Raw genomic sequence first — 114,657 nt, forward strand, 5'->3', positions numbered from 1 at the left:
CAATATGCCCTTCATATACATCGTTATGCTGTTCCAGTGAGCCCCGTTTGTGACGTTCTCTCCACGGAACCTTCCTAACAGCTCTGCCCCTGGCTGCAGCATCCAGAAGAGCACGTCGTCCTGCATAACAGAACATTCGCATTGGAACGAAGGAGGCAAGTAGTTCAAGAATGATCTTTGTACCGCTTGGCGCAATTCACTCGCTCTATCCATTTCATTTAAGGTCGTTCTTCCGATCAGGAAAAATGCGGGTTGTTCCGGTACAATCCGGAAATGCACTTCTTCGTAACGAGGTTGACACAATAGATGAAGGAGATCTTCTCCTCCGGTCATTTTCCGCAGCAGTTCCTGCTTCAACAGCGGTACAGCAATCTCTAAGTGTAGCTTCGCCTTCTCCTCTTGAATTCTGCGCCGATTCTCCTCATCCAGCTTAGCAATAGACCGCTGTACTGCCTCGAAGATCAGCTCGATCCCCTCTGTCTTGAGAATGTAATTGTCCACTTTCTTGCGCAGCGCTTCATGGACATAATCGAACTCGCTATACCCCGTCAGAAGGATAGAGCGGCAATGCGGCCAGTAATAATTAATTTCATCGACGAGCTGAAGTCCGCTCATCTGCGGCATTCGAATATCGCTAACCAGAATATCCAGCTTCATTTTTCTAGCCATTTCAAGGGCCTCTTTGGCGGAATAAGCTTTACACACTTCAAGCTCAAACTCGGTATTGTCTTGGAACAGAAGTACCAGCCCGTTCACGATTACAGGCTCATCATCAACAATCAATAATCTATACATGCTTAAGCCTCCTCTTCATCTACTACAATGATCAGATCTACTCTTAGGCCTCCATAGGTGCTACGCGAGACAAACAGCCCACTGCCCTTCCCGTATTTTAGCTTCAGCCGGTTATTCACATTGATTAGCCCGGTCTTCTCCATATATTTCGACTCCGTAGCCAGTTTGTCACACATCTGCTCGATCATTGGCCCGGTAACAAGCTTTCCATTGTCTTCCACAGTAACCCGCAGCCTTCCGTTCGCGTATTCCGTCCCCATGTAGATCACTCCCTCCATCGTTCCATCCTCGAAAGCATGCTCGAACACATTCTCTACAATGGGTTGAATAATAAGCCGGGGCACCGAGATCGATGGCGGTACATCCTTCACATCGCTATATTCGAAGGTAATCCGGTTCGAGAACCGAATACACTGAATCTCGCAATAATCAAGCGCATGCTGATATTCCTTGTAGAATGGCACTTCATCCGACCCACTCCTCGTAATATATTGATAATATGTACCCAGCTTCTGAGAGAACTCAGCGGCACTATCGGCGTCTCCTACCTTGCACATCATGTAAATATTAAAGAAACTATTGTACAAAAAATGCGGGTTGATCTGCGACTGGAGCTGCTTTAACTGTGAATGCTGCAGGGCGATTTTCTGCTCATAGTTTTCTCGAATCGAATTTTTCAGTTTGAGGGCCATATTATTGAAGCTACTAAATACGTAATGGAACTCATCATTGCTTCGCGATTCGATCATAATGTTCAAATTGTCGGCTTCCAGCATCCGGAACGCCTTAACCAGGCGCGATAAAGGGCGATGGATCATTAAATTGACCGAAAAGGCATACAGCACCATAATCACAATAGCGATAATGAACAATAAATAGGACCAGGTCGTAAATTGGTTCAATGGGCGGGTAATTTCGTTCTGATTGACATACATGATCAATGACAAATGCAGCGCACTGACGTCGTTATGAGTAATAAAATAATTAACGCCATGGATCTCCTTCATTTCAGAGTTATCTTGTTCACTTATGCTCTGCTCAGAGATCTGTCTAAGAATCGTGTTCGATTCCTGAAGATCACTCGAGGTCGTCAACACGGCGCCTAATTCCTTATTACCCAGCAGTACCTCGGATTTTTGATACAAACTTGCAATTTGCTGTAATGCCTCAAGTAGCTTAGGCCTGGAAATCTCGATATAAGACCATATCCGCCATTGTTCTCGGTCTCTATCAGGAAAATCTGGTTTCCTGTCTGATAGAACGAAGGCCTAGGCTTCGTGGATATGAGAGATGCGACCAGACTCATCTCCGGATTCGGCGTATTCGTCACTCCGGACATCGTAGAGATGGTCTTCCCGACGGCCTCGACATAGACGCCAGCATTCACGATATAATCGCTGAAGGCCGTCAGTGAATTCTGCCTATCCCTCACCTGCTCAACCAATTCCACTTCCTCATAACTCTCCAGCATACTTCCTCGGAAGCTGAGCTTCTGCAAATCCTTGTCATTTAGCAGTTGAAGCTGCAAATTTCGGATGAAATACATCTCTTTGTCAAGCTGCTTGGAGTAAAAGGTAGCACCGGCAAGAGAAGAGCTCAATATGGCATCTTTGCTAATCGACATTCCCTTGTAATTGAACCAAATATTCATTGTGATGAGCGGCAGCAATAACAAAATAAATATGGCGATAACTTTCTGATATACGAACCACTTCGATTTCTTTCTAACGATCCTAAGCTTCATCGTATTCCCCCCGTTGCTGTATGATGGATGGTTACCTCTAGCTGTGGCAGTTAACAAAAAGGAACCATCCTTGCGGAAGATTCCTCTTTTGTTCTTTTCGTTGAAAGTGCGACAAGCTTGACTGCCCGATCCGTATATCTCGATCAATAGGAAATCGGCTTATTCTCGTCATCCAGCTGCTGCAGATAACCCTAATTGATAATATCCCGCAGTGCGCCGTAATCTTTGACAACCATTGTTATCATATAAAATTGTAGGCCTGTCCACGAAGACAAACAATTTAAAAACTTTTACCTTGACTTGCAATATTTTTACCTATTTGCATTCAAAATGTCTTAGTTGGGTGACGCAGGGTGTCACCCCTAACACCCAGATATCAACATCATACTGCATCATAAAAAATAGGCCAACCCGATAATTTTTACTTGAAAATCCATGAAGACACAGGTTCTTTACAAGTAAAATAGTTAAACAATTTAACTTGTTTAGAGATTAATAATTAGGTATACTAACAATTAGGTTGAAAAATGGTTTCTATCATATCTCTATTGGAAGGAGGTTAGTCATGGGTATCGAGAGTAATCAAGGCAATCAGCTTCTAGAAGCGATATCCAAGTTCAAGCGTTTGCATACTAGAGCAATTACCGATGAACGAATCCCAAGGGGTGAGTTCATGTTGATGAATGTGATATCCAAAATGATGCACAAGCATGCACTTGATCCAGAAGGAGACGATAAACCAGGCATCAAAATATCAGAGCTTAGCAATAAAATGAGAATTAGTCCTCCCTCCGTTTCGCAAATGGTCAATTCCCTTGAAGAAAAAGGATTTGTGGAGCGTCTAACGACTCGTAATGACCGACGTGTCGTATACGTCAATCTGACTGATGAGGGACGTTCGGTACTTAAACAGACAACCGATCATTTCCTGACCTTCTCGAATGAAATTGCAAGACGATTAGGGCATGAAGAGACGGATCATCTCATTAGATTGTTCAATCGCCTCTATACGATTGTCGGTGAAATGCAAGAAGAACAGCGCTAGGAGAGGTAATTCAAAAAGTCCCCCTTTGATAAGAAAACCGAACGAAGTAATTCTAGGATGAGCGACCGCGATCCAGAGGTAGGTTTTCTTGCGATATAGAATTTCATCAGCCCGCTGATAACGAATAAATTCTATATCTAACACGAAGTAACACTGAAAGCCTATTCGACATCGAATCTTGAATTCAGCCGGGCCTTAGCAGATGCTTACGAAGTTATGTTTCCTCCGGAAACATCTTAGGTGCTCACGTACCAACTACGTACGTTCCGCTCCTCAGTCCCTAGCTTCATCCAACCTTCTCGGTGCTGAAAGTCTGACTTTTTGAACCCTCGCTAGAAATGAACCAATCGATTGATCAAATCAAGAAAGGAAGCTACCTGTATATGAGAAGACTCGCCTCTTATTTAAAACCTTTTACAGCAACCTTGATCCTGGCGATCATCTTGCTCTTCGGTCAGGCGATGGCGGACTTGAATTTACCACACTACATGTCCGACATCGTTAATACTGGCATTCAGCAAAGCGGGATTGAGAATGCTGTACCTGAAGCCATAAGCGAAAACGGATTTACGCTTATGACCACATTCATGACAGATGCAGACAAAGCGAAGGTTAAAGAGAACTATACGCTTGTTACTGCCGGTGACACCAAATATGTAAAGGACTATCCGCTTGCCAAAACAGAAAATATTTACGTTCTGAAAGACATAAATAAAGACACCGAACAGGAGCTTAACAGTATCTTTGGGATGGCTGCCGGAACATTTATTCAGGTATCCAAGGATATGGCTGAGCAATCCGGTCAAGGTGCTGCTCCCGATAAGGCGAGCGAGGTTGGAACTGTAGATTTTCAGCAGCTCTACACCATGCTTCCAGCATTCCAACAGCTTCCGGCTGATATGATGAATAAAGCTAGAGAGGTTGCGGCTCAAACCGATCCGACGATGCAGCAGGCGACGGGAAGTTCATTCGTGAAACTGCTGTACAGCGAGCTGGGTATAGACCTTGGCAAAATCCAGAATGCCTACATCATCAAAACCGGTCTAATCATGCTGCTGATTGCACTCGGCGGCGTTGCGGCTGCCGTGCTCGTCGGGCTATGTGCGGCACGTGTGGCAGCTGGCGCTTCGAAAAATCTGCGCAGAGATATCTTCAGCAAGGTGGAGAGTTTCTCGAACAAGGAATTCGATAAATTCTCAACATCATCGCTGATCACAAGAACAACCAATGACGTGACCCAGGTACAAATGCTGATCATCATGGGTGTCCGCATGGTGTTCTACGCACCGATCCTCGGAATCGGCGGTATCATCATGGTGCTTCGTGAGAATGCTTCTATGACCTGGATTATCGGGATTGCCGTCGCGCTACTGATCGTCCTGATCGTAACCGTCTTCTCCATCGCTATGCCGAAGTTCAAAATCATCCAGAAGCTGATTGACAAGCTGAATCTCGTATCCAGAGAAAATCTCAGTGGTTTGATGGTAGTCAGAGCATTCGGTACGCAAAAATTTGAGGAAAACCGCTTTGATAAAGCGAATCAAGATTTGACCAAGACCAATCTATTCGTCAACCGCGTAATGGTATTTATGTTTCCAGCCATGATGCTGATCATGAACTTCATCACCCTGCTGATCGTATGGGTCGGATCCAAGCAAATCGCCGATTCCTCCATGCAGGTCGGTGATATGATGGCTTTCATGCAATACGCTATGCAGATCATCATGTCCTTCTTGATGATCTCGATGATGTTCATCATGGTCCCACGTGCATCCGTATCTGCAACACGGATCGCTGAAGTGCTGGAAACCGAGCCTACGATTATCGATCCAAAGCAGGCTAAACCATTTAATGACAGCAAGCATGGGGAAATTGAGTTCAAGAATGTTAGCTTCCGTTACGAGAATGCGTCCGAGGATGTGCTGCATAACATCAGCTTTAAGGCGAGACCTGGTGAAACAACTGCCATTATCGGCTCCACAGGCGCAGGAAAATCGACCATGATCAACCTGATTCCACGATTCTATGACGTTACTTCTGGAGAAATTCTGGTGAACGGCGTCAATGTCAAAGAAGTTACGCAGTATGACCTACATGATCAAATCGGCTATGTGCCGCAAAAAGGCGTGCTGCTTACAGGTACGATCAGCTCCAATCTTCGCTACGGCAAGAAGGAAGCCACTGACGAAGAAATTACGCAAGCCGCAGAGATTGCGCAAGCGCTGAATTCATCACCCAGCAAGAGGAAGGCTTCGAGAAGCCGATTGCTGAAGGCGGAACTAACGTTTCCGGTGGACAGAAACAGCGGTTATCAATTGCTCGCGCGCTTGTGAAGAAGCCACCGATCTATATTTTCGACGATAGCTTCTCCGCACTCGACTATAAGACTGATGTCGCTCTAAGACGCGCACTCAAAGCGCAAACCGGCGATAGCACGGTCCTAATTGTAGCGCAGCGCGTCAGCACCATTATGACAGCTGAGCAAATCATCGTGCTCAATGATGGTGAGGTCGTTGGAATTGGTACGCACGAAGAACTTCTGAACAACTGTCCAACGTACTATGAAATTGCTGCATCCCAGCTTTCGAAGGAGGAATTACAATGAGCGACAGTGCCTCCAACAAATTCAAAAAGCCTGCTCGCAGGGGTGGGCCTATGGGCGGCCATGGACCCGGAGCTATGATGGCTGGCGAGAAAGCAAAGGATTTCAAAGGAACATTCAAGAAGCTGCTTAATTATCTAGGCAAATATAAAGTAGCTATTTTCGTTGTTATCATTTTTGCGATTGCATCTACCATATTCAATATTCTCGGTCCTAAAATTTTGGGTAATGCGACAACCAAAATCTTTGAAGGCGTCATGAATATGATCTCGGGCAACGGAGAAGGCATCGACTTTGGCTATATCAGTCGAATTATGATCACCCTTGTTGTTCTTTACATCATCAGTGCGGTGTTCGCTTATTTACAGGGCTTTGTGATGTCTAGTGTCTCCATGAAGGTGACATACAATCTGCGCCGTGATATTGCTGCCAAGATCAATAAACTCCCGCTCAAATATTTTGATAAAAAGAGCTATGGGGAAGTCCTGTCGCATATTACGAATGATGTCGATGCCATCAGTCAAAGCTTGAACCAAAGCATGACGCAAATCATCACATCCGTGACAAGTATCATCGGTATTCTGATTATGATGTTCTCGATCAGCTGGAAAATGTCGCTTGTTGCGCTGTGCATCATCCCTTTATCCTTTGTGTTCATTATTGCAGTCGTAAAAAAATCACAGAAGCATTTTGTGAGTCAGCAAGAATATCTTGGCAAGGTTAATGGGCATATCGAGGAAATGTACGGCAGCCACATCGTCATGAAGGCATTTAACGGTGAGGAGGAATCTGTCAAGGAATTTGACAAATTCAACGACAAGCTGTACAACTCAGCTTGGAAATCGCAATTCCTATCTGGTCTGATGATGCCGATCATGAACTTTATTGGGAACATCGGTTATGTCGCTGTCTGTATACTAGGGGGCTACCTGGCTGTCAATGGCAGCATCAAGGTCGGGATATTCAAGCCTTCATTCAATACATGCGTCAATTCACCCAGCCGATTGCGCAAGTAGCCAACATCTCGAACGTCCTGCAGCAGACCGCTGCCGCAGCCGAGCGTGTCTTCGAATTTCTGGCTGAAGAAGAAGAACCTGCCGATACCAAGACGCCGGCTTCCGTACAGGACATCAAAGGCGATGTAAGCTTTGAGGATGTGCATTTTGGTTACAATGAAGACAAAACCATCATCAATAATTTCTCGGCTACAATCAAGAATGGTCAAAAGGTCGCGATTGTCGGACCGACTGGCGCCGGAAAAACAACGATCATTAAGCTGTTGATGCGGTTCTATGATATTCAGGAAGGTGCTATTCTGATCGATGGTGTGGACATCAGGGACTTTACTCGCCATGATCTACGCTCCTTGTTCGGCATGGTGCTCCAGGATACTTGGCTGTATAACACCAGCATCAAGGAAAATATCCGCTACGGTAAATTGGATGCTAGCGATGAAGAGGTACTGAAGGCAGCCAAAGCGGCACAGGTCGATCACTTCATTCGCACCCTACCGGACGGTTATGATATGGTGCTCAATGAAGAAGCAAGCAATGTCTCTCAAGGTCAGAAGCAGCTGCTGACCATCGCTCGCGCGATACTAGCCGATCCGCGGATCTTGATCCTAGATGAAGCGACTAGCTCCGTCGATACACGGACCGAGACCCTGATTCAGAAAGCGATGACTAATCTGATGAAAGGGCGCACCAGCTTCGTAATCGCGCATCGCTTGTCTACGATCCGCGATGCCGATATGATCCTTGTTATGAAAGATGGCGATATTGTCGAGCAAGGGAATCATGAAGAGCTTCTTGCCAAAGGTGGCTTCTACGAAAGCCTCTACAACAGTCAGTTTGATGATGTTGAAGCAAGCTAATTAGGACTCAAACAGAAACAAAAAATTAACAGCGTAGGATGAAGACAAGGATTAACTAGTCTTCATCCTACGCTGTTTTTCTTGCATTCTTAAAGAGGTAGTTCAAAAAGTCCGCTTTTGATAAAAACCAGATCGAGGTCAGTTCAAGGATGAGCGACCGCGATTCAAAGGTAGGTTTTCTAGCGATATAGAATTTCATCAGCGTAGCTGATAACGTATAAATTCTAAATCTAACACGAAGTGAATCAAGTAAATTCGGCATCGAATCTTGAATTCAGCTGGTCTTCCGGTGCTCGCGTACCCACTACGTACGCTCCGCTCCTCAGACCCTAGCTTCATCCAACTGAAGCGTTTTGAAAAAACGCACATCGGAAGCATAAGCTTCGGTGCTGAAAACCGTTCTTTTTGAACACGACTTATAAAGCTTCTCTCTCTCCTTCTGGAGACTTCTGCCTTAGTTGTTGCGGAGAGACGTCATACACCTTCCTGAACATTTTGGAGAAGTAGGAGAAATTGTGATAGCCAAGGGTCTTGGCGATATCCGAGATCGGCATCGTTGAAGTCGTGATCAGGTCCTTAGCCAAGGACATACGGGCATTCAAAATATAATCCGTGATCGATTCTCCCAGCTCCCGCTTGAATAGCCGCGACAAGTATGCCGGATTCAAATATACATAGCTAGCGAGCTCCTCTCTAGTAATCGGCTCACTTAAATGCTCGGTAATATAATATTGAATCCGCTGAATGACCGAATGATTCTGATGCAGCTCATTATAAATAATTCTTACGACTTGGAGAGCCTCAGCTTCCAATTGTGGAAGACTACGTGGCTGTTCATTCAACAGTAGCCCATCCTCACCCTGCAGCAACTCGACCGCATGTAGCCCGTTCTTGTGCAGAACATAGTGCGTCATCTGCATAAATTCATTGCGGAATCCCTCCAGCTCGGCCAAAGATAAACGATGGAGCTCCATCATCTCTGATATTCGGCAGCGGATTTCCTGCTGTAGCTCCTCCAGCTTCCCCTGCTCCAATAGAATCGTCCACGTAGAAATCCGCGGTATCATCGACTTGGTGGAGGGAGTGCTGAGCGAAGCCAGCGTGTATACCTGATTAGACTTGTTCACATTGTTGTATTCAATCTCTAGAAGCTGTTTACAGATATCCGCAATCTCATACAAGCTGACATTTCTACCGATATAACAGGAAATATTGCAATCGAAATATTCAAGGCAGCTCTGAATATATTTCTCGCATCGTGTAAGCAGTCCTGAAGGATCTCCCACCTCATCTCGATCCCCCATTATAATGACGATATTAACGCCCTGCTTAGTTTGAATCACCTCGCCCTTGCCACCGGGGAGCAGCACCTCGGCAGCGCCTTTGCGAATCGCATACTCGATAATCTCCTCATCCCGCGTAGTGAACTCGCGAAGCCAAGATTCCACGCTGACGAGTACGGGCAGGAAGGTGAATTGTTCAAGCCCTGACAACTGGTGCCTCTCTAAAATGCCTGCGATATTATCCGGAGAGCATACAATCCTGCCCGAGAACAGATCATTCCAGAACTTATCGGTGATCAGGGGCTTCTGTCTACTCCACATATCATAGTAAGGCTTATAATGCTCACGCAGTCGTACCAATTCCCGTTCTTGCCGAATGGACTCAAGCGCCCGGTTGATCGTATCCTCAAGCACATCGAACTGGACCGGCTTCAGCAAATAATCGAACCCATCCAACTGAATCGCCCTCTTCATGAAGCTGAAGGCGGAGTGGGCAGTCAGGAAGATCGTCTCCGTCTCGGGAGAGATCTCGTTCACCTTCTCAAGTAGCTCGATCCCCGTCCCCTTAGGCATTTCGATATCACAGATCATGACATTGATCGCCGTGCTCTCGAACACCTTCAACGCATCCCGCATATTATAGGCCTCATATACTTCAGATACCTGCAGTCTTTCCCAATTCACACCGCTGCGAATACCCATTACCGCATAGATCTCATCGTCTACAATCAGTGCCTTAAACATGCTTCTCCCCCATTCCTCATCAATAAGATGTAAATTGTTCAACTGTTCGAAAAGGAAGTACAATTTGAATTCGTGCCCCAGCGCCCGAAGCATTATCGAACTCCAATCGGGCATCATCTCCGAATAGATGCTTTATCCGGTACTGAACATTGGAAATACCGAGATGCTCCCCATTCTGATGTTCCAGATAACTACCGGAACTCAGCTTATGCAGTATCTCCGGTGGGAATCCATTACCATTGTCCATGATAACGATTTGCAGCCTGCCCTGTTCGATTAAGCCTATAGCGATATCAATATGGAACGGGTGATCCATGAAGTCAAAGCCATGCTTAATGGCATTTTCAATGAAAGGTTGAATCAACAACGGTGGAATCGCGGCTTCTTCTGCACCGCTATCCATATGAATCTCATAGGTAATGCGTTCGGGAAAGCGGACCTGCTGAATTTTAATATAGCTCTCCATATGCTCCATTTCTTCTTGAACAGTGACAGCGACCTGGTTCGTTCTCGTCGTGAAGCGGAAGTATTTGACCAGATTCATACACATCAGCTGTATGACGCTGTAATTTTTAATCTCGGCCAAATTATAAATAATGTTAATCGTATTCAGCAGAAAATGAGGGTTAATCTGCAGTTGCAAATGCTTGAGCTCAGCCTTATGTGCTTTGGTCTGCTCCTCATATACACTGGTCGTCAATTCATGGATTTCGGCGGCCATGCTATTAAAGGTCTCATTAATAATTGCAAATTCCTTGGCTTTGGAAGATTGAAGCCGGATATTCCAATCCCCATGCTTAATTCGACGCATACCATGAACGAGATTATTCATTGGCTTAAGAATGATATCGTTCAAATAGATCAAATAAATGATCAGAATGAACAGCGCGCCAACGGAAATGAGAATAATGCCGCGGCGGAAATTGTTCAGGTCCTTCAGCATTTGCTCTTCGGGACAAAGACACTTAGAATGACATCCGTACCCTGAACCTGGTTAGTGACCGCGATATATTTACGACCATTCTGCTTTACAACCTGATACCCTGCGTTTGGCCCAGAACCCAAGGAAATGGGCTGGCTCGAATCGATAGCGTCTGCGCTTGTTATCAGTTGTCCCTGTTGATTGAGGAAGCCCACGAGCCCCTCTTCAGATTGAATAATATCGAGCGGAATTACCAGATTCTCCAATTCGATGAGGGCACCTAGATAGAGGTCATCCCCTGCATTCACCAGACGGATTAGAGCATATTTTCCATTGTTGTATTCAACCGCTCTCCATTCCCGAAAAAAATCGTTATTCGGCTTAGCCTCCTTAACTATTCTCTCGATGGTCGACTTGATCGCATTCAACCGTTCATAGGACTTTTCTTTAATCGGTGTCGTGAAGAGGTCACGGTTTCGCAGCGAATAAACAAACTGTAGATCAACGCTGTTGTCGAATCGATGATACCTGGTAAACGTATTCAGAATGTTGGCCTTGGCCAGATAATAGTCAACCGGATCATCGAGCAGCCCTGGTAGCGCGGCGAGATTCGGATCTTCCACGGCGACGTTATAGAGAAAATTCGTCTCTTTGTTCAAGGCCGCCTCGATTTGTTGAGAATACAGAATCATTGAATTTTTGTTGGATTCAGCGACCTGTTCACGTATCGTATTCGAAGCATAATAATTGTTGTAGAGCATGAGTCCAACCAAGGGAACTGTAATCACGACGAAACCGATAATCAGTTTGAAACGAAGCGACTGCTTAATATTCGACCTCATGAACATTCTATCTACCCCGGATCATGCAAGATTAGTATGAACCTCTATCATTCACAGTGATGCCCTCTTATATGTTCAAAGGCTCATCTATCCCGAGTATAATTTCCGGTAGGACAAAAAGGAATCCCTAGTTAGGACTATACCTATCGTCCCGCTTCAGAATTCCTCCTTGTTACACCTATTTATTTCTGTGTCGAGGCCCACTCAGCCAGCTGCTTATCGACCTCAGCCTTGACTTTGTCAAAACCAGCGGACTTGCGTTTCTCTTTCCACTTCTCGATCAATTGTTCTGGATCTACTGCTCCAGATCTCAAGGTATCTTCGAATTCCTTCTTCACATTCTCGATTGATGCCAATTCCGATTTAACTGGCTCCTGATCAAAGGAGAAGCCTAGCGCAATAGAACGCTCCGATCTGTCATTGAACTGCTGGAATTCCTCCCATTTGTTCGGATCTTCATTCGCCCACAGGTAAGTGTTGAACTGGTTGCCGAACATCCAACCGCCTGGGTTAGGATAACCTTCTGTATCGGCATTAACGCCCTCTGGATAATCGATAACATTGTCACTGACTTTCACATAATGCTTGCCTTCAATGCCCCAATCGAGCATATTCAACAGTACCGGATCCGTATAGAGCAAATCTAGGAACATCATCGCCCTTGCTGGGTCTTTTGAAGTCCGGGAAATACCGAGCATTGCACCTTGAGCATCCCCTGTTGTCGTGAATGGCTCTGCCGTCTCAACCTGAACCAACTCAACGCCAGCGTTGATGCTCATCTCCTTGTCCTTACCTGGCTTCAACGATTGGGCAACCGCGAAGGCCTTGCCTGCTTTGATCATATTGAGGCCCTGATCAGAATCTGAAGTCAGAATATCCTTGTCAAACCAGCCATTTTGATTCCATTGATGCATCCGTTTGTAGAAGTCAATGAATTTGGGATCCTCCAGTGTATCAATCGCCTTAATCTCGGTGCTTCCCCGGGGATACTCAAATTTGCCACGACCCCATCATAGTTAGCTGCTTCCCAAATATTTGTGAATTTCTTCGATACGATAGGAGTTACGCCTGGCTCTTTCTCTTTAATCGTCTGGAACATTGCTTCCATATCTTCCATGGACTTCACGCCATTAATATCAAATCCATATTTATCAACCAATTTCTTGTCCAGCAGGAAGCCGAAGCCTTGACCGAATTCCTTCTTGGTAGGAAGGGCGTACAGCTTACCGGAGATTCTTGCTCCTTTGATAAAGTCATCGCCAAGAACGCCAGGGATGTCTTTTCCATACTCAGCCATCAGGTCATCCAGTTCCAGATATTGCCCTTTGGCGACATCCTTCGCATACGAGAACCAGCTAGCTGTAAACATCAGGTCAAACGGTTCATTCGAGACCTTCATCAAGTTCGTCTTGTCGTCCCAGGACGCCCACTCGATAGGCTTCAGCTCAATCGTCGCATTAATCTTCTCTGTCAAATATTTGCTCATTTCATCTTGGACAAGCTGGAGATCCTTAGCCGCTCCAGCCGGATAGACCATCGTAATTTTATACGGGCTGAGCGCGCTAGTTCCTTCTTTATTTCCCGTTTCTGCTTTATTGCCGGAAGTGTCCCCAGGATTGGCCGACTTATTGGAATCCCCTTTGCCACATCCCGTCAATACCAGTATTCCGCACAGCATAATCACGAACAGTAAATGGAGCTTCTTTTTCATATTTTCTGTTCTCCTCTCAAATCATACTTGTACTAACCTAATCCCCGGAATTGCAGTAAATCTTTATTCGCGTCAGTCAGCCCCACCTCCTTCTCGGAATGAACGACCTGTTTCTTCCCATCCCTAGCCTTTTACTGCGCCAGACGTAATTCCGCTAATGTAATACTTCTGGAAGAATGGATAGGCAAATAATAATGGGGCCACCCCGACGATCGCGAGTGCCATTCGTACGGACTCTCGCGGCATTTTGGCCAGCAACTCGCCAACTTGAGCTGAACTGTTGGACTTCATCAACAGATACTGAATGTTAGTGAGTGTCTTCGTCATCAAATACTGAATGTTGTACAGATCCGGCTTGTCGATAAACAGCATACAGTTATACCAATCATTCCAATAAGCCAAAGTGTTGAAGAGTCCAATCGTCGCCATAATCGGCAAGGATAGGGGTACAACGATCTTGAAGAAGATTGTGATCTCACTCGCTCCATCAATCGTTGCCGACTCAATCACCGTCTCCGGTATGGTTGAGCCGAAGAAACTCCTCATCAATAGGACATTAAAGGCGCTTAATAGTAGATTCGGAATAATCATAGAGAAGATCGTGTTCTTAATGCCGAGCATATTAACATAAGTAATGTACCAAGGCGCGAGTCCCCACCAAACAGCATCGTGAAGAAGATATAGAAGGATAGTGTCCGCCTAAATGGCAAGCTCGGCCTTGATAATGGATAAGCGAAGAGCGCTGTAATCAGCAGGCTTACGATGGTACCTATAATCGTGGCAATGATGGTAACTCCGTACGCCCGGGCGATTTCTGAGAAATCATTGAATAAGAACTTATAAGCTTCGAAGCTGATCTCGCTAGGAAATAAGGAGAATCCCTTCTGCAGAATGGAATCTTCACTTGAAATTGAGACCATGAATATGAGGATAAACGGAACTAAAGATATGATCGTGAAGCACCAAAAGAACAGGTGAATCATCGCAGGGCCGATCCTTTTGGATATATTTAATTCTCTCACGTTGTTCTCTCCCTCCCTGTTTAAAACAATGCGCTCTGTTTATTGATGCGTCTGACAGCGGCATTGGCTATTAGTATCAAGAAGAAACAGATTACCGATTGATAGAAGCCTGCTGCCGTAGACATTCCAATGTCACCCGATTGGAGCATTGCGCGGTATACGAATGTATCGATTGTTTGTGTCGTCGGTATAAGTGCACCGGTATTCATTGGCACTTGATAGAACAGACCGAAGTCCGAGCGAAGTATCGTGCTTACCGCCAGCAAGGTCATGGTGATGATGACCGGCATAATCAGCGGTATCGTAATCCGGGTCATTTGCTTCCATTTGCTAGCCCCGTCGATCGTAGCCGCTTCGTAATATTCTTTGTCTATACCAATGATGGAAGCAAAATAAATAATCGATAAATATCCGACGTTCTTCCAGGCGTTAACAATAACGAGAACGTAAGGCCAATATTTCGGCTCTCCATACCACGAGATTCCATCCATACTGAACCATTTGAACAATAGCCTGTTCACCAGGCCGTTCTCAGCATTTAGGAAGCTAAATACGAGATAAGCGACAACGACCATCGAAATGATATGCGGGAGCAGAAAAGTGCTCTGGTAGAAGCGGCTTATCACTTTGTCCTTGATCTCATTGATCAAGAGTGCGACGAGAACCGATAAAATCAGATTTAATAGAATGAAGACGAGATTATACAGGAATGTATTCCTTGTGATGACATAAGCGGCCTCCGTACTGAACAGGAATTTGAAATTGTCCAATCCGGACCAGGCACTACCCCAGATCCCATCCACATAGTTATAATCTTTAAAGGCAAGGATGACGCCGTACATCGGAATATAGTTGTTGATGAACAGATAGATAATCCCGGCACTGTCATTAGCAGCAGCCATTTATACTTTCTCACTTCTCTGTTTAACCGTGATAACTTACTCACGCTCCCACCCCTCCACCATGTTGTGTAAGCCCTTACAATATTCATTCTAGAGTTTTGCCCCTAGACGTAACCACCATCTTGATGACTTTCTCATAACACGTTCGTGACTTCTTCTCATCAAGTCAAAAATACGCTAATAACTAGTCAATAAAAGACATTGACAGGGTCCTCTGGGATCATTATGCTAAGGGCGTGATATCGCTTCATACATCATTTGAGGAGGATTTCTATCATGAATACCAAGCAGATTAAACGTGTCTTTATACTAGGAATGGACGGAGCCGGGAACTTCATTCAGCATACAGATACGCCAAATATTGATGCATTCTTGAGCAAAGGAGCCGTTACATATATGGCTCAGGCCCAATCACCAACGATCAGTGCGGAATGCTGGGGCTCTATTCTTCACGGCGTAGTCCCGGAGAAACACGGATTAAATAATGAAATAGCTTCCACTCAAGTCTATCCTGCGGATTCCCCATATCCATCGATATTCAAACTCGTACGGGAGGCTCAGCCTGAAGCCAAGCTTGCAGCCTTCTCCAGCTGGTCGCCAATCGTCAGTGGAATTATTGAGGAAGGGCTCGATATTCATAAGGAAGCAATGCCGGACGACGAGCTCGCAATCACTATCGAGACTTATATTCAGAACAACAGCGACGTTAAGCTGCTCTATATGCAGCTCGATGATACAGATGCTGCTGGACATAAATATGGTTATGGTCCAGATTCACCGAATTATCTAAAGGCTATTACCAAGATGGATGAACTGTTTGGCCGCGTGCTACGCGCAATTGAACAGCAAGGCTTGCTGGAGGACAGCCTCGTAATCCTCGTGACCGACCATGGCGGTGGCGGAGCTGATAAGCATGACCACGGTAGTGATCATCCGATGGACAAAAATGTATTCTGGGGCTGCGTAGGCCCAGGAGTCTCAGCCGGCACTGTCTTGCCAGAGCTATTCATCGTCGATACTGCAGCAGTAGCTTTACATGCTCTTGGTCTTGAGCTGCCTACTAATTGGGATGGCAAGGTGCCCGCTTCTTTGTTCAACTAATCGTACGTACTTAGTAAGTTGGGAAGTTGCTGCTCGTTTTTCGTCTAACGAAACTACAGATCGCTATTTTCGCAAAAACAGGGGTAAAAATTTTTTAACGAAACACCATATCGTTATTCCGGGTAAATTCCGGCTTTGGACCTCAAATTGGCTCCAATAGCGATACCCAGTTTCGTTAAAATTGGGGACAGTCCTTTGGGGCGCAAATAGCGATACCACGTTTCGTTAGCTGTTGCACGTTAGCAAAAGCGAAAAGGGAGGAATCGTGTGGGATGAGAAAGCAGCTGCATTTCAGAGAGGATGGAACGTTCAAGATTGTTCAGTTCACGGACACGGAATTCTGTGAACCGCATGAGGAAGAAGCACGTATGAGTTCCATGATGCGGGCTATTCTTGAGGCAGAGCGCCCGGATCTTGTAGTGTATACCGGAGATGTCATTGCCAGTAACAAGAGTCCGGACCCGGTACAGGCATTCCGCGATGCTGTAGCGGTACCGGAGGAGCTGCAAATTCCTTGGGCAGCCGTATTTGGTAATCATGATTCCGAAGCACCGGATTTCACGCGAGAACAATTGCACAAACTTCAGTTAACGCATAAATTCTGTTACGCAAAGCCTGACCCGCCAAATGTCCACGGCTCTGGCAACTATGTGCTTGATATTCTGGATGAACATCATTTACCTGCTGCAGCGCTTTATTTTCTCGACACAGGAAGCTACTCCCCCTTGGTACATCATGGGGTAGGATATTATGATTGGATAAGAAGAAGTCAGATCGACTGGTATACCAGGACTTCCCATCAGCTGACAGCAAATAATGGCGGCTCATCTCTTCCTTCGCTCGGTTTCTTCCATATCCCGTTACCCGAATATCGTGATATTTGGGATTTCAACGAATGCTATGGGCAGAAGCTGGATCGATTGATCTGTGCGCCACCGCTGAATACTGGATTCTTCGCAGCCATGGTAGAGATGGGTGACATCATGGGTACCTTCGTCGGTCATGACCACGGCAACGACTTCTGGGGGACTCTACATGGCATCCGCCTTTGCTATGGGCGCACTACCCGGAATGCCTACTTGAATCAGCCGTTCGCCACCGGCGCGCGGGTGATTCACTTAACAGAAGGACAGCGAAGCTTCGATACCTGGTTGCATCTTGAAGACGGATCGATCATTCATGACCAGCCTAAGCATTTGCCTGAGGGCCGAGCTCTACAGGTATAGTGCAGAATCAATACCATCGTAAGAATTATCTCTGTATAACGAAGGGGTTATCTCGTAGTAGACGTTCTACTTACGGGATAACCCCTTCAAAGATTATAAACCTCTAGAATTGCATCCATATCTTCGAACTCATAGTCATCTATTACTGGATCTTTGCCTTACGGAAGCCGTCAAAAATACTGATAGCTGTAGTGATCAGAAAGAGGAAAGTTCCACCACTAGTGACTACGGTTTTGAACTGTTCTGGAGTAACTGCAAATAAGTCGGACATATACTTAATGAAACCCAGATCGAACAGATTCGAAGTCAATAATATAGTGATCAAAAAAATAGCACCCGCAAGCTGAACACCTGTATTACATAACGCCATTCTTCTCGTCCAATGCCCCACAATATATTTATACAAAGCCAGTGCTACCTCGAGACCGGCCAGAACGAGTACGAACGGCCAATATCGAAGCAGAATTTCCTGATTAAAGACTGGACACAGAAACTCAAGCTTCTCCTTGGTACCTATATACACACCTACAAAACGATCTGCATAGAAATAGAGAGTTACCCAGATGGCAGTCCAAAGGAGACTTCCAAATACTTCTGCCTTAGAGACTGCTCTCTTCTTAGGAACAGGGGCCAGCTTCTTCAAATCATCCGGTGTCCATTTCTTGAATCTTGAAGTAATTGGTTCGTCACCTTTGTTTACTTCTACCCGCTCTATTATCGCAAACACAACGGTCAACCAGAAGAAAGATTGCGCGATTACATCAAAAGAGCCGACTATTCCTTGAACGATAATATTCACAAAATGATTAATCGTCGCATTTAACTCTCCACTGCCATTATAACCGATAATATTCTCAGCGATGGTCGCAATCACCGATATTAAAATGGCGATCGGTAATATCATTTTTAACAAATTAACATACAAATCGAAATAGCGTGGTCCAATGAGATGCATCGGTCGGTCCACATATCCACTGGCCAGCACTGCCGGATTACCCAATTTCTCAAGTACAGCCTTTACATCATCCTCATTGTATTCATCCGGCAGCATATCCTCAATGGTGGAACGAAGCTCCAGTGATACATCCCCCGGTCCTTCTCCGGTAGCCGCCTCATAACCTCCTGAATGTAAATATCAATCAGATTCATGGCAATCCTCCTCTTTAACAAGCGGTAAAGCTCTTTGGAATTGTTCATCCATTCTTGCTTCAATTGCCCGAATATCTCGAATCCATATTCACTTAATACGTAATACTTGCGTGGTCTGCTCTCGGATGTATCCCAACTGCTTGATACCAGCTCCTGTTTCTCTAACCTACGGAGCAACGGATATAGCGTGCTTTGATCAATCCCGATACCCGATTCTTCCAGCAGCTGAACAAGTGAATATCCATATTGAGGTGTTCGTAATTGGCTTAATACCGCTAAAGTCAGCGTTCCTCTTCTAAGCTCCGTAATCAATGAATTCAATAGAGTACTCAATGTTACACCTCATTTCCAACTTACTATGTATCATACAGTATATGTTTTATACTATGCATCATACAGTATTGTTGTTCCAATAGCAATCAGAATTTTCCATTAATAAAAAACTCGGCGGCCTGACTTCGGTGTACTACCCGAAATCAAGCCGCCGATGATGGCTGCTGATCTATATATTTTTACGAATTAGGACCGTAGAGAACGATCAAGTCTATTTGGCAGTTACACCGCCATCTACAGGTAATTCAACGCCTGTAATATAAGAAGATGCATCCGACGCAAGGAACAACACAGCCTCAGCAACTTCTGGTGCTTGGCCTACACGCGGCAGTGCTGTCTGCGACAAGAACCATTGCAGCATTTGTTCGTTCTTGATCAGATCTGAGCTCATTGGAGTCTCGATAAAACCTGGATGAACAGAGTTTACACGGATGTTATCCTTGCCGAAATCAACGGCGGCCGCTTTAGTTAACATCCGAACGGCCCCCTTCGATGCAGTATAAGCACCGGCACCACTACCTCCTGTTAACCCTGCTATCGAGGATATATTTACAATTGAGCCACTTTGCTTCGCTTGCATATGCGGAATAACATACTTCATCCCAAGGAAGATGCTCTTCACGTTAATGTCCATCACTTTATCCCATTGAGACAGCGTTGTATCCAACAATCCAGTAGGCAGAGATATTCCCGCATTGTTGACGAGGACGTCAATTTTACCGTACTTTTGAATCGTACCATCTATAACCTTTACCCATTCTTCCTCGGATGCGACATTATGCGCATATGCTACCGCCTGTCCGCCTGCTGCTTCAATTTCCTTCACGACGGCTTGTACTGCAGCTTCGTTAATATCTGTGGCGACTACGCTTGCTCCGTCTTTGGCGAACAAAATAGCCTCTTCACGACCCATTCCGCTTCCTGCACCTGTAATAATTGCCACTTTACCTGTCATACGTGCCATATCAACATCCCCTTTGCGATTGGTAAGCAAATTTGTGAATTAATAATTTTTACAATGATAGAATGACTATCACTATGGAATTAATTCTATCACCATTTATTCGCAAACTCAATTTTGAATAATTTGGGTACAAGCTTCTTGACTTTAGATGCAAAAAAGCCTGCATTCCTCTAATGAATGCAGGCTTTACTTAAAACCTTGCTACCTAAGACTTATATTTTTGAACAAGCTCCAGCAATGCTTCTTTTACATCGCCATCATAGAGGCCTCCGTGATAGCAGATAATACGCTCTATGTCATAATCCAGCAATCGCTGGACAGAGCGCACAGCTTCATCTAAATCGAGGGTGAATTGCGGATTGGCGATATTCAATCTGCCCTGCTCAATAACTACGGCATCTGCCGCAATTAATGTTTTGTTAAAGGGAAGGTATAGTGAGATATGACCCGGCATATGACCGGGTGTATGAACAATCTCGATACCCCCGCACCAAGGCAGAAGTTCGTTGCTTCGAACTGTTTGATCAACAAGTGCCGGTTCGAGCGATTGCAGCGAACGAATAAATTGCTCTGCCTGCGGTTTGGCTTCATCCGGTACAGCACTGAGGGTGGATTGTGCTTGCTCGAGCCGTAGCGAACGTCTCGTTCCGTCAACATACGGTGCATCCAATTCATGTGCAATGATCTTGATATGCGGATAAGTCCGTTTGATCTCCGCAAGGGGACCGATATGATCAATGTCGTGATGTGTCACGATCAGCTTGGTAATCGACTCGAAGGCGATGCCCTGCTTGTCAGTCGCAGCTTCCAACAGATGCATAAAATCAGGGTAACCACAGTCAATGAGAATGGTATCCCGCTCATCCTGCAGAAGAACCGGAGTAATCACCTGCTTGTGCCCACCATACTCAAATTCGATATCGAGCAAATGATAATTATTCATAGCTGCCTCCTTGTATCTATGTTGTTCAAGACTAAGCTTAGCTGATAACATAGCTAGGGAAAAGGACAAGCATGATCCAGCATCAAAGTCATCCGCCTCGCTGTTCGTGAATAATTCTCCTTACGCTACGCTCGCTTAAATAATAATGTTGTGCAAGTTCCTTCACCGATATTCCTGAACAGAAGCTTTGCAGGATCTCAGCATTTCGTTCTTGAAGCATCCGCCTATAACCGGAACACTCCCCCCACTGCCGCTTCTTCTCCTCTCGGACCGGGATATATAAATAGTCGCCCTGTACATATTGTTGAATACTGCTTATCAGTTCCTCTGGTAATATCGATTGTGCATTCTGGTATTTCATCTTTCTACTCCCATCTATATAGCTTATTAAGATATATAGAGGAGCAGAGAGTTCCAGCTCAGTATGAGACAGGCTCTAAGCAAAGATCTGTTGGAACCCTCTGCTCAGAGCCATATACATAGATACGTACTAGCAAGTTTATCATGCAATCAACTCCTGTCTTTTAGCAATGTGTTATGACGTATATATCCGTACTACCTTCTATTTGACTCTTAGGTTCTTCGTGATGGATTCACGCTCGTTCTTTGTCAGACTTCGGAATACAAGATCATAGGAATGGTCGATCATTGCCTGCAGGTCCGCAAGTGGAAGACTGCCATCTACAATGACTGTATTCCAATGCTTCTTGTTCAAATGGTACCCGGCCACTACGCATTCATGTTGTTCCCGTAAGTTCTCGGCAATTGTCGGATCACATTTCAATGAGATGTTCACCGTGTCCTGCTGTCCGTGCTCGCTCAGAAGGGCGAACATCTTCCCTCCCACTTTCATAACAAGTGGCTCCGGGCCGAACGGATAATCTTGGACCGCCCCTTTTTTGGAGGTACAATAGGCACTCAGCTTACTATACACAGGAATCTCTCCTTTATTTTTAAAAAATAAGATGCTGGTGCTAATATACCATGTTTGCTGGAAGGATCGCATCATATGTGAGTTATTCCTTCCCTAATATAGCGATTTGAACTTCATAGACTTATTCCGAGAGGTTATTATTGGGTTATGTAATCTAGAAAAGTTCCTATTACAGTTCATTTCATGCATAACTTTATCTTTGAAATATGTCATGCTATACTTACTTTTATAAAGTTACTTATTTATTTCCAATAAGCTCTTATGAATTAAGTTTTCGATAATCCCTAGATCAGATTCCATATTGAATCCAATCCAAGGGTAAACTAATAATACTATTAATAACAGAGGTGACCTATGTTAACCATTTACCCGGAAAATCAGACTGAAAGAGATAATTATAAGCTTCTGATCGGTAGCATCATCCCGCGTCCGACGGCATTCATTACCACACAATCCAATGATGGTGTTGTAAATGCCGCTCCGTTCAGCTATTTCAATGTCGTGACCGCAGATCCGCCAATGATCTCCGTATCGATTCAAAGGAAACAAGGCAGCTACAAGGATACCTCGAGAAACATTATAGAGACGGGTGAGTTTGTCGTTCATATCTCAGATGAGGATTATATCGAGGCGATTAATCAGACGGCAGCTAATCTTCCTCCGGAAGAGAGCGAAGTAGAACTCGCCAAACTTACCACCGTCCCCAGTGAGAAGATCAATGTTCCAGGCATAACTGAGGCCAAAATCCGCATGGAATGTGTGCTGGAGAGAGCAATAGAGCTAGGCGGCACCCCTTCTTCCCGACCTGTGACCTTATTATCGGTAAGGTCGTATGCTTCCATATCGAAGATGATCTGTACGAAAACGGGCGGATTGATGCCGAAAAGCTCAAGCCGGTTAGTCGCCTTGCTGGCAACAACTATTCGAAGCTGGGTGAAATTTTCGCGATTGCACGGCCTGAGTAAATAAACAGCTGAGATCATTCAAGGTTTTTACTTGCGATGTTATAATAACATCAAGCCATATGGGAGGAGACAACTAACATGCATAATCAAAAAGCATCGGAGAAGGATTATGGTCTTATTCTGGATCTATGGGAGAAGTCTGTTATAGCTACGCATCATTTCTTGGCTGTTGATGATAGGCACAAGCTAAAGGAAGAGATTCCTTCATACTTTCCACATCTTGATGTGAGGCTATGGTATATTGAGGATCAACTTATCGGATTCTCGGGGGTTCATGAATCCCATCTCGAAATGCTATTTCTAGATCCCGGTCTTACCGGAAAAGGGTATGGGAAACAGATTATCCGCTCTTTGATCGACGATTATGGAGTAACGAGCGTGGATGTGAATAAAGATAATGAAAACGCCACATGCTTCTACTTAAAAAGCGGGTTCACCGTTGTCGGCGAGAAACCTACCGATGGCGAGGGCCGCCCCTATCCAATATTAAATCTAAAATTAAAATCCCAATGATTATCGCAATCATTGGGATTTTAACATCTCCAGCATCTGGCATGAATAATCATGCTGGTCTTCCTCTGTCATATTTGATTCTGCTTACGATACTGCAGTGGAGAGCGCTTCGCAATCTGCTTGAACACCCTGCCGAAATGAGCGATACTATCAAAGCCTGTCTCCTCGGCGATTCTTGTAATTTTATATTCCGTCTCCCTCAGCAAAGTCTGCGCTTCACTAATTCGTATATAGTTCAAATATTCAATCAAAGTAAAGCCAGTCGTTTGCTTAAAAATACGGCAAAGATACGTCTCACTAATAAAGAAATGCTCGGCAATTCCCGGCAGGGTCAGCTTCTTCGCATACTCCTCGTTCAAATATTCAATGACGCTGTACACTCTGCGCTGCTTCTCGCTCGATTCAGGCGGTACCGGCTCCGGCTTGGCTTCGTGAATTCGTTGAATGAGAATCAGCATCTGCAGCAGCAAGGCCAGCAAATACTCCGTTGATCCGCTCCTTGCCTCCTTCTGTTCACGCAGCATGGCATGGAACAAGTCTTCAAAGCGTCCCTGCTCATGCACATCAGGACGAAGCAGGAAGCTCTCCCCTTGATACAAAGGCAGTTCCCCTATTCCGAACCCCATCAGAGGCTGAATGAACAAATCGTCGAAATTAACCAATACCCGTTCATGCGAGGAGCGCCCCTTGCTCGTCGTCCTATGCAAATGGTTCTTATTAATAAACAGCAGATCGCCGACTCGCAGAGAGTAAACCCGGTCATTGATATAGTAGTACCTCTCTCCAGCCAGCAAGTAATAGATCTCATAGCCCTCATGAAAATGATCGGAATCCATATTAAAATGCCCGGTACGCTTGATCTGTTCTACGGCAAAGAATGGTGTTGTACTCACAGAACATCCCTACCTTCTCTGTGCTGAAAACTGAACTTTACGAACATATCTTATTAGATAAAATATGCATAGTTTTTCGCGTATTGACTAATAAACGCTTAGATTCTTGCATTTCATATACTATAAAATAGATTTATACCAATGTAAATGGAGTGATCATCTTGTCCAAGAAGAAGTACGTCATCGTAGGTACCGGAGGTCGGGCAGAGTTTTTCTATAGTGAGCTGGTTACTACTTTCAAAGAAACTTCAGAGCTGGTAGCGATTTGCGATCTCAATCAGACCAGAATGAATTATGCGAATAAACTATTACAAGAGAAATACCATTATCATGAGGTCCCGACTTATAAAGCAGATAAATTTGATCAGATGATCGAGGTGACGAAGCCGGATTTCGTGATCGTATGCTCGATTGATCGTACTCATCATAAATATATCGTTCGTGCGATGGAGCTTGGCTGTGACGTTATCTCCGAGAAGCCAATGACTGTGGACGAGGAAAAATGCCAGGAGATCTTCGAAGCAATCGAACGCACCGGCCGGAACTTGCGCGTTACGTTTAACTACCGCTATGCGCCACATAACACGAAGATCCGTGAAGTGATCATGGATGGAACGATCGGCGAAATTCTATCGGTCAATTTCGAATGGTTGCTCAATACCCAGCATGGTGCTGACTATTTCCGCAGATGGCATCGTGACAAACGAAACAGCGGCGGACTACTCGTACATAAGTCTACACACCATTTCGATCTGATGAATTTCTGGTTGGATTCCAGACCGGACACGGTATTCGCCATGGGCGATCTGCGTTTCTATGGTAAGGAAAATGCGGAAAAGCGTGGTGTTACTGAATTTTATCAACGCGCTTATGGAAGCGAAGTAGCGAAGAATGATCCGTTCGCACTCCATCTTGACCAGAATGAACACTTGAAGAGCATGTATCTCGATGCTGAGCATGAGGACGGCTACCAACGAGACCAGAGCGTGTTTGGGGACAATATCAGCATTGAAGATACGATGAGCGTGATGGTTAAATATAAGAACAAAACGGTGATGAACTATTCACTGAACGCTTATATGCCTTGGGAAGGCTTCATCATCGTATTTAACGGTACAAAGGGGCGGATGGAAGTACGGATTACCGAGCAGTCCTACGTCAATTCTGGCGGCGATAAGGCGGATGAAGGTGCACTACAGGGCATGAACATTATGATATACCCTCACTTTGCAGCACCCTACCGTGTCGAGATCGAGCAAGGCGTAGGTGGCCATGGCGGCGGCGACCCCGTGATGCTACGCGACATCTTCGATAAGAAGCAAGAGGATCGCTTCAATCGTGCTGCTTCTCATATCGACGGAGCAATGTCAATCATGACTGGTATCGCAGCCAACCGCTCGATCCGCACCGGTCAACCTGTCAAGGTCGACGACCTGATCCGGTTCCCTGCCGATAGCTTGAAGTAAAGCCTTTAACTTAGCTACCAACATAGAACGGAAGCAGCCTCCTGGAATCACCAAGAGGCTGCTGCTGTTTGGGACTCTATGCAGGAGAAGAGTTGACCTTGTCCAGGCGCCATTTTTACACTAGCCTCTTAAACAACGCTCTTCTATATCTGTTGTTCACTGCCAGGTAACCCACGCATTGAATAACTAGGAAGATGATAAAGCTGGCTGCTGTAACACTACTTAGCGAACCGCCGATAACTTCACTCAGGAATGCCACACCAATAAAAAAGAGTAAGCTTGCCACAATAAAAGGCACAAATATTAACACGGCGAGTTGCCCTGATACAATCGACGACAGCTCCTTCTTAGATAGCCCAATCTTCATAATACCCTTGTATTTCTCGCGCTCCTTGTCCAAATCCGTAATTAACCGGAAATAGATCATGCTGAGAGCTGCGATCATAAATATAAGGCTAAGCATGAACCCTACATAGAACATTAAATTCTTTGAGTTCTTCTCCACAGAGAACAGATCCCCTGCGCTAAAGAGTCCAAATTCCCCATGTTCACTGAACCCTATTCTATCTGTTAAAGCCCTTGTCGTTGCCACGTCCTCTTTCCAGTTATCGACGTTATAAGCAAACACATGAATCGGGTTCAAGCCTTGTATTCGCTCGATCCCTACATAGTCCCGATTAGATACAACCATGAGACGATTAAAGTAACCGGCAGGCATAATGTTCTGGTTGCTTCCCCCTACGACCCGAGGTGTCATTTTTGCTTGTTGAAAGATCGTTTGAATAAAGTCAGGAATACTCTGGTCCATCTTCTCCTTAGGCTGGCCACTAATCACGTAAACCTCATCCTTATCCAAGGAAATGGCTTCTCCACCAAGCCCTTGAATCGCTGTATTGTAATTGCTTAGTGAGATGATGGCCTGTCTTCCGTGCTCATCATTGTAGAGAACATCATATTTATAGGAGGCGTAGCCAACCTGATCTTGCAAGCTTTGCTGCAGCAGCCCCACATGCTCTGATTCGTGCTGGTTATCTGAATGAGATACATACATGTAGTCATACGGGTAATTGGCCTTCGTATTCTGCTCTACATTCGCATTCGCACTATACAATCCCACAATGGAGAAGAACGTCCCCATAAGTAACAGCGAGACTAGATACATCATCTTCACGTTACTACGCAATTGCGACTTCATCCCGGATATGGTAAGCATGTTCGTCTTCTGAAAATAGCGCTTCTGCTTTTGAACAAGCTTCAACACGAATAAGGATAGCTGTAAATATAAGAAATACAATCCGATCACAAAGACGATGAACAAAGAAAGTACACCAAAACCGTTGTCCGAGATTTGACGAACAAACGATGTATTATACCAAAGCGTCATCATAGCCAGGGTTCCCCCCACAGCGATCAACGCGAGAGCTAGAATGACCGGAGAAAAGCGAGCCTCTGTCTCCATTTTCTTATCCGACTTAAGCAATTGGATGATTCTTTGCTTTCGAATGAACAACGGGAGAAGAAGGAGACGAGTAAGAACAGAATAAAAAACATCACTAAGGTCAAGATCATGGCCTTGATTGGAAAATACATCGCGAATCCTTCGACTTGCATGACCTTCCGTGTCACCATCAGAAATAATGGCGCAAATATCAGCCCGAGCGCAAGAGCCGCAATGATTGCCGCAATGCCGATGATCATATTTTCTCGGAAGATCATCTTTTTAATCTGCCGCTTCGACGCCCCCATGATGACGAATAGTCCGAGCGTCTTTTGCCTTATCTTCATGAATGACATTACTGAATAGGATATAAATACGAATGAAAACAGATACACCAACACCGATCCCGCCATCATGGCCATAGAAAGGGCCGAACCATTCGCAATGATCGACAGATCCGGATGGAACATCGATACCGAGAACGAGAAAAAGATGAATATCGAAAATACACTGCTTAGGAAATAAGCAATATACGTCCATTTATCCCGTAAAATATTGTTCAGAACAATGTTATTGAATGTCACTTCGCCCACCTCCAAGGAAAGTCAAGGTGTCCATAATATTCTGATAGAAATCCCCCTGATGGTTACCACGATGGATCTCGTTATATAGCTTGCCGTCCTTAATGAAAATAACGCGGTTACAGAAGCTCGCCACATAAGGATCGTGGGTGACCATAAGAATGGTTGTCTGAAGCGTCTGGTTAATAGACTTGAACAACCCCATCACATCTTTCACCGATTTTGTATCCAAATTCCCCGTAGGCTCGTCCGCAAGCAGTAGTGAAGGCTGATGGATAATCGCTCTGGCAACGGCTACCCGTTGCGCCTGGCCCCCGGAAATCTCGAACGTGCGCTTCGGCAGCAAAGACTCGATCCCCAGCAACGTGGTTGCTTGCTCCAAGCGCCGTTCCATCTCAGGTATAGGAACGCTGTCCAAGGTAAGCGGTAGTAGAATATTCTCGGACCGTCAGGGTATGCACCAGGTTAAAATCCTGGAACACAAAGCCAAGCTCATTTCGTCTAAATTTGGCCAGATCTCCATCATTCATGGAGTGTGGTTGCTGTCCATTCACGGTAATCTCTCCACCGCTGGGGATATCAATCGTAGAGATGCAATTCAGAAGTGTAGTCTTTCCGCTTCCGGAAGGACCCATAATCGCCGTGAAATCCCCTTGCTCCAGATCAAAGGAAACGTCGTTCAGAGCTGTATAGTTAACTTTACCGACATATGTTTTCTCAAGCTGATGCACTTGTAATATTTTCATATTTATAAATTCTCCTTACTTCATTGTCGTATACTTGATGTTGAACTAAAAAAGGATAGGGAATAGGCAAGAGGGTTCGATATTCAAAAAAAGAAAAACTTTTAATATCGAACCTTGGTGAAATGATTCTGGAGAAGCTAAAAGCTTTCTGTAAGAAAGCTGCTTCGGAAGCATATGCTTCGTTCGCCTTTGTGAACGGATTTCTACATTGTTAGATTCTATTAAATCAAGAAATCTGTGAACAACAGCGATCGGAAGAACATTTCACCCGGCTGCCTGCATTCGTACAATCATTAGTTCCACAGCTATAGCTTCTGCTCTTTGAAGCCTCTTCATCATAAGTGATATACGACCAGCCAACAATTCACCTTCATTGCAGTTCCCTTACATGTTTGTAATATAAAAAAATCATGACCTTAATCATGATTTTCAAAAAATATATAAAATGTCGTAGCCCCGTCGACAACCGACTCCAGCTTATATTCATGATGCAGCATATCAGCCATTTTCCTCACAAGGTACAGCCCCATTCCTGTGGACTCGCCGAACCTTCGTCCATTTTCACCGGTAAAGAACAAATCGAATACCCGGTTCAAATCGCCCGGCTCGATGCCAGCCCCTTCATTCGTTATGCTAAGTACGACTACATCCCCACTATTTTCGCTATAACTTGGACTCTCTTACCTTGATCACTGTACTTAATGGCATTATTCATAACCTGGTACAGCATGATTTTCAACCATTTTCGATCTGTATAGACTGACAAATCACCTTCGATCGAGACGCTCGGATAGACGGAGCTGGAGATGAAGAAATCCTTCAAATCGTTGATCACTTCGGATACAGCTTCTCTTAACGGCACCTTCTCAATTCTAAGGTCTGCGGCAAAATCCTCTGTGCGAAGATAGGTCAGGATCTGCGATAAATTGTAATTGATCTTATTGACGGATGCTTGAACCTTAGCGAAATCCTCATTACCTTCATTCATCTGCGTAAGCATACTAATGACTGATACCGGGGTCTTAATCTGATGTACCCAGTGATTCAGCATCGTCTGATACTCTTGCTGTCGATTCTTCAACTGGTTCATCTGAGAATGATATAGCTGCAAATTGGCACGCATACTCTGAGCATAGGCTTCCTCCAAGCTCGAATGTGGATTCTGAATAAGCATATCCTCCGGCTTGGCCAGTCTGGAGGATAACTGCCCATACACCTTCCGATGCGTAAAATACCGGTAAAGAAGAAACAATGACAGAAGAACCAAGCTTACAAAGACAAAATACCCCTTTCCACCGACCTCAAATCCGTCCAACCAATCATACACAAGGAATAAACCGAAGAATGTAACTAAATAAAGAACTACGATGGACAAATGGTCCTTGATAAACAACTTCATACCATTTCCTCTACAAAGCGGTATCCCACGCCGCGCACGGCCTCAATTCCGGCATCCGCTCCGACATCCTGCAGCTTTTTGCGAAGTCTGGCGATGTTCACATTAAGTGTATTCTCCTCTACGAAGCTCTCATCATCCCACAGCTTGGAGAGCAACGTCTCCCGACTCAGCACCTTCGGAGCATTCTCCAGTAGCATACTGGCCAGCATCGCTTCCTTCTTGGTCAATGTTACTTGCTGTTCTTGGTATTCCAGGGTCATACTCTCAAGATACAACTTCAACTCTCCGCGAACGACAGTCCGCTCTGCTTGATTGGCAGCATAATCCCCGTAGGTTCTACGAATCTGCCCGTTCACCTTAGCGACCACCACATCAAGCGAGAAAGGCTTGGTTATATAATCATCCGCCCCATTCTCTATTCCATAGATTTGCTCCATCTCACTGCCACGTGCAGAGATAATGATGATTGGACAGGTCGAGAGTTGCCTAATTTTCCGGCACCAATAGAAACCGTCATATTTCGGTAAATTAATATCCAGCAGAATCAGCTGCGGATCGAGTTGCTCAACTTCCCCGGATATATCATTGAAGTCGGAGCAAACCTTACAATCATAATCATATTTCTGCAAATGATCAGCCAGTAATTCCGCTAGCGATTGATCATCTTCCACAAGCAATATTCGATACAAATTCATCACCTAGTTTATTATTCACATCATAAATAATCTGTCTTTCTTACTATTATCTACATATTTTCGAACAAATAAAAAGCCTGTATAGAGTAAAACACACAAACTCCATACAGGCCAAGCAACAAAATCATAAACCTAGTTTTATTACAGGCCGAGCTTCTCCTTTACTTTCACAGGGAGTTCATCCGCACCAATCACCGTAGGTTCACCGGTATATCCCTCAAGGCTACGGGGAATACGAATCAGCGTTCCTTTGTCATACATTTTCTCTGAAAAGAAGGACACGACTTTCTCTTTCCCATCCTTATCGTAACCTGTCACATTGTAGATATATTGTTCATCATTTTGAGTGGATTGTTCTACCTTATCGCCAATCTGTACATAATAATCCTCTTCGAACATCACCTTATTTTCATTACTACAACCAAATAACATCAACACAGATACACAGCTAAATATAGCTACCAGAAGTTTTATCCCTTTCATATCTCTCTCCTCCTTCTGCCTTTAACTTTATAACAGAGCAATAGCAGTAAGGAATCGAGTTTCATTTCAGTTCAATTACATTCGTGTAATGTTAGGTGGGGGTGTTCATTTCTCTCTTTTCTTTAAGCAACTGCTGGAACTCCATCTCTAATTCTTGGGATGGCTCGATACTTAGACGGCTCAGCACCTCTGAAATTTTCGTCTCAAGTAAGAGGTATCGGTCTTTCTCCTCGTCATGGTTGCTCTTAGGTGGAGCCTGCTTCATCTGCTGATACGTTCCTTCGAACAGTTCAATCTTCTGATCACGAATCGTCAGAACCCGCGTAGCCACATGATCAATAAAGCGGCGATCATGTGAGACGAAGATGACGCTGCCTTCATACTCCCTCAGAAGAGACTCCAGCGCTTCTACGGCTTCCATATCCAGAAAATTCGTCGGTTCATCCAGAATCAACGTGTTGATATCGCTCAGAAACAACTTGGTTAGCGCCACCTTCACCCGTTCCCCACCACTTAGCACAGAGACAGGCTTATAGACGTCTTCTCTAAAAAAGTGCATTCTGGCGAGCACCGTTCGTATCACCGTCTCCGTCTGCTTTGATGACGATTTTACATTCTCCAGAATCGATTTCTCCAAATCAAGAATGTTCAAATTTTGGCTGAAATAACCTGCCTTTAACGACGGAGAAATGGTCACTCCTACCTCTTGAGCAATGATCTTCTTCACCAGCGTCGTCTTCCCACTGCCATTTGGGCCTGTGATCGCTAGTTTGTCGCCGCCCCGGATTTGAAAGCTTGCCCGGCACCACAATTTTCGATCGCCGATTCGACCAGCTACATCCTCTACACGAATAATGATCCGATTCATAAATGTATCTACATTCGGTAAATTCATCTTGAGGGGCGGAATCTCCCGTACTTTCTCAACCTTTTCAAGCTTCTCCAATCTTGTTTCTATCGCGGAGGCTGTCTGTTGTAGTTTCTTTTGTTTTTTGGCAAAGTAAGGCTTGGCTCCTGTAATCCGAGCTTCTGAATTACTTACCTTCTTAGGCGTCTTGGTTGCTCTTTCAGCCTTTCTCTCTTTCAGCCTCAAGGCTTCTTCCATCTGTGCCTTCTTCTTCTCATACTTATCATAGGCCGCTTGCTGCTGATCGTGCTCTAATTCCTTCTGCTTGAGGTAATCACTATAGTTCCCTACATATTCCTTCATTTTGCCTTCATGGATTTCCCAGATCGTAGTACAGAGCGCATCCAGGAATGCACGGTCATGGGAGACCACAATAAATGCCCCTTGCCACTCCCGCAGCTTCTTCTCGATCCACTCAATGTGCTGTGTATCCAGGTTCGTCGTCGGCTCATCCGCAAACAACAGCATCGGATCTCTGACCAGTGCCTGCTGAATGTATTCCTGTGTAATCTCACCGCCGCTTTTGGTTGTATCGGTCCGTTTGAGTTGAGGCAACAGCTCACTTTGAACATGCCTAACAACGTGCCCTTCTTCGGGAACAATCTTATTCGCTAAAATTTGCAGTAGCGTTGTCTTCCGCAGCCATTACGGCCCACCAAACCGATCCGGGCATCTTTATAAACTTGCAACTGGTCTATATCCAGCAATAAACGGTCCTGTACGTAATATTTGATATGTTGTGCTTCCAATAAGAACATATGAACATCTCCTTTAGAGGTAGTTCAAGAAGTCCGCTTTTGATCACGAAGTGAATCAGGAAGCAAATTCGAGATCGAATCTTGAATTCAGCAGGTCCTTCCGGTGCTCACGTACAAAAAACGTACGCTCCGCTCCTCATTCTCTGCTTCATCCAACCTTCTCGATGCTGAAAACCGGACTTTTTGAACACCTACTTTCAATTTCGTGCAGGAGACAAAAAATGCCTCCTATGTCCATACAGAATAGGAGGCATTTATATATAGGCGTACACCAAAAGAGACTCTTATAAGAATGCTCCTTCAGGTCCAACTATAGAAATCCAATCCTATTCTGAGAATTAACAATTGATGGCATCACGAATTAAGCAGTGTGAAACTGCTTAAAAAATTACCGTCAATTGTTCTCTTCAACAAATAGGATTAGTACTTCATTTCAGTTGGGTCACCCTTTCGTTCTTTTTATTAAGATTATTGTAAAAAGTGGCGGATGTCAATATTTCTCAAATACTTAGCTTATACTTCATGACATTAAATAATTGGACGTACTAAAAAAGCCTGCTATCTTATCCATATAGGACATAAATTACAGGCCGTGTGATCATAACCCTTTACCAGAAGAAAGGAAATGCTATAAGAGCGGTCAGAACGAAGAGCGGAAGTATCCACCACCCACCAGCACCCCATCCATAGTTTCCGTGACCATATCCAGCATTATAAGGTGTTCCAGCGTATCCATTAAATGCTTTAGTACGAATCTTTTCCAACTCTTTTGATTTTTTCATTGTTTTTTTCAGGCTTGTAATGGTTGCATCAGGTACGTTGTTGACAGGCCTCATGTAAAGATGACCATCATGAATCCGATCAATGACTCCACATACCATTTCTCCGTTAAGTAACATGGCCATGATCGGACGGCCTTTATAATTCTCACAAATATCGGCGGAAACTGGATACTGCGCGAGCAATTGCATTACTACACCTCCTTTTCGTACAACGTATGAACGAATCAATAAAATGGTCTGGATATTCGCCGTTATTTTCGGGAGTAGTAAAAAAATATCATCTAGGCATTTGAACAGGCTAATTTTTCAAATACCCATACAATAGAAAAAGAATAGGCGAAATGCTATGTCTCGCTCAATTATATGGATTTGAGGTGAAGGTCTTTGGATTGGAATCAGAACAGAGGAACTTACTATGCCTTTATCAGCCTTGGAGCAATGTGCCAGACTGCACATCAATTAAATAGATTGGGACTGCGCAGATTTAGTGGTCCACTTGATTGGTTCATTACCTCTTCTTCACCGAAACTTTGCCATCTTCTCAACACTGGGTTCAATGGATTTATGGAATTAAACAATTTGCGTCTTATAAACATAGTCGATAATCATTATGTTTTACGTGATACATCATACCAAGTAGATTCGTATCATGATTTTCCCGTTCCTCATAATCCCAACCAACTCTACCCCCAGTTTAAAGAGCAAGTTGATCGCAGAAAATCCCGATTTTTACAAAAGATAAGAGCCTGCCCGTTTGTTTCGTGCGCACACATACTTCAAGCTCGGAGGCGCGGCTCCTAGAACAAGCTTTATATAACATTTCACACAGAGATTTCAGGATGCTCATAGTTAATCTCCATAATCAGCGGGGAAAGGGTGTCATTTATGAAGATTGGGGATTGCAACGCGTTTCTTCTGTCACAATTCCATCCGGTAGGGATTGGAGAGGTTCAAACCATCATTGGGATCTCATTATGAATGGGTTTAAAATTATGACATGATTTAACTTGACCCAATTGCTGTCAATGATACGTATCGTATTGGGAATCCCGATTACTCCTTCTTCTCTGCAATAAATAAACTGCTTCCTAAGCAGTCAAAGTTATCTACCATCAATTTCATATAGGTCTCTATTCCTTTAGATATTTCGTAGTCAAAGTACAACGAAGAATCTTCTACTTGTTGTTCCTCCACATCTCCGATAAGATCTCTCATTTTCCTTGTTTCAATGGGATGCTTAACTTAAAAGCCGGCCTTTTGCAATAAAATTGAAAAATCATTTACTTTGTAAAGCCTGTCTAAATTCATGAAGTCCGTTATTTTACCTGCTTCTTCAAATGAAAGATCGTTGGTGGCTGTCATTTCATTATCGATAAGCATACCATTTGGTTTCAACACCCTGAAATATTCATGTAGAGTTTTCGGAGCATCAGTGAAAATCGTGACAGATTCCCCAAAAACAATATCAAAAAAATTTGAAGGGAAAGGGATTGATTCCGCGCTCCCCGATACCCAATCAACGGTCACTCCCTTCTCTTGAGCCTTTCTTTCTGCTATTTGCAACATTCGGGAGCTATTGTCAAGGGCGCTGACGCTATAACCTTTTGTGGCAAGATAACAAGCACTCTCACCAGTTCCACATCCGACTTCCAAAATTTTAGCACCAAGGGATATTCCAAGTGACTCGACCCATTTTTTAGTTGCTTTAACCCCTCCAGGATGGGCCCCTGATACCCCTAACTTCTCTAATATCTCGAGATAATTCACTTTAACTCTCCTTTTCAAATGTTATGCCCCCCTCTTCCTAGGGGTATTTCACAGTATGTAATAAAGTTTATAAAATGCGTGTCCTGAACCGAAGAAGTTCTCCATTTTGCCCAATCTGATTGGTGGTATGTTATATAGTAGGAACACAAAAAAAAGTCAAGTAAATGCCAGGAAATAATCCAAGGATTTACTTGACTCTATAAGACTTGTATTTGCATATTACCTCTATGACGTGGTTATTCTTTGACGCCTCCCAGTGCTACACCTGCGATGATATAGCGGGATAACAGGAAGTAGACAATGAACAGTGGTAATGCCGTCAAAGCCAGACCTAGGTAGATCGAGCCAAACTCTGTCTTGTAAATGTCGCCTTTCAGCAAGCTCACCATGATCGGCATTGTATATTTTTCCTTCTGTGTCAACAGAATCAGCGGCATAAACAGGTTGTTCCAGTTACCTACAAAGGCAAATATAGCCTGTGTCGCCACTGCCGGAATCATCAACGGGAAAATGATTCGGTTGAACGTTTTGAATTCGCCAGATCCGTCTACACGCGCTGCTTCCACGATTTCTAGCGACAACGTTGCCAGCAGATATTGGCGCATGAAGAACACCACTGCCGGCGCCGCAATCGCGGGTAAAATCAATGGAAGGAAGTTGTTCGTCCAGTGCAGCTTATACATGAACTGATAGAATCCAATTGCGCTTGCTTGAGAAGGAATCATCATTACGCACAGGATAAAGGTAAAGAACGCATTACGGAGTTTCCAGTTATAGGTCACGAGTCCATAGGCCGCCAAGGACGAGAAGTAAACCGTCAGGATTGTCGCTGAACCAGAAATAATGAATGAGTTCAAGAATCCTTGAATTGGATCGAAGCTCTTGTTGATCAACACATGCCAGTTATCCATAAGGTGGGTAGAAGGAAGCAGCGAAAGCCCCCTTTGGATTTCAACAGATGAGCGTGTGGCGTTTACAAACATGATCCAAAACGGAAAGATGCTGAGAATCGCCAATAGGATACAGACAATATAGATAATCAGTTTGCTTACCTTCAGGCCAACGGTTCCGCTTCTTTGAGTCTCTTCCATGTGTTTACACCTCCCTCTCAACTGCTTGAGCAGACTTTCTGTATATCTTTTCCGCTTTTTTCAATTTAGCCGCATCACGATCGCGCATTAAATAGAACACAAGTCCAGACAATATCGCTGCGATCACGAACAGCATCATACTCGCCGCAGCAGCACGGTTATACATGTAGCTGCCCTTGAATGCTTGCCCATAGATAAACATGGTTGCGGTAGTCGTGGAGCTGTCTGGTCCGCCATTAAGGAACAATTGCGGAATATCAAACATTGTCAGACCGCCGACCATCGATGTAATCAGGGTGAATAGCAATATCGTACGCAGACTCGGCAGCGTAATGCGGAAGAAGGTTTGAACTCCGCTTGCGCCGTCGATCGCTGCTGACTCAAATAGAGTAGGACTTATACCCATTACGCCTGCAATAAGGATGATCATGGTGTTGCCGTACCACATCCAGAACTGAATGAACGACACAATGCCACGCGCTGTCGCCTTACTCTGGAGGAAGTAGATTGGAGCGTCGGACCATCCTAGTGCATGAAACAAACTATTTATGGGACCCATCGGATATGCGAACAGAGAACTAAAGAGTACGGCGATCGTACTCGCAGTGATAATATTAGGCATATAGAGCAGAACCTTGAACGCTCCTTGTCCCTTTATGTTAAGGCGCCGGTTCGTGAACCATGCAGTAAGCAATAGCGCAAGACCGATCTGAGGAACGAAGTTAACAATCCAGAGCAGTGCCGTGTTTTTCAGAGACGTAATGAACAAGGGATTATCAAAGAGGAGATCTTTGAAATTTTGAAAAGGGTTATCCATAATGTGGATTGGTTTTGGTATTAATCCCTTCATATCGGTGAATCCAATGATTGCGGTGTATAAAATTGGATATAGCGAGAAAATCAGAAATGCAACTACAAACGGAAACGTAAAAAAATAGCCAAATCTCGAATAGTTGACATTTTTGCGACGCATGCCCTCACCTCACTAGTTGATATGGAAAGGGGCGGGAACTCCCCCGCCCCTCCAATTCCTTCTTATTCGCTTTCAATGCCAAGTTGGTCTTTGACTTGTTGCTTGAAGTCTTTGATCGCACTGTCGCGATCCTTGCTACCTGCAGTATATTGACGTACTTGATCGCGCCAGATAGAGTTAATAGATTCGTCATACTGTGTCAAGTTCTTACCTGAAGCGTTAGCGTTAGCTGGAACGAATATGTCGAACATGTTTTGTCCGCCGAGCAAATCAATTTGGCCGTTCGATTTAGACATAACAACGGAGGATGCAACGCTATCTTTCGTGCCTTGCTCGCCGTCCTTCATCGTACCGTTAGCCCAGTAATTTTGAAGGCCTGTGTCAGAAGTATCGAGCGTTACCCATTTAACAAAGTCAGCTACTGCCTGTTTCTTAGCGTCATCCTTAGTAACGTCCTTGTTAGCGAGCAACCATGTACCACCCAGAAGAAGCCTGTTGGCGGCTCAGTAACAGCCCAGTCGCCAGTTGTATCTTTAACATTATCTTTCATTACGTAGTTGATGAGCCATGCAGGACCGAAGAAACCGAATACTGGTTTAGGTCCAGTACCTGACATATCTGCAAACCAACCTTCCTGCCAGTCTTGAGTATCATTAAAGTAGTCATTATCCTTCAACTTCTTAGCGAGATCAAGGAACTCTTCACGCTTCGGATCGATATGAAGCTTGCCATCGACAATCCAACCCTTGTCAGAACTGTTCTCGATTGGGTGCCAAATGTCGCCGTCGCCAGATACGATACCATATCCTTTAGCTTTCAGCTTCGCAGCAGCTTCGAAGAACTTATCCCAGCCAGGTCCAACTTCATTCTTGATTGCAGTTGGATCGTCCGTTCCAAATGTATCCTTCGCAAGTGAGCGGCGATAGATAAAGGCGCCACCAGTCGCTTGATAACCGAGGGCTTTCAGTTGGCCTTCTTTGCTACCGATATCAACTGAATATTGAGCGATGCCTGCATCCTTAACCATTTGGTCATCAAGACCCAGGTCAGCATAGTTTGCGGCATAGTCGGATGCATCGCCTTGCGAATACTTAAGCACGAATGCAGATTCAGCTGCATAAATATCAGGAGCATCTTTACCGCCTCCAGCCAGAGCCTGGTCAAGAGCTGGCTGATAAGCGCCATCGGTAGTTGCGATTACTGTTGTTTTAAATTCAACATTTGCGTCTGGATGAGTTGCAATGTACTTTTCCGTCATGTTAGGAATCTCGTCGGTGAAGCTCCAGAGATTGATAGTTACTTTCTCTTTAGGAGTAGTAGTAGTTGGAGCCGCGGCGTCATTGGTTTTTGGGGTTGTATTTGTGCCTGATGAACTTGAATCCTTTGTGTTTCCGCCGCCACACGCTGTGAGAGCAGATGACATCATGAGGACTAGAGACAGACCTACTAAAACACGTTTCATTTTTTTCATACTTTGCCTCCCCTTTTTTTCTTCATTCTTCGGTTTTATGTAACCGCATACACAGATTATATATCCTATAGCCTCTAGGCATAAGGAACCTGTGTTTAGGGATAATTCCACTATTTTTGGATCTTGATCCTATAGGCGTAAAAGCGCGTTCATAAAACCTACTATTAAGCCATTATTGAACAAGAACTTCCATCCCGTTTCTCATAGCTCGATACCGCCCCGGACTCATTCCTTCATACTCTTTGAATAGCTTGTTAAAATATTTGACTCTCTGATATCCGCTGCGAATGGCGATCTCCGCTATAGGCAGACTTGTCTTCATCAGCAATTCCTTCGCTTTCTGCAATTTTCGACGGGTCACGTATTCGCTAAAATTCATTTGGCATTGCTCTTTGAAAAGTGAGCTGAAATAACTCCCATTCAGATGTACATGCCCAGCGACTTCCTGCAGGCTGATCGCTTCCTCTATATGCGTCTCCACATAGTGCATCGCCTGACGGACTGACTCGCACAATACGGCCTCTTCATCTCTGATCGCCATCAATTGTGGATCGGCCGTCTTCCGCATGAAAACCAGATGATCCTTCTCTTCCCCAGCCTTCAGAGCGCCCTCCACGGATGCGATCAGCTTCTCCCGCCCTACCGGCTTCAACAGGTAATCCATTACGGACAAACGAAGTGCTTCCTGTGCATATTCGAACTGAGCATGACCTGATACGAAGATAACGGATGGCTGACGCTGAATCCTTTTCTCTCTGATTTGGCTTACTAAAGCAAGACCGCTGATTTCTGGCATACGGATATCCGTTATCATTAGTTCCACGGGAATCTCCTCAATGATTTGAAGAGCCGCCCCCCATTGCTTGCCGTGAGGATTTCAGTATCGACCGGCTGCCCATACGCCAAGTATCTTCTTCATTCCTTCTCTCGATCTCGGTTCGTCATCGACGATAAGAATCGTTCGGCTCCTCATGGTCCTGCCCCCTTGAATAGAAATTAATGCAACATCAGTTTTACTAATTACATTTAATTTACGATAGGCAACCGCTATTCTCCTTCCAGAAATTCCCCCTCCCCAAAATAAAAATAGAGGTAGCCCTCTGATATTTACCATTAGGACTACCTTCTAGTTGTAAAAAATTATTGTATTATTTTGCGATTCAAGTACTTCCTTTTTATCACTGAACAATCACAAGATCAAGTTTAAATTATTCCTATTTCCTATCACGTAATCTTCTGAAAATATGCATGAATCCTATTCCTCTAGCCATGGGATTATGAATTAGCGTCTGCTTGCTAGCTTTATCTCGTCCTATCCAAACGGCTTTACTCCAAATTCCTTCAGGTAGGCAGCTTGGAATTGGCGAAATGCTGATCAGCTTTCTCTGTTTTGCCACATGCTCCATAAAGATCGATCAACATATGATTTATTTCCTCATCCAGAGGATATACGGATAAATAGGTGTCGAGACGCTGCTCCGCCTTATCCCACTGTTTCTCAGCCATATCGCGGTGAGCCAAGGCGCGTACCAGCAACATATACTGCTTGCAGTATCTCTCCTCAAGAGACATCTTCCACATATAATCTTTGTTCTGGAGTAGAGGACCCTTGTATAACGAGCAAAGCAACTCCGCTTGTGCCGTGTTTCGCATTCCTGCCAGAGTAGATAAAGAGAAGTCGAACCGCTCGAAAGCCAGTACATCATATGTATAGTTGGCGGATTCCAGCAAATAACCTTCATTCGTTTTTTGAATATCCATGCCGAGATTGTGTTCCTTCAACAATTTCTTCAGCCGATAGATCGTATTGTACAAATTGTGCAGCGAACGTTCTTCGTTCATCTCCTGCCAGAGCATCTCAACAAGCTGCCATTTATTGATCTCATGTCCCGGATGACACAGAAAATAGGCAAAGAGCTCCTCTGTCTTGCGGGTCGGGAAACGAACCAGCTCGCCTGCAGCATTCCGGACCTCTAGCCCGCCGAAGCAGCGTACGGACACTTGTGCCACCGATTTTACCTTGGCAGCGGGATGTCCCTGCTTGACCAACCGTTCGGCAACCCGTTCGATAGCCGTCGATGTGACGGGTTTCAAGATATAATCGAATGCATACACTTTGAATGCTTCAAGCGCATACTCCTTATGAGCCGTCGTAAACACGATTTTGGTATCCTCCGACAGCTCGCCAAGCTTCTGTGCGAGCTCCAGCCCATTCATCTTTGGCATCTCCACGTCGATGAACGCGACATCCGGCTTTAGCTCTACGATTCTTGCCAGAGCCTCTAACGGATTCGTAAAAGCGCCAACGATGCAATAACGCGAATTTTGGCCGATTTCGTATTTCATTAACTCGAGAATCGGCCGTTCGTCTTCTACGATAATCGTTTGAAACATACCCAGCCCCTCCCTATGGTGTGAATTCATTTATTCAAACGGCAAATACATCGTTACTTTGGTTCCATGCCCCAGCTCGGAAGTAATCGTCAGCTCCGCTCCAGGAATCGTGTCGAGCCGCCTGCGGATGTTAGAAATGCCAATTCCGCCGGCCTGTGACTCACCTTTCATCAAGAGGTACAGTAGATCGTCCGGAATACCAACCCCGTCATCTTCGATAATAACCTTGATGTAATGATCGCCTTCGTCGATCGTAAGGGTAACTTTCCCGAATGAATCTTTCTCAAACAAGCCGTGCCGGATTGCATTTTCCACGAACGGCTGGATACATAAGGAAGGAATCTCCTTCTGAAGAATGCTTTCGCCTACATAACACTCGAAGTCGAACCGCTCTCCAAAACGGGCCTTCTCGATTTCGACATACGCATGAATTAGCTCCATCTCCCGATACAAGGGGACAAACAACGTTGTCCGGTCCATCTCGAGGATATAACGCAAATACTGACTAAGCATGGTTAGCAAGTAAGCTGCTTTTTTCCGTCCATATAGCAGAAGGAAATAACGCTACTCAAAGCGTTGTATAAGAAATGCGGTTTGATCTGGGCTTGATGGAACGCCTGCTCGTTCTGAATCGCCTCTTGAATCGCCGTTTTCATAGCTATCAACGTCTGGATGCGGGCAACCAGCGTATCAGCATCAAATGGTTTGGTTACGTAATCGTTTGCCCCTGATCGAAAGCCAAGCGCCACATCCTGCGAGTTGTCCTTGACCGTCGCAATCAGGATCGGCAGATCGAGTATGGAGTAGTGTTCTCGCAGCATCTCGCACAGCTTAAATCCTGATGTTTCCGGCATCATGACATCAAGGATGACAAGATCGACTTGTGGATGCTCGCTTATTTTGGCGATCGCTTCTTTGGCCGAAAAAGCCGTGATAACATTATAGCGGTGCCGCTTCAAGATGTTCAGCAAAATATGAATGTTCGATGCCTCATCGTCCACAATCAGAACGGTACGTGGATTTTGCTCGATGATGTCGAGCGATTCCCCCATAGAAATGCGCTCCGGCAGAGCTGTTGTGACCGCGATCTCCCCTAGCGAAGATGATTGCACGGCGCTTGGCAGTGTAAACAGGATACAGGTCCCTTTGCCGATCTCCGACCAGTCGATCCGAATATCCCCACCCATCCGCTCAACTAATTTGCGGCTAATATAGAGTCCAATACCCATACCCGTGTAGCCGTCTTTCGGCAAAGGCTGGTCCGCCTGCTCGAAATATTCGAACACAATCTGTTGCTTGTCGAGCGGAATGCCTGTCCCTGTATCCTCCACGAAAATAGAGATCATTTCGCCCGTGGAACCGGCCGTCACCTGGATCGTTCCGTGTTCCGTATGCTTGATCGCATTATGAACGAGGTTATAAACAACTTGCCGCAGACGGTTTTCGTCGGCGTACACCCATACGTCCGAATCAACCCGATTTTCCAGCTTCACTTTTTTGCCCAACAGCTCGAATTGCAGCACGTCAAATACGATCTGCACGACGACTTTGACATCGACAATAGATAGATTAAGACGTAGTTCCCCGTACCTTAAGCGGGTCACATCGATCAGATCGTTGATCAGCATGGAGAGCTTGAGCGACGTATCTTTGACCAACCATAAATTTTGCTTTTGCTTGGAGGACAAATTGTTCTCCTCATCGTCCAGAAGGTAGGACGTAATGTTCAAAATGCCATGCAGCGGGGTCTTGATTTCATGCGATGTCTGCTCCAAGAATTCATCTTTGAGGTTGTTGGAGACCATCAATTGATGCGTTAAAATTTCCGTTTTCTTATAAGCGTTCGTAAAGCGGACCGCCAGCAAAATATTCATAAAGATAATAAAACCAAGGACCCCGGTTTTTCCAATTAAATCGCTCGAGACAATATTGTCAGAATAGAGAACGGAGTCCACTAAAAAAAACGCTAACGACAGACTTCCGCCCATGAACAAGATAAGTTCTTTCCGGTCAGACGATTCGCTACGTTTGCTGCTGAATAAATATATCATCCTGCCGAAAATAAACACATTCACCAGGGCTAAGTATAACCAGATTAAATATTTGATTTCGCTAATTACGTAATAGGGCAGAACGACAACCGCAATCATAGAAAGAACGAGCGGAGACAGGATACCAATTAATTTGCGGGACGACATGAGGCGGGCGTCGATCGAATGGAAGAACAGGATAATAACAACAGCACCAAAAAATATGCTGATATCCAGCATTTTATAGGCTAGATTAAAAGGAAGATTCTGAACTAGACGCTGCACTATTTTCTCCCGAACAACAACTGACCTACCATTAGAGAAAATAAATAGATTCCACTGTACAAATATGTCCTTTCCCGGCCTCGCAGGAAATAAAAACTGAGATGATACGCACCGAACATGGCGAGGACGAGCACGGCTGCAATGTCAGTACCAATTTGGATACCTTCCACTCTCGCAATATCACTATGCAACCCGAATTGAATGGAGTTGACGATTCCCCCTGTAACAAACTCGTAGTTGGCAACCTGAATGATGATCTCAACCTCGCCATTACTCACATGAAATAAAGCAATGTACGGCGTATTGCCAGGAAGATGAGCTTCTTCGACCGTGGTCGGAGAACCGCTACTCCCTTCTACCTGCCCGTTGACATAAAGCGTATGAGACATACGGACGCTTCTTATCTTCATGCCGAAGATCTCATTCCCTTCACCGACCTTGACTTTAAGGCGGTACGTCCCAAATCCCGTTCTATTCATTCCTCCATTTTCATGCTTCCCTTTCCATGTGCCTGGCACGTTGAAATAGGAAACCTCCGAGCGAGTTCCTTGCTGAAAATCAGAGGGAGCCAGCAACTCGCCTTCATAAAACTCCCACTGACCATCCAGATTAACAACACCGTTGTTTCGAAAATCCCATGCGGATAAATCCAATATGCCATGCTTCGCCCACGGTGTATCCCTACTTGGCGTCGTCTGACTATAAAAAAAGGCATAGATCCCGACAGATAGTACAAAAATGAGGACAATGCCGATTAGCTTGCGAAAAATCCCCTGACCCAAAGCACTGTCCCCTTCCAAAAATTCGAACTAACTATTACCTTTGTATCACAAAATACTTTCAAGAAATAGTTTTTTGTCGATTCTACTTTTTCATCTCTCTGCCTTCGGCATCCTTCACCCATTGATGCTCCTTAGCCGCTTCTTCGATTTCGTGGAATGCCCAGTGGTTAGTTGGTACGTCAAGGAAGCTAGGTGTCTCAACTCCGTACAATGGTCCTCGCTCGAACAAGCGATTTAAGATTTTCACCGCTTCTGCGCGGGTAAGCTTCTGGTTAGGCTTAAACATACTGTCCGGGTATCCCTCCATGATGCCGTAAGCCTGTGAGCGCATAATCGCTTCGTACGCCCAATGCTTGTCGGAAAGATCCGCATAGATGACTTGATGCTCTGCACTTATACCTGTTTTGCCTTGCTTCGCCATCAAGTGATCGACGATGACCGCCATCTCCGCTCTCGTAATGGCTTTCTCCGCGTCAAAGCTTCCATCCGCGTAACCCTGCATTAAGCCTGCTTGATTCACCATCTCTATTTCTTTGAATGCCCAATGCTTCGTGTTGGTATCCTTGAAGGGCGAAGTTTCATTGCCTTCGTACTTGATGCCAAGATTGCGTGTGAGCATGACCGCCATTTGGGAGCGGGTCACGATTTTCTCCGGCCCAAAAGTGCCGTCAATAAAGCCATTAATAAATGGCTTATGCGTTTCCGCTTCTTCAACTACTCCAGTGTCTCCAGCTTCCCCAGCTTTCTCTCCTTCGGCTTGCTGCTGCCGTGCTGGAGATTCCCCTGTTGTTGGCACTGTCCCCGGATTTGGTCCCATATCTGGCCCTGGATTCGAAGCCACTTTAACCACTTGCGTTACATAAAATGCAACATCGGCCATGTTCTTTGCCTTTATCGTAACCGTCACGTTATAGGTGTCCGCAGCTAAGCCGTCTTTTGCTTTGATTGTAAAAGTTGTCGATTTTGTCTCTTCATCCAGATTCGTTGCAGTTGGTCCTACTATTTCAAAGCTTCCTGCATGTGTCCCATCGATCGATACGGAGAGATCATCCAAGTCAGCCGTACCGGTACGGGTAATCGTGATCGTTCTCGTTTCTTGCTTACCTCTCGAATAGCCAGCAGTCAATTCCGTTAACGTCTGATTACTTACCGGTGCTATGGAATAGATTAAACCATCATCACCTAATTTCTGAATTCTATTATTGCCATAGTCGGCTACGTACACATTGTCCATGCGGTCGATCGTAACACCCGTCGGATAATCAAATTCACCAAGCTCACTTCCGTATCCATATTTAGGAACATTCGGACCGTCGTAGTCTTTGCCCCACTTAATCCATTGATCTGTTGCTAAATTTAGCTTCTGAATACGGTGATTGTTGCTATCCGCCACGTATACATTCCCCAGGCCATCTATCGCAACGCCATTCGGTTCATCAAACTCGCCAAGTTCACTTCCTGGTCCGCCGCTAGCTTTCTTCCACTCGCTCCATGTCGTCGGATATTCATAGGTTATCTCGCCTGTCTCCTGATTTATACGTTCTTGTTTGTCGATCATTGCCTTCTGAATACGATGGTTGTTTCGGTCTGCAATGTACACTGATCCTTGATTGTCAACGGCAATGCCAACCGGTTGATTAAATTCACCAAGCTCGCTCCCCTTCACTTGGCCGCTTTTTCCCATACAATCCACTCCCCGGTTGCTGCATCGAACATCTGGATACGCATATTCGTCGTATCCGCTACATACACATTGCCGTCAAGACCCACTGCCACGCTGTTCGGAAGACGAAACTCACCTGGTGAGATCCCCATCCTTTATCAATCACATTCGTACCATTGTAATCTTTTCCCCACATGCTCCATTGTTCTGTGATTGGGTCCCACTTCTGAATCCGATGATTCAATTTGTCGGCTACATAAATATTACCGCCACTGTCGACGGCAACATCGGTCGGACTATTAAATTGTCCCAATTGGCTTCCAGGTTTAAGATCGCTTCGTCCCCACGAGGTCCATACACCTGTTATCACATTGAGCTTTTGAACTCGATTGTTGTCATAATCGGCGACATATACATTGCCCTGGTCATCCGTTGCCACGCCGACAGGATATCCAAACTCACCCAGTTCGGTGCCGGGATCGTTCTTGCCGTACTGACTCCATCCCAAAGCCGCCATCGCAGGATTCGCCAATAAGGCGGATGAGATCATCAAGAAGATAATGCACCATATTAACAATTTTCCCGTAAACTGTTTTCCGCTTCCTCGATTCATTTTATTCATATTCTCCTCCTTAATAAAAATTGGTTCATTAGCTCTCATCCTAGCAAAACGATCTCCCAAGATTCTCACAAGATTTGGAGAAACACAGCGAATAATATCGAAAAATGTTAGAAAACAAAACAAGCTGCCAGGTGAAACCAGCAGCTGTTCTTAATTATTTTTATTTTAAAAATGTTTCGCACATCCAATTATAAAATTTATCCTTCTCTTCGAAATGTGGATAATGGGCTGACTTATCAAAAGATATGAACTCCTTTTGATCCGCTTCAATCCTATCAAAATATTTTTTGGCTGCATTAGATGAGGTCATAGCGTCGTATTTACCCATTACAAAATAAAATGGTAAATCAAGCTTAGTGGCTATCTTAGGTAGTGGCTTATCAAAAACCTCTTTTACAAGTTGTGCTTGTGTCTTAGCAACTCCATTGTTATAGCGAATAAAATCCAACAAATTATATTCACGACTTAATAGTATTTCGCCATCCGACATATTAATAAGTCTTGTAGCGCCGCCGTACTTTCCTACATAACCTCTTGGAGCCGCTGCCTCTCCTTTATATATTTTTTCAGCGATCCCCTCTAAGTACTTCACATCTTCTGTATTTCCGGCTTTTTTCGCTTCACTTATTGTATAATTCAAATTATCTATTTCACTTTCTTGCATATTACTTACCTGACCAATCCCAATATAGGCTTCATATTTATCTGGAGCTTTATAAGCAGCCTTTGCTCCTAAGTATGTGCCGTAAGAATGACCTATTAAGATCACTTTCTCTTTACCAAATCGTTTTGAAATATAATCCGTAAGTTCTATTAAATCATCTACAAGCACATCTGCCGTTAAGTTAGAATAATCCTCATTAAAATGATACGATTTACCGCTTCCTCTTTGATCGTAATTAACGATAGTGAAATCTTTTTCTAATAGGTCTTCGTACTTGGCATAAGGTATTTCGGAGACACTCGGTCCCCGTGTACATATATAATGACCGGGTTATTTATATCACGACCTCTAATCATGATTTGCTGATTGGTACCATTGATCTCAACTTGTTCTAAAACATTAATACTGTTATCACCTTTGATATTCGAAGTCCATGTGGGCCTGAAAAGTGCTATTACCAGTATTACAATAATAGATACTCCGATATATTTTATGAATCTCTTTATGTTTTTCATCATACTCCCCCTTACTAAATACTCTACACATGAAAGGTAATATACTGTAGTGCCGGTAAGTCATTAATGAAGAACGTCAAATATGACCTTTGGCTAAAAGTAAGTGACTGCATCAAAAAAGAGTGTAAACAAAGTCGATTTCACTTTGCCTACACTCTCTTACTTAATGTTTCTTATCTCCTATAAGACTCTCTTCCATAGCTTTAATAATCGCAGAAGATCTGTTTTTTACATTCAATTTTGAGTAAATGGTAGAAACATAATTTTTCACAGTTCCCATGGAAAGAAACATCTTTTCTGAGATGTCTTTATTGGACAATCCTTGGGTTAAACATTTTAGAACTTTTATCTCTTGATGATTTAAATCATATGGATGATTCATAGATTTAGGGTCATGATCCATGTGGGTGTTATTATTTGATTGTATCTGGCCAAACACCTCTTTTGCTAATTGTTGAGGAATGAGGGAACCTCCGTGATACACCATTTTTATTCCCTGAACTAAAAACTCTGGATCAACCGCCTTTAATATGTAACCCTCTGCACCCGCATTTAGGGCATTCAATACGTGAGTAACATCCTGAAAAGTAGTAAGTATGATAACTTTAATATTGGGCCAACGTTTTTTTATTTCCTCTGTCGCCTTTACCCCATCCATCACCGGCATTTGAATATCCATTAAAAGAACATCAAGATTTTCCCTTTCGCATAAATCAATGGCCTCTTCTCCATTTTCCGCAGTTCCAACAATCTCAATGTCAGAAATATTTTCAATCACAATTTTTAAGCTTTTTCTTAAAATCTCTTGATCTTCAACGATTGCTGCTTTAATCATGATCATTAAACTTCCTTTGCCATAGGTATGTTACACGTTATCTTCATACCATTATTCAATTTAGAATCAAAGTTAACTGAACCTGCTAATGCCGATATTCGATCTTTCATGGAACGTAAGCCAAACCCTAAATTCAGCTCGTTACAACCATTTCCATTATCCTCAATAAGAACAATCAGTTCTTCTTGTTTAAACGATATATTTACTTTGATAGAAGTAGCCTGGCCATGTCTTTTTGCATTTGTAAGTCCTTCTTGGATACAACGAATAATGGCAAGCTTTACTCTTTCACTGATTTTGGAGGCTTCCCCTTCGACAATCAGTCGTATATCCGTTGATGTATGTTTCATAAAATCAGCAATCAGTTCTTCCACTGATTCAACAAGCGTCTGATGATTCTCTGGAGACATATGGTGAATCGTCTTTCTCACATCGTTCAATCCATTTCGGGCTAAATCTGAAATCTCCTTTATACTTTTTTCTGCCTCTATTTTGTCAGCCTGATATAAAAAAGGAAGGGCATCTAAACTTGTTATGACAGATGTGAAAATATGGCCTACTGTATCATGCAAATCTTGTGAAACTCTATTTCTTTCTTCTTTAATCGTCAATTCCTCAATCTGTTTTGAGTAGTATTCCAAATCCTTGTTTTTCTCCTCGATAGAAGCGATTAACTCTTTATTAGCTTTATTGACAATGGTCATCCTTCCTAAGCAGAATCCAATACCATAGAAAATAATTGTATCAATAAAAATGGCAAAGAAATTCTTATTAATGAAGAGACTGCTAGCCCAAGTAACAACTACTAAGAAAGGTCCTAACCAAATTAATGGCTTAGTTTGACAAGCGTAAGCAACAGTAAGAATAGGCACGAGTAGAAAACTATAAGTCACTGATATTTCATACTGACTTGATAAGTAAATAAACAAAGAACCCGTTAACAACACCTCAGCCATTAAATAATATTGGAACCTTATAAGCCCAGGCCGGTAAAATAGATGGGGTACTAAATAAGAACAAGTAGCCCATAAAAGTATGATCCACTTTTCTGAACGAGTCGAACTAACGAATATCGAGTAGCCATTAAATATAAACCATACCGTACGCATGAGAAATAAAAAATAGTCGGGCCAATGCCATTTCCTTTGATCGATAACTGCGTTCATTCTTCTCCCCCATCTTCGGTGTCTATAAAACCTTTAATCATTCCCTAACAGTCCTCAATTTACGGAGAATCTCTAGAAGCATTACATTAAGACTGACCCATACACCACCAAATACATATCCTGCAAAGACATCGCTGGGATACTGCATCTTGAAATAAATCCGGCTGATGCCTACCGCAAGGCAGATCAGGATTACGCACATAACAAGGGGCACACGGATATAACGAAAGTTGTAATATCTCAGCAGAAGGAAAGTCGAAAAACCACATACCGTCAGTGAAATTAATGTTTCTCCGCTCGGGAAGGTATTAATAAACTGGAAGCCAGCTGTAACGGGTCCTGGACGATGGAACAACATACGCAAAATTCCGTCAATTAACTCCCCTCCGGCAACTACCCATGCAAGAAAGATCAGGTCTAACTTACGTTCTTTGCTGTGCAGCATGATCCAAAGCGCTGCCAAACCAAGCACGGGACCATAGAAATAAAAGGTGCCGAACTTCGCAAAGGCATGCATCCATTCACTCCATTCGGTACCAAATGTGGCAGTAACCAGATAGGATACGATCTCATCGAACTGTCCCAATTCTTGGGCAAGAAAGTCCTGGATCAGACCGAGCATCAGCGAGAAAAATAAAACGAAAAAGGCAAACGAAGTAAGCAACAGAAACCGAACTTTACCGAACGAATTAAAGTGACGCTCACCCTGTATAAGTAGTTGCATAAGTGCATTAACTACTTGACGTTTATACTTACGATACACATAGATCACGATGGCCAGGATTACTGATACGATACCGAAGATGATCATGTAGCGGTTGACCGTTGAATGATACTGCTCCCATTTGGGGCCAAGCACTTTACCCAAGGAAATAAACAAGCCTACCCAAAAGATTGCGCCGGTATAGGCATAGAGTGCGTAACGCTTAAACGGCAAACGTGTAACGCCGCAGAAATACCCTGTAATATGTCGAACTCCAGGTATGAAATAAGCTACAAATAGTAGTTTGTCTCCATATTTCTCTAACCAGAGGGTCATCTTGTCTACGCGTTCTTCTGTAAGATGGACACGTTCCCCATACCGCGCAACAAACGGCCTTCCCAAACGGTATCCAATCCAATAAGAGAGCGTTACCCCGGCCAAGACACCTGAACCTGGCAGATATGATACTGATTAACCAGTTCAGCTTATGTTCATATACAGAGAGACCAATATAACTCATTATCATCTCCCCAGGAAGCGGCAATGCCAACATTTCGAGGAACAGGAACAAGGCGATAAGTCCATACCCATAGTGCTCCAGCAAATTTGTTAAAATGTCCAAGATTCATCACCTACTAAATATAGGCGGATTGCAGAACAACTAATCCGCAACCTCGATATAGCGCAATTGTAAACTTAGGAATACTATTGGTCAAATTGATATCCTTATGCCTCAAGAATTCCCTACAGCAGCTGACAACCTTCCACCTAACAGGATATGAGCTTCAGCTTCGGTGTCAGGTATTTCCGTATTCTCTGAAGCAGAGATATACTCATCAAAAGCACGGGTAAGATCTCCCTTCATAATCCAACAAACGGGATGTGGAAAGATACCTACTAAGTCGGAACTGACATTATGGAGCAACGGATACTTTGTGAGGAGATTAGTAAGAAGCGTGTCAATCTTCAATTTTTCTGATGATAGAGGTCGCTTCTTTTGATGTCCAAAAAAAGCAAGAGCAGCTGGTCATCCGGCTTATTTATGGAGCGATACGCGATGATCTCCATTTCTGTTAACGATGGCTCGTCTATATCACGGTTTTTATACCAATATTGAAATCGCTCAATAATGCGATTGTAGTCTTTCCGTAGAACATATGGGATCATATCAGGCATTTTCAACAGTAAATACTTCAGTGCTTCTTTTTTAGTGAAGTGAGATAAGTGCGGATAGATGGATGCAAGGATTTCGATAGCCATTTCGGCGCTGCCCGGGGTTCGGTATTTTTTTTGCGCGAGAAGCCATTTTGCAACTGGAGTGCGCAGTTTTAAATCAAGCTCTTCATCAGAAATGTCGATCTGCTCAAACAATTCCTTAGTTTTATCATGGGTTAATAAGTCACACAGGTTTTGCAGTTTTGAATGGTGCGACAAGTTTGTGTGAAATAGAACGGCTATCGTGTCGATTATTCCGTTATAGTAGACAAGCTGAAGATATCGGTTATTCTGCGGGGAGATTGCTCCGCACTTGTCTATCAGAAATGCACGTGCTGTATCATCGAGTATACGGTCGCATGTAGTACGAGTAGCGTCTAAATGATACGAGGAAGATTGTGGATAGACGTAGTATTTGTGTAATGAGTCTGCAAGGATACCGGCACAGCGGGCATTACGAAAATTCTCAATGGCAAACAGTGTATCATAACCGTAGTGTATATTTGCCATACGAGAAGAATCAAATCTGCGTAGCACCGACACTTTGTAAAGTTTACACCATACTGTCCTCATAAACTGATGATACTGAGAAAAATAAGTGTTAAACATATCAGGTCTATCTAATATGAGGTTTTGATCCAATATGCGAATCCCCATCAGATTCTTGTTAGTCTCATCGATAAAATCATGTCCACAAGCCGCGACATCGAGATCGTAATTCGATATAAATCGCATCATACTCGTCAAGAAGTTCGGTTTATATTCATCGTCTGCATCGAGAAAACAGAGATAATCGGAATCATCATAATTCTGGATAATTTCTGTCCAGCTATTCCCCTTTTCATGAACATGATTCTGCTTGTTTCTACGCGCAACAATACGTGAATCTTGGGACGCAAATTGTTCTATGATTTTACCTGTTCCATCGGTCGAGGCGTTATCCAATAGATACCAAACCCAGTTCTGCTCAGTCTGAGCAAGAACGCTCTGAATCGCACGCGCCATTGTTTTTTTTGCATTATAAGCGTAGGTGTATAAAATACACTTTTTCAAGGAGCCATTCATCCCCTAAGCATTTAAAAATATGTTCATGAGTTCGCGGAAATTCTCCCAGCTTCTATAGATTATGTGCGTTTGAATAAAAAGTGTATATGCGTTGTAACCTATCCCATTAGATGACTTTTGAATTAGCATGGCTGCATCCGAATGCGCTATATACAGATATCAGCTTATTGGAGGCTTTAACATATGATCTCATTAGTGACCCGCTCCCTTATTTCACTCCTCCTTCTATCCATTTTTTCTTCTGGACCTGTGATGGTCTATGCTAACGACAAGACGCCTTCAGGTACTATTGCCATCAGTGTACGGATAAGTCCTTCCGCAACATATGAGCACAAAACGGTTTTAACAGAGGTGGCAACTATTCAATTATTGAAGGGTAGTATAGAACAAAAAGCAGAACACCCTATTGGGCTCACCGACATTTACATAACGATCATACAACATGACAAGACAAGCCATTTTCGAATGGAGAAATCCGGCGCCTTGTGGAATGAAGCTGAATTAACACGTCTAGTCCTGACTCGTAAAGCAACGAAAAAATTGCAGGCCAATGCTAACTCTCTGAGAGCAAGTCATTATGGATCGATTCCCCCTTGGAGTGAAGTCAACAAACTGCTTCCGAAGAAAAGTAAGTTCTCTATTATAGATATGGAAAAGGGCTTAGTCTTTCGTGCGCAACGTCGTGCTGGAAGCAGGCATGCTGATGTGCAGCCGCTAACCAAAGAGGACACGAAGACGATGAAACAGATATTTGATAATCGCTGGAGTTGGGATCGAAGAGCAATCGTTGTCGTTATGGATAACAATAAAAGGATCGCAGCTTCTATGAATGGGATGCCTCATGGCGGGACGGAATTCCGGACAACGGATTCTCCGGGCACTTCTGTATTCACTTCTTAGACAGTAGTACACATCGCTCAATTCATCCGGATTTACTTCATCAGTTGAAGGTTCACACGGCTGCAGGAAAAAGGGATGAATTCCTTAACAGTTTAACTCCTAATAAGCTTATGCAGACATTTATTGCAGCATTGTCGCAACGGGATTCTGACCTTCTGACAACCATGTTGGAGGGTGCAAATCAAGAAACGGTAAACACTTTTCTGAAAGAACTGGAAAGCGGAACTGCATTTCGCATGATAATTAGAAAAAAACTCGCCCTAACAGACAAAGAGTATGGACTAACGGAACATATAGTTATACCCGTCTTAATGAAACGTAAGAACCAGTCAGAACAAAGCGTATCTCTCCAATTCGAGCTTGTACGAGAATCTGTCTATTTACCGTGGAAAATAATGAACGTGCAATTCACGCGAAAATGATCTATTTCTCCCCTTTATCAGCTAAGTAATCCGTCATATATTTTAGTTGCTTCTCACAGCCTGCTAATCGGTTTGTTATGATGTTCTCACACATGCTTTGCATAAAAGCGAGCAGAGACTCTTCAATATCTCGGCAATTTCCGGTGCATGTTTGGAGAGATATTCTGCCCGTGTTTGATACATCGCCAAATACTCATTAAGTAGCTCCGGCGTCATCTGCTTGCCCTGTATAAACGCCGTCATGTTAGACGAGTGTTTCCTAAAATAATACTTCGCGATATTCCACACGGCTATTCGCTGCGCCCGTTCAAATACCTTGTAGATAACGTGAATGTCGTCCACTAGCACATGGTCCGGAAATGACAGACCCTTCCACAGACTACGCCTAAAGAGCTTCGTAGGCGGTGCGGCGTTGTAAAGCTGACGCTTTAATAGCTCTCTTAATCCTTGCAATCGGTCAAAAACGAACCGTTTATTGTCGATGAAGTATGGCTCCAGCCTGTCCTCGAAATCGTTATAACTACCGCAAATGGCAATATCGGCATACTCTTCGCATGCAAGATCGGCGAGGAACGAGAGCATCGATGGCTCGCAACGGTCGTCGTCATCCACAAATGTAACATATTCACCCGTAGCGGCAGCAAGGCCCCTGTTGCGTCCAAACGATGCACCGATGTTTTGCGGAATAGTTAATAGTTTCACCCGCGCATCCGTTTCCGCGTAAGCGTCACAGAGCTCCGCTGTACCGTCGGTTGATCCATTATTGACTAGAATCAGCTCGTAATCACTGAATGTTTGATTCCGCAAGGAATCCAGCATGATTGGCAGATATTGCTCGCGATTGTAGGTAAGCAATATAACGCTAATAAACGGCATAGACACCTCCAGATGTTATAATTCGACAATAAGTAAATCACTTTCGTCAATACCAAGCTCGATAAACTGTCTCCTGAGTTCTTCCGCACATTTTGGTATCCGGATCCGATAAGGATCGTTATTGGCCTGTCACTAGCTATCTTCGTTATAGCGGCAGGGAGACGAACAGGAATTCCAGCAGCTAACATTCCGTTTTTTTGTTCATCGTTATCGAAGAAACCAGAAAAAGAAAGGCCGCATGCCTCAAAAGCAGTTTTCAAATATAAACCGATATGGCCGGTCGGAACAAGATATATGTCTCCTCCCTTGGCTAAAGCCCTCCTGGCTATTTGCTTAACGATGTCAAAGCACTGTACCCTCAGACGAGCAAGGCCCGCCGCAGCGCCCTCTGATAACAGCGTTTCAATTACAGAATGGTCGTGGTCTTTCGAAAGCGCGGCTGTACCTTTCAAATCATTTTGCTGCAAATATTGATCTATCCCAGCGGAGCTTTCGGTTATATGCTCATTGCTCATGGTACATAGCGCGGTAACGAGTTGGTAACGAAATTGCTCTATATAGATGCGGACAAAGCGGCGCTCTTGTTCCGTCTTTGCCGCACTCCGCATCAACCACTCCAAAGAGAGCATCAGCTTGCAGCACTCCAAAATATGCTCCGCTACAGTCATTCTTGAAATAGATGATGAACGCACTCGATACAAATAAACCAGCGTGTCAACGTAGTATACCGAGTGCGCCGAGAGCAATGTACGGACAGATACATCGACATCATGATAAATACTCAGCCAGCGTCTTTAAAGGCTTAACTGATGCATTACCATACTCCCGTAATTTTCGCGAAAAAATCAGCCGCCATGTTGCTACATTAAACGGCTGTGCTTCGCTCAGATATTCAAGGGCTTGATCCTTATTGCGCCCGTTAATGCGCTCGGTTTGATAAGTTTTGTCCGTAAAATTGATGACGTTTTCCTCCAAAACCGTACTGAACCGCCCAAAAAGCACATCGGGAGCGCCGCTTTGTAAAATATCCACGATTTCGCTATACGCATTCGGAGCTAACATATCATCGCCATCTACATAATGGATGTACTGCCCCCTTGCTTTTTTGGTGCCGTAAATGACTGCTCTGCCGGAACCAGCTCACCGGTCAGCTCGTAATATCGGATCTGTTGATGATTCGCTGCATATTCTCTGCAAATGGCATCGCTCCCGTCAATAGAGTTGTTATTGACCAGAACGATCTCATAATCATCAAAAGGCTGATTAATGATGCTGTCCAAGCACGCACCAATATAACGCTCTAAATTGAATACACTCACGATAAAGCTTACAAGCGGCCTTTGCCTTAATCTCCGCATATTCACACCTCTTGTATGAACCATTTTTCATGATATCCATTCATCTCTAAGTACCTCAGATAACGTTCTACCCCGACCGCGTATCCACGGATGGCTTGTAACCCAGTACTGTTCTTATTTTGCTCAAATCTGGACGGCGGCGCTGTGGGTTATCCGTATTGTAATGTTGATCCGTATGCTCACGAAAAAGGATGCTCCCGTTATATCCGAAGAGGAAGTTCCCGACAGAACGGTAGATCTCCACTAATTCTCGTATCGTCATTTCTTCCGCATCGTTACCGATATTAAAGATGTCGTACCTGGCGTACAACGCACATTTTAGCGATGCGAGCGTCGTATCCGAAGCATAACAGAAGGTACGGGTCGCTTTGCCGTCGCTGTACAAGACAATCGGTTCGTTCCTCATAATATTCAGCGCAAAATCTGCCGGGCGCGTTTATCGTTAGTTCGTAGCCCGGGTCCGAAGCTGTTAAATGGGCGCAACACGGTCACCGGGAAGCCTCTCTGATAATGAAAGTTATAACAGAGCGTTTCGGCATAACGCTTCGATTCATCATAACAGGAGCGCGGCCCGGAGCTGTTAACGTTGCCCCAATAAGTTTCTGGCGTTGGCACCAATCTAGGATCAGGATCACCATAAACCTCGCTGGTGGAGTAGAACAACAAGTTAAAGATACCTCTGTCACCGTAAAAGTCTAATAAGCGTCGCAACCCGACTACGTCGGCGTCCATCGTCTCGATGGGATGCAATCTGTAGTATACGGGAGACGCGAGCGACGCCATATGAAAAATAAGGTCCGCGTCGCCGGCGAACGAAAAATCCTCCCGAGTAACATCACCCTCGCGCACCGTGAACAGGGGGTGACTCTCTATTGCGTGAACCCATTTGGGTTTTCCAAAATATAGTTATCTAGCACATAGATACGTTTCACACCAAATGTCTGCCCATACTCTGCAAAAAACTGCACCAGCATAAATCCAAGAGAGCCAGCAAAGCCCGTTATTAATATGCTCCTACCAGACAGCGCGCTGCGCTCGCGCTCTGTGAGTCCATCCGCGATACTCCTCAAGTCCTCTATTAGAATTCTGTTATTCGTCATGTTGTTCATCAAATGGCTACTCCCCCCGTCAAATTACTACTTCATTTCCTAAGAAATATCTGCAATCGACGAAGCATGTGTCTGGAAAAACCCTATCAATACCTTTAAATTCTTCCCAAGCAGTCACAAGCGCGACCGTGTCGCAGGTTTCACACACCTCTTGCGCCGACGTACAATAGGTGATGGGAAGTCTGTACGTGTTTTGAAATTCCCGCATGGCAAGTGGATCATAGGTATAGATGTTAATATAACCCTCCTGTATCAGTGCAGCGATGATCTTCGCCGCCGGGCTGTCGCGAACGTCATCAGAACCCGGCTTGAACGACAGGCCGAGTATCCCGATTTTCTCGGTTTTCTCGCCTGCCACACGAGCGATTTTTCGAGCAGTCCGTTCCGGCATTTCGTTATTAAGAGAGATTACACCTTCCAGTATTCGTGGTATGAATCCCCGGTTTCGTGCGACAGCATCAAGGGCAGCTGTATCTTTGGGCAGGCAATACCCGCCGTAACCGCAGCCGGGGTATATGTAGGTATTGATTCCCGCGCCGGCAAGCCGTCTGTCCTCATGCAGAATGCGAAACGCTCTTGCCGTATCGATATCGCCGACCGCATCTGCAAGTAAAGCCATCTCATTCGAGTAGCTGATCAGCGAGGCAAGCAAGGAGTTTGATAGATATTTAATAAACTCAGCCGTGTTAGGCTCTACAATATGAAGCGGTGCGCTAAACGGCTTATAAAGCTCCGCGAGTACGTCTTTTGCTGTATCGTCAGACACACCACAGACAATTCTGTCAGGGTTCATGAAATCCTCCCAGCACTTGCCCTCACGTAGAAACTCCGGGTTTACCGCAACCGGATTATATACTCCCTTCGCGCGGACATGCGGCGTAACTCGTTCGTTAAGCGTTCCTGGTGGAATCGTGGATTTTACGACAAGTACACAATCTTTGGAGACTATTTCAAGAACGCTATCAATCGCAAATAGCATATATGACAAATCCGCGCTTCCGTCAGGTAGACCCGGGGTTCCAACGCAAAAAAAGCAGATGTCGCTCTTATACGCCGCATCTATTGCACTGTCCGCTATGGTGAATGCTTTACCGAAATTCCGTGCAAGCGCGTCATCCATTCCTGGCTCGAAGAACGGGACTTTTCCGCAGGATATCTCTGCACAGCGCTCTTTATTAATGTCATATCCGCACACAGTAAAACCTTTGTCCGCAAAACCGAGCGCAGTAGTCAGCCCGACAAACCCAAGTCCGAATACAGCTATACGCATTTCCTCTCCCCCTCAGTCCACCCATACTTTCCACTGCGCATTGCCGCTCTCCCAATCAGCTTCGAGCGCGCTTTTATCCCGAGCTGTATCCATGCAGGCCCAGAACTTATTATGCTTATATACACCAAGCTTGCCCTCTACGCTCAAGCGCTCAAGCGGATTACGCTCAAAAATCGTTGAATCTCCATCTATATAATCAAAGACTTCGGGTTCCAGCACCATGAAGCCTCCGTTTATCCAAACACCATCTTCCTGCACTTTTTCGTGAAAACCAGTTATTGTCCCATCACGGTCGTTGATGTTAAGAACGCCAAACCGCCCGCCAGGTTGAATCGCTGATAATGTGACGGTCTTTTCTGACTTTTCATGCGTTTGTATAAGTTGTGTTAGATCAATATCACTGACTCCGTCGCCGTAGGTCATCATAAACCGCTCATTGCCAATATAGGGCGCGATCCGCTTAATACGTCCGCCGGTCTGTGTGTGTAGCCCCGTATCCACGACGGTGACTTTCCATGGCTCCACGGTATTCGCGTGTACAATCATCTTGTTCTCGGCTGTAAAGTCAAATGTCATATCGCTGCGGTGAATATAATAGTTGGCAAAGTATTCTTTAATCATATATCCCTTATATCCACAGCAAATGATGAATTCGTTAAAGCCGTAATGAGCGTAAATCTTCATAATATGCCACAACATCGGTGCGTCACCGATCTCTATCATTGGCTTAGGTCGTAAATGCGATTCTTCACTTATACGGTCCCGAACCCCCCCGCGAGAATTACTACTTTCATATAAGCCTCCATTCCGGCGACTATATATTCACCCATAAAGTATGGTATGCCGATGAATAGGCTTGGGTGCATTCTTTTTCAAATAACAAAAAAGCCCCGATGTAAAATTAACATCGGGACATGGTTCCACACATTTTTATCACTGAATCATTCTAAGATTCATCCTTCGAAAATTTCAAATATCGATGGTTCCTTATATCTCCAAAAAATCGATTATCTCTTTTGCAGACATTAATAAATTCTATCATTTGATAATGTAGACAACATTAAAAAGATGCTATGAAAATTAAATTTCATAGCATCTTTTTGTAGCTTTAAATAAACCAATCACTGTCACAATATTTTAGTTTAATTGGTCCAATAGTTTTAACTTTAAATTAGGATATATTTTATAATACATTTTCTTTTCTATTAATTTATGTGCAATTACGATAGAAGCAAATACAAAAGTGTACAGAATAAATGCCCATGGATAAGCTAAAAACCAATCAAGTACATTTTTAAAGATATCCCCTCGATCTATTACTTTTAACTTTCCTAATATCATATAAACAATAAAGACAACGATTGGTAATGAAATAACACCCGAGATCATGTTTAAAGATCGTTTTTTATTCCGAGCTTCAATAAAAGTAGATTCATTTAAATATTCGCTAACCCCCACCGCTTGTTTTTCAAAGGTATCTTCACTCTTAATAGGTAAGTTGTAATCACTAATTATTTTGTGAAGCTGTTTAAGTTCTTCCGCGCTAGAAAAAACTTCAACCATCGTTTTTCCGTAATTCAATTTCCTCACTTCTTTCTCATTTTAAAATATTTGGTATAGAGGACCATAAATGAAGCGGTCCGGCTACAACCCGGAGGCTAACGCTTTTCCATGTTTATGTACCGAACGTCTGCCGGATTTCCTGCTCCGTGACCGGCAGCGCGATCGTCAGCTTCGCAGGGTCCTGCGGGAATAGATGACATTGATGATTTGACCTTGCTGCACCCAGGCAAGATTCGCGGCAGACAGTTCTTTTTATACCGTCACCTTGAATGTTTCCCCGTTTGGTTTGGTAACGGCGAGCGTAAGTTGCAGTTGAACTTTCCCGTATTCGGCCATACCCAGTGGTTCCACATCCAGTACTTTAGCTAGACCTTTCTCCCCGGTTTGCGCAATATCCGCCAGTTCCGGACTCGAGCCTTGTTTAACAAGCATGCCAAGTGATGTTATGATTTTTTGTATCATTATCCCTCCGGGTCAGATTCAAGTCATGGGGCCAACATAGATGAGTTCCGCCGGATTGGCCGGATGCTGTCCGAGTCCGATGTGGTCCCGGCCCGTGGCACCTGTAATTTGGATACAAGTGTTTCGAGCGTTTTCGTATAACGGCTGCCACTAGTTTCCGTCACCTCCAGCTCCAAAATAACAACCGGGTCAAAATTAATCAGTTTTCCGGTATCGCGTACCGAAAGGACGATAGCGGTAGCGGTGATAGGAACGGAACCTCCCGCGGCCATCTGCGCTTGCCTAGCCTCCTCAATGCTTTGATTCATGGCTTCGCGATGCTGTTTGGGGATGAGTCCCTTCATCATCATGCCGCTCAAACCTTTATTTAATAATTGATCGGCTTTTTGCAAATTGTCCTGTGCTTGTTTCTTTTTACCGAACCAGCCCATATGTTAAACACCTCGCTACAATCGTATTTTTGAGTTCATCAATGTCTCTATCACAATTGTAAGTAGCGGATGGAAAGGAGACAACGGGTTTGAAAGGATACAATACGGTAGCGATGATCAGCGGTTTTATTCCGGTTTAAGGAGTGAATTTGCGAAGTTCCCCCAGTTACGGCAATAAAAATCGGAAAATCCGCCTTTTAACGTTTGGAACGGCCCATTCGTATTGCGGTTTTCCACCTGAAATCCGGTTTAATATTTGCTCCGCAGCAGGTAAACTAGCTTCTTGTAATAGGCAGCGGATTCCTTGTATTTCCTGGCATCCTCAGAGATGACGGCAAGCGACTCATATAGAGTCTCCAAGCGGTTGGTTTGCTGAACGGACTCAAAATAAGGAAAACAGGCCAAGGCCTGCTCCATGGAACGTTCGAACTGCCCTTGCGCAAACGAGAGCTGACTTTGGTAGAACAGCAGCGACATTTGTTGATCAGTTGTTTCGGCGCTGCTTTCAAGCTCCTTGACCATCTGCGGGAGTAATGCCCATTGCTTTTGATTTAGTGCCAACTCGCAGCGGTAAATATCGAGCAGTGGTTGGAACTTCTGTCTAATTTCTTCGGGTTCGCGCCGAATCATTTCTTTAAAGCGGTCAATCTCCAACGCGGCTTTGTCATATTCGCCCAGCAGCGTTTGCATGATAATTCGGTTATTCATTATGGATGTCATCATTTCGCCCTGATTGGAGGTGTAAACCAGATATGCTTCCGCCATGGATAAGGCCAGCAGCGCTTCCTGAACAAGTCCGACCGTAAACTGATAACCGCTGTAGGTGAGATAGAACCCGCTCAAACGGTGAAAGAGCCTTTGTTCATAGACATGCTTCATCATTTGCTCAAACGTCTGTTTCGCCTCATCATACTGTTTCAAATAGATAAAAGCCTCAAGCATGAAATTATGCGCCGTCAGCCATGACTCGCTGCCTGGAGGAAGCAGTTCCGCAAGTTTTCGTGCTTGATGCAGTGCCTCGTAGTAATGGTGTTTGGATCTGAAAAGATGGATTTTATAATAAAACATCGCTTTTTTGGCTGGCAGGGGTAGATCATTATCGTCAGGACGACCGTATTTATCCAAGTAATAATTCAAATAATTCCGGTGTAAATAATTATGAGTTGCCGCGTCATTAAGTTGCTGGTAATATACGGCTTTCATTAAAGCTGTGGTCAGCTCGACAGTTAACGCATCGTCTCGGTCCGGCAGGTCGTTAACCTGCTGTTCATCGAAGGATGCAGCGGATCGGGATAACTTTTCGAAAATGGTCTCTGCCTGTTTCAACGTTTCCGGCGTTTGAGATGAAGCCTGCAGCAAATAAGAAGCGGAGACACCGAGACGGGAGGCTATATGTTCAGCCAAATCAGCGGCAAGCGGGTAACGCTCTGCGAGGATATTGGCAAAATGGGTTTGCGTCACTAAACCTTCAACCAGCTCTTTGCGGGTGATATTTTTCTTTTTGCACAAAAAATCGATTCGTTCTTTTAACATAGGTCGTGGAAAACCTCCTTTCCGCTAAAGATCCGTAAAAGTATACCATGATATATAGCAAAAAGGCCTGAAATTAGGAGAAACGGGTGAAAAGGCCTGCTATCGGATGCATCGATGGTCCCTCGTATGAAAATCATCCATTATTCAATATAAATACCTTGCGTAGCAGAGGGGCAAATTGGAGGAAGGCTTGATTTATCAAGGGTTGGTGAGTCATACGGTCCGCCCCAAAAATGAAAAAAGCCGAGCAAAACAGGAATGGATACCTGAGTTTCGCTCGGTGTTAAAAGAAAATAAAGTATTAGACCGGAGTTGTTGATTTGACGCGGGTTTTGGGTTACAAATTCGTCAGCTTTTAATAAATAAGTTTTAGACTGAAAAGCGTTGTTGTTCGAAATCACACCATGAGACGAAAAATAAAGTATTTTCTTAGTCTACAACTTTATTTTCCTAGTCTAATGTAGTGTAGCGCTTAGAAAAATGTAAATGAGCCCATCACCGTAATTTGGAAGCTTCTTATTTCCAATTTTACATGTAATGGGCTATTTATGTTCAGTGTAAGGCAGTGTAAGATACTGGTCGTTTATAAGACATTGTCATCTGCTAATTCATCCGCTTGGCGTTCGTAATCTTCTATGTTAGATGGAATCTTTAATCTTACTCTTTCGCCATCAAGGGTTACCCCCTTTTGCTCGCGTGTTTGAACGGATCATAAGGTTCGTTGTTTTTAAGGCAGGAGTATAAAACTTGGGCAATCTTACCGCCTACATGACCTATTGCTTTTCTCTTCGCCATTCCTCGTTCAACTAATCGCTTGTAGTAAACACGAAAACTATTTTCGCTTATTTTTGGCGATATCAATAGCAAAGTCATCAAGAATAAAACTCTGCGAGTGTCTCTAACACCCTCGTATGTCTGCCTACTCTTAAAAACGGATGTGCCCGAGATCTTATTCTCCGCGGCTACACCAAGGTACTTTTTAAACTCCAAATATGTTGAGAAACGTTCAACATCACCAATAGCGCCGATAAATGTACACGCCATATTCACTCATGATAGGGAAGGACATAAGTATTTTTGTATAAGGATGAGGTTTATAGCCTTTTTCTTGATCACCATAAAACAGGGATGCTATCTGTTTATCCATGCTTTTTATAGCTTCATCTATACGCAATGCTTCTTCAATTAGCCACGTTTGCCGTTCAGCTAGGTGTGGAATGTTCAAGGCTAATGTGTTGGGTAACAGTTCTGCTAAGGTCATAGAGGCTTTTGTAGCAGTAGATTTTGCACCAATAGTTATTAGAGTTTGCCTAAGCTCGTTTAAGTTCAGGATTGGTTACAGAAAATAATTGCTGGACTTGATTTTTACGTCTCGTTAACTGAGTAGTAAGTAACCAGCGATCTCTAGTTAATGTGCGGTATAAAACCTGCTCTGCACTAGCAGGACGAACTATTCGCACTGAACGCATATCAGGATGAAGGGTTTTGTGCCATCCCATATAAGCCATGATTCTAGCATCAATTTCATCAGATTTTTCATTAAGTCCTAGCTGGCGTTCACGAAAATCCTTTACAGCTTTATTTTCAACCTGATATATGGAATAGCCTCGATCTAATAGAACTCTAACAACTAAATATGAATAATGCCCTCCAGTTGGTTCCAGTAAAATAAAGAAATCCTGTGGTTTATACCCGAATTGTGCTTGAATACCTTCCAAAGCATGGATAAACTTTGTAATCCCTTGACTATCCGAGTTAAACTTCATTGTTTTACTGCGTTTCCATTCCTTTTCACTGCGGAACTTTTCAAATGGAATGCAAGCAGCAACATGGAAATCCGAACCAATATCTATTCCAACATAGAAGGGATAAAAAGCTCTTGAGTTGTCCGGGTCTTCAATATTGCTCGTATCCGTAAGCATAAAATCATTCAATTTATGATCACCTATTCGAATCATTTGCATCATAGTAACCAAGTTTTCTTTAGAGCTCCGCAATGGGCCCAATGTAGCATGTCAGGTTTTAGATTTGGTGCATTACCCATAATAAACTGAGAGGTCGAGAATCCGCCTCAATAACTTTAAAGGGCTTCTGTTAAGTTCTTTCGACAGGAGGAAACAATTTCCTACTTCCTCTGTTAAGTTCTTTGTTTTTCTACGCAAAAAAACCTGTCATTTCGACAGGTTGAATTATCATCAAATGTGCAGCGCCAAAAACATGGAGCGCCTCATTTCTGTTAAAGAAGTCCAGGAGGATGTCCTGCCGGCTCCAAACCTATTCTGGGCGGTTGTTCCCTGAGAGGTCACTGCACAATTATATATACGCCTATTAGTGGGCTAATTCCTTCTAAATACCGTACCAGTTACCACAAATACTTTATAGAAGTCTTTCTAAGCTCCACATTAGACTCAGAGGTTAACTGGTACTATGGTATTTTAGCATGTTGCTCAAAAGTGGTAAAAGCCTATTTGTTGAACTAACGTTTCCCGTTAGCTTAGTCTTTTTTCCTCCATAATCCTCCGGAACAAGGTGTGAATCCACTCTCTGAATAGAATGACGTGTGTTTTGAATCGTATGTCAACGTCACAATTTCTAACCCGAACTGCTCCGCCTCTTGAAGTAATTTCTTCACTAAGGCTTGCCCTATTCCTCTCTTCTGAAATTTAGGATGCACAATTATGTCCTCCATATAGCCATGTTGCAATCCCATTCCTGCAACATAGCCAAATGCTATAAGCTCAATGTTTTTTTCATCTCGAAGACCAGCCCAAAAGTTGCAACGTTCAAATATAGCAGGGTAATCAGAATGTCTGCCGTCCCATCCCACTAACTCTCTTAAAGTTGGTACTTCATGCTGTTCTATAGGCAGATTTATTACTATCTCTCGACTCAACGATCTATCCCCTTCCGCAATACTTCTTTATCTGGAATTCTCCATCATATTGAAACTATCCTGCCCGTTAGTTCAATAAAAAGAACGCTCCCGCGCCTTCGCTTGGGCTACGTTCTCCTCATTATATTCCATTTCCAATCACCCATTAAAGAACGTACGCGGGTAGCATGTAGTGCTTAAACAGGGGGCTTTAACCTAAGCACTAAGAAAATACTTTATTTTCTTCAAACAATCTTTTGTCAGGTGAAATAAATGTCGTGAACTAAATTTGTTGATTTTATTGGGTTAATGAAGGCATGTGATAAAGATGAAAAAAAGAAAGTCGTGAACAGCTAGAAATTACCATGTAAAGAATGTTGTGAACCAGTTTGAGCAACTTTAAATACGAGCTTCACATTTATCATCAAGCTTACCGACTCTACAGTTACTGTGCAAATCAACTTACATCATTATCTATCAATGAAAAAACGTTTGAAATCATCCATAAAGAAATATTGAAGAAATAAATTTCAAATTCTACCACAACTCTATATTTGCCCTTTCAACTATTTCGTCTCAATGACACGCCTGTTTCTACTCCCTAAACTCTTATAGGCGTAATTCAATACCCTTTACAACAGTATTAGAACGGTAGTGGCTTTAATCCTCAATAAAAAACCGGTTTTATTCATTTGCTCTATAAACGGACCTCTAAATCCGCTTATTTTATCCGACAGTACATATACATCTAAATTTTCTTTAGCACGTGAGCAACCAACATAAAACAATTTATAGGCAGGAATTATACCTTCCACTTTGTTTAATGCAGATATACACCTTCTATAGTTTGTAATATTTGGCTTTTTCGAGAATATCTCATATTCTTTTGCAATTAGACAATCATATAATCCTTGACTATATCTAAGCACATTTAAACTTTTATTTAGAAACGCTATTAATTTTGTGGAATGACTGTCGAATAAATCTTTATTAAGATTCGATGAAGATAAGTAAAATCCCAATATATTACTATATTCACCCTTTAAGACTTTTAATTCATTTTGAATTATTTTTATATTTTTATAGTCAAATGAATTTCTTGACCAGAGCTCTAAAAAGAGATACATCTGTATGTTAGGATTAGACCCGTCTGTAATCTTAAGTTGAACAGCATCATGGCCTTCACCTTTTACTGCATGTTGAGTTGAAATAGAAGGCTTTTTACATTCAATATAACAATTCTTAAATTGAACGTAGTCTATGGAGATCATAAGCTCTTTAAATTTTTCATTTTCATAAATATTTCTTATTAATTCCTCTATATGAATTTCTTTGATAATTCTTGTTTCGCGCAAATATTCTAACAAATCAAACATGCTTATATCATTTTTCAGTGTAATACTAAGCTCTTGTAGTTGTTTATGTAACTTAACCTTATCTGTATGCTTCTTCACTCTCAATATTTCATCATTTGCATGTTTAAATTCAATCATTTTCTTTATTAACTCACCAAACTTATTTTGGTCAAAAAGTTCAACTAAATCAGTTATAAAGATTAAAATAATCATGAGTTCATCTGGATTATCCATTGTCATGTCAGTCAATATTTGTTTAGCACTATATTTATCGAAGATTTTATATTTTTCACTAAATGCCCTAAATAGACCGCCAGAGCCAATAAAGTCAAACATTTCACTATTGTATAATACTAACTGTAAAGCACCATCAAAAACCTCTACATTGTTCATACTATTAACAATATGTATTTTGGGAATTTGTCCACCTTCATGTACGTGGAATTGTTTATACTTCGAATCAAAATATAAATTATTAAGGACAGTTACAATATACTCAGTTGACCTCCAGTTTTTTTTCAAACTAGTATCTTTATAAAATTCATTTTCTATTGTAGTTTGAAACTCTTCCCCTCTTTCATTATATATTTGCTGCATCTCATCTCCCAGTAATATTAATTTGGTTGAAGTCTTCGATATCGCATTATAAAACAATATAAGTATTTCAGATTTGGTATCTTGATATTCATCAATAAAAATATGAGAGTATTTATGTGTAAATATCATGTTTAATTTAGAGTGTTTAGAGAACACTTCTTTAGCAAAGTATAACAAATCATCATGTGATAGCCCTCCATATATGTAGGAAGAGAACTGGGCTTCATTATAGAATATTTCACTTGTATTATTTGCAATAATACCGCAGTCTATCTTAGTCTCACTGGAAATTTCTTTCCGACTTCTATACTTGGCTATACGTTCCAAGTCTATTGCTTCTGTACTGCAGCAAATTTGATTTATTTTCTCTTGGAATAAATCAAAATATAATTTCAATATTTCTTTTTTTCTAAAGAATGGGCGCATAACATCAGCAATAAATGAATGAATAGTACTAATATCTACGCGATCATCATCAATTTTCAAAGCCAGTTGTTCAGTCGCTCTATTTGTATAGGTTATACATAATATTCTTTTGCCTGTTGTTTCAAGCAAATTTCTAATGCTTTTAGAAATAGCAGTTGTTTTACCGCTACCTGCCGGCGCATTGACAATTGTTAATGAATTCTCAAAGCTTATTCCTGAAGCCAATTTAATCCCTCCAGTATATAAGTTGGTACTGAATTTTCGATTTGACTATGCTCAATCATTGAGTACATAAAATCCGTTTTTCGGCTTAATTTATCAACGCGATCTCTAATTGAAGTTTCTGATTTTTTAGAAGGTGCTATTTGTAAATTGTGTTGATCTATGTACTTTTGAAATTCTTGTTTTGAAACCTTATTAAAGACCGTTTTAACATTTAATAAATTCTTTAAAATCGCATCTTCTAACGTACGTGCATAACCATCTTTATACGTTTGAAACTTTAAACATACAAATTTACTGATACTGTACTTACCTTTATTTTTAATTTGTGATTTATAAATATCTTTAATGTTACTCTTTTCGGTAATCTCCTCTATTGTCTTATTTGAAGTGTTTCTTTTCACAACATCTTTTATTAATTCATAAGCCTCTTTTTCTATATCTTCGGAATCATATCTATAATCAATGTCACTTAATATTAAAGTTTTAATTTCCAAAAAATCAATAAGCTTCAAATAGTTATATGCATAAGCTCCACCTACCTGTATATAGGAGATGTATTGAGCTGAAAGAATCCTAAATCTCGAATCATTAATAATTAAATATTTCAATAATAATCTTTCAGCATCACCTTCAAACAAAATCAGTTTATCCGCAAAGACCATCTCGATCATATTAAATTGAAAAAATTTATTGTAGAAAGCAAACTCACTTGGATTCAATCCCGCAATAAATAATCTTAAGTCAAAGATTTTTGATTCCATATGATTTTTGGGTCTAAGAACCCGGATACTCGATAAATCGATAGATTTAGCCATTTCACTAGAATGAGTGGTAATAAACATTTGAAATGAAATTAAATCTTTATCAGATACGATTTGATCACTAACAGTAAATGCAACCGCAACTGCGACTTCTTCCATAACTTCTTCTGAAGTGTTCATATCTTGGTTAACAGCTAATATATTTGCTTCTTTTATTTCTGTAGCAACATATTCATTTGCTGAGGTTATTCTATTTAAAAACTTTATGAATATATTCTCCATTTGCGGGTGTAAGTGGGCTTCTGGTTCTTCAAAAACCAAAAGATTTATTTTTTCTCTATTTAACTTTTCTTTAAATATCTTTACCTCAAGCAATAAATATATAAGATTGCTGTATCCAAGCCCTTGCTTTTGCTCCTTTATCCTGCCTCCCCCGTCTTGTTCAAAATAAATCTTTGTGAATTCTAACAGAACCTTTTCAATTTCATGCTTCTCTAGTTTAAAATCAATTCCTAGCCTACCGTATTACCACCGTTTGTTTGAGAAAAATCATCTAAAGTCTGCCTTATAGTGTCTATGGTGATCCTGTCGATTTTGTTAGACAGGGATTTATCTAATAACAATCGATTAATATCTATAATTAAATCTGCAAGTCCTTCTTTCCACTTCTCGTCATTTCTAACAGTTTTAAGTAGTTGTTTACTAAGAAAATTCTGTTTTTCCTCAGAGGTATCTGATAATTTTCTTAAAGCATAAACACAGTGATAGTTAAATAATTTATAGAAGTTATCTTTATTGCTGATTAAAACCTTATCGTCACCATGCTCATCGCAGTAATATACTGTAGATTCTAACGAGGAAAATAACTCTAAAATGTTTTGATCCCTTTTGACATACTCTAATATTTCTATTCTCTTAGGTTTTTTATAATTAAACTCAATAAGGAAATAGTAGCTTTTTTTATTTATGTCTATATCCGACAGATAGCCTGAAAATAAAGTTAAGCTATCATCATCATCATAATTTATAGTTAATAATACTTTAACTTCACTTAAGTCTTTACTAATCTCAGCTAATTTATCGGCTTTTTCTTCTTCATTTATGGCTGTATCATTAGCAATACTATTCAGTAGATCCTCGTCTTTTTTTGAGCATTATAACTCATATCATCTATATTCATACTCTTGCCAGGTACAAGAATAGTAGACAGAAGTTCTACAATAGATGTTTTGCCTGCATTATTCGAACCAGCTATTGCTGTTAGACTTTTATCAAAATATATGTCTTCGTCACTAAACTTTCTATAATTCTCAATTTTAATCTTATCAATTCTAATCATTTATTCATCTCCCCAGCTTAAGATGTTCATACTTATACCAATATTCCATAAACAGCTAACTCCGGCCTAATACTGTTATCTACAATGCACTAAATGATATATGTAAAAATTCGACATTTATAAAGTAAATCCTACTTTTTTCACTGTAATTATCCAAAAAATCATACAATAGCAACAAAAAAATGAGCAACGCGACTTTTTGCACGTGCTCATTCTTTTTCATATATCATTCAAATAACTATCTTCGCCTAATTGAAAAAAATAATAAATATATTGAACAGCTCCAAGACTGACCTCTTTATAACCATAATGTTTTCATTGCTGCTCGATCTGAAGGACATCAGCTTCCCTTATAAAAAGAAACAATACGGCATTTATTTCGCCGGACATTAACTATTAGGTGAAATAAATACCGAAACCATCGATACTACCCAATGTATTAATTTTATAACATATATGAAGTAACGTGCGCATTTAAAATCTATTCAACGTATCTATGGCAATGTGCAGATTTGCTCCAGATTAATATGGTAACCTATCGGCTGATTTCTATCCCAGCTATTTTGGAATCCTCTATGGCTTATTCCTTCAATCTTCTTAATAATAGAAACCATTTCTTTTGAAGAGTTTACACCGAAAAGTTCCTTTACCTTTATAAACTGACGCATAGATATGAGCCTTTCAAGCAGTTCGACTTTCTGATTTGAAGAATAGAGATATAACCGGGAGAACCAGTAACTTTGCTGTATTCGCGATTTTTTGCTTTGGGTATTTTTTAATCGTAGCCATCTGCACCATCATTTCAGCGAAGATGCTAACCCAATCAAGATTTAGTCTTTCTCGACGGACTTCCTCGATTGCTGGTATATAGAAGTGGTGCTTGATCCAGTAAAATAGCACATGCTCAGGAGACTTCACGATGTTCGTCGAATCCTGTTTCGTCAGCGGCTTTGACTCGACGTCATTGTACCGAAGCCGGTCTGTTGTAATCCTGTTGGTGACGGTACAATCTGAAATCTTTATCGCTCCGCCCTTGGAATGCTTGGAGTCGTTTTTGTACTTCATCAGCAATAGATACCTCATCGCCTTTTCGCAGCAGCGTAAGGTCAGCAGTGTTTTCGCTCTCTCTCCTCCCTTAAGTCCAGGTCTTCTCTATGGCCTTTCTGCGGGGGTCGACTAGGAAAGTGCGCATGTGCTGCAACTCCGCCAAGTAGCCCCTTGTTGATGCATGCGTACGCTTCGCCCGGATGACGGCCAGTTCATGCACCTCATTCGAAAACGTGCGTAGCTGATCCCCTGGTCCGCCTTTTCTACGTGATAAAAACAAGTGTTCTGATGACATTGTGAATCTTTAAATTTATACTTGGAAAATAAAACCATGTAATTATACTTCGTTGTATCCCATTTCTGCGAAGTATTATGAGATATGATATGAGTAAGATTTAAGGAGGAATTGTTGAGTGATGGCTAGTAAAAATAATTATGAAATTTATAAACCTTTTAAAGTAAAAGAATCCAATTATGCCTCTGGTGGGAATGCAAAAGTACTATTAGTTGAAGATGAAGGAGGTAAAGAATATGCTTTAAAAAGCCTTCGAATCAATGAACCTAGAGATGTTAAAAAATTGAAAAGGTTTATACATGAAGTGGAAATTGTCGAGCGCTATCAAAATGACATAAGAGGGATAGTTCCTATAATCCACAAAAGTATTCCTGAAGAGCTTAACGGTGATTTTAAATATACTGACGTTAAAGATCTTATAGTATGGTATGTAATGGATTTAGCTATGCCTATTGAAAAAAAATTAGGCAACTGTGACGAAATAGAAAAAATTATTGATTGCATTATTTCTTTATCTGAGACGCTAGCAGAATTACATATGAATGAGATAGTACATAGAGATATAAAACCAAGCAATTTATATTTTTACCAAGAAAGTTGGGCATTTGGCGATTTTGGTTTAGTTGCTTATCCTGAATTTAGTGGACTTACAGAAGAAGGCGATCGGATTGGAAATTATGCTACGATAGCGCCAGAAATGAGATATAAAGATATAAATGAAAAAGACGCAAGACCAGCTGACGTTTGGTCTTTAGCTAAAACGTTGTGGATGTTATTAACAAATAATTGGAATGACTGCTTTGAAGGAGTATATAATCCTAATGATGAAAGAATGTCTATTTCTAAATATTTAATAAATATTCCAATAGATCCCTTGGAGAGTATTCTTGCAAAAGCTATTTGCTATGAACCACAAAATAGGATTGATATTAATGAATTTTTGATATTAGTACGTGATTATAAAGTCCTTTTGAATGAAAAAAAAAAAGATTAAAAACATTGAAGAACTACGGAAGGAGCAAGATAAATCTAATGATCCAATATTTTATAATTCCGCAGACTTGAGTGTTGATACTTACAAATTATTACTGGAATTTATTGATTTAGTGTCAGAGGATACTTATTACATTGAACGTGGGCAATACGATGAAATTAGAGTATTAAAGTATATTAAAATGAAACTAGAACATTATTCACCGAATAAATTTATTGTTTCTCCAATATTACGGCACTTTAGGAATGATGCAATGCCTTCAATTAAATTATTCGTCAGATATACCAAAAACGAATCTAAATTTGTAACACATCTCTTATGTGATAGAGATAATGTCTATAGTTTTAATCATGCGTATAATTTCGGAAGCTTCTATGATACTGATGGAAATATCAACTTTAGCTTTTTGGATGAGATTGTAGATAATATTAATGAAATATCAATGAAATCCAATAGGTACAGCAGGTAAAATCAGAGGGGTGTCCCAAAAGTAGCTATACTTGTTTTAAAAGACAGTTCACTTAATGTAAAATCATACGAACAACAAAAAAATAGCGGTGCGGGGTGGTTATCCCTGCATCGCTATTTCTTTCTTTCGGTCGATTACCACCTTCTTGAGCAAATTATGGGCAAGTGAAAGCCACTCGACCTCAAGGCTCACTTTTGGCAGGCCTCGAAGCAGAAAACGCTGAAATCTCCGGTTGTTTTTCATTTGCCCAAACACACTTTCCGGTTCAATCATTCGTCGAACCGACAGCGCGTATCCTTCCTCACTCCGAGGTTTCTCGCGGGCTTACTGCTTGTAGCGCAGGCAGTTATCTAGCTTACTGACATCTCGCTGACGAAACCGGGAAAACAGCGCGAGTATGAAGAAACTATAGCATGATACATAACAGCATCAATGAGGCTTTTAGCCCGTTTACTGGTATAAATGTTCTTCAACTGGTACCTGGATGAGTTGTTCTTGGTCATAATAAGCTAACCAAATTAAATCTTTCTGAAAGTGAAATCTATCGTACTTATCTTTTATCTTTATTGATGGCTCTCGCATAAGGCGAATTGACCAAAACATCTTATATCCCGACTGCTTTAATTTTGAATTCAACTTATCTTTATTAGCATAGAGCAACGTCTGATTATTTCGATAAGCTGTACCTGCAATAGAGAAAAATGCATTTACCTGATTTTCATTGTCCCGATATCTCCATCCATCTCCATTAGAAATATTTAGTAGTGAACACATGAATTTGGACGGCAAATCATACGTGAATTCTGTTTCTTCTACAGAACTATACGTAACCTGTGATAAACATTTATTAATAATATATTGCTTTATTTCTCTTCCATGCAAAGTATATACACTAAACTTTTCATATTCATCCTCTATCCATTGCATCCAACTTAAGGCTGACGGATTCATATAAGTATCCGTTTTGGGAGAGGAGTGTTTACTTCCTGGCATGTCCTTAAAAATATCAAACAGGTACTCACTTTTCTCCTCACAATCATTTCGAAAATACTCAAAATCCTCATCCTTTATTACAAAACTATTAATCCATAAAAGAGAATCCGACATTGTCTTAGACTCTGTGAGAGCAGTGAAATTATACAAACATACCCATTCTCCTTTTAAATCCTCTGCCACAGCTGTCATTTCCGACAATTTCGATTCAATCCACCACTTCATTTCAGGCAGTGGCGCATTACGGATCCATCTCTTAACTGTTTCAAGCTCGTCATTTTGACAATCCGTCAGAGATGGTGATAACTCTGATGGCAAGAACCATCCAGTATTTTGTCTGATTTGTTCTAAAGAATATCCCACTAATTCTTGAACAGGATTAGGGATATCAAGTATTTGACTATAATCTAACAGCCATTCCTTTGGCTTACCATTATCACTATCGCGATAAAATGTTAAACGGTCAGCAAGGTAACCAAGCATATCATGAATAGCACACCAAACATATTTCTCACTAAACTGCATTATCTTGCTTTGACTACCATGAGTAGCTGGCCAATATTGTCTAAGAATAGCAATATCTACCCCTAAAACTTCTCCCTCTTTACCACCATTCGGTATACCGTAGAAATGCTCTTCGTTCCAGCCCATTCTATTAAGAAATGCCATAGCATAACCTAATGCAAACTGTTTCGGGGTTAAAGTAGCTAGTCCTATAGATTCTCCATGACGTTTCAGAAAGGCCTTTGTTTCCGTGGGGAATCCTTCATTAATTTCTTCTTGCTCTGTTTCATCTAATATATCCTCAAATGTATAAACATATTCTGCAAAATTATCATCCAATTCTTCAAAGATTTCATCCTCAGCATTCTCTGAGGATAAAGACTCTGCAGACCAACTCTTTAATATTTCATCTAACTTCTCTCCTGCATGTTTCCTCATTTTTTTTTCTTGCTCAATTTTATACAATGCATCTTTAACTATGCCAAAGTCCGTTTGATTCGCATTAAGCTGTAGATACTTCTCTAAAATTTTTTTCGGTATGTCTCCCAATTAACCCCATCTTTAATTAATTCTGTCGAAGAGTCGTAACCCTGCTGTTTAAAAAAATCTGTAAATCCTTTATCAAGTACATACTGGGCTAAGTCTCCATGAATAGGTCCGCTGCCTAAACCATAACCTTCTTTATAATTCCGGCTTGCATATGAGTCTAATTCTGCAAAGTGACTCCCCGTTGGATATGGTGGTCTGGCTTTTTCCACTTCTTCTTGAGTAATGAACCCAAACATATATGCTCTTTCAACCACAGCTCTGGCAGCAAAACGTATTACAGCATTTAAAGTAATAGCTACTTTATCTGGATCAAAGATATTAACTAACATCCATTGGGCCATAGTTTTAAGAGTTGGGTGTTCTTCCGTTAAACAAGAAGCCACTCCATAAGCACAACTTAGCAAGTCTTCTCTCATTTGTGGGTCATTTGTTATATAAGTTAATTCAATTAATTTAATAAACTCTTTAGGATTTTGTATTCCCCATCTGGTTAAACTTTTGCGACATTCATTCCTAACGCTGTTGTCTACCACTGTTAACTGCCATGCGTATAATAAAGGTAGACCGTGATGTCTGTCTGATGGTAACAGTTCAAACTCCTTAGCTGAGCTGATACAGGCCCCAGTACCTTCCCATGGCTTTCGAGACTGACGAGGGATATATTCTGGCAATGACCAAAACAAATCTCTTTCCGCTACCGTAGTACACGATATCAGGTTGTTGTGTACAAGTATCGGGCCTAGAGGGTGATTGTCGACTCTTGCCACTTTCGCAATAAGTTCATTAACAATTTTCCGACAAAGCGGCATAGATTTCCGAAGTAGTTGATTGGGTTTGTTCAGCAAATAGAGCTGTTTTCTCAGAGGTAACATTCGATAATGCAAATAATTGTACACTTAATAAATCATGCGCAAGCAAGGAGGCCGTCCATATTCCATCCCGACCAACCAATATGTCGTGATCCTGTAACAAAACAATTGCTGCCATTTGTCGTGCGCCTGTTCGATACTTCAAGGTATCGGGCATTTCCTTTTGTCCTTGATTCAGAACACCATCAACAATTTGAACGGCTAACAGAAAATCCATTAAGGGTTGTACAGCTATTTCATAAATGATTTCTGGAGGCTCTAGAGGATTACTTGACTGTTTAATATATTGATATAATAGACCGTACCCAAAAAGATAATCTATGAGCTTAAATGATGCTTTTAGATCAAGTATCGCACTTTCTTGTGATGACATAATTAGTTGTCCTAAATATTTACGTTCAATTCGCGGATCTTGCAATGCATGCTTGGAAATGTGAATTAACGATCGAAGAACAACATAATCATTTTCACTCCACAACTGTCCAAAACGCTTGTTAATTTCCCTATCAACATGCTGAATTTTTTCACGCAGTAATTGTGAAATGGTTGTCGAAACATTATCTGTTCGAACCAGCAGTTTATTTTGATAATATTCACAGAACAATCGCAGAGCAAGTGGCGTTTTTATGCTCCATTTTAACCAGGCAAATTCCTCTTCATTTTCGAACTGAACATTGTAGTGTTTTATATATTGTTGATACAATTCACTAACTCTCAAATCACCCTCAGATGGCAATAAAACAAATGGCATCTTTTTCATACTACTAGGAAAAACATACGGTCTGCTTGCTACAAAAAAACGAATACGATCAAACTTTTTCATTATGGCTTGTAGTTCACTAATACGTTCTATCCAATGATCCCATGGAATTGATTCATCTAGACCATCAATACAAATCAATATTTTAGTGCGTACCATATTAACTTGTTCATCACCAGATTGCGTTGTCCTTAATTGTCGGACGTCACATCTATGCGCCAATGATTCTAAAGCCCACCAAATTTCATTCTCGCTCCAATCCGCTGATAATCCAAGCGCGCTTACTAAAATACTTTGCCATAACATACTTGAGTCATACTGCCTAGCTTGTATAATTAGCCCTGGTTTCTCTTCAACATCTATGTATTGCTCCACAATGTCAGCCAAGCCATGTGTTTTACCCGTTCCGGGATCTCCAAGAAAAATAATATATTTTTTAATGAGAGCATCATGGGTGCTTGCCACACGTTCTTCTATCTCTTGATCTAATAATTTTTGAACAGCTTTTTTAAGATCTCTTCTATTGACAGATATCACCGAGTGAAGTGGGAGCTTTTCAACGAGATCAAGACATAATTCAAAATTTGGCCGATTGTAAGGAATCAACGGCTGAGGATATGCATCAAATTCACAGCATTCAACAAGAGTAGTAAGATTAGATTTTAGTTGTTGCAGATACTTAAGACAATCTTGTAATTCTGTTTTTAAAGCCTTTTGTTCACCAAACAGACTATCTCCAAAATAAATCTCTTGTTCTAACGTTTCAAGAGTTGCGATATCATGCATTAGCAAACTCTTCAGTTTTTTTCTGTATTCTAAATTCCCAAGCAAAATTTCGCTTTCCTGATGTATTCTTCCTTGTCCATGCAACGATGCAACATATCTTTGGCGCAACCATCCTGCTTTATTCTTTTCAAATTGTATTTTTAAAGACTCTAGTGAAATCTCTTCCTTTTCAAACCAATATCGTCTAATACCTCCGGATTCATCTTTCTGCAATTCATCCCGCAAAGTCGACTCAGTCCACAACTCAATATCTAGATCGGGAAATTCATCATTCATTTCGGCCAATAAAGCACTCCATCTATCAGCTTCTGAATTACTATTTTTCACAGTCCTTGCAGTTCTAGCGGATAGATCTCTTGGAATACAAACAATATATTTTTTAATATCTGGACGAACTTTTTTAGCCGTTCGAACTGACCCTCGTATCTGGCTAATTTCATTTGCTTGTAACGCTTGTAAGAACCACTTCGACTGAACACCAATATATGTGTTATCCCTTAGCATTACATAGGCCTCTACTCCGCCATCTCCACCGGCACCATTGACTACAGTGAAATATTTGATTTTATCTCCATACTGCCTATTACACCAAAGTTCGAATAATTGATTTGAAAATGCTTCAAATGCTTTTGTTGGAGCTTCCCCGTGTTGTTGGAAGGCTGCCCAATTCATAAAACCCCTCCTGTTTTGACTCCAAGATCATTTGATAACAAAAATCCCCACTAGTATTTATAAGAGTTTACTACAAATTAACGATATCCAAGATTCAATGCCAGTTCCCACCCTCCCTCTTTTTACATTGGTTTATTTTTGATTATTATATTTATTTTTCAGACATGACATCCGATAATTCTTTAAGTTCCTTTTTATAAACCAAAAGTAACTCTTTATTAATCTCATTAAAAGCCTCAAGCTTCTCAATTCTTGATAAAAGCAACTCTCTCTTCGCCTCTTCTGTTTCTGATTTTTCTTCATAAAAATAGTGAGACCAAAATGATGCATCACCGGCTTGACTAAACCCTTCTGATAATTCCAGCCACTCTTCCGTATTATCGTCAACAGCACTTAAAGCAGCTTGTTTAAACACATACTCAAGCCAAACTCTTGCTACTTGATCAATATCTTCAGCCATTTGTAACCATCTTTGCACATCGCCTATTAATTCATCTTTACCTTCTTTTCTTCTTGAGTTAAGAAAAAAATAAAATTCATCGTTATCCGGATCCAAGCGCTCTATCGCTCTGAAAATTGAATCAAAGTTTTGGAACGGTTTTATACCATCAGGCAAATCAGAATGTTGCTCCCAGAGTTTCAATATAGACTCAAAACAACGCTTTTCTGCTTCATCTTTTATCTCGCCTACAGCATTTTGAGCAAATTCCATCTGTTCAGCAATGTAGTGAGCCATCCACCTGGCTAACGTGTTAACTCCAGGATCTAAATTCAACTCTTTAACCAGTTTCTTGCCCAAGTTGATAATACGTTTCTGTGTCTCTAAGTCTTCCATCGGGTGAGAGTATATAGATTTTGTTCTCAGGTGCTCTATATCCATCTGCATCATCATCCCTGAATAAGATTTATATTTCAGCTCTCTCTTAATTTGCACTTCAAATATAAGTTCACACTCTGTTAGCACGCATAATTGTTTTAAGAAACTAATAGAAGCAAATAGCAGCTCGCCACGCTTTAAAGGTTCTTTGTCCTCATCCCCGTTAGCTGTGCTCCACATTTCACAGATCAAATCCGGGTCTTTCTGTCCGTTCGAAAACCATTCTCGCTGATCTTTATCAGTTGATAAACCCATTATCTTTGCAATAGATTCTCCAATTAGATATGGGGGGTATAAAATTTGAGCAGCATGTGGGTCTGAATCATCTAATCTCTTAGATGATTCTTCCTGCCAAACCCAACCTTTGAGAAAAAACGGATTTAACTCCATCTCCATATCTTCTTCATTATAATTGGGTAGTTTAAAGTCATGTGGGTTGGGACAAGTAGATAACGCGTTCAAAAGTGATTGAGAAGCATCAGGTGAAACCAGTGCAGTAGAAATATAGACTGTTTCCTCACTGTTGCTATCCCCTTTACTTATTAAACCGGCTACATTCAGCCAGTATTCCCCATTTCGTTCAATTAGTATTTGTTCAATGAAATCCTGGGCAGAAATTTCAGATACCCATTCTGTACTTTTCACTGTTGTTGCTAATTCATATTGAGATAATGGTAAAGCGTCCCGCCGATCAGCTAACCAATATCCATTCTTTCTAGACAACAAATGTCGTTTAAACCATTTGTCCCATTCGTCTTCATACCACTCATCATTTATCAATACAGGCATCTTATCAAGCAATTCAGAGGCTACAACAAACATCGCATGGTATGAGTAATAAAACCTTAAATCGTCAGATTTCGGATAACTCCCATGACTGTGATAAGTATTTCTTCCGTCTCGGTGAGAACGCCATAATGCTGAACGTGGATCACCCAAGTAACCATCTTTTAACTTAACATCCCATTCTTTTAATATTATTTCAGATGCACGTTGCGCTATTTTTTTTCCTGAAATCCCAAACACTTTTCCAAGAGGATCGTACCAATAACTATCAATGTCAATCCCATGATGAAACTCAACACCTGTAGTACCTTCTTCTGTATCATAATCATATCCAATAAATCTTTCGGATCTGTTAATAACCTTCGCTGGTAGTTGGCTAATCCCAACTGTTTTTAATTGTCTCAAAATGTCTTTGCTGTATGTGTTAGAACATACATTTTCTATATTTATTGCAATATCAGCCGCATATTTCTGAATAATAATGTGTTTGAATTCAAGGGCATAATATGCAAAGACCTCATGATAAGGCTGTAGTATTTGAGCATTTTCAACGGATATTCTTGCTAAGGCAATTAACAGATACAGACGAGCATGTAAATTATAAAAAACAAAATGTGAGCTCCCAAAAGAATCCACCGAATCCTTCTTCATCCATTTAATCAAATCCTCTAATTCCTTAATACAGTTTCCTTCAGCCAGTCTGGCTACGCAATGTGCCGCTTGCCAGCGCAACTTTGATTGAGGAGACCCTAATGCAGCCCAAATAAACCCTGCAAATGATTCGCTCAATTCTGTCGGTGGAACTATGAGTTTTGACCATTTCCCATCGGCATAATCCTCATCAATATGCATCTCTATTCGAGCCAATGCGAAATCCATTAAGTAAATTGCTTCTTGTTCCGATACAAAGCTTGAGGCAATCTTCACAAAACCAAAGAATGTACTCTCACTAACTAATTCACTATTATTCGATAATCCCTCGATAATCCCCGCATTAATGGATGCGATCATTTCGACTTCAACCTGTAGTCCTCCAAGAAAATACTCTAATGAACCCCTTTCAGAAAGTTCAGATGCAAATCGTTGTGCAACCTTCTTTAATATTCCTGGCCATTTTTGTATAACACTAGCTTTAGTTTTCCAATCCTTTGGAATACACTGAAGCGCAGTTCTTATATCAAATAAATCTACACGTTCTGCGATTACCAGCTCATTTAAGAAATGAATCACTTCGTTATCATTAATACGTCTATATAGTTCCATCCAAAAGCCTTCGTGATTCATAGGGATCTCTGCGACCTTTTCAAAATGTTGAAATGCAGAACTAATCCCTACATGGGAAGTTAGCTCAAGATTTAAAAAGATCTCTTCCCATTTAAAAGTTTCTTGTTTTTCCTCCCTCACCTTATAGGAGGCTGCCTGATTTCTCTGATCAACTTTTTTGTCAGATGATTTAGTATAGAAATTCAGGATCTCTCTTATTCGTTTATCATCAACCGAATATTGATTTGCAGTATCATTAAGTTCTTTCCATCGTAACTCTGATGTTTCATTAAGAGATAAATATTCAACCGCTTTAGTTAAAATAAATTGACGGTTTGTAGCAGAACTTTCGTTTCTTATACAGTGTATTGCAATTTCATTTAGTTCATATTCTTGATTAAAAAATGCCGACAATGACCAAGCTACCATTGGAGAAATATCCTTTGATACCACAAGCTCTTTGGTTAAAGCAAATAACTGTTGATCAAACCAACCAATATCCCGGTCCCTCCAACGACTTAACGCTGCCAATGCTGAACTAGGTGACATTCTAACCAATGTTCTAATAGCATCATTTCGATTCCAATACTTCTCACGGGCAACATTATCTCCAACTAATTCTGCCGTCCGAATAAAACGATATGAGATATCTGGTGATACCTGTAAGCTTTCTGAGCCCCGTTTGGCTAATGATACAATCGATTCCCAGCGTTCAACTATTTCATCTCCAAATTTAGATACTGCTTGAATTGCATAATCGAAATAAGTAGCTGCGTCATCTTTACTTTGGCAAAAAATTGAGCGAGCAAGATCTACGTATAATTCGGATTTTTGATCTGGACCATCATTATTTGTTTGAATTAATTCAAATATAGAACGTTCCAAATCTCTTCTCAATCTAATGAGATGTTCTACACGAAACGCCGCACGAACTAAAACTAAGCTATCCTGCATCCATATATATTCACTACTTTTTAAGTATCTTGAATAGTACTCCTCAATTCGACTATCTTCTTCTTTGTTACAAAAAATAAGAATGTCGATCTGGACTCGCGAGACTTCATAGAGAAGAACATCGTAGTCTCTCCATCCTTGAGTTAAAAATGATCTGGCTTGGCTTTCAGCACTTTCACTAAATTCAATTAGTTCTTCATTATTTATAAGCGCTCTTGCCCTAGCGATATACCATGGCAATAGCCCTCCTATTACTCGTTTAAGTTCATCATTTCTTTGTTTGTTTTTATATGTCTTATTGTCTTCCAATTGTTCACTTGGAATTAAATCATCAAATGCAAAATCTATTTTATTTGAAATCACCAATTTCAAAGCAACAGCGCGAAAATAAGTATTCCTTGTCTTATCTGAATGATTACTTGAAATAGATAGTGGAGCTTTATTGGGAATATAATAATTTAATAATCTTAGTATCTGGTTACTCGGCAAATTATTTGCGGCACATGCTTCTGCAAATGATACAATTGCCGAGTTTGTTGCATCATTGTACGAGTATTCCGGCTTTCGCATTCGGGTTCAATTTGTAGTAAATAATATTAGAATGGAATTTAATGCCTTTGAGTCTGGCACTTGCCCTACTTCCAATAATTCCTGGACTACTGCTATGGTAAGATATTGACTCCTAGAATCAAATGATAACATTTCATGTAAGGCCTCAAAATTGCCAGCATCAACAAGTCGTCTAGCAAACCTACGTGTAATACTGTAAATTATTTCAATAGGCTTCCAACTCAAAATAAAGTCAATAGCAAATTTAATTCCATTTAGATTAAAGTAAGCATATACCATCTCTACTATGTCTTCATTTTTTAAGTGTTTGACTATTGAGACCTCTTCTTCTTTTTGTTTTTCAAAATAAATTTTAAGCCAATTATTTGATGATCTTAAATACCCCCTAGCCTCTCCTCGAAAATCTTCAAGAAATGACAACAATGAAGCAGAATACACGTTTTCAGAACCATCCCATTCACCTTTCAAAAGTTGTCTGAAAGCCAACTCCTGTACTCTTTCTTTATCTTGTAAAGGAGCGATCAAATCCACATTTTTTGAAAGGAGCTCATACTGACGTTTATTTCCTGCTACCTCTTCACCACCTCGCAATGCAATTTTAATCGCATCGGCATATTGTTTCTGTTTTAAAGCTGCCTTGAACGCAAACTGCAAGCGATACACTCTTACATTTCGTTCATCAATTGGATTGTTCTCAGGTAAAAACTCGTCTGAAACAGCTAACTCTATCAGTTCTCTATATTGACCGGCCTGTAATAACAAAGATGGAAGTGTTAAGGCAACATAAATGTATGAGGAAGCTAGTGATTTTAAACGTTCAAGATAAGATAATACTTGTTCCGGGGTGGCCCTAAATTGTTCACGAAACCAAGTCTCTGTTGGCTCATCTCTAAAATGAACTGATGTATTAGATATCCAAAGCGGGCGACCTAAATCAGCAATAAAGCTTTTTAAAGTAGATTCCTCTACTTCAGCAGCCTTAGAAAGTATACTAATGGGTATAAATGGAGGTAGTGTAGCTAATCCAACACATATAGAATCAATTTGCTTTTGATAATTACTGGAGAGTTTATCCTTTACACCTGACACAGCAAAATTAAGTTGTGCTTTAATTTGGTCTTCAACCGTGGTTCCTGAAGGACCTAAGTTTGTAAGAACTTCTATAATGTCAGAAAAACCTGCTGATAAAGAATTGGCTTGCACACGAGGGTTACCACTGGTGAGACGATGGAACTCAATTCCATCAATGAGCTTTGCTTCGCTATAGTAATTTCTTAGATGTATCATTGTTTCTTTTTCAGAGAATGGTTTTAATTCCAATTGTATAATTGAACTGGACGGTTGGAGAAGATGTATTCGTTCCGTTCTACATAGTGCAATAAGTTGACATCCTGCTGGAATTGACTCTCTCAGCAGTTCATGAACGAAACAATCTTGATTAAATTCTTCTGCAGCCATTTCCGCATTATCAGCAGCATCAATTACAATAGCCAGAACTGCATCATTATTTGTCTCCTTTAATGCACTGATAGCCATAGCAATTCTCGAGATAAATTTTCGTATAATGTCATCCTCTAAAGCAGTTGATATGGCTAAAATAGGATCGCATAACCCGTGTGACGCTAATTCATTAACGATTTGAATTAATCCATCACGGTGACGATGGCGTGACTCACTTCTATTTCGATAACGCCCACCACCGAAACAATCATAAACTAACCCTAAAGATCCTATTGGGAGATTTTGAACCATATAACGAGCAAATACAGATTTCCCAACACCACCAGCAGCATGAATTATTTTCGGTACAGGTGTTTTAATAATTTGGTCTAATAATTCAATGTATTGAATTCGAGGAATAACTTTATCAATCTTCTCTAATTCTGGTGGAGCGGGGTACATTTCACGTTCAGACGAGATACCCAATCGCATATAAATATCTTCTTTCACAATTTTTCCGTTTCCATTTGGATCAGGAAGTGCCTTTTCTTGCACTAGAGCAGTAATGTTTTCCAATAATTGGTTATCTATACTCCCAGCTACAAGTTGTGATACCTCAACATAAAGTTCATATTTTTGCTGATTATAGTTCCCCTCGCCATCAACTAGTTCAATTAAAGAACAAAATTCCTTTAAATCTTCTTGACTCAAAGCTGAGTATTCTTCAATTGTTTCTTTAAAGATCCTTCCGACATCTCTCCCAGAACCAACAGCCTTCAGATTATTCTTAAAACTTTCGGCAATCGGTCTATTTGTCACAATATAAAATTTTATTTTTGGAGAGTTTGAACTCTTATTTTCATTCGAAAGATGGCCAACATAACGCTTTGCGAAACCTTTAATTGTATCTTTTAAATCACTTAAATTAAACGGTTGGTCGTATCTTACTGTAGTATGCTTTAGTTGAAAGTACGCTATTTCTCTTATCTCAGTTTCCTCTTCACCCCAATATTCAGCAACATCAATAACGTACTCTCCATCCAATTCCAGGTCTTCAGAACCTTCAATCATAATATGACTGAGTTTAGATTTAGGATAAATCATTTTAAGACAACGACGAGCTGCCCAGCGGTAATGAAAAACATCACCAGCTCTTGAATATCTCACTAATCCATTATCCATTTATTTAATCTCCTTTAACTCCGGATACAATATTCAAGAAAAATAGTATTGTTATTTAGTGAGTTCTAAACTTATGCTTTATTCCTTTAGATTCTTTTACCTTCCATAAAAAATCCCCATCCGCAAAAACATGTCCATCGGTCAATTTATAAGAATACTCATTTTTTCTGGCATCCCAAAAAATCACTTCGAAGTTATATACATCTAGCCCTATCCCATATTCATCTATGTTTAACGGAAAAGGATCTGATGAGCCAAACCTAACATATAATTGACCAACCACTTCGGATTTAGGCGGCAAAGATAATTTAAAGTCAGCTCCCACAATATTCTCTAATCCATATACACGATGTTCAGTTAGTTCAACTCCTTCGGAGTTCGTAATAATTAACAGCCCTCTTATGATAGTCAGTGGCCTCTCAGTATTATTGGCTATTAGAACCTCTATGCTTGCACATTCCTCTCGATCGTGTACAGCGTGGAGTATACTTTCTTGCAGTTTAACTTCTACTTCTCCTTTATTGCCGTATATATAATCAAAATCACTACGTTTAGCATTTGCATTCATACTACCCTTGCGTATTTTGCAAAACCCCTCATGAAGCTTTTCATATTTTCGTTTAATCATATATGGTTTATTATCTGTACCGAAAATTCTAAATACCCCTAGAGTGATACCTTCATATTCATACTTAAAATATTCAAAATGTATTTCTGGCTCTACAGTATCGTGTATGATTTGTGTGTAATTAGATGAATCAACAAACTCCGTTGGATCAATTCCCTTAATTATCCTCCCTTCCGGTAAATCCTTTATTCCAATGATTATGTATTTGTCACCATCGTGACGCGAATTAGCCATCGCCATAATATCTACAACTAAATCCAAATGTTTATCTTTGGCATATTGTTTTTCTTTAAAATCTAGGTACTCACACTCATAACCATATTGTATCAATTCAGATAATTTGTTCACTTTTATGCACCTCAAGTCCCAAAAAAATAACTTTTTAATTACTTCTCTAATTATCGACATGCATAGACTATATCCTACCAATTATACCATTTTATTTTGTTGAAAGCTGTATACAATAATACTGAAAAGGGAGTAAGTAACCGATTTCAACTTAGCTGCATGCCTTAGACTTAGACGAAAGTGGCTTCACCTTTTACAAGGTGAAGCCACTATTATCCCTACACAGAACAAAATTATAGCTCACATAGATATCCTCTTAGAATAATTTTTCCTATATAATAGATAATCGCCCGCCAGCTAAATGAAGCAAGTGGGCAATTATCTATATTGAAAAATTCGCATCAAAATCTTATTAAGGGGGTTATAGAAGAAAATAAATTCTAAATTAATCCATTGTCATCTTCGAGATTCCAATATGGTATATCAAAAAAAGATGTAGCACTTGAATAATCGCGTTTAGAATTATTGCATACGTTACAGAGAATTTGAATGTTTGAGGGGTCATTAGTTCCATACAGTGATAAGGGAACTATATGATCCATATCAGGATCAATGCCAAGAAATAGATCACCACTTAATGGATTCCTACAAATTGTGCAGACCCCTTTGTCGCGAAAGAAAATCCCCTTTTTAAGCCATGCCTGCCAGTTTGACATCCTCTTTATTCTACCTGCTTTTGTAATGAACGAGGGAATGGTCTGATTTAATAAATCATGATTTTCTAAAACCCATTGACCTAACCTTGTATGGAAATCAACCAAAAAAGCTTTATTTAACATAATAATATGAAATGCAGAATGAATAATATAAGGAACTGCCTTTCTTTTTAAACTTTCAAGATGATTTGTATACTCACGAATATCCGAACAAATTTTACAAGTACTATAACCTGTGCATTCTTCATCATCTTCATGTTCTAATATAGGACCAAATTAACCGATTCGTTATAGGGAAATATTTCATCGTCTCATACATAATCCCTCCACATGTCATCTTTTCACTACGTTTAAGTATCTATTATTATCAAAATTATCACTTATCTTATGTTTAGAACATATATTTGCTTTAAATGCAGATGCCCCTAGTGATTTAGCCTTTACTCTATTCTGTTCCTTACGATATTTCAAACTATCCAATATCCATACCCATCTGCACCAACATCTCCTCTATTTTCTGCCTCGCCTCGTCAGAACAATTACGATAAGAACTTCTAATTGCCACAATGCTATTAAATGTTACATTACGATATCTGGCATCTAATAATTGAGACACTATTTTAGGAGCATGTCTGATTAGGTACTCGTCTTGGGATTCTTCGAATTTAATTAGAGCAGCTGTACATCGGGGTAATTTCTTTCTATTTCCATTATATTGATTTATTTGTTTTTCAGGTAATGCATTAACAATTGAAAATCTCCTTATCCGGGTAGGAGGATCTGAGGCGTAAACCTCTCTAGCTGCCTGCTCAATATAATTTGATAATTCAATATCTAACTTTTCGCAATCAATCCTTTTGGCATACCCTTGAGCTGGTAATTGTTCTTTCATCCATTGTTTATCATTTTTAATCAAGTAATTGTATTCCGTGGCAGCTTTTGATCGTATCTCCGTTCGGCTATAACCATCTAAGACAATGCGGGTAATATTCTTTCGATATCTATTTATTTTCTCCTCAAAATTGGATGTAGAGGATGTTTCCTTGGTCGTAGCTATTAATTCAAGGATCGCATTTGAATCTTCCATTTTACTCATCCTTAAATACAGATCATCAAATTTTTCGGAACTCTCATCCATTTTTTTAATATATTTATTTATCGTTAAGGGGGTTACTTTGAGTATTTTTGCTATGTCTTTTTGAGTATGACCCTTCTCACGCAATTCACATATTGTTTTAATCCACATATGCCCCATAAACCTTATGCTATAGTGTTCCTCGTCTTCAGCCAATCTGTTTAGGCAAATTCGTTTAGCATAAGTGAAGCCACAAACTCGACATTGAAACTCTCCATAAAAAATAGAAGAAGCATAGTATCTGTTACAATACATAATACTAGGTTGATTATGTTCAGGGCATATTTGATTTAAACATTTCCAAGGCCCTAGTCCAAATGGTAAAGAAACCGAATATCCAGGATGAATTTCAAAAAAATTTGATATACTTCCGCACAAGAACCGCATTAATAGAATATGTAAAATGATATGGTTATGCATATTATTCTTACTTAAGAAGTTTCTTTGAGTCACTATTGAACATATATACTCAGAGTCTATACCAATCGCAAGAAGTTGTTCTTCTGTATAGTAATTCATCATGTCGCTCAACAAACTTTTTTTTGAAATTTCTCCAGTAAAGTCGTGGAAGTAGCCTTTATTCCAAAGAATAATATTATATTGTTCCAAAATCTTCTCCTGACTAAATTTATCCCTGTTCTTAGCAATACAAAAAAGTTCATCTGCAATTAGCATTTGAAAAGCATGGATTTCGTTAGAGTTAACTTCATCACACTTTGTAAATTCATGCCCACATATACAATTAGATGAACTCCGACTAATATCAACACATAAATTTGAAAGCCTTAACCCGCATACAGGACATTCAGAGATCAGCTTTACACCATGCTCAGAACAGATCTCCAAAAAGTGTAATTGTTGTCCGATATGCAAAAAACATTCTCCTATAGAACTCAGCTCATTTTCCATACACTTAGGGCAATATTTTGGTTCTTTGGATAATAATTTAGGCCCCGTTGCATTAACTATTCTTCCAGCAAACGACGAAGATTCACTCCTCCCATACTTTATGTCTTCATAGAATAAATCTATTTTTTTTGTTGACATAAAGGCTTTATAAAACGGAAAAACCGTATGGTTATTTAAAATATACTCAGTTGTTAAATTCGAATTTTTAGATAATCTAGAGATAAAATACTCTAAATTCCTAGAAAAAAAAGTATTTTTATTAGAATGGACATTAAAAAGATCTAGCTTACTTTCGTAGAACTCCTTGTTTCTACTTAATATATGATAACGATATATTGTACTTCGGAAATCCTCTCCTGGATACAGCGTTGGAAAAAAGCTAATTTCATTTGCCATCATATGTTAGCCCTCATTATGGTGAAAAATTTATGATTTCATCAAACTTTTTTTGCACACTTTTCATTAATGGATAATTAAGCCCCGCAGTTTTGAGTAGTCTCCATCCTAATACTCTTCCCTCTGTTTCTTCTAATTTCGTTGCCGCCCAAATTATTCTGCGGATTTGAAATGACTCCGTTGTATCTATGCATTTTTTGATATAGCTACTTGTTTTAGGGAGTTTGGTCAGATTTTTTATAGCTGTTTCCGACAAGGCTTCTTTGGAAAGAGCCCTTTTTATAGCTGCCACAGAGATTCTCTGTGGTATAGATGAATTATTTATAAGATTAACCGCCTTTATTACTGCATCTAATAAAAGCTCATCCCTTTTTTCCCAATTAATTCTTGTTAGTTTATTGGTGGATAATTCAGGATTTTCAACATCTATTTTCACAGGAACAACTCTTGGAATTTGCTTAGGCTGTTCTACAATGTTCTTAGTCAACTTCTTTACATCGAAATTCTTCATTACTAATAGTTGATTTTTCACTGTGCCAGGATCAACACCTAACTCTTTTGCTTTTTGCCGAAGAGAAAGGTTAGCTTGATTTACCTCCCTTAGTTTCGTATACCAAACCTGGCCGAATTCCTTTATCCGCCCAATCCGATATTTATCATCCAAAGATTGATCCGGACTGGTACGTGAATATACAAATCCACAGGAGCAATGAAAGGTGCCTATCGGTCGGCCCGTATTACTGCATCGAGATATTTTGCATTCTTCAATGATATCAAGCTGATAATGCCCTGCAGCCTTATTTAAACACGGCCACGGCTCTTCACCGAACGGTAAATCGCTATGATTTGCTAGATTATCTGGAATATCTCCAAGGAATTTCATGATCAATAAGTGCCTCAACGGATGTATTATTTCACCAGGAGTTCTAATGATCTTATGCAGCCACGTTTCGGATGCTCCTGTTACTTCGCAGTTTAGATGATGTAACAGCTTATCAGTATAAAATAACCGGAATTCTTTTATTAGTCGTTCGAACTTTACCCTTCCTTTTGGTGTTAAATACCCTTTCTTGTACAACAAACTTTTATATGCTGGCAAAGTGCTCTTTCTTAAACACGAAGAAGCCAGCATTGATACCGATTGCTCAGCAATGTATATAAGGTTGCCCTTCCAACTGGTATCAATACCCAATTCCTCAAACTGATCTTCCTTTATCTTTGATAAAGCCACAAACTCAAATTTATGATTTTCAGTACTACATTCAACTTTGCTTATAACAAGGGTTTGCTTATGCACCGGGCAAACAGCTACACCTGGTATTTGGTGCGACCGGTGCCAGTAGGGTTCGCACGTCTCGACTTCCTCTCTATAGCACTCTCGGCAAAATTGAAGATATTTCGGCATTTTCACTTTAGTAGCCATCAAACCTAAGCTAGCATGGATAGCACCTTGAGCAGCGCCTTCCTTCATTAATTTCTCAACATGTTCAATCTTGCTTTGGTTTATAAAATATGCATAATACGGAAAAATAGTATGATCTCGTATCAGTTGATCAGAAGAATAGTGGTTGTCTATTCTCGTAACTAATGCCTCCAAATGACTTGGCAAATCTGCAGAAGCACAAACCAAACGATCACCAAAGAGATCCTCAATAGTTTGTTTCTGGCTCTTTTTACCAGTGTTTATATGGTATCTAGCAATGCCGCTGTACAGTAATTCATCTTCATAAAGAGTCGGAAAATAGGCTAGCAATAGAATCATCCTCTCAGATATCCTATTGCTAGTTTTCCCCTTTTCATGCATTCTTAGTACTCAACAATGGCTTATATAATGAGTTTTGACAGATCATCTTCCGTTGACATACTGCCTATATCCATTAATTTTTCACATATAGCCTCTGTATCCTTCACATTACCTATTACTGCATTTCTAAGATCGTCTTCATCAAGTATTTGTAGGTGCTTCTTCTTTTGCTCCCCTTTGGTTTAACTTGCTCCTCAGTTTTATCTTTTTCATTTGCAGTATCTCTTATAATTTCTTTAACAAGTTGTTTCCGTAGATCCACGATATCTTTGTCGGCCTCGTTAGATTGAATAATTTTATTTGAGATTTCCTGAGCTATATCAGAATTCACTCCGAAATCAATAGCTGTTTTAATGAGTTCAAGATATTTGTCCTCTCCCCGTTCTACCTTCTTATCCCGTAACATCTTACTTCTAATCTCACCTTGAATATTTACCTTCTCAACAGAATTTCGTAGATATAGATCTAACTCATCCCATTTAGGGTATAGATCATCTATTAAATCCCAGGCATTAGGATCATTTCGTTTTAGAATCTTTAGCAAAGGTTGAACAAGCTGCATATGCTGCTTAGCAACTGCATCCAAGAGACCAACCGTAATTTTTTCTTTATCATTTCCGTCCTCGATAGCCTGCCACTGAGCTAACATATATAACTTAACAGCTATATCAATGATCCCCTGTGAAAGTTCATACATCTTGTTATTAAGTTTCGAATTAAGTGGGGTTTCCGTTGCGGTCCATTGATATTTCCAAAGGCTATTTAAGAAAAAGTCCCACTCTTCTCCCTGTACCAATCGGTCCATTATCATGTCCCCTTGCCCTGTACTTCTCCGAGCTTGACTGAAGGAACTTGATAGGAGCTTCATTGCTTTAAATGTTCCTACCAGTACAACAGATACACCTATTGTATTAATTAGCTGCGTAAAGTAATTTAGCATTTTAGCAGCTCCACCGCTCTTCATAAAGCTCAGGTTTTGGATCTCATCAATTACTAATACTCCTAAACCGTGCAGTGAGGCGAGGTGGGCCATAATTGGAATCAACATGTCTACCGAGGCACCCTTAGATGCAAACTTTTGAAAGTAATCTGTACCCAGAATTGAATCGACGGATTGCAAAAAGTTGAAGCATAAACCTTTCAATGAACCATCAAAAGGACAATTTAATTTAAGCCAAACAATTTGTTTACGAATAAAAGGTTGCCCTTTGTATGTCGAATGATGAATCACTTGGGGATACAGGAGCAGTGAGCTCTCTATCGTCGTAGTTTTTCCTTGTCCACTTACACCTAGTATAGAAAAAGCTGCAGCTGTAGATCTTATGCCAGCAATATTTTTTCCAGCCTGACCAATTCCGCCATCAAGAATGTCCTTAAACCCGATATGAAACTGTCTAATATATTCTGGAAGAAAAGGATTTCGGGCTTTATAACCATGGTGCATTAGCCTCGAAAGCCTCTGCTCTGCAAGAAAATGTGAAGGCAATGGCTCAACATAGTCAGAGATTTGTTGTATTAAGTGTAATCTCATCTGTTTTCCAAGCTTACGTTCGTTAACATCATAATCAGGATACTTCCTGATTTGTAATGCTACTTCCTCCTCCTCAAAGATGGGTGGCAAAGCTTCTATAAAAGGATTCCCCTTATAGCCTGAGATACATTGTTCCGAATATTGGGCTTCTTCGTGTCTACCAATAAGACTAGGGGAATACTGATAAGTAGTTGAACTTTTTATTTTTTTCTTATCCATGATCTTGGACTCCTTCGTTTTTTAATTTTGCAAGAAGACCTAATTTTGACTTGGGTTTATATACTTCTATCGGGGCTACATTATTAACCACATCATATTCCCCTACATCATTTCCTTTTCCCAAGTCATAAGCTTGAGCCTTTCGCAGTTTATCTCTTTCATTTGTCTTATTTCCTCGAAGATTAGCCTTTCGCTCAGCCTTAGTTAAACTACTGTCCTCATTCTCTTCACTTCGATCAATTGCCTTTTTTGCTATCATCTCTAACTTGGTATTCAAAGCTACTTCTTCATTAAGTTCTGGTGTTTTATACAAATCTCTAGCAAGCTTTTCTTCGTACCTTATAGATTTGACTTCTTCAAGGCTTAGGTTCATAAAGCGCGAAGATTTAGATAGTAAATCGCACTTAATCATTCCTTTGCCTTTATCCGTTTTCACATAAACATGATTCATACATCTTCTATCATAAGCAATTACCACCTTAGGCGCCCCCCCTTTATGAACCCACCTTGGAGGAGTAGCTCTTCAGATCCATAGTACATTCCCTCAAAATATATCCCTTCTCGATTCACCGTTACAGTTGCTTCAGGCAAAACATTTAAGCGGACAATATCCGGGTCAATTACCTTCAGATAATGATTATGGGCTACTCCCCAATTCCACAAATCCTTAGCAACTGGACGAACTTTATCCAGCGCTTGGTCTTTATCTAATGGGTAGTACTCCATGTAAAGATGGTTATTTCTGTAAATGATCATTTCAATCATCATTTCTGTAAAATCATTAAGTGTAAGCTTTGCATCTAATACATAATCTGGGCCACCCCGCTTCTTATATTCCTGCTTCACAGCGCCAGGCATCCATGGCTGAAGAGTGAGATTTAAAGTGCGAAATTGTTGTTCTACTATTCCCTTTAAATCTGCTCGATATGGTGGTGCGTTCTTTAATTTAATTCCTAGAGCATTGCCAAGAGAATCAGCTTTCTTACTTTCCATTTCCCCTCGATCAGCGTAAAAGTGTTGGGGCATATGATGACAAGGCCATTCTTCTTCAGTGATCGTTATACCGAACTGTTCGCAAAATTCGACCTTATTCTCAACTGTATTCTCAATAGCCATCATTACACCAAGCCATGAGGGGCCTTCAAAACCGACATATAATCCAACAATCATATGACTGTAAACATCAACCACAATGTATACAACAGGTCTGCCAACAATGAGATTTGTATCATCTGAACTAACTAGATATACGTCTGCAATTGTCGCATCAATTTCGAAAATCTGTCCTGGCCCGGTTGCCTTTCTTGTTTCTGATCCTAACAATGGCCTAAAATCACGATTAAAAGTAACTTCTCCTTCTCTTTCAATTAATTGCTTACGCTTTGTATAATTCTTCCGAATGTGGTACCGTAACTGAGCCATGCTCGGCAGTTCGTGTTCAGGAGGTATAATAGGTATCTCATATTTTCCTTTTTTTACAGTACCGATCTGATAGTACTTCTTTAGCATTTCAACATATGTAAATCTCACAGAGTCTCTTCTGTTTGTTTTTAAATAGATCTCTCTGATTACTGTGTCAAAAATTTTACGAGTACCAGCACTTACTATTACGCCGTTATATTTAGCATCAACAGATTTGCTGGTTTCCCTTGGCCTTCCCATCTTTTCAGTTGGATTTTTCTTAACGCCAACTCCTCCACATTTCCTGAACCTCGGAAGTAAGGCATTTACTATTTTCCCGCCTGCCCAGTAGAAGCGTAAATACTTATAATAGAGCCTCTTACTTTTCTTTGTCTTAGCTATTTCATTTTTTATCATTTGATATCGTTCTTTTGGATCGAATATATTGGGCTCTAGTTCAACAAGCTCTCTAATTAACTTCCATGCCTCATCCCTGATTGAAATCTCCTTCTCATTAAGCTTTTCATCTGGAATCATAAATCTCGCGTATGGGTCAACTTCACGCTTTATCAGAGTCCCGTCAAAGACTTCTTGTTCTATAGAAGAAATCAGCCTGTACTCTGGAAGTGCATTCTCTCTGATGATTGAAAAGGTGACGATGCAGTCCTTGGAAGGGTCTAAATATATCACTCTTATACAATCTACAAGCTTCGAATCAGTATCTCTCCTATCAAACAAGTTATTGATGAATATGTTCATTTATATCCTCCCTCTAACATCAAGAACGGATACAGTGGGTCTTACAACTTCTTTAGAATCGTTAACTACAAATACATCCATAAGCATACAGTCAAATGTCACTTTGAACGGTATCGGTTGGTTAATTAGAAAGTCCTCTTTCCAATCCTCAGACTCATGAATAGAACTTAACGTCTCTTCGACAGTCCATTTAACAAAATACATCATGATTTGACCTCCAATTTTGAAAATGATTTGCCTGAATTGTTAATCGCTTTTGTGTGGGAAGGATCCGCTGATTCATATCAACTTCCCACAAACGATTCGCAATTAGATAACGAACAGCATTCATGCTTGTACCCATTGGTATATCCTTTTTCTGGTCAATGTCTAAAGTGATTTTTGCTAACGGCTTGTTATGATTATTAATACATTCATAGAGTACCGGCTCCAGCTCATACATCAGTTCATTGTTTAAATAAGTTGTCTCTTCTAGAGCTTTGGATGAGTGCAGCCACTCTACATTTTTTACTAAATCATAGTTAATTTGCTTCTCAGTAATTAGTCTCCATTCAATGCCCAAATCTTTGAAGTAGCATTTCTCTATTTGAAGTTTTTCTAATACCCTGCGATTTAATTTGTTAGAGGGTTTGATGGAATGAGCCATAAACCGAACATCTTCTCCTGACCTTATCGTTAGCATCATGTCAGTGGTCATAACAATCGGATGTTTGGTTTTCGGATCAACAGGATGTCTTATGCCCAGTTTTTCTGCAATAAACAGCGTTTTTTCTAACGAGAGCAACGGGTATTGTTCCCTGATATCGATGACATTTAGCGCCCATTCCATCTGATAATGATGGGCAAGCTCAAAATGTTCTGAGAAGTAATGATGCAAACGCCCACTCTTCCAACCTGGAACTCTTGTTACAATCCCAAGCGATGGAACATCGTGAATAGTTAACCAAGGTTTATACTCCTTAAAATGTCCTTGACCTCTCCCTTCTTTAATCCGTCTAGCAATAGTTGCTGCAGTGGTACGTTGACGTCTTTTGGCCATAGATAATTCTCCTTCATTGAATTCCAAAAGTGGCATTTTATACTACAAAATAATTAATCAAGTAAACTCATCTATTACAATGAATAATAGTAGATGAAAATCTCACTTGTCAATAAGTTTTGTAATATATTTTACAACTCGTTAAACATATGGTATCTTTAAACCATGCCTTGCATTGATCGTCGCGTATTTTCAAATATAACTTTCATAAAAAATGATTCTCATTAGGGGGTTCATATGTTAGTACTCGGAGATAGAATAAAGAACACGCGGATATCTAGAGAATGGACACAAGAAGAATTAGGTAAGAAAATTAGTACAAATACAACTAAACATGTAATTTCAAGTTGGGAACGAGGTAAATCAAATCCGGACCCGACACAAATTATTGCCTTAGCTAACGCCCTCGAAGTTTCGTCAGACTACTTACTCGGCTTATCCAATTTCCCAGAGCCGCACTTTCGAGATCCATTCGGCCAATTATCAATTTTCCCGCAAATTGATTATGCTTTTGTTAAAGGCGCCTCATGGGACTTACCGAAATTAATCAATTCCGGTATTTCACTATTTGTAGAAAATAAAGAAATCAGTTATAAAGATAAGCAAATGCTCACTTCAGTTATTGAAATTACTATGAGGAGAATGAAAGAAGTTGAGGACGAAATCAAAGATGAACTGCTTAATGTTATTCCTACCTTAGATGAGGATTCTTCTATCCTCTAGCAGCTTGATTTAGATCAAAAATTCTTCCGTAAGGTATAATATCCGTTTACATACATCGCACTCTACCTTGATAACCAATCCTAGCCCCGTAGGACTAAAAATGTAAGCAAATTTTGCTCCTGCAACATCAACAGGGTTGCATGTATCCCAACTCTTAATTTTTTGTTCCATATCTTCTGTAATCTCAAATTATCACGTGAACTTTCTCCTTTTGAAGAATGTGGGTTCGTTGTTCAAAGATACTTTTGTTCTTTATACTGCTTAATTACAGTTTCAACTAGTATCTGTTAATATTTTTATCTATACTTAGATATTATATACATTGAATCTAAAATAGAATAATAACAGATAAAAAAAGACCCACAGACGATAGGCTAGCCACTAGCCCCATTCTGTGAGTCTTTATGATTTTCTGTTGGTGAAAAGTACTCTTCCGAACACCACTTAATCATATTCTCCCGCTCTTTCTCATGTATCTTCACTAGTTGATTTAAAACAAATATTCTCTGCACTACATCCTCAGCGAAGCGCAACTGGTTCCTATAGTAATTTATCTCCCTTTGAAATGGCGAATCTCCTCTTCTTTTATGCGAAGCGTATCCTTTAAGCAGTTGAATGTGAAGATCATAGATCTCGGAGTAATCCATTCGGATAAACTATCCTCCTATTTATTGTTTTCATGCATCATCTCCAGAAATAACAACAATTATACTTTCAACAACGAATGTATTATCGAGGGAGCAGAATGAGCAACATTTTACCTATGTATGTTACGGTTCACCCAACCTGTAAAAAGGCGGAAAATCAAGAAGCGAAGCAAACAAGCAAATAATAACAACCATGCTGAGAAATAAAGTAGAGCGAAAGTTTTAAGCAAAATACTATAATTTTTTTGAAGTTAGAATCTTAACTTTAGATTAACAACATCAGTGTGAACATAAGGTTATTTAGACTAACAAAGACAATATAAATAAAGCTATGGGTTTTATCTTTCTAACCATGTGATTTCTATTTCCTTAAGACAATCAATTATGAAGATTTCAGTAGCACATTCAAGGTGAATTCGAAACTGACCATATCTCTCATAGTAATCGAAAAATGCCTCTAGGCCCCCATTTTTTCCATCTGTCATACCAACAATAGAATAACTGTTACCAAAAATCATTTCTATTAAAATATAAGAATCCATTTCACTTATATTTACCTTTACATTATTGTTAAAATCCACATACTTAGGTTCATGGAAATATTGAAACAAGTCGGAATATTGTTTTATTGCCCCTACAACTTGATGAAATTCCTGTGGATCTGAATATAACTTTCCTACGTGAGGATACAACATTGATTCACCATGTGAGCGAAGTTCAGCAACACCAATGAAAATATGAGCTTTTGATTTTTGTAACGGAATATTTAGCACTGTGCCTGCTATATGAACATTCAGACTATTTATATCTACGTATTCTACTATGATAAATTTCGTCTGCTTCCATCCCAAATCTACTATTCCTACCATTGTACCAATGGGACTATCTGATGGAAAAAAACTATTCTTGTACTCGTTAAAGAATAACGAGAAATGAATTTGCGATTCCAACACTTTCCCTTGTTCTGCATAGCTCATAGCACAGCCAATCAAGGCTTGATAATTAAGCTTATCTCGCGATAAACACTGCTGAAAGTAATAAATTGCATCCTCATACATATGTAAAAATCTATATAGTTCACCCTTATGTCCATAGGCTTGATACATTTCTGGTTCCAATTCTATCGCACGGTTTACATGAGACAATGACTCTTCTAAAATCGATACTTGAAAATAACATATGCTTAGATTTAAATGTGCAGAACTAAAGCAATCATCGAGTTCTATGCACTTCTTATAATACATCATAGCTTTAGAATGTGAGTTATTCATCATATGACTATAACCGAGGTTATAATTTGCTTCCGGCGTTTCTTTACAAGTTAAAGCCAATTCAAATTCAACCACAGCAGCTGCATATTCTTTTAGTTCACCAAAGCATTCTCCCTTCACCATGTGAGCTTCATAATGTAGAGGGGTCATATTCAAAATACGATCACAGTAACCTATTGCGTTAGAATACTCATTCATCATTTCATGTAACAAGGCGCACTGGAGAAAAATATTATCCTTGTGGTAAAGCATCGCAAGTGCTGAGTAAATGTCCAGTGCATCTTGAAATCGCTCTGCTTTGATATACTCATTAGCCAGCAATAGTTGCTTTTTTATAGGTTCCAATAGATCTTCTTGGGTTTCTCCTAATATGGATAGTATGCTGGATGGTTCAAAGAACTCTGTATCACCTGAAATATAATGGCCAGCCTTAGTATCCTCATTTTTTATGGAGTATGTGTCCACAACCCTAATTAAATCGTCCAATGAAATTTGATTTCTTTGAACCCTTAATTGTTGCATTAATACCTTTAGGTGGTTTAAGCAGTCCGGGATGTTAATTTGTTTCTTGTTCCTGTCGCACCATGTCCATAAGCTGAAAAATACCATTGAGTCAACATTATGTTCGGAAATTACTTTAAACTCACTTGATAAAAAATATCTTCCCACTCTTCCATTTTATGTTTTTTGAGTTCTATATGAAAGTCGGCAGTGAACTTTTCTTTCATAACCGAACTCAAATCAGAACGGATAGCATTCTGATAGAAATCTCGTTTACGAATTAATTGCTCGGCATCTTCATGAAAATGAGTGGCCACTATGGAAAGCTTATGGTGAGAAGCTCTGTAAGAATACTGAAACTGTTGTTTAATGTCAGCTAGCCTCAGCCCACTCTTTTTACCTGGGCGGATATAATTGTATCTTCCAAATGCAGGGAGAAGTCGTTAATCATTTCAATTCCTATGCTCTTTATAGACATACCACGGTTTAGACTATCAAATAGACAAAATAATGCACATAAGTCTTGGTAATTATAACCTAATGACCCGTTTGCTCCTCCAGTCAATCGAGGACTAAAATAAGAGGGATTATCCACATTTAACCTCCCAGTAAATTCTTTGAAATACTTTGGCTCAAAGCCTTAATCAGTGCTTGACTTTACGTGCAGTAAAAGCAGAGAAGCGGAGAGATTCTGGAGAAATGTCAGTGGTCGCCTTTAAAGCACGATTTCAACCTTTAAATTACTATACGATAAGAAATCAGGCTTTAACAGCAATCGCAAGAACCCTTGTACTGATTTAGCCTTTGATCTTTATTTTTCTAATTGTAAAAATAACTTTTCTTGGATTTACTTTTAGCTGTCATTTATAAGACGATTCTGCATATCAGAAATAAACTAAACTGCCCTTTAGTTTAACGACGGACAATCATTTAGGACCGCCGCTAATGCAAGCTAAAATAATCTGCGGTAAAGTTCCTTCCGGTGTCCACCACGGAGCAGGATATATATTGGTGTAGTTGATGCCTTCTCATGACCCAATATACCTTGGATGAAATTAAGGGATACACCGTTATCTGGTACGCATATGTTTCAAGAATTCGATCTTAATTTCTTCTTCAGTTCCATTATCTCCAAAATTTCATTTTTATCATAATCATTAAATTCTCTATAAACCTTAACCAATTTTTTTTCATCCTGATCTTCGTATATAACTCCATTTTCTATATCCAAGCCAGTTAACAGCCAATTTAAATTAACATTATAGTTGAGCCTAATTGCTATTAATGTTTCCGCTGAAGGATTGCTATTCCCCATTTCAATTTCACTTAGATTTCCTTGAGAAATCCCAATGCTTTTTGCAAACTGCGATTGATTTAATTTCATTTCTTTTCGGATACATTTAATTCTATATCCAATATCACTCATCTTTTTCACCGCCACTTTTCATTGTCCATATAAAATTGAAATTTTACTTATAAAAAGAGTAGCCTGAATTATTTCTTTCAGGCTGCTCTCTAGGTGTACTATCATTTACATAGTGGTTCATGACTTTTATCACTGGTTCACGACTTTTGTCATCTGTTCATGACATTTTTTACTGGTTCACGACTTTTATATCACCAGACATCTTTCTACCTACTTTATATATCTCTACTCCACAGTCACGCTCTTCGCCAAATTTCGCGGCTTATCTACGTCGTTGCCTCTGGCAAGGGAAGTGTAGTAAGCAAGCAGCTGCAGTGGTACTACGGACAGGGCCGGAGTGAGAATCGACAGCGTCTTCGGAATGGCGAAGGCCTGGTCGACGGACTTCAAGAGGCCGGTAACATTCTCCTCGTGTGTGAGCGCTAGGACATCAGCGCCACGCGCTTTCACTTCCTTGATGTTACTAACGGTCTTCTCTAGTACAGATTCCTGCGTAGCTAGTGCGATCACGGGAATACCTTCTTCAATCAATGCCAAGGTTCCATGCTTCAATTCGCCAGCAGCATAGGCCTCGGAATGGATGTAAGAGATCTCCTTTAGCTTCAGAGACCCTTCCATGGCCACTGCGTAATCCAAGCCACGACCGATAAAGAACAGGTCCTCATGCTTAGAGATATGCTCAGCGTACGCCTTGATGGCATCGACATTAGCCAGCATACTCTCTACTTGCTCCGGCAAGGCATGCATTGCCGCGATCACATGTGCGATCTCATCATCGGTCTGAGTACCGCGTACTTGAGCAAGATATAAGCTGAACAAATAGAATGCAATCAATTGCGACGTATATGCCTTGGTCGAAGCGACTGCAATTTCCGGACCAGCGAGCGTATTAATGACATCATCTGCATCACGAGCGATCGAGCTGCCTACTACGTTCGTGATCGCCAGTACATGGGCCCCATTCGCTTGCGCCTCGCGCAAAGCGGCTAGTGTATCCGCAGTCTCCCCAGACTGGCTAACAACGATCACTAGCGTCTCTGGAGTAATCAACGGCGAGCGATAGCGATACTCAGAAGCGACGTCGCACATCACTGGTAGCTTAACGAGACGCTCAATCACGGCTCCCCCAACTAGACCCGCATGATACGCAGTTCCGCACGCTATAATATGGACGTTGTTAATCGACCGTATCTTATCCTCGGTCAGATACAAATCTGGCAGAACGATGCGGCGCCCGCTCTCATCGATCCGCCCCAGCATAGTATCACGATATGCCTTAGGCTGCTCATGAATTTCCTTAAGCATGAAATGAGCAAAGCCGCCTTTTTCTGCAGTGACCGCATCCCAATCGACATTAATCATTTCCCGAGAAATAAAATTCCCTTCAATGGTCATCAATTCGACAGCGTCCTTAGTCAATACAGCCATTTCACCGTCGTTAAGAATATACACTTTACGCGTATACTTCAACAACGCAGGGATGTCAGAACCAATGAAGTTCTCGCCTTCACCAATGCCGATAATAAGCGGGCTGGCTTGGCGTACAGCAACCAGTTTATCCGGTTCATACTCTGTAAGCACTCCAAGCGCAAAAGCGCCACGCATATAGCTTATCGCCTTCTGGACAGCTGCAACGATATCACCACTGTACTCACGTGCGACCAGATGAGAGATTACCTCCGTATCCGTCTCTGAGACAAATTCGTATCCTTGGCTGATCAACTCATCCTTAAGTTCCAGATAGTTCTCAACGATCCCGTTATGCACGACAGAGAACTTCTTACTGTGATCCGTATGAGGATGAGAATTCACATCAGACGGCTTACCATGAGTGGCCCAGCGTGTATGTCCAATTCCGGCATTGCCCACCAATGGAGCATCCTCCAATTTGTGCTCCAAATTGGCTAACCGTCCGGTCGCCTTGGTAATCTTCAGACCATTGTTCGTATACACAGCGATGCCCGCGGAATCATACCCGCGATACTCCAGCTTCTTAAGCCCCTCAATCAATACCGACTGCGTGTCTCTTTCCCCAATATATCCAACAATACCACACATATTTATATAATCCTCCGTTTCGAATTCTGCAGTTATAATCGCAAGCAGAATAGAAGCGGAAGACCCACCACGCGGTATACAGAGACAGAACTATTCAATTATCAAAGTGCAGGTACTACGATATGAAAATAATGAAAAAATCACATCAGACCAACCGTTCTTTTTCATGAATGTCCACTGTCGCTCCGTTCACCGCGGATTCTTCCGCTCTATCCCTTGCGTACACTCATGAGCATTACTCATCGAATTATTAATCTCCTGCATCCATCCGTAAGGTTTGTCTGAACAGTCGCCTATTCGTTTTGCCTTCACGGTTACGGTGTGATGCCACACCGGGAGGCCCCCGCCGAACATTTCGAACACCCCCACCTCGTCAGCTTGCATTTGCCGGTACTAGAACCTTCGCAGTGTCAAATGATATAAACTACTCAAGTCCCTTCCCGCGCGAAACCAAGCTCTGGCGCTTATCTTCCTTATAACCTCACGATCCTCACTCTCTATTCTTGAATATGCTTATTATATGCATCTACGTTCATTTTTGCAATCATTCTTCTCTCTCCTAACCGTCCATATAGCTCTTCTAACACTCATTTAACTACCAATCTGTGTTAAAAGGTTCGGTTTTCATCACCGAGAAGTAACCATCAACCGCATTACACAACAAAGCCGCCAAACAGCGCTTTAACTGCACTGCCTGACGGCTTCATACTTATCATAATATTCTAATTAGACCAATTCTGTCTCCACAACTGCAACAATTTCTGCCACTAACTGTTCGATCTCTTCTTTATCCGGTCCTTCAGCCATAACACGGATTAGTGACTCGGTTCCAGATGGACGTACCAGTACGCGGCCGTTATCTCCGAGCTTGCGCTCTACGGCAGCTACAGCTTCCTCGATTGCAGCATTCCCCTCATACTTGTTCTTATCCTGTACACGGACATTCACAAGTACTTGCGGATATTTCTTCATTACGCTCTTCAACTCGCTTAGCGGCTGGCCTGTTGCCCGAAGTGTATCCACTAATTGAATTGCCGTCAGAATACCGTCACCAGTTGTATTATAATCGAGGAAAATAACGTGGCCAGACTGTTCTCCGCCAAGATTATATCCGCCGCGAATCATCTCAGCCATGACATAACGGTCACCGACTGCAGTCTGTTCCGTATTCAAGGACAGCTTCTTCATAGCCTTGTAGAATCCAAAATTACTCATGACCGTCGAGACAATCGTACTATCCTTCAGCTTACCAGCCTGATTCATCGCATGTCCGCAGATACTAAGAATATAGTCTCCATCTACTTCCTCGCCATTCTCATCTATAGCAATCAGCCGATCAGCATCCCCGTCAAAGGCCAGACCGATATGGGCACCTAAACGTACAACTTCTTCTTTCAAGAGTTCTGGATGAGTCGATCCGCAATGGTCGTTAATGTTAAGCCCATTCGGTTCAGCACCGATTGTATGAACCTCAGCTCCAAGCTCTCTGAATAGTCTTGGAGCCAGCTCATAGGCCGCTCCATTGGCGCAATCAAGTACAACCTTCAATCCCTCAAAGGAGTGGCTAATCGTCGTCTTCAAATGCTCCAAGTATTTCAACTTGGAATCATAATCGACTGTAACCGAGCCAAGCCCATCACCAATTGGACGAGGGAGCTCATCTATCTCTTTGTCGAGAAGTTCCTCGATTTTCAGTTCCGTCTCATCCAACAGTTTGAAGCCGTCGCTACCAAAGAACTTGATCCCGTTATCCTCTACCGGATTATGCGATGCAGAGATCATAACTCCTGCATCCGCTTTGAGCATCCGTGTCAACAGAGCAACCGCTGGAGTAGTAACAACGCCAAGCCGAATCACATCCGCACCAATCGACAGCAGACCCGCGACCAGAGCCGATTCAAGCATAACGCCTGATATCCGTGTATCCATACCTATAACTACCTTAGGCTTTGCTGCCTGGCCTGTAAGCACATAACCTCCACAACGACCAATTTTATATGCTAATTCTGCAGTTAATTCCTGATTAGCTATTCCTCTTACTCCATCCGTACCAAAATACTTCCCCATGATTTTCACTCCTCCAATAAATTGTGAAGCTCCAATTAACCCCCACTATCGCTTTCACTGTTGTTGCCTACATTTGGATCTGCACCGCCATTAGCTCCATTACCATCAGGTGGTCCGGTATCTGATCCATCCGAATTATGACCAGGTGTCCCTTCGGGGTCTGTCGTAGTCGGATGCGAATCTTTCTCCGTCAATTCCACTTCGATCTCAAGCGCTGTTCCCGAATCTACCAGCTTCACATAATTCGGTAACGTTACCTTTAAAGGTACGGAATGTATACCTGCACCCATTTTAGACAAATCAGCCTCAAGCGTAATATCCTTCGCTTTCAGCTCTTTAAGCTGTTCACTTGTGCCCATGACAGTCAGAGAGAGCTTCTTGTCTGAGGGCTGTATAAATCTCGCCGTGAGATTAGCGCCTAAGTTCGTCAGAGAGATCGGTATATCATCGATCACCTTTTGTGAAGCTTGCTCAACCTTGATCGTCACTTGCACAGAACTAGGCTCGATTTTCTCAAATCCCTCCGGCGGAGTCAAGTTCACATTATATTTCGTTTCCGGGTTACCATTATAATTATTCAGATCGACGGTGATTGGATAAGCCGTAATTTTCTCCATGGCCTCTTTAGAACCGTATACGACGACGCCCTTCACATCTGTGTCCACTCCGGCTAGTACATATCCTGCTGGAAGCTGTCCAGACTGGTGCACCTCCAACGGAATGTTCTTATATGTCTTATTAAGAGGCACATCGACATCAACAGAGTCTGGGGAAATCACTGCATCACTCATGACTTCGCCTAGCTTATCATAAGCGACCAGCTTGACAGACTTCCCTTTGAGAGAATCGTCTATCCCGGCTATATCAACGGTCCCCTGAACCTTCGCGAGATCATCAATCTCGCTCTCCGGCAGTGTGACCTTCACCATCTCTGTTGTTGTAATCGGAGTCCCAACTTCAAAGCCCTTCGCTGGTACACCCTTCGTTACGATCGTGACCGGCATTTCCTGCGTCCGTTTCTCTTCAATCGTTACTTTTACAGAAGAAGGATTCATAGATACATACTGTACACCCGGAGGCAATTCAGTAGACAATGGCAGGGTATACGTCCCTGGCCCCACGTTTTTCAAGTTCAATTTGACTTTGTAGTTAGAGAAATTGGTTGTAAGATCTGTCTTTCTTCCCTTCACTTCCAGCCTTACTTTATCTGGGTCCAGATCATAGAGAACATAACGATCACTATCAAAGCCAGTCACTTGAATATTTACGTTATCTATAATTCTTGGCTTCAAGTCTGGCGTTGTAACTACCGTAGTACCGCTATCGATATGCACCATGGCCCACAAAATTATGCTAAATACAAGTGCAATGATTTTAACAATATTGTTATGCTTTAACCATTTATCCATTTTTCTTGCCAGCCTCCTTCGTACGCCAGAAGGACTTACGTTTGTCATTCGGGCTCGAATCTGGGCCAAGCTCTTCATACAATTTGGAGATCAAAGATTCTTCCTTAATATCTCTAACTACCTGTCCATCAATGGCCAGCGAGATTTGACCAGTCTCCTCCGATACAACGATAGATACTGCGTCACCTACCTCACTAATCCCGATCGCGGCACGGTGGCGTGTACCCAACTCTTTACTGATGAATGGATTCTCAGACAGCGGCAAATAACAGGCCGCCGCCGTTATCTTATGCCCCTGTATAATGACCGCACCATCATGAAGTGGAGTATTCGGAATGAAGATATTGATCAGCAATTGTGAAGTGATCACCGATTGAAGCGGGATACCCGACTCCGTGTACTCGCTAATCCCTGTATTCCGTTCAAAGACAATTAATGCCCCTATTTTTCTACGTGATAAATAATTCAGCGCTTTAATAACCTCGCTAAGCTCACGGGCGAACTCTTCTTCATCAGCAATACCGCGATTGAACAATTTTCCTCGTCCTAGCTGTTCCAGGGCTCGTCTGAGCTCTGGTTGGAAGATGATAAAGATAGCGAGAACACCAAACGTGAACATCTGGTTCATCAGCCATTTCAGTGTGTATAGATCGAACCATGTACTAACAGCCCATATTAAGACCAAGACAAGTAGACCCTTCAGCAATTGGATAGCCCTTGTCCCTCGTACGAGCAAGATCAGATGATAAATGATATAAGTAACGATCAGAATATCAACGATATCCTTGATCCAGTCCTGCCAACCCATATTTGCAAAATAATCCATGGTGTAACCCCCGGTTTTTCTTCTATTCAATCTATATGACTAACTAGAAGACGCTTATGTATATCTAATAAGTCTGCTCAGATATACTGCTTTGTATTAATTACTTCATTGTATCTGTGAAATTATTATTTCCCTAAACTCTAGGTTATAACGTTCCCGGGCTAGATGCAAGTTTGAAGAAAATAGGTTACCCACAATGAAAAATATTTCTTCTCTGCCCCAATAAAATATAAAAGGCGCCATCTTCTTGAAGAGGGCGCCAGACCGTTATTTGTCACTTCCTGCTTATCTATAGGCGACATCTGAAAAAGCGTTACTGATTCTGTACCAGATCCAGTCCAGAGCTTGATCGATACTCTTGACCTTACCTGAAATGTGAGCGGTCGAAGCCTGATAATAAGAGCCATCGACAACGGTCAGATTCCCTTCGACATTTCCCAGAATTTCAGCCTTACCGTTCTCAACCGTAAGATTGCCCGTTACGGTAGAGCCTTCAGGCACAGTAACGATATGCCCGTTGATGACTACCTGATCCAGGTCGCCTACTTTAACAATCAGCTGATCATCCGCCTTCATTAAGGATACTGCACTGAACAGCATCACCACCAGAAAAATGGCTGCCGCCGTTAAGGCCGGATGTCTCTTGATCATCTTAAGCCATGGCTGCTGCCTGCGTTGACTAGGGATCTCACTCATGATTCGGCTTACTAACGAATCTGGAGCAGAGATGCGGTCATGTCTTAATGTCGCGAACAGCTTCATTTCCGTCTGTTCCAACTGCTGGAACCGAGCACTGCATGCGGGACATGAGTTCAGATGCCCCTTAAGCTCCACGGCCTGCTCATGCACAAGATCTCCGTCGAAATAATCATGCATTAAAGTGGAGGCATGTTTGCAATCCATATCAGCCATTCCTTTCAATATCAGTACTATGGAATAACCATACACAGTATGGAGATAGTCGTCCTAACATACATTACGTTACGGAGCGAATAACGTTTCAAAAAGATACATAGCTAATATAAAACATAGCCATTAAAAAACTGCCTTATGTTCCAGCTTCTTACGCAAAAATTCACGTCCCCGATGCACCCTGGTCTTGACCGTTGTTACCGGCATGTCCAGAACATCTCCGATCTCCTGTAACGACAAATCCTGCAAATACCTTAGAACAATAACGGACTTATATTTGGCAGGCAACCCTTCAATCGCTTGATGAATCGTCGCTTGCGTCTCCGACAAGAGATATTCTGATTCCGGTGTCCGTTCATCACCAGGAATCAGCGCATAACCATCTACACCCTCTTGATCATTCATACCAGCATCAAGATAGTAATTAGGCTTGCGCTTGCGCAGACGATCAATACACAGATTTGTCGCTATGCGGTAAATCCAAGTTGAGAACTTCTGCTTCTCATCGTATCGGTTAAAGTTCTTGTACACGCGTAGGAATGTCTCCTGTACAATATCTTCAGCTTCATGTCGATTGGACAACATCCGGTACCCAGATGAAATATTTTATCTTTGTATAAATCAACGAGTTCCGCAAATGCACCCTGGTCGCCTTTACGCGCCAGCTTTACTAACCTCGTATCAAAATGATCAACCACTATAATATCCTCCAGATCCATGGACGGGCTCCATCAAAGCCTAATGCCTGTCCGGCCTTTTCCCCGATCTATCATCGAGGAATAATCCCGTTCATCGCCGGTACTTCATTCAAATGTTAATTCAAGTTCCTGTAAAAAGCAATAGAATTAGCTCGATTTCAGGGACTTTATATACTAGAAAAGGCTTCTATTATTAGTGTTTTGGTTATTACTAAAAAACAAGCCAGACTCTCCCAACTACCAGGGAAGAATCCGGCTTAGTATAAACATTAAATCTAGTATCAGCCCGTATTACGAAGGCCTGCTGCAATTCCGTTAATCGTAAGCAACACTTCACGAAGTAGAACAGCATCATCTTGGTCTTTCTCACGAACTGCACGCAATTCAGTCAATAATTGTACTTGTAAGTAACTCAGCGGGTCTACATAAGGGTTCCGCTGGCGAATCGATTCCTGAAGTGCTGGTGCATCATCAAGAATTTCAGGAAGCCCCGTAATCTTCAGAACCATTTCCTTGGTCAGATTGAATTCCTCTTCAATTTTACCGAAGACGCGGTCCCTTACTTCCTGATCACCGCACATTCTGCTATATTCTTTGGCAATAACGAGGTCCGCTTTAATAATTGCAAGCTGCAGCGTATCGATCAAAGAGCGGAAGAAGGTCGAATTGTGATACATATCCTGCAAAATTTGCAGCTTCTTCTCATCGTCTTGATAGAAGTTGTACAGGCTCGTTCCAGCAGCATACCATGCTGGGAAGAGGTAGCGGCTCTGCGTCCAGGCAAATACCCATGGAATAGCGCGGAGATCCTCAAAGCGATCGCTATTCTTACGCTTCGACGGTCTGGAACCGATATTCAGTTCACCTACTTCGCCAAGCGGTGTTGATTCTTTGAAGAATTTCAAGAAGTCTGGATCACGGAATACGAGATCCTGATATTTATTCAAGGAAGTCTCCGAGATACCGGCAATGATCTCATCCCATTCCTCTTCTTGCTGATTATTTTCATCATACAACTTCGCGTTAATGGCTGCCTTAATTAATGCGGAAGTAGCTTGTTCTAGACTACGATAAGCAATCCCTTTGAGGGAATACCGGGAAGAGATAACCTCACCCTGCTCTGTAATCTTGATGCCTCCGCCAATCGTCTCAGGTGGTTGCACTAGAATACTGCGGTTAAGCGGCATTCCGCCGCGCCCTAGCGCTCCGCCGCGCCCATGGAAGAATTTGAGCTTCACTCCATATTTTTTAGCCGTTGCAGTGATTTGCTTCAGTGCAACACGCAGTTCCCAGTTCGCGGTAACAACGCCGCCATCTTTATTACTATCCGAGTAACCAAGCATGATCTCCTGCAGATCATTCATTGCCGCCACGGACTGACGATAGATCGGCATCTCGAAAAGACGGCTCATAATAGCTGGAGCTTCATGCAAATCTTCGATCGTCTCGAAGAGCGGAACGGATTGGAGTGTACATACGACTGTGCCATCCGGATCCTTGCGGAACAGGCCCACTTCTTTGGCGAATACCATGACCTCCAGAATATCGCTGCCCGCTTCCGTCATACTTATCAGATAGCTGGTGATACACTGAACTCCAAATTCCTTTTGAGCTCTGAAAACCGTGCGGTACACATCGAGACACTCTGTTGTACTCTCGCTATATTCCTGATATGGCGAAGTCAAAGGCCGAGGATCGTTCAGCAACTGTTCGAGAAGTACCAGCTTCTCTTCTTCCTTAAGTTCTGCATAGTTGCTTGTAATATTCATTTTGGCCAGGATTTCAGTCATGGCCTTCTCATGCTCTTGGCTGTGCTGACGAATATCCAGCGTCGCTGTATGGAAGCCAAATAGTTCTACCTGACGGATCATTTGGCTAAGATGCGTATCCGCTACATAATCCGCATAGTGATGACGAAGACTACGATCGATAATTTTCAGATCAACGATAAGTTCCTGAGCATTCTCATAAAGTTCTGATGTCCCTTTCTTGGTCTCATCAAGAACATTATGAAGCTTCTCAGTCATGTAGGATAATTTAATACGATAAGGTTCCTTCTCGTTATGCCATTCTGGCGTCTTATGGAGGGTAACCTGGAGCCGATCCTTCTGAATCGAAGCCATTAATTCATCCGTCACGTCAATAATCGACGTACTAAAGCTAAGATGCTTGAACATCCTGGCAAGGGCAAGCTGATACTCCCTAATGGCCATTTTGCGCTGCATGTTCAGGGTCTGCCAGGTCACATCAGCAGTTACTGATGGATTCCCGTCCCGGTCTCCACCGATCCAAGAACCAAAGCGCAAATATTTAGGCACATGCCAGTGATGCTCCGGATAGTATTTGCCTAAGCAGCGTTCCAATTCCTGATATACATCGGGAAGTACATGGAACAGCGTCTCATGGAAATAATACATTCCATTTCTGACCTCATCGATTACCGTTGGTTTGCGGTCTCTCAATTCATCAGTTTGCCAGAGCGTAATGACTTCATTCAGAAGCTTCTCTCTCAATTGTTCCCTTTCACGGAACGTAAGTGTAGGATTGTCGAGCAACATAACATCTTCAGCGATCCGCTTGTGAATATCTAGGATAGGACGACGTTTTGCCTCTGTAGGGTGCGCTGTCATTACGAGTTCCAGGGACATCCCTTCCAGAATCTCCTGCGCTTCGTAATAGGTAAATCCATTTTCCTTCAGATCTCGAACGGAAGCTTCGATAGACCCGGCCTGCACCGCATCACCAGCTGAACGCTCGTAATCCCGTTTGCGACGAATTCGATGATTCTGCTCAGCGATATTGACCAACTGAAAGTAAATAGCAAATGCACGGATTACTTGGTGGCGAATCTCGGGTTCAAGAGAGCTTATCAGTTGTTTAAACTCCTCATGTAGATCCGGTATGAAAACCGCCCGCAAGGACTTACTCGTCTCTCTGATTTTCTCGACTATATCCAGAAGCTCATTGCCGCCTTGATGCACAAGGACTTCTCCCAGTATATTTCCGAGGAATCGGATGTCGCGCCTTAGCAGATTATTCGAATTACTCTTGCCGGCGGTTACCGCTATTTCAGTCATATTTCTCCCCCATTTCATCCCTATTCCGTCTTTCTAAAGCCTTCCTAATATCATACAATAAACTTCCCTGAAAATCTTCACTTTATTTGTAAAGAATTCAACATCCGACACTGTCAATTTAAGCAAAATCTTCGCATTGTCCCGATAATACGGTAAAGCAGTAAAATCAGAAGATACAAAAATCCCCTCTTAATATGGCCAAGGACGTAATATGTTGAACACTTTAAAAATCTGAAGAATATAAGGGATAAATTCCACATCTATAACAAAAAACATCATCGCACTGATGATGTTACAGTTATGTATGGAGCGGGTGATGGGAATCGAACCCACGCTACCAGCTTGGAAGGCTGGAGTTCTACCATTGAACTACACCCGCAGAATGATGGTCGGGATGACACGATTTGAACATGCGACCCCCTGGTCCCAAACCAGGTGCTCTACCAAGCTGAGCTACATCCCGGGAAAAAATTATTACTATTTGATTAAATGGCGCGCCCTAAGAGATTCGAACTCCTGACCTTTTGATTCGTAGTCAAACGCTCTATCCAGCTGAGCTAAGGGCGCAAATGGAGCGGACGACGGGAATCGAACCCGCGACCCTCGCCTTGGCAAGGCGATGCTCTACCGCTGAGCCACGTCCGCAAAGTATGGTGCGCGTGAAGGGACTTGAACCCCCACGTCGTGAAACGCCAGATCCTAAGTCTGGTGCGTCTGCCATTCCGCCACACGCGCACAATCACACTGCATACTCGAATGAGTATACTGGTGAGCCATGAAGGACTCGAACCTTCGACACCCTGATTAAAAGTCAGGTGCTCTACCAACTGAGCTAATGGCTCATATAAATGGCTGGGGATATAGGATTCGAACCTATGAGTGACGGAGTCAAAGTCCGTTGCCTTACCGCTTGGCTAATCCCCAATAATTCATATGGTGGAGGCTAACGGGATCGAACCGCTGACCCTCTGCTTGTAAGGCAGATGCTCTCCCAGCTGAGCTAAGCCTCCATATGTATGAATCATTTAATAAAAGTGGTGACCCGTAGGGGATTCGAACCCCTGTTACCTCCGTGAAAGGGAGGTGTCTTAACCCCTTGACCAACGGGCCATAGTACGTGGAGCTCTCAACCGGGATCGAACCGGTGACCTCATCCTTACCATGGATGCACTCTACCTACTGAGCTATGAGAGCTAATGGCTCCCGAACAGGACTCGAACCTGTGACAACTCGATTAACAGTCGAGTGCTCTACCAACTGAGCTATCAGGGAACATTGCTTGGCGGCTTCCTACTCTCCCAGGACCCTTCGGTCCAAGTACCATCGGCGCTAGAGGGCTTAACGGTCGTGTTCGGGATGGGTACGCGTGGAACCCCTCCGCCATCGCCACCAAACGGGATTTTGTGCTCGCTACTATCAGTAACTTGCTTCAAAATCGTTCAGATGTTTGATCACCTGAAAACTGGATACGAAACTTCATTTTGCGTTTTAATAATTGGATAAGCCCTCGACCGATTAGTACCTGTCAGCTCCATACATTGCTGCACTTCCACCTCAGGCCTATCAACCTCGTCGTCTTCAAGGGGTCTTACTAATTGGGAAATCTCATCTTGAGGGGGCTTCACGCTTAGATGCTTTCAGCGCTTATCCCTTCCGCACTTAGCTACCCAGCTATGCTCCTGGCGGAACAACTGGTACACCAGCGGTGCGTCCATCCCGGTCCTCTCGTACTAAGGACAGCTCCTCTCAAATTTCCTACGCCCACGACAGATAGGGACCGAACTGTCTCACGACGTTCTGAACCCAGCTCGCGTACCGCTTTAATGGGCGAACAGCCCAACCCTTGGGACCTACTTCAGCCCCAGGATGCGATGAGCCGACATCGAGGTGCCAAACCTCCCCGTCGATGTGGACTCTTGGGGGAGATAAGCCTGTTATCCCCAGGGTAGCTTTTATCCGTTGAGCGATGGCCCTTCCATGCGGTACCACCGGATCACTAAGCCCGACTTTCGTCCCTGCTCGACTTGTCAGTCTCGCAGTCAAGCTCCCTTTTGCCTTTGCACTCTTCGAATGATTTCCAACCATTCTGAGGGAACCTTGGGGCGCCTCCGTTACTCTTTAGGAGGCGACCGCCCCAGTCAAACTGCCCGCCTGACACTGTCCCCGTACCGGATCACGGTACTAGGTTAGAACTCCAATACGATCAGGGTGGTATCCCAACGGCGCCTCCACCGAAGCTGGCGCTCCGGCTTCCTAGGCTCCCACCTATCCTGTACAAATCGTATCAAAGTCCAATATCAAGCTGCAGTAAAGCTCCATGGGGTCTTTCCGTCTTGTCGCGGGTAACCTGCATCTTCACAGGTATTAAAATTTCACCGGATCTCTCGTTGAGACAGCGCCCAAGTCGTTACGCCATTCGTGCGGGTCAGAATTTACCTGACAAGGAATTTCGCTACCTTAGGACCGTTATAGTTACGGCCGCCGTTTACTGGGGCTTCGGTTCATAGCTTCGGGATTACTCCCTAACCACTCCCCTTAACCTTCCAGCACCGGGCAGGCGTCAGCCCGTATACTTCGCCTTGCGGCTTCGCACAGACCTGTGTTTTTGCTAAACAGTCGCTTGGGCCTTTTCACTGCGGCCCCCTCGTGCTATTCACACTACCGGGCACCCCTTCTCCCGAAGTTACGGGGTCATTTTGCCGAGTT

General features: G+C 41.8%; 96 protein-coding genes, 11 tRNA genes, 2 rRNA genes and 11 pseudogenes (2 of these 120 only partly in view). 14 read left to right on the forward strand and 106 right to left on the reverse strand.

The features are described from left to right. The 3 genes in view from RE628_RS24990 to RE628_RS25000 are tightly spaced (at most 2 nt apart) and all read right to left on the reverse strand, a layout consistent with a single transcriptional unit that may run on beyond the window. Positions 1 to 795: the 5' portion of a response regulator gene (locus tag RE628_RS24990; RefSeq protein ID WP_309155905.1), read on the reverse strand. Its footprint begins 552 nt before the window's first position; only the first 795 of its 1,347 coding nucleotides appear in the window; the start codon lies at positions 793 to 795; its stop codon lies off the left edge, out of view. 2 nt (positions 796 to 797) lie between these two features. Further along, positions 798 to 1,940, reverse strand: a complete 1,143-nt coding sequence (locus tag RE628_RS24995; protein ID WP_309155907.1) for a sensor histidine kinase — start codon at positions 1,938 to 1,940, stop codon at positions 798 to 800. Next, positions 1,898 to 2,539 (reverse strand): hypothetical protein, encoded by a 642-nt coding sequence (locus RE628_RS25000; protein WP_309155908.1) that lies wholly within the window; start codon positions 2,537 to 2,539, stop codon positions 1,898 to 1,900. The genes RE628_RS24995 and RE628_RS25000 overlap by 43 nt, the downstream gene beginning before the upstream one ends. A 565-nt stretch (positions 2,540 to 3,104) precedes the next feature. Here RE628_RS25000 and RE628_RS25005 point away from each other — a divergent pair. From RE628_RS25005 to RE628_RS25020, 3 genes and pseudogenes are all read left to right on the forward strand, one after another. Then, complete coding sequence (locus RE628_RS25005) at positions 3,105 to 3,584, forward strand: MarR family winged helix-turn-helix transcriptional regulator (RefSeq protein WP_309155910.1); 480 nt, start codon at positions 3,105 to 3,107, stop codon at positions 3,582 to 3,584. Between the two features lie 383 nt (positions 3,585 to 3,967). Next, positions 3,968 to 6,189: pseudogene (locus RE628_RS25010) on the forward strand (ABC transporter ATP-binding protein). Then, a pseudogene (locus RE628_RS25020) lies at positions 6,186 to 8,059 on the forward strand (ABC transporter ATP-binding protein). The pseudogenes RE628_RS25010 and RE628_RS25020 overlap by 4 nt, the downstream one beginning before the upstream one ends. Positions 8,060 to 8,475: 416 nt before the next feature. Here the strand turns inward: RE628_RS25020 and RE628_RS25025 are convergent. The 8 genes from RE628_RS25025 to RE628_RS25060 form a co-directional block, all read right to left on the reverse strand. Further along, positions 8,476 to 10,086: a response regulator gene (locus tag RE628_RS25025; protein ID WP_309155914.1), complete on the reverse strand. Its 1,611-nt coding sequence runs from the start codon at positions 10,084 to 10,086 to the stop codon at positions 8,476 to 8,478. Between the two features lie 19 nt (positions 10,087 to 10,105). Further along, entirely contained in the window at positions 10,106 to 11,029 is a 924-nt protein-coding gene (locus RE628_RS25030) for a sensor histidine kinase (RefSeq protein WP_309155917.1), read from the reverse strand. Beyond that, complete coding sequence (locus RE628_RS25035) at positions 11,023 to 11,850, reverse strand: hypothetical protein (RefSeq protein WP_309155919.1); 828 nt, start codon at positions 11,848 to 11,850, stop codon at positions 11,023 to 11,025. Before RE628_RS25035 ends, RE628_RS25030 begins: the two co-directional genes overlap by 7 nt. A 182-nt stretch (positions 11,851 to 12,032) precedes the next feature. Further along, the gene (locus RE628_RS25040; RefSeq protein ID WP_309155921.1) at positions 12,033 to 12,764 is read right to left on the reverse strand and encodes an ABC transporter substrate-binding protein; all 732 of its coding nucleotides are present in this window, start codon (positions 12,762 to 12,764) and stop codon (positions 12,033 to 12,035) included. Next, entirely contained in the window at positions 12,719 to 13,561 is an 843-nt protein-coding gene (locus tag RE628_RS25045) for an ABC transporter substrate-binding protein (protein ID WP_309155923.1), read from the reverse strand. The genes RE628_RS25040 and RE628_RS25045 overlap by 46 nt, the downstream gene beginning before the upstream one ends. A 123-nt stretch (positions 13,562 to 13,684) precedes the next feature. After that, a complete protein-coding gene (locus RE628_RS25050) occupies positions 13,685 to 14,182 on the reverse strand; it encodes a carbohydrate ABC transporter permease (protein ID WP_309155924.1) in 498 nt (165 codons plus the stop codon). Then, positions 14,149 to 14,583, reverse strand: coding sequence for an ABC transporter permease family protein (locus RE628_RS25055; RefSeq protein ID WP_309155925.1), 435 nt, complete (start codon positions 14,581 to 14,583; stop codon positions 14,149 to 14,151). The genes RE628_RS25050 and RE628_RS25055 overlap by 34 nt, the downstream gene beginning before the upstream one ends. A 20-nt stretch (positions 14,584 to 14,603) precedes the next feature. Then, complete coding sequence (locus RE628_RS25060) at positions 14,604 to 15,485, reverse strand: ABC transporter permease (protein ID WP_309155926.1); 882 nt, start codon at positions 15,483 to 15,485, stop codon at positions 14,604 to 14,606. 276 nt (positions 15,486 to 15,761) lie between these two features. On the opposite strand from RE628_RS25060, the gene RE628_RS25065 reads away from it, so the two are divergent. Together RE628_RS25065 and RE628_RS25070 are read left to right on the forward strand one after the other, a co-directional pair. Then, positions 15,762 to 16,586 carry an alkaline phosphatase family protein gene (locus RE628_RS25065; protein WP_309155927.1) on the forward strand — a complete coding sequence of 275 codons (825 nt, stop codon included), beginning with the start codon at positions 15,762 to 15,764 and terminating at the stop codon, positions 16,584 to 16,586. Positions 16,587 to 16,858: 272 nt separating this feature from the next. Next, a complete protein-coding gene (locus RE628_RS25070; RefSeq protein WP_309155928.1) occupies positions 16,859 to 17,812 on the forward strand; it encodes a metallophosphoesterase family protein in 954 nt (317 codons plus the stop codon). 142 nt (positions 17,813 to 17,954) lie between these two features. On the opposite strand, the pseudogene RE628_RS25075 reads toward RE628_RS25070, so the two are convergent. From RE628_RS25075 to RE628_RS25100, 6 genes and pseudogenes are all read right to left on the reverse strand, one after another. Continuing rightward, a pseudogene (locus RE628_RS25075) lies at positions 17,955 to 18,961 on the reverse strand (hypothetical protein). 12 nt (positions 18,962 to 18,973) lie between these two features. After that, positions 18,974 to 19,294, reverse strand: a pseudogene (locus tag RE628_RS25080) (PadR family transcriptional regulator); the annotation flags it as partial. 211 nt (positions 19,295 to 19,505) lie between these two features. Beyond that, entirely contained in the window at positions 19,506 to 20,258 is a 753-nt protein-coding gene (locus RE628_RS25085) for an SDR family NAD(P)-dependent oxidoreductase (protein WP_309155929.1), read from the reverse strand. Positions 20,259 to 20,463: 205 nt separating this feature from the next. After that, positions 20,464 to 21,201: an MBL fold metallo-hydrolase gene (locus tag RE628_RS25090; protein WP_309155930.1), complete on the reverse strand. Its 738-nt coding sequence runs from the start codon at positions 21,199 to 21,201 to the stop codon at positions 20,464 to 20,466. A gap of 88 nt (positions 21,202 to 21,289) precedes the next feature. Beyond that, a complete protein-coding gene (locus tag RE628_RS25095) occupies positions 21,290 to 21,562 on the reverse strand; it encodes a CD3324 family protein (protein ID WP_309155931.1) in 273 nt (90 codons plus the stop codon). Positions 21,563 to 21,763: 201 nt separating this feature from the next. Next, positions 21,764 to 22,135 (reverse strand): MmcQ/YjbR family DNA-binding protein, encoded by a 372-nt coding sequence (locus RE628_RS25100; RefSeq protein ID WP_309155932.1) that lies wholly within the window; start codon positions 22,133 to 22,135, stop codon positions 21,764 to 21,766. 354 nt (positions 22,136 to 22,489) lie between these two features. Here RE628_RS25100 and RE628_RS25105 point away from each other — a divergent pair. Together RE628_RS25105 and RE628_RS25110 are read left to right on the forward strand one after the other, a co-directional pair. Next, positions 22,490 to 23,100: pseudogene (locus tag RE628_RS25105) on the forward strand (flavin reductase family protein). 78 nt (positions 23,101 to 23,178) lie between these two features. Beyond that, positions 23,179 to 23,613: a GNAT family N-acetyltransferase gene (locus RE628_RS25110; protein ID WP_309155933.1), complete on the forward strand. Its 435-nt coding sequence runs from the start codon at positions 23,179 to 23,181 to the stop codon at positions 23,611 to 23,613. Positions 23,614 to 23,681: 68 nt separating this feature from the next. Here RE628_RS25110 and RE628_RS25115 read toward each other — a convergent pair whose 3' ends face one another. Beyond that, entirely contained in the window at positions 23,682 to 24,506 is an 825-nt protein-coding gene (locus RE628_RS25115; RefSeq protein ID WP_309155935.1) for a helix-turn-helix transcriptional regulator, read from the reverse strand. A gap of 161 nt (positions 24,507 to 24,667) precedes the next feature. On the opposite strand from RE628_RS25115, the gene RE628_RS25120 reads away from it, so the two are divergent. Then, positions 24,668 to 25,972: a Gfo/Idh/MocA family oxidoreductase gene (locus RE628_RS25120; protein ID WP_309155937.1), complete on the forward strand. Its 1,305-nt coding sequence runs from the start codon at positions 24,668 to 24,670 to the stop codon at positions 25,970 to 25,972. Between the two features lie 115 nt (positions 25,973 to 26,087). Here RE628_RS25120 and RE628_RS25125 read toward each other — a convergent pair whose 3' ends face one another. The 9 genes and pseudogenes from RE628_RS25125 to RE628_RS25165 form a co-directional block, all read right to left on the reverse strand. Further along, on the reverse strand, positions 26,088 to 27,359 hold the full coding sequence (locus tag RE628_RS25125; protein WP_309155938.1) for an ABC transporter permease family protein: 1,272 nt from the start codon (positions 27,357 to 27,359) through the stop codon (positions 26,088 to 26,090). A 35-nt stretch (positions 27,360 to 27,394) separates the two neighbouring features. Then, positions 27,395 to 27,994 (reverse strand): FtsX-like permease family protein, encoded by a 600-nt coding sequence (locus RE628_RS25130; RefSeq protein WP_309155939.1) that lies wholly within the window; start codon positions 27,992 to 27,994, stop codon positions 27,395 to 27,397. After that, positions 27,981 to 28,743: pseudogene (locus RE628_RS25135) on the reverse strand (ABC transporter ATP-binding protein). Before RE628_RS25135 ends, RE628_RS25130 begins: the two are co-directional and overlap by 14 nt. Before the next feature lie 410 nt (positions 28,744 to 29,153). Further along, a complete protein-coding gene (locus tag RE628_RS25140) occupies positions 29,154 to 29,333 on the reverse strand; it encodes an ATP-binding protein (protein ID WP_309155941.1) in 180 nt (59 codons plus the stop codon). Positions 29,334 to 29,380: 47 nt separating this feature from the next. Further along, complete coding sequence (locus RE628_RS25145; RefSeq protein ID WP_309155943.1) at positions 29,381 to 30,136, reverse strand: sensor histidine kinase; 756 nt, start codon at positions 30,134 to 30,136, stop codon at positions 29,381 to 29,383. Next, on the reverse strand, positions 30,133 to 30,825 hold the full coding sequence (locus tag RE628_RS25150; RefSeq protein WP_309155944.1) for a response regulator transcription factor: 693 nt from the start codon (positions 30,823 to 30,825) through the stop codon (positions 30,133 to 30,135). Before RE628_RS25150 ends, RE628_RS25145 begins: the two co-directional genes overlap by 4 nt. 147 nt (positions 30,826 to 30,972) lie before the next feature. Further along, positions 30,973 to 31,314 (reverse strand): YxeA family protein, encoded by a 342-nt coding sequence (locus RE628_RS25155; protein ID WP_309155946.1) that lies wholly within the window; start codon positions 31,312 to 31,314, stop codon positions 30,973 to 30,975. Between the two features lie 91 nt (positions 31,315 to 31,405). Continuing rightward, positions 31,406 to 32,979 (reverse strand): annotated as a pseudogene (locus RE628_RS25160) (Vga family ABC-F type ribosomal protection protein). Between the two features lie 608 nt (positions 32,980 to 33,587). After that, positions 33,588 to 33,950, reverse strand: a complete 363-nt coding sequence (locus RE628_RS25165) for a hypothetical protein (protein WP_309155947.1) — start codon at positions 33,948 to 33,950, stop codon at positions 33,588 to 33,590. 195 nt (positions 33,951 to 34,145) lie between these two features. Here RE628_RS25165 and RE628_RS29870 point away from each other — a divergent pair, with 195 nt between their 5' ends. Continuing rightward, on the forward strand, positions 34,146 to 34,562 hold the full coding sequence (locus RE628_RS29870) for a DUF1796 family putative cysteine peptidase (protein WP_375143008.1): 417 nt from the start codon (positions 34,146 to 34,148) through the stop codon (positions 34,560 to 34,562). Between the two features lie 252 nt (positions 34,563 to 34,814). Here RE628_RS29870 and RE628_RS25170 read toward each other — a convergent pair whose 3' ends face one another. The 19 genes and pseudogenes from RE628_RS25170 to RE628_RS25260 all read right to left on the reverse strand — a co-directional run bounded on the left by RE628_RS25170 (position 34,815) and on the right by RE628_RS25260 (position 53,002). Continuing rightward, the gene (locus tag RE628_RS25170) at positions 34,815 to 34,976 is read right to left on the reverse strand and encodes a hypothetical protein (RefSeq protein ID WP_309155948.1); all 162 of its coding nucleotides are present in this window, start codon (positions 34,974 to 34,976) and stop codon (positions 34,815 to 34,817) included. A gap of 27 nt (positions 34,977 to 35,003) precedes the next feature. Then, positions 35,004 to 35,528, reverse strand: coding sequence for a class I SAM-dependent methyltransferase (locus tag RE628_RS25175; RefSeq protein ID WP_309155949.1), 525 nt, complete (start codon positions 35,526 to 35,528; stop codon positions 35,004 to 35,006). 236 nt (positions 35,529 to 35,764) lie between these two features. Continuing rightward, positions 35,765 to 36,619, reverse strand: coding sequence for a carbohydrate ABC transporter permease (locus RE628_RS25180; protein WP_309155950.1), 855 nt, complete (start codon positions 36,617 to 36,619; stop codon positions 35,765 to 35,767). A 4-nt stretch (positions 36,620 to 36,623) separates the two neighbouring features. Next, positions 36,624 to 37,592, reverse strand: a complete 969-nt coding sequence (locus tag RE628_RS25185) for a carbohydrate ABC transporter permease (RefSeq protein ID WP_309155951.1) — start codon at positions 37,590 to 37,592, stop codon at positions 36,624 to 36,626. A gap of 62 nt (positions 37,593 to 37,654) precedes the next feature. Continuing rightward, positions 37,655 to 38,062, reverse strand: coding sequence for a hypothetical protein (locus RE628_RS25190; protein ID WP_309155952.1), 408 nt, complete (start codon positions 38,060 to 38,062; stop codon positions 37,655 to 37,657). Then, positions 38,011 to 39,063: an ABC transporter substrate-binding protein gene (locus RE628_RS25195; protein ID WP_309155953.1), complete on the reverse strand. Its 1,053-nt coding sequence runs from the start codon at positions 39,061 to 39,063 to the stop codon at positions 38,011 to 38,013. The genes RE628_RS25190 and RE628_RS25195 overlap by 52 nt, the downstream gene beginning before the upstream one ends. 172 nt (positions 39,064 to 39,235) lie before the next feature. Next, positions 39,236 to 39,904: a response regulator transcription factor gene (locus RE628_RS25200; RefSeq protein WP_309159570.1), complete on the reverse strand. Its 669-nt coding sequence runs from the start codon at positions 39,902 to 39,904 to the stop codon at positions 39,236 to 39,238. A 500-nt stretch (positions 39,905 to 40,404) separates the two neighbouring features. Beyond that, positions 40,405 to 41,457: a response regulator gene (locus RE628_RS25205; RefSeq protein WP_309155954.1), complete on the reverse strand. Its 1,053-nt coding sequence runs from the start codon at positions 41,455 to 41,457 to the stop codon at positions 40,405 to 40,407. 30 nt (positions 41,458 to 41,487) lie between these two features. Further along, positions 41,488 to 41,898: a sensor histidine kinase gene (locus tag RE628_RS25210; RefSeq protein WP_375143136.1), complete on the reverse strand. Its 411-nt coding sequence runs from the start codon at positions 41,896 to 41,898 to the stop codon at positions 41,488 to 41,490. Between the two features lie 3 nt (positions 41,899 to 41,901). After that, positions 41,902 to 43,727 (reverse strand): annotated as a pseudogene (locus RE628_RS25215) (response regulator); the annotation flags it as partial. A gap of 44 nt (positions 43,728 to 43,771) precedes the next feature. After that, a complete protein-coding gene (locus RE628_RS25220) occupies positions 43,772 to 44,554 on the reverse strand; it encodes a hypothetical protein (RefSeq protein WP_309155957.1) in 783 nt (260 codons plus the stop codon). Between the two features lie 82 nt (positions 44,555 to 44,636). Continuing rightward, a complete protein-coding gene (locus RE628_RS25225) occupies positions 44,637 to 46,238 on the reverse strand; it encodes an S-layer homology domain-containing protein (protein WP_309155958.1) in 1,602 nt (533 codons plus the stop codon). After that, entirely contained in the window at positions 46,217 to 46,330 is a 114-nt protein-coding gene (locus tag RE628_RS25230; RefSeq protein ID WP_309155959.1) for a hypothetical protein, read from the reverse strand. The genes RE628_RS25225 and RE628_RS25230 overlap by 22 nt, the downstream gene beginning before the upstream one ends. Next, complete coding sequence (locus tag RE628_RS25235; protein WP_309155960.1) at positions 46,297 to 46,839, reverse strand: NHL repeat-containing protein; 543 nt, start codon at positions 46,837 to 46,839, stop codon at positions 46,297 to 46,299. Before RE628_RS25235 ends, RE628_RS25230 begins: the two co-directional genes overlap by 34 nt. A 160-nt stretch (positions 46,840 to 46,999) precedes the next feature. Further along, positions 47,000 to 48,018, reverse strand: a pseudogene (locus tag RE628_RS25240) (alpha/beta fold hydrolase). Between the two features lie 163 nt (positions 48,019 to 48,181). Then, positions 48,182 to 48,853, reverse strand: a complete 672-nt coding sequence (locus tag RE628_RS25245) for a response regulator transcription factor (protein WP_309155961.1) — start codon at positions 48,851 to 48,853, stop codon at positions 48,182 to 48,184. A gap of 5 nt (positions 48,854 to 48,858) precedes the next feature. After that, positions 48,859 to 49,809 carry a sensor histidine kinase gene (locus RE628_RS25250; RefSeq protein WP_309155962.1) on the reverse strand — a complete coding sequence of 317 codons (951 nt, stop codon included), beginning with the start codon at positions 49,807 to 49,809 and terminating at the stop codon, positions 48,859 to 48,861. A gap of 247 nt (positions 49,810 to 50,056) precedes the next feature. Further along, positions 50,057 to 51,163 carry a bifunctional DedA family/phosphatase PAP2 family protein gene (locus RE628_RS25255; RefSeq protein WP_309155963.1) on the reverse strand — a complete coding sequence of 369 codons (1,107 nt, stop codon included), beginning with the start codon at positions 51,161 to 51,163 and terminating at the stop codon, positions 50,057 to 50,059. A gap of 525 nt (positions 51,164 to 51,688) precedes the next feature. Next, a complete protein-coding gene (locus tag RE628_RS25260; protein ID WP_309155964.1) occupies positions 51,689 to 53,002 on the reverse strand; it encodes a glycosyltransferase family 2 protein in 1,314 nt (437 codons plus the stop codon). A gap of 183 nt (positions 53,003 to 53,185) precedes the next feature. On the opposite strand from RE628_RS25260, the gene RE628_RS25265 reads away from it, so the two are divergent. Beyond that, positions 53,186 to 53,902, forward strand: a complete 717-nt coding sequence (locus RE628_RS25265; RefSeq protein WP_309155965.1) for a hypothetical protein — start codon at positions 53,186 to 53,188, stop codon at positions 53,900 to 53,902. 497 nt (positions 53,903 to 54,399) lie between these two features. On the opposite strand, the gene RE628_RS25270 is transcribed toward RE628_RS25265, so the two are convergent. The 10 genes from RE628_RS25270 to RE628_RS25315 form a co-directional block, all read right to left on the reverse strand. Next, positions 54,400 to 55,131: a glycosyltransferase family 2 protein gene (locus tag RE628_RS25270; RefSeq protein WP_309155966.1), complete on the reverse strand. Its 732-nt coding sequence runs from the start codon at positions 55,129 to 55,131 to the stop codon at positions 54,400 to 54,402. After that, a complete protein-coding gene (locus RE628_RS25275; protein WP_309155967.1) occupies positions 55,098 to 55,892 on the reverse strand; it encodes a hypothetical protein in 795 nt (264 codons plus the stop codon). The genes RE628_RS25270 and RE628_RS25275 overlap by 34 nt, the downstream gene beginning before the upstream one ends. A 76-nt stretch (positions 55,893 to 55,968) precedes the next feature. Beyond that, entirely contained in the window at positions 55,969 to 56,319 is a 351-nt protein-coding gene (locus RE628_RS25280; RefSeq protein WP_309159571.1) for a glycosyltransferase, read from the reverse strand. Beyond that, positions 56,274 to 56,519, reverse strand: coding sequence for a glycosyltransferase family 2 protein (locus RE628_RS25285; RefSeq protein ID WP_309155968.1), 246 nt, complete (start codon positions 56,517 to 56,519; stop codon positions 56,274 to 56,276). The genes RE628_RS25280 and RE628_RS25285 overlap by 46 nt, the downstream gene beginning before the upstream one ends. A 106-nt stretch (positions 56,520 to 56,625) precedes the next feature. Then, complete coding sequence (locus tag RE628_RS25290) at positions 56,626 to 56,964, reverse strand: Rossmann-fold NAD(P)-binding domain-containing protein (protein ID WP_309155969.1); 339 nt, start codon at positions 56,962 to 56,964, stop codon at positions 56,626 to 56,628. 5 nt (positions 56,965 to 56,969) lie between these two features. Further along, positions 56,970 to 57,407 (reverse strand): NAD-dependent epimerase/dehydratase family protein, encoded by a 438-nt coding sequence (locus tag RE628_RS25295; protein ID WP_309155971.1) that lies wholly within the window; start codon positions 57,405 to 57,407, stop codon positions 56,970 to 56,972. A 20-nt stretch (positions 57,408 to 57,427) separates the two neighbouring features. Then, on the reverse strand, positions 57,428 to 57,670 hold the full coding sequence (locus tag RE628_RS25300; protein ID WP_309155973.1) for a hypothetical protein: 243 nt from the start codon (positions 57,668 to 57,670) through the stop codon (positions 57,428 to 57,430). A gap of 16 nt (positions 57,671 to 57,686) precedes the next feature. Further along, positions 57,687 to 58,937, reverse strand: a complete 1,251-nt coding sequence (locus tag RE628_RS25305; RefSeq protein ID WP_309155975.1) for a UDP-glucose dehydrogenase family protein — start codon at positions 58,935 to 58,937, stop codon at positions 57,687 to 57,689. A 12-nt stretch (positions 58,938 to 58,949) separates the two neighbouring features. Further along, entirely contained in the window at positions 58,950 to 59,660 is a 711-nt protein-coding gene (rfbF, locus tag RE628_RS25310; RefSeq protein WP_309155977.1) for a glucose-1-phosphate cytidylyltransferase, read from the reverse strand. Positions 59,661 to 60,074: 414 nt separating this feature from the next. Continuing rightward, the gene (locus RE628_RS25315; RefSeq protein ID WP_309155980.1) at positions 60,075 to 60,527 is read right to left on the reverse strand and encodes a DUF6097 family protein; all 453 of its coding nucleotides are present in this window, start codon (positions 60,525 to 60,527) and stop codon (positions 60,075 to 60,077) included. Positions 60,528 to 60,567: 40 nt separating this feature from the next. On the opposite strand from RE628_RS25315, the gene RE628_RS25320 reads away from it, so the two are divergent. Next, positions 60,568 to 60,693, forward strand: a complete 126-nt coding sequence (locus RE628_RS25320; RefSeq protein ID WP_309155982.1) for a hypothetical protein — start codon at positions 60,568 to 60,570, stop codon at positions 60,691 to 60,693. Between the two features lie 59 nt (positions 60,694 to 60,752). Here RE628_RS25320 and RE628_RS25325 read toward each other — a convergent pair whose 3' ends face one another. From RE628_RS25325 to RE628_RS25375, 11 genes are all read right to left on the reverse strand, one after another. Then, the gene (locus RE628_RS25325; protein WP_309155984.1) at positions 60,753 to 60,932 is read right to left on the reverse strand and encodes a hypothetical protein; all 180 of its coding nucleotides are present in this window, start codon (positions 60,930 to 60,932) and stop codon (positions 60,753 to 60,755) included. A gap of 53 nt (positions 60,933 to 60,985) precedes the next feature. After that, complete coding sequence (locus tag RE628_RS25330; RefSeq protein WP_309155986.1) at positions 60,986 to 61,393, reverse strand: hypothetical protein; 408 nt, start codon at positions 61,391 to 61,393, stop codon at positions 60,986 to 60,988. A 249-nt stretch (positions 61,394 to 61,642) separates the two neighbouring features. Then, positions 61,643 to 62,926, reverse strand: coding sequence for a helix-turn-helix domain-containing protein (locus tag RE628_RS25335; protein WP_309155988.1), 1,284 nt, complete (start codon positions 62,924 to 62,926; stop codon positions 61,643 to 61,645). Between the two features lie 678 nt (positions 62,927 to 63,604). After that, positions 63,605 to 63,970 carry a transposase gene (locus tag RE628_RS25340; protein WP_309155991.1) on the reverse strand — a complete coding sequence of 122 codons (366 nt, stop codon included), beginning with the start codon at positions 63,968 to 63,970 and terminating at the stop codon, positions 63,605 to 63,607. Then, the gene (locus RE628_RS25345; protein WP_309155992.1) at positions 63,939 to 64,187 is read right to left on the reverse strand and encodes a hypothetical protein; all 249 of its coding nucleotides are present in this window, start codon (positions 64,185 to 64,187) and stop codon (positions 63,939 to 63,941) included. The genes RE628_RS25340 and RE628_RS25345 overlap by 32 nt, the downstream gene beginning before the upstream one ends. A gap of 49 nt (positions 64,188 to 64,236) precedes the next feature. Next, positions 64,237 to 64,893 carry an IS110 family transposase gene (locus RE628_RS25350; protein WP_309155994.1) on the reverse strand — a complete coding sequence of 219 codons (657 nt, stop codon included), beginning with the start codon at positions 64,891 to 64,893 and terminating at the stop codon, positions 64,237 to 64,239. Positions 64,894 to 65,420: 527 nt separating this feature from the next. Next, on the reverse strand, positions 65,421 to 65,819 hold the full coding sequence (locus tag RE628_RS25355; protein ID WP_309155996.1) for a GNAT family N-acetyltransferase: 399 nt from the start codon (positions 65,817 to 65,819) through the stop codon (positions 65,421 to 65,423). Between the two features lie 611 nt (positions 65,820 to 66,430). Then, positions 66,431 to 68,401 carry a UvrD-helicase domain-containing protein gene (locus RE628_RS25360; protein ID WP_309155998.1) on the reverse strand — a complete coding sequence of 657 codons (1,971 nt, stop codon included), beginning with the start codon at positions 68,399 to 68,401 and terminating at the stop codon, positions 66,431 to 66,433. Further along, the gene (locus RE628_RS25365; RefSeq protein WP_309159572.1) at positions 68,386 to 69,672 is read right to left on the reverse strand and encodes an ATP-dependent nuclease; all 1,287 of its coding nucleotides are present in this window, start codon (positions 69,670 to 69,672) and stop codon (positions 68,386 to 68,388) included. Before RE628_RS25365 ends, RE628_RS25360 begins: the two co-directional genes overlap by 16 nt. Positions 69,673 to 70,288: 616 nt before the next feature. After that, on the reverse strand, positions 70,289 to 70,501 hold the full coding sequence (locus tag RE628_RS25370; protein WP_309156001.1) for an AAA family ATPase: 213 nt from the start codon (positions 70,499 to 70,501) through the stop codon (positions 70,289 to 70,291). Between the two features lie 681 nt (positions 70,502 to 71,182). Beyond that, positions 71,183 to 71,566 carry a hypothetical protein gene (locus RE628_RS25375; RefSeq protein WP_309156003.1) on the reverse strand — a complete coding sequence of 128 codons (384 nt, stop codon included), beginning with the start codon at positions 71,564 to 71,566 and terminating at the stop codon, positions 71,183 to 71,185. A 398-nt stretch (positions 71,567 to 71,964) separates the two neighbouring features. Here RE628_RS25375 and RE628_RS25380 point away from each other — a divergent pair, with 398 nt between their 5' ends. Together RE628_RS25380 and RE628_RS25385 are read left to right on the forward strand one after the other, a co-directional pair. Continuing rightward, entirely contained in the window at positions 71,965 to 72,837 is an 873-nt protein-coding gene (locus tag RE628_RS25380) for a protein kinase domain-containing protein (protein WP_309156005.1), read from the forward strand. Further along, positions 72,818 to 73,306, forward strand: coding sequence for a hypothetical protein (locus RE628_RS25385; RefSeq protein WP_309156007.1), 489 nt, complete (start codon positions 72,818 to 72,820; stop codon positions 73,304 to 73,306). The genes RE628_RS25380 and RE628_RS25385 overlap by 20 nt, the downstream gene beginning before the upstream one ends. 99 nt (positions 73,307 to 73,405) lie before the next feature. Here the strand turns inward: RE628_RS25385 and RE628_RS25390 are convergent. From RE628_RS25390 to RE628_RS25455, 14 genes and pseudogenes are all read right to left on the reverse strand, one after another. After that, a pseudogene (locus RE628_RS25390) lies at positions 73,406 to 73,615 on the reverse strand (transposase); the annotation flags it as partial. Positions 73,616 to 73,756: 141 nt separating this feature from the next. Beyond that, positions 73,757 to 75,352, reverse strand: a complete 1,596-nt coding sequence (locus tag RE628_RS25395) for a hypothetical protein (protein WP_309156009.1) — start codon at positions 75,350 to 75,352, stop codon at positions 73,757 to 73,759. After that, positions 75,325 to 76,035, reverse strand: a complete 711-nt coding sequence (locus RE628_RS25400; protein ID WP_309156011.1) for a hypothetical protein — start codon at positions 76,033 to 76,035, stop codon at positions 75,325 to 75,327. Before RE628_RS25400 ends, RE628_RS25395 begins: the two co-directional genes overlap by 28 nt. A gap of 100 nt (positions 76,036 to 76,135) precedes the next feature. After that, on the reverse strand, positions 76,136 to 78,439 hold the full coding sequence (locus RE628_RS25405) for a hypothetical protein (RefSeq protein WP_309156013.1): 2,304 nt from the start codon (positions 78,437 to 78,439) through the stop codon (positions 76,136 to 76,138). A gap of 151 nt (positions 78,440 to 78,590) precedes the next feature. Beyond that, on the reverse strand, positions 78,591 to 82,889 hold the full coding sequence (locus RE628_RS25410; protein ID WP_309156015.1) for a hypothetical protein: 4,299 nt from the start codon (positions 82,887 to 82,889) through the stop codon (positions 78,591 to 78,593). A gap of 6 nt (positions 82,890 to 82,895) precedes the next feature. Beyond that, a complete protein-coding gene (locus RE628_RS25415) occupies positions 82,896 to 85,511 on the reverse strand; it encodes a P-loop NTPase family protein (RefSeq protein WP_309156017.1) in 2,616 nt (871 codons plus the stop codon). A 55-nt stretch (positions 85,512 to 85,566) separates the two neighbouring features. Next, positions 85,567 to 86,547, reverse strand: coding sequence for an AlbA family DNA-binding domain-containing protein (locus RE628_RS25420; RefSeq protein ID WP_309156019.1), 981 nt, complete (start codon positions 86,545 to 86,547; stop codon positions 85,567 to 85,569). A 320-nt stretch (positions 86,548 to 86,867) separates the two neighbouring features. Then, entirely contained in the window at positions 86,868 to 87,266 is a 399-nt protein-coding gene (locus RE628_RS25425; protein WP_309156021.1) for an HNH endonuclease, read from the reverse strand. Between the two features lie 349 nt (positions 87,267 to 87,615). Further along, the gene (locus RE628_RS25430; RefSeq protein ID WP_309156022.1) at positions 87,616 to 89,586 is read right to left on the reverse strand and encodes a TnsD family Tn7-like transposition protein; all 1,971 of its coding nucleotides are present in this window, start codon (positions 89,584 to 89,586) and stop codon (positions 87,616 to 87,618) included. A 13-nt stretch (positions 89,587 to 89,599) separates the two neighbouring features. Next, a complete protein-coding gene (locus tag RE628_RS25435; protein ID WP_309156023.1) occupies positions 89,600 to 91,345 on the reverse strand; it encodes a TnsD family Tn7-like transposition protein in 1,746 nt (581 codons plus the stop codon). Positions 91,346 to 91,502: 157 nt separating this feature from the next. Beyond that, positions 91,503 to 93,137, reverse strand: coding sequence for an ATP-binding protein (locus RE628_RS25440; protein WP_309156025.1), 1,635 nt, complete (start codon positions 93,135 to 93,137; stop codon positions 91,503 to 91,505). Then, positions 93,130 to 93,615 (reverse strand): hypothetical protein, encoded by a 486-nt coding sequence (locus RE628_RS25445; protein ID WP_309156026.1) that lies wholly within the window; start codon positions 93,613 to 93,615, stop codon positions 93,130 to 93,132. The genes RE628_RS25440 and RE628_RS25445 overlap by 8 nt, the downstream gene beginning before the upstream one ends. Next, positions 93,609 to 95,297, reverse strand: a complete 1,689-nt coding sequence (locus RE628_RS25450; protein ID WP_309156027.1) for a TnsB C-terminal domain-containing protein — start codon at positions 95,295 to 95,297, stop codon at positions 93,609 to 93,611. The genes RE628_RS25445 and RE628_RS25450 overlap by 7 nt, the downstream gene beginning before the upstream one ends. A 190-nt stretch (positions 95,298 to 95,487) precedes the next feature. Beyond that, positions 95,488 to 96,336 (reverse strand): TnsA endonuclease N-terminal domain-containing protein, encoded by an 849-nt coding sequence (locus RE628_RS25455; RefSeq protein WP_309156029.1) that lies wholly within the window; start codon positions 96,334 to 96,336, stop codon positions 95,488 to 95,490. Between the two features lie 237 nt (positions 96,337 to 96,573). Between RE628_RS25455 and RE628_RS25460 the strand changes: the two genes are divergently transcribed. Beyond that, complete coding sequence (locus RE628_RS25460; RefSeq protein ID WP_309156031.1) at positions 96,574 to 97,059, forward strand: helix-turn-helix domain-containing protein; 486 nt, start codon at positions 96,574 to 96,576, stop codon at positions 97,057 to 97,059. Between the two features lie 374 nt (positions 97,060 to 97,433). Here RE628_RS25460 and RE628_RS25465 read toward each other — a convergent pair whose 3' ends face one another. The 25 genes and pseudogenes from RE628_RS25465 to RE628_RS25585 form a co-directional block, all read right to left on the reverse strand. Continuing rightward, on the reverse strand, positions 97,434 to 97,706 hold the full coding sequence (locus RE628_RS25465) for a hypothetical protein (RefSeq protein WP_309156033.1): 273 nt from the start codon (positions 97,704 to 97,706) through the stop codon (positions 97,434 to 97,436). Between the two features lie 338 nt (positions 97,707 to 98,044). Further along, entirely contained in the window at positions 98,045 to 99,499 is a 1,455-nt protein-coding gene (locus tag RE628_RS25470) for a tetratricopeptide repeat protein (protein ID WP_309156035.1), read from the reverse strand. 110 nt (positions 99,500 to 99,609) lie between these two features. After that, positions 99,610 to 99,795 carry a hypothetical protein gene (locus tag RE628_RS25475; protein ID WP_309156037.1) on the reverse strand — a complete coding sequence of 62 codons (186 nt, stop codon included), beginning with the start codon at positions 99,793 to 99,795 and terminating at the stop codon, positions 99,610 to 99,612. A 773-nt stretch (positions 99,796 to 100,568) separates the two neighbouring features. Further along, entirely contained in the window at positions 100,569 to 100,904 is a 336-nt protein-coding gene (locus RE628_RS25480; protein WP_309156040.1) for a helix-turn-helix domain-containing protein, read from the reverse strand. Between the two features lie 225 nt (positions 100,905 to 101,129). Next, positions 101,130 to 102,962: a glutamine--fructose-6-phosphate transaminase (isomerizing) gene (glmS, locus tag RE628_RS25485; RefSeq protein WP_309156042.1), complete on the reverse strand. Its 1,833-nt coding sequence runs from the start codon at positions 102,960 to 102,962 to the stop codon at positions 101,130 to 101,132. 189 nt (positions 102,963 to 103,151) lie between these two features. After that, positions 103,152 to 103,316, reverse strand: coding sequence for a hypothetical protein (locus RE628_RS25490; protein WP_309156044.1), 165 nt, complete (start codon positions 103,314 to 103,316; stop codon positions 103,152 to 103,154). Between the two features lie 372 nt (positions 103,317 to 103,688). Beyond that, positions 103,689 to 105,029, reverse strand: coding sequence for a phosphoglucosamine mutase (gene glmM / locus RE628_RS25495; protein ID WP_309156047.1), 1,341 nt, complete (start codon positions 105,027 to 105,029; stop codon positions 103,689 to 103,691). Between the two features lie 35 nt (positions 105,030 to 105,064). Next, a complete protein-coding gene (locus tag RE628_RS25500) occupies positions 105,065 to 106,438 on the reverse strand; it encodes a CdaR family protein (protein WP_309156049.1) in 1,374 nt (457 codons plus the stop codon). Then, positions 106,431 to 107,264, reverse strand: coding sequence for a diadenylate cyclase CdaA (gene cdaA / locus RE628_RS25505; RefSeq protein WP_309156051.1), 834 nt, complete (start codon positions 107,262 to 107,264; stop codon positions 106,431 to 106,433). The genes RE628_RS25500 and cdaA overlap by 8 nt, the downstream gene beginning before the upstream one ends. A 285-nt stretch (positions 107,265 to 107,549) precedes the next feature. Then, a complete protein-coding gene (locus RE628_RS25510; protein ID WP_309156053.1) occupies positions 107,550 to 108,167 on the reverse strand; it encodes a zf-HC2 domain-containing protein in 618 nt (205 codons plus the stop codon). Positions 108,168 to 108,299: 132 nt separating this feature from the next. After that, a pseudogene (sigW, locus tag RE628_RS25515) lies at positions 108,300 to 108,895 on the reverse strand (RNA polymerase sigma factor SigW). A 260-nt stretch (positions 108,896 to 109,155) separates the two neighbouring features. Continuing rightward, a complete protein-coding gene (ppc, locus tag RE628_RS25520) occupies positions 109,156 to 111,951 on the reverse strand; it encodes a phosphoenolpyruvate carboxylase (RefSeq protein ID WP_309156055.1) in 2,796 nt (931 codons plus the stop codon). Between the two features lie 305 nt (positions 111,952 to 112,256). After that, positions 112,257 to 112,330: transfer RNA gene (locus tag RE628_RS25525), tRNA-Gly, on the reverse strand. A 7-nt stretch (positions 112,331 to 112,337) separates the two neighbouring features. Further along, positions 112,338 to 112,414: transfer RNA gene (locus RE628_RS25530), tRNA-Pro, on the reverse strand. A 27-nt stretch (positions 112,415 to 112,441) separates the two neighbouring features. Continuing rightward, positions 112,442 to 112,518 (reverse strand) — tRNA-Arg (locus tag RE628_RS25535). 3 nt (positions 112,519 to 112,521) lie between these two features. Next, a tRNA-Gly gene (locus RE628_RS25540) sits at positions 112,522 to 112,596 on the reverse strand. A gap of 6 nt (positions 112,597 to 112,602) precedes the next feature. Continuing rightward, positions 112,603 to 112,686, reverse strand: a tRNA-Leu gene (locus tag RE628_RS25545). 31 nt (positions 112,687 to 112,717) lie between these two features. Continuing rightward, positions 112,718 to 112,793 (reverse strand) — tRNA-Lys (locus tag RE628_RS25550). 7 nt (positions 112,794 to 112,800) lie between these two features. Further along, a tRNA-Gln gene (locus tag RE628_RS25555) sits at positions 112,801 to 112,875 on the reverse strand. A gap of 10 nt (positions 112,876 to 112,885) precedes the next feature. Further along, positions 112,886 to 112,961, reverse strand: a tRNA-Val gene (locus RE628_RS25560). Positions 112,962 to 112,986: 25 nt separating this feature from the next. Further along, positions 112,987 to 113,061: transfer RNA gene (locus RE628_RS25565), tRNA-Glu, on the reverse strand. A gap of 8 nt (positions 113,062 to 113,069) precedes the next feature. After that, positions 113,070 to 113,145 (reverse strand) — tRNA-Thr (locus RE628_RS25570). 3 nt (positions 113,146 to 113,148) lie between these two features. Then, positions 113,149 to 113,223, reverse strand: a tRNA-Asn gene (locus tag RE628_RS25575). Positions 113,224 to 113,228: 5 nt separating this feature from the next. Then, positions 113,229 to 113,345: ribosomal RNA gene (rrf, locus tag RE628_RS25580) — 5S ribosomal RNA — on the reverse strand. A 101-nt stretch (positions 113,346 to 113,446) separates the two neighbouring features. Beyond that, positions 113,447 to 114,657: ribosomal RNA gene (locus RE628_RS25585) — 23S ribosomal RNA — on the reverse strand (it continues 1,716 nt past the right edge of the window).

The sequence above is a fragment of the Paenibacillus sp. D2_2 genome (assembly GCF_031199965.1).
Classification (GTDB): Bacteria; Bacillota; Bacilli; order Paenibacillales; family Paenibacillaceae; genus Fontibacillus.

Excerpts from the sequence above, each read along its gene's own strand:
- cdaA (WP_309156051.1), bottom strand. The coding sequence starts at position 107,264 with ATGGATTATTTTGCAAATATGGGTTGGCAGGACTGGATCAAGGATATC.
- RE628_RS25265 (WP_309155965.1), top strand. The coding sequence starts at position 53,186 with ATGATCTCATTAGTGACCCGCTCCCTTATTTCACTCCTCCTTCTATCC.
- RE628_RS25250 (WP_309155962.1), bottom strand. The coding sequence starts at position 49,809 with ATGGCTGAGGTGTTGTTAACGGGTTCTTTGTTTATTTACTTATCAAGT.
- RE628_RS25195 (WP_309155953.1), bottom strand. The coding sequence starts at position 39,063 with ATGAAAAAAATGAAACGTGTTTTAGTAGGTCTGTCTCTAGTCCTCATG.
- RE628_RS25340 (WP_309155991.1), bottom strand. The coding sequence starts at position 63,970 with ATGGCGTGTACATTTATCGGCGCTATTGGTGATGTTGAACGTTTCTCA.
- glmS (WP_309156042.1), bottom strand. The coding sequence starts at position 102,962 with ATGTGTGGTATTGTTGGATATATTGGGGAAAGAGACACGCAGTCGGTA.
- RE628_RS25065 (WP_309155927.1), top strand. The coding sequence starts at position 15,762 with ATGAATACCAAGCAGATTAAACGTGTCTTTATACTAGGAATGGACGGA.
- RE628_RS25260 (WP_309155964.1), bottom strand. The coding sequence starts at position 53,002 with ATGAATGGCTCCTTGAAAAAGTGTATTTTATACACCTACGCTTATAAT.
- RE628_RS25180 (WP_309155950.1), bottom strand. The coding sequence starts at position 36,619 with ATGGAAGAGACTCAAAGAAGCGGAACCGTTGGCCTGAAGGTAAGCAAA.
- glmM (WP_309156047.1), bottom strand. The coding sequence starts at position 105,029 with ATGGGGAAGTATTTTGGTACGGATGGAGTAAGAGGAATAGCTAATCAG.
- RE628_RS25045 (WP_309155923.1), bottom strand. The coding sequence starts at position 13,561 with ATGAAAAAGAAGCTCCATTTACTGTTCGTGATTATGCTGTGCGGAATA.
- RE628_RS25455 (WP_309156029.1), bottom strand. The coding sequence starts at position 96,336 with ATGGCCAAAAGACGTCAACGTACCACTGCAGCAACTATTGCTAGACGG.
- RE628_RS25210 (WP_375143136.1), bottom strand. The coding sequence starts at position 41,898 with ATGGAGCTAATTCATGCGTATGTCGAAATCGAGAAGGCCCGTTTTGGA.
- RE628_RS25345 (WP_309155992.1), bottom strand. The coding sequence starts at position 64,187 with ATGACCTTAGCAGAACTGTTACCCAACACATTAGCCTTGAACATTCCA.
- ppc (WP_309156055.1), bottom strand. The coding sequence starts at position 111,951 with ATGACTGAAATAGCGGTAACCGCCGGCAAGAGTAATTCGAATAATCTG.
- RE628_RS25185 (WP_309155951.1), bottom strand. The coding sequence starts at position 37,592 with ATGCGTCGCAAAAATGTCAACTATTCGAGATTTGGCTATTTTTTTACG.
- RE628_RS25305 (WP_309155975.1), bottom strand. The coding sequence starts at position 58,937 with ATGCGTATAGCTGTATTCGGACTTGGGTTTGTCGGGCTGACTACTGCG.
- RE628_RS25510 (WP_309156053.1), bottom strand. The coding sequence starts at position 108,167 with ATGGATTGCAAACATGCCTCCACTTTAATGCATGATTATTTCGACGGA.
- RE628_RS25420 (WP_309156019.1), bottom strand. The coding sequence starts at position 86,547 with ATGTCGATAATTAGAGAAGTAATTAAAAAGTTATTTTTTTGGGACTTG.
- rfbF (WP_309155977.1), bottom strand. The coding sequence starts at position 59,660 with ATGATAGAGATCGGTGACGCACCGATGTTGTGGCATATTATGAAGATT.
- RE628_RS25410 (WP_309156015.1), bottom strand. The coding sequence starts at position 82,889 with ATGCGAAAGCCGGAATACTCGTACAATGATGCAACAAACTCGGCAATT.
- RE628_RS25490 (WP_309156044.1), bottom strand. The coding sequence starts at position 103,316 with ATGTTCGGCGGGGGCCTCCCGGTGTGGCATCACACCGTAACCGTGAAG.
- RE628_RS25430 (WP_309156022.1), bottom strand. The coding sequence starts at position 89,586 with ATGATGGCAAATGAAATTAGCTTTTTTCCAACGCTGTATCCAGGAGAG.
- RE628_RS25005 (WP_309155910.1), top strand. The coding sequence starts at position 3,105 with ATGGGTATCGAGAGTAATCAAGGCAATCAGCTTCTAGAAGCGATATCC.
- RE628_RS25350 (WP_309155994.1), bottom strand. The coding sequence starts at position 64,893 with ATGATGCAAATGATTCGAATAGGTGATCATAAATTGAATGATTTTATG.
- RE628_RS25025 (WP_309155914.1), bottom strand. The coding sequence starts at position 10,086 with ATGTTTAAGGCACTGATTGTAGACGATGAGATCTATGCGGTAATGGGT.
- RE628_RS25435 (WP_309156023.1), bottom strand. The coding sequence starts at position 91,345 with ATGATTCTATTGCTAGCCTATTTTCCGACTCTTTATGAAGATGAATTA.
- RE628_RS25320 (WP_309155982.1), top strand. The coding sequence starts at position 60,568 with ATGAAGCGGTCCGGCTACAACCCGGAGGCTAACGCTTTTCCATGTTTA.
- RE628_RS25225 (WP_309155958.1), bottom strand. The coding sequence starts at position 46,238 with ATGGGAAAAAGCGGCCAAGTGAAGGGGAGCGAGCTTGGTGAATTTAAT.
- RE628_RS25380 (WP_309156005.1), top strand. The coding sequence starts at position 71,965 with ATGGCTAGTAAAAATAATTATGAAATTTATAAACCTTTTAAAGTAAAA.
- RE628_RS25450 (WP_309156027.1), bottom strand. The coding sequence starts at position 95,297 with ATGAACATATTCATCAATAACTTGTTTGATAGGAGAGATACTGATTCG.
- RE628_RS25480 (WP_309156040.1), bottom strand. The coding sequence starts at position 100,904 with ATGAGTGATATTGGATATAGAATTAAATGTATCCGAAAAGAAATGAAA.
- RE628_RS25000 (WP_309155908.1), bottom strand. The coding sequence starts at position 2,539 with ATGAAGCTTAGGATCGTTAGAAAGAAATCGAAGTGGTTCGTATATCAG.
- RE628_RS25425 (WP_309156021.1), bottom strand. The coding sequence starts at position 87,266 with ATGTTAAATAAAGCTTTTTTGGTTGATTTCCATACAAGGTTAGGTCAA.
- RE628_RS25070 (WP_309155928.1), top strand. The coding sequence starts at position 16,859 with ATGAGAAAGCAGCTGCATTTCAGAGAGGATGGAACGTTCAAGATTGTT.
- RE628_RS25440 (WP_309156025.1), bottom strand. The coding sequence starts at position 93,137 with ATGGATAAGAAAAAAATAAAAAGTTCAACTACTTATCAGTATTCCCCT.
- RE628_RS25125 (WP_309155938.1), bottom strand. The coding sequence starts at position 27,359 with ATGATGACGCTTTGGTATAATACATCGTTTGTTCGTCAAATCTCGGAC.
- RE628_RS25460 (WP_309156031.1), top strand. The coding sequence starts at position 96,574 with ATGTTAGTACTCGGAGATAGAATAAAGAACACGCGGATATCTAGAGAA.
- RE628_RS25110 (WP_309155933.1), top strand. The coding sequence starts at position 23,179 with ATGCATAATCAAAAAGCATCGGAGAAGGATTATGGTCTTATTCTGGAT.
- RE628_RS25170 (WP_309155948.1), bottom strand. The coding sequence starts at position 34,976 with ATGAGAGATCTTATCGGAGATGTGGAGGAACAACAAGTAGAAGATTCT.
- RE628_RS25290 (WP_309155969.1), bottom strand. The coding sequence starts at position 56,964 with ATGAGGAACGAACCGATTGTCTTGTACAGCGACGGCAAAGCGACCCGT.
- RE628_RS25035 (WP_309155919.1), bottom strand. The coding sequence starts at position 11,850 with ATGAGGTCGAATATTAAGCAGTCGCTTCGTTTCAAACTGATTATCGGT.
- RE628_RS25405 (WP_309156013.1), bottom strand. The coding sequence starts at position 78,439 with ATGAATTGGGCAGCCTTCCAACAACACGGGGAAGCTCCAACAAAAGCA.
- RE628_RS25095 (WP_309155931.1), bottom strand. The coding sequence starts at position 21,562 with ATGAAATACCAGAATGCACAATCGATATTACCAGAGGAACTGATAAGC.
- RE628_RS25370 (WP_309156001.1), bottom strand. The coding sequence starts at position 70,501 with ATGATTAGAATTGATAAGATTAAAATTGAGAATTATAGAAAGTTTAGT.
- RE628_RS25415 (WP_309156017.1), bottom strand. The coding sequence starts at position 85,511 with ATGGATAATGGATTAGTGAGATATTCAAGAGCTGGTGATGTTTTTCAT.
- RE628_RS25155 (WP_309155946.1), bottom strand. The coding sequence starts at position 31,314 with ATGAAAGGGATAAAACTTCTGGTAGCTATATTTAGCTGTGTATCTGTG.
- RE628_RS25500 (WP_309156049.1), bottom strand. The coding sequence starts at position 106,438 with ATGGATAAATGGTTAAAGCATAACAATATTGTTAAAATCATTGCACTT.
- RE628_RS25235 (WP_309155960.1), bottom strand. The coding sequence starts at position 46,839 with ATGAATAAAATGAATCGAGGAAGCGGAAAACAGTTTACGGGAAAATTG.
- RE628_RS25465 (WP_309156033.1), bottom strand. The coding sequence starts at position 97,706 with ATGGATTACTCCGAGATCTATGATCTTCACATTCAACTGCTTAAAGGA.
- RE628_RS25050 (WP_309155924.1), bottom strand. The coding sequence starts at position 14,182 with ATGCTCGGCATTAAGAACACGATCTTCTCTATGATTATTCCGAATCTA.
- RE628_RS25030 (WP_309155917.1), bottom strand. The coding sequence starts at position 11,029 with ATGCTGAAGGACCTGAACAATTTCCGCCGCGGCATTATTCTCATTTCC.
- RE628_RS25145 (WP_309155943.1), bottom strand. The coding sequence starts at position 30,136 with ATGAAGTTGTTTATCAAGGACCATTTGTCCATCGTAGTTCTTTATTTA.
- RE628_RS25470 (WP_309156035.1), bottom strand. The coding sequence starts at position 99,499 with ATGCAACAATTAAGGGTTCAAAGAAATCAAATTTCATTGGACGATTTA.
- RE628_RS25335 (WP_309155988.1), bottom strand. The coding sequence starts at position 62,926 with ATGTTAAAAGAACGAATCGATTTTTTGTGCAAAAAGAAAAATATCACC.
- RE628_RS25205 (WP_309155954.1), bottom strand. The coding sequence starts at position 41,457 with ATGTTTCAAACGATTATCGTAGAAGACGAACGGCCGATTCTCGAGTTA.
- RE628_RS25385 (WP_309156007.1), top strand. The coding sequence starts at position 72,818 with ATGAAAAAAAAAAAGATTAAAAACATTGAAGAACTACGGAAGGAGCAA.
- RE628_RS25330 (WP_309155986.1), bottom strand. The coding sequence starts at position 61,393 with ATGGGCTGGTTCGGTAAAAAGAAACAAGCACAGGACAATTTGCAAAAA.
- RE628_RS25040 (WP_309155921.1), bottom strand. The coding sequence starts at position 12,764 with ATGCATCAATGGAATCAAAATGGCTGGTTTGACAAGGATATTCTGACT.
- RE628_RS25245 (WP_309155961.1), bottom strand. The coding sequence starts at position 48,853 with ATGATTAAAGCAGCAATCGTTGAAGATCAAGAGATTTTAAGAAAAAGC.
- RE628_RS25165 (WP_309155947.1), bottom strand. The coding sequence starts at position 33,950 with ATGCAATTGCTCGCGCAGTATCCAGTTTCCGCCGATATTTGTGAGAAT.
- RE628_RS25375 (WP_309156003.1), bottom strand. The coding sequence starts at position 71,566 with ATGAAGTACAAAAACGACTCCAAGCATTCCAAGGGCGGAGCGATAAAG.
- RE628_RS25060 (WP_309155926.1), bottom strand. The coding sequence starts at position 15,485 with ATGGCTGCTGCTAATGACAGTGCCGGGATTATCTATCTGTTCATCAAC.
- RE628_RS25325 (WP_309155984.1), bottom strand. The coding sequence starts at position 60,932 with ATGCTTGTTAAACAAGGCTCGAGTCCGGAACTGGCGGATATTGCGCAA.
- RE628_RS25090 (WP_309155930.1), bottom strand. The coding sequence starts at position 21,201 with ATGAATAATTATCATTTGCTCGATATCGAATTTGAGTATGGTGGGCAC.
- RE628_RS25085 (WP_309155929.1), bottom strand. The coding sequence starts at position 20,258 with ATGGCACGTATGACAGGTAAAGTGGCAATTATTACAGGTGCAGGAAGC.